Source organism: Aliikangiella marina (genome assembly GCF_007004765.1).
GTDB lineage: Bacteria > Pseudomonadota > Gammaproteobacteria > Enterobacterales > Kangiellaceae > Aliikangiella > Aliikangiella marina.
Genome location: NZ_VIKR01000007.1, coordinates 1 through 115,343, shown reverse-complemented (window position 1 = coordinate 115,343; position 115,343 = coordinate 1). Strand labels below are relative to the sequence as shown.

General features: G+C 42.6%; 95 protein-coding genes (1 of these 95 running past the window's edge). 58 read left to right on the top strand and 37 right to left on the bottom strand.

What is annotated here, in order from left to right:
* The 3 genes from FLL45_RS21780 to FLL45_RS21770 all read left to right on the top strand — a co-directional run.
* Positions 1-3,505, top strand: partial view of a DNA repair ATPase gene (locus tag FLL45_RS21780; protein WP_142944177.1) — the 3' portion only. It extends 1,832 nt beyond the left edge of the window; the window shows 3,505 of its 5,337 coding nt (coding positions 1,833-5,337); the start codon falls outside the window, past its left edge; it ends in the stop codon at positions 3,503-3,505.
* 6 nt (positions 3,506-3,511) lie between these two features.
* Positions 3,512-3,790: a polyhydroxyalkanoic acid system family protein gene (locus FLL45_RS21775; RefSeq protein WP_142944176.1), complete on the top strand. Its 279-nt coding sequence runs from the start codon at positions 3,512-3,514 to the stop codon at positions 3,788-3,790.
* Between the two features lie 78 nt (positions 3,791-3,868).
* Entirely contained in the window at positions 3,869-4,348 is a 480-nt protein-coding gene (locus tag FLL45_RS21770; RefSeq protein WP_142944175.1) for a peroxiredoxin, read from the top strand.
* Positions 4,349-4,490: 142 nt separating this feature from the next.
* Here the strand turns inward: FLL45_RS21770 and FLL45_RS21765 are convergent, their stop codons facing one another.
* On the bottom strand, positions 4,491-7,388 hold the full coding sequence (locus FLL45_RS21765; RefSeq protein WP_142944174.1) for a TonB-dependent receptor domain-containing protein: 2,898 nt from the start codon (positions 7,386-7,388) through the stop codon (positions 4,491-4,493).
* 483 nt (positions 7,389-7,871) lie between these two features.
* Here FLL45_RS21765 and FLL45_RS21760 point away from each other — a divergent pair, with 483 nt between their 5' ends.
* The 5 genes from FLL45_RS21760 (at position 7,872) to FLL45_RS21740 (ending at position 12,506) form a co-directional block, all read left to right on the top strand.
* Entirely contained in the window at positions 7,872-8,102 is a 231-nt protein-coding gene (locus FLL45_RS21760) for a hypothetical protein (RefSeq protein WP_142944173.1), read from the top strand.
* Between the two features lie 93 nt (positions 8,103-8,195).
* Entirely contained in the window at positions 8,196-9,011 is an 816-nt protein-coding gene (locus FLL45_RS21755) for a polyphosphate kinase 2 family protein (RefSeq protein ID WP_142944172.1), read from the top strand.
* A gap of 77 nt (positions 9,012-9,088) precedes the next feature.
* Entirely contained in the window at positions 9,089-10,723 is a 1,635-nt protein-coding gene (gene pgm / locus FLL45_RS21750) for a phosphoglucomutase (alpha-D-glucose-1,6-bisphosphate-dependent) (protein WP_142944171.1), read from the top strand.
* Positions 10,724-10,791: 68 nt separating this feature from the next.
* A complete protein-coding gene (locus tag FLL45_RS21745) occupies positions 10,792-11,187 on the top strand; it encodes a hypothetical protein (RefSeq protein ID WP_142944170.1) in 396 nt (131 codons plus the stop codon).
* Between the two features lie 107 nt (positions 11,188-11,294).
* A complete protein-coding gene (locus tag FLL45_RS21740) occupies positions 11,295-12,506 on the top strand; it encodes an FG-GAP repeat domain-containing protein (protein ID WP_142944169.1) in 1,212 nt (403 codons plus the stop codon).
* Between the two features lie 62 nt (positions 12,507-12,568).
* Here the strand turns inward: FLL45_RS21740 and FLL45_RS21735 are convergent, their stop codons facing one another.
* Together FLL45_RS21735 and FLL45_RS21730 are read right to left on the bottom strand one after the other, a co-directional pair.
* Positions 12,569-13,618 (bottom strand): CvpA family protein, encoded by a 1,050-nt coding sequence (locus FLL45_RS21735; protein WP_142944168.1) that lies wholly within the window; start codon positions 13,616-13,618, stop codon positions 12,569-12,571.
* Positions 13,619-13,771: 153 nt separating this feature from the next.
* The gene (locus FLL45_RS21730; protein WP_142944167.1) at positions 13,772-14,128 is read right to left on the bottom strand and encodes an HvfA family oxazolone/thioamide-modified RiPP metallophore; all 357 of its coding nucleotides are present in this window, start codon (positions 14,126-14,128) and stop codon (positions 13,772-13,774) included.
* A gap of 292 nt (positions 14,129-14,420) precedes the next feature.
* Between FLL45_RS21730 and FLL45_RS21725 the strand changes: the two genes are divergently transcribed.
* The 3 genes from FLL45_RS21725 (at position 14,421) to FLL45_RS21715 (ending at position 18,749) form a co-directional block, all read left to right on the top strand.
* Positions 14,421-14,858 (top strand): DUF6491 family protein, encoded by a 438-nt coding sequence (locus FLL45_RS21725; protein WP_142944166.1) that lies wholly within the window; start codon positions 14,421-14,423, stop codon positions 14,856-14,858.
* A 411-nt stretch (positions 14,859-15,269) separates the two neighbouring features.
* Positions 15,270-16,826: a M17 family metallopeptidase gene (locus FLL45_RS21720; RefSeq protein ID WP_142944165.1), complete on the top strand. Its 1,557-nt coding sequence runs from the start codon at positions 15,270-15,272 to the stop codon at positions 16,824-16,826.
* 129 nt (positions 16,827-16,955) lie between these two features.
* Complete coding sequence (locus tag FLL45_RS21715) at positions 16,956-18,749, top strand: TolB family protein (protein WP_142944164.1); 1,794 nt, start codon at positions 16,956-16,958, stop codon at positions 18,747-18,749.
* A gap of 37 nt (positions 18,750-18,786) precedes the next feature.
* Here FLL45_RS21715 and FLL45_RS21710 read toward each other — a convergent pair whose 3' ends face one another.
* Positions 18,787-19,533, bottom strand: coding sequence for a hypothetical protein (locus tag FLL45_RS21710; RefSeq protein ID WP_142944163.1), 747 nt, complete (start codon positions 19,531-19,533; stop codon positions 18,787-18,789).
* 137 nt (positions 19,534-19,670) lie between these two features.
* Here FLL45_RS21710 and FLL45_RS21705 point away from each other — a divergent pair, with 137 nt between their 5' ends.
* The 3 genes from FLL45_RS21705 to FLL45_RS21695 all read left to right on the top strand — a co-directional run bounded on the left by FLL45_RS21705 (position 19,671) and on the right by FLL45_RS21695 (position 22,368).
* The gene (locus FLL45_RS21705; protein WP_142944162.1) at positions 19,671-20,828 is read left to right on the top strand and encodes a sensor histidine kinase; all 1,158 of its coding nucleotides are present in this window, start codon (positions 19,671-19,673) and stop codon (positions 20,826-20,828) included.
* Positions 20,818-21,468 (top strand): response regulator, encoded by a 651-nt coding sequence (locus FLL45_RS21700; protein WP_142944161.1) that lies wholly within the window; start codon positions 20,818-20,820, stop codon positions 21,466-21,468. Before FLL45_RS21705 ends, FLL45_RS21700 begins: the two co-directional genes overlap by 11 nt.
* A gap of 198 nt (positions 21,469-21,666) precedes the next feature.
* The gene (locus FLL45_RS21695) at positions 21,667-22,368 is read left to right on the top strand and encodes a glutathione S-transferase family protein (protein ID WP_142944160.1); all 702 of its coding nucleotides are present in this window, start codon (positions 21,667-21,669) and stop codon (positions 22,366-22,368) included.
* 22 nt (positions 22,369-22,390) lie between these two features.
* Here FLL45_RS21695 and FLL45_RS21690 read toward each other — a convergent pair whose 3' ends face one another.
* Genes FLL45_RS21690 through rhlB form a run of 7 tightly spaced genes read right to left on the bottom strand, consistent with a single transcriptional unit; the run spans position 22,391 to position 27,792 of the window.
* Positions 22,391-22,996, bottom strand: a complete 606-nt coding sequence (locus FLL45_RS21690; protein ID WP_142944159.1) for a DNA-3-methyladenine glycosylase family protein — start codon at positions 22,994-22,996, stop codon at positions 22,391-22,393.
* A gap of 3 nt (positions 22,997-22,999) precedes the next feature.
* Positions 23,000-23,740, bottom strand: coding sequence for a DUF3667 domain-containing protein (locus FLL45_RS21685; RefSeq protein WP_142944158.1), 741 nt, complete (start codon positions 23,738-23,740; stop codon positions 23,000-23,002).
* A complete protein-coding gene (locus FLL45_RS21680; RefSeq protein ID WP_142944157.1) occupies positions 23,740-25,407 on the bottom strand; it encodes a formate--tetrahydrofolate ligase in 1,668 nt (555 codons plus the stop codon). Before FLL45_RS21680 ends, FLL45_RS21685 begins: the two co-directional genes overlap by 1 nt.
* Entirely contained in the window at positions 25,391-25,633 is a 243-nt protein-coding gene (locus tag FLL45_RS21675; protein WP_142944156.1) for a hypothetical protein, read from the bottom strand. The genes FLL45_RS21680 and FLL45_RS21675 overlap by 17 nt, the downstream gene beginning before the upstream one ends.
* A 13-nt stretch (positions 25,634-25,646) precedes the next feature.
* Positions 25,647-26,207 (bottom strand): DUF1285 domain-containing protein, encoded by a 561-nt coding sequence (locus FLL45_RS21670; protein WP_142944155.1) that lies wholly within the window; start codon positions 26,205-26,207, stop codon positions 25,647-25,649.
* 6 nt (positions 26,208-26,213) lie between these two features.
* On the bottom strand, positions 26,214-26,456 hold the full coding sequence (gene tusA / locus FLL45_RS21665; protein ID WP_210247271.1) for a sulfurtransferase TusA: 243 nt from the start codon (positions 26,454-26,456) through the stop codon (positions 26,214-26,216).
* Positions 26,457-26,460: 4 nt separating this feature from the next.
* Complete coding sequence (gene rhlB, locus FLL45_RS21660) at positions 26,461-27,792, bottom strand: ATP-dependent RNA helicase RhlB (protein ID WP_142944154.1); 1,332 nt, start codon at positions 27,790-27,792, stop codon at positions 26,461-26,463.
* 208 nt (positions 27,793-28,000) lie between these two features.
* Between rhlB and trxA the strand changes: the two genes are divergently transcribed.
* The 4 genes from trxA to FLL45_RS21640 all read left to right on the top strand — a co-directional run bounded on the left by trxA (position 28,001) and on the right by FLL45_RS21640 (position 32,335).
* Entirely contained in the window at positions 28,001-28,327 is a 327-nt protein-coding gene (gene trxA / locus FLL45_RS21655) for a thioredoxin TrxA (protein ID WP_142944153.1), read from the top strand.
* 520 nt (positions 28,328-28,847) lie between these two features.
* Entirely contained in the window at positions 28,848-30,107 is a 1,260-nt protein-coding gene (gene rho / locus FLL45_RS21650; RefSeq protein WP_142944152.1) for a transcription termination factor Rho, read from the top strand.
* A 12-nt stretch (positions 30,108-30,119) separates the two neighbouring features.
* On the top strand, positions 30,120-31,601 hold the full coding sequence (ubiD, locus tag FLL45_RS21645) for a 4-hydroxy-3-polyprenylbenzoate decarboxylase (RefSeq protein ID WP_142944151.1): 1,482 nt from the start codon (positions 30,120-30,122) through the stop codon (positions 31,599-31,601).
* Between the two features lie 8 nt (positions 31,602-31,609).
* Positions 31,610-32,335 carry an FAD-binding oxidoreductase gene (locus tag FLL45_RS21640; protein ID WP_142944150.1) on the top strand — a complete coding sequence of 242 codons (726 nt, stop codon included), beginning with the start codon at positions 31,610-31,612 and terminating at the stop codon, positions 32,333-32,335.
* 47 nt (positions 32,336-32,382) lie between these two features.
* On the opposite strand, the gene FLL45_RS21635 is transcribed toward FLL45_RS21640, so the two are convergent.
* Both FLL45_RS21635 and FLL45_RS21630 read right to left on the bottom strand, forming a co-directional pair.
* Entirely contained in the window at positions 32,383-33,222 is an 840-nt protein-coding gene (locus tag FLL45_RS21635; RefSeq protein ID WP_142944149.1) for a substrate-binding periplasmic protein, read from the bottom strand.
* Between the two features lie 242 nt (positions 33,223-33,464).
* The gene (locus FLL45_RS21630; protein ID WP_142944148.1) at positions 33,465-35,399 is read right to left on the bottom strand and encodes a fatty acid desaturase; all 1,935 of its coding nucleotides are present in this window, start codon (positions 35,397-35,399) and stop codon (positions 33,465-33,467) included.
* 98 nt (positions 35,400-35,497) lie between these two features.
* Here FLL45_RS21630 and FLL45_RS21625 point away from each other — a divergent pair, with 98 nt between their 5' ends.
* Positions 35,498-36,520, top strand: a complete 1,023-nt coding sequence (locus FLL45_RS21625; RefSeq protein ID WP_142944147.1) for an AraC family transcriptional regulator — start codon at positions 35,498-35,500, stop codon at positions 36,518-36,520.
* An 82-nt stretch (positions 36,521-36,602) separates the two neighbouring features.
* On the opposite strand, the gene rpoH is transcribed toward FLL45_RS21625, so the two are convergent.
* The 4 genes from rpoH to ftsY form a co-directional block, all read right to left on the bottom strand.
* Positions 36,603-37,451 carry an RNA polymerase sigma factor RpoH gene (gene rpoH, locus FLL45_RS21620; protein ID WP_142944146.1) on the bottom strand — a complete coding sequence of 283 codons (849 nt, stop codon included), beginning with the start codon at positions 37,449-37,451 and terminating at the stop codon, positions 36,603-36,605.
* A 303-nt stretch (positions 37,452-37,754) separates the two neighbouring features.
* A complete protein-coding gene (ftsX, locus tag FLL45_RS21615) occupies positions 37,755-38,729 on the bottom strand; it encodes a permease-like cell division protein FtsX (protein WP_142944145.1) in 975 nt (324 codons plus the stop codon).
* Complete coding sequence (gene ftsE, locus FLL45_RS21610; protein ID WP_142944144.1) at positions 38,719-39,420, bottom strand: cell division ATP-binding protein FtsE; 702 nt, start codon at positions 39,418-39,420, stop codon at positions 38,719-38,721. The genes ftsX and ftsE overlap by 11 nt, the downstream gene beginning before the upstream one ends.
* 75 nt (positions 39,421-39,495) lie before the next feature.
* Positions 39,496-40,749 carry a signal recognition particle-docking protein FtsY gene (ftsY, locus tag FLL45_RS21605; protein ID WP_142944143.1) on the bottom strand — a complete coding sequence of 418 codons (1,254 nt, stop codon included), beginning with the start codon at positions 40,747-40,749 and terminating at the stop codon, positions 39,496-39,498.
* Between the two features lie 277 nt (positions 40,750-41,026).
* On the opposite strand from ftsY, the gene FLL45_RS21600 reads away from it, so the two are divergent.
* The 5 genes from FLL45_RS21600 (at position 41,027) to FLL45_RS21580 (ending at position 44,773) form a co-directional block, all read left to right on the top strand.
* A complete protein-coding gene (locus tag FLL45_RS21600) occupies positions 41,027-42,187 on the top strand; it encodes a homogentisate 1,2-dioxygenase (protein ID WP_142944142.1) in 1,161 nt (386 codons plus the stop codon).
* Positions 42,188-42,205: 18 nt separating this feature from the next.
* Positions 42,206-43,249: a 4-hydroxyphenylpyruvate dioxygenase gene (hppD, locus tag FLL45_RS21595; protein ID WP_142944141.1), complete on the top strand. Its 1,044-nt coding sequence runs from the start codon at positions 42,206-42,208 to the stop codon at positions 43,247-43,249.
* Positions 43,250-43,448: 199 nt separating this feature from the next.
* Positions 43,449-43,871, top strand: coding sequence for an SRPBCC family protein (locus FLL45_RS21590; RefSeq protein WP_185964586.1), 423 nt, complete (start codon positions 43,449-43,451; stop codon positions 43,869-43,871).
* 9 nt (positions 43,872-43,880) lie between these two features.
* Positions 43,881-44,417: a tetratricopeptide repeat protein gene (locus FLL45_RS21585; RefSeq protein WP_142944139.1), complete on the top strand. Its 537-nt coding sequence runs from the start codon at positions 43,881-43,883 to the stop codon at positions 44,415-44,417.
* Positions 44,417-44,773 carry an energy transducer TonB gene (locus FLL45_RS21580; protein ID WP_142944138.1) on the top strand — a complete coding sequence of 119 codons (357 nt, stop codon included), beginning with the start codon at positions 44,417-44,419 and terminating at the stop codon, positions 44,771-44,773. The genes FLL45_RS21585 and FLL45_RS21580 overlap by 1 nt, the downstream gene beginning before the upstream one ends.
* A 33-nt stretch (positions 44,774-44,806) precedes the next feature.
* Here the strand turns inward: FLL45_RS21580 and FLL45_RS21575 are convergent, their stop codons facing one another.
* Together FLL45_RS21575 and FLL45_RS21570 are read right to left on the bottom strand one after the other, a co-directional pair.
* A complete protein-coding gene (locus tag FLL45_RS21575; protein ID WP_142944137.1) occupies positions 44,807-45,685 on the bottom strand; it encodes a radical SAM protein in 879 nt (292 codons plus the stop codon).
* A 23-nt stretch (positions 45,686-45,708) separates the two neighbouring features.
* Entirely contained in the window at positions 45,709-46,203 is a 495-nt protein-coding gene (locus FLL45_RS21570; protein WP_142944136.1) for a hypothetical protein, read from the bottom strand.
* Positions 46,204-46,288: 85 nt separating this feature from the next.
* Between FLL45_RS21570 and FLL45_RS21565 the strand changes: the two genes are divergently transcribed.
* The 3 genes from FLL45_RS21565 (at position 46,289) to FLL45_RS21555 (ending at position 48,995) form a co-directional block, all read left to right on the top strand.
* Positions 46,289-46,885: a glutathione S-transferase family protein gene (locus tag FLL45_RS21565; protein WP_142944135.1), complete on the top strand. Its 597-nt coding sequence runs from the start codon at positions 46,289-46,291 to the stop codon at positions 46,883-46,885.
* A gap of 87 nt (positions 46,886-46,972) precedes the next feature.
* Positions 46,973-48,160: a S41 family peptidase gene (locus FLL45_RS21560; RefSeq protein ID WP_142944134.1), complete on the top strand. Its 1,188-nt coding sequence runs from the start codon at positions 46,973-46,975 to the stop codon at positions 48,158-48,160.
* 13 nt (positions 48,161-48,173) lie between these two features.
* On the top strand, positions 48,174-48,995 hold the full coding sequence (locus FLL45_RS21555) for a divergent polysaccharide deacetylase family protein (protein WP_185964585.1): 822 nt from the start codon (positions 48,174-48,176) through the stop codon (positions 48,993-48,995).
* Here FLL45_RS21555 and FLL45_RS21550 read toward each other — a convergent pair whose 3' ends face one another.
* From FLL45_RS21550 to FLL45_RS21540, 3 genes are all read right to left on the bottom strand, one after another.
* Positions 48,996-49,358 carry a hypothetical protein gene (locus FLL45_RS21550; protein ID WP_142944132.1) on the bottom strand — a complete coding sequence of 121 codons (363 nt, stop codon included), beginning with the start codon at positions 49,356-49,358 and terminating at the stop codon, positions 48,996-48,998.
* A gap of 44 nt (positions 49,359-49,402) precedes the next feature.
* The gene (locus FLL45_RS21545) at positions 49,403-52,138 is read right to left on the bottom strand and encodes a PKD domain-containing protein (protein WP_142944131.1); all 2,736 of its coding nucleotides are present in this window, start codon (positions 52,136-52,138) and stop codon (positions 49,403-49,405) included.
* A gap of 122 nt (positions 52,139-52,260) precedes the next feature.
* Entirely contained in the window at positions 52,261-52,872 is a 612-nt protein-coding gene (locus FLL45_RS21540; RefSeq protein WP_210247264.1) for a DUF938 domain-containing protein, read from the bottom strand.
* Between the two features lie 148 nt (positions 52,873-53,020).
* Here FLL45_RS21540 and FLL45_RS21535 point away from each other — a divergent pair, with 148 nt between their 5' ends.
* Together FLL45_RS21535 and FLL45_RS21530 are read left to right on the top strand one after the other, a co-directional pair.
* Complete coding sequence (locus FLL45_RS21535) at positions 53,021-54,850, top strand: M61 family metallopeptidase (protein ID WP_210247263.1); 1,830 nt, start codon at positions 53,021-53,023, stop codon at positions 54,848-54,850.
* 70 nt (positions 54,851-54,920) lie between these two features.
* Complete coding sequence (locus FLL45_RS21530; protein WP_210247262.1) at positions 54,921-55,820, top strand: alpha/beta hydrolase; 900 nt, start codon at positions 54,921-54,923, stop codon at positions 55,818-55,820.
* Positions 55,821-55,865: 45 nt separating this feature from the next.
* On the opposite strand, the gene FLL45_RS21525 is transcribed toward FLL45_RS21530, so the two are convergent.
* The gene (locus FLL45_RS21525; RefSeq protein WP_142944129.1) at positions 55,866-56,348 is read right to left on the bottom strand and encodes a DUF6985 domain-containing protein; all 483 of its coding nucleotides are present in this window, start codon (positions 56,346-56,348) and stop codon (positions 55,866-55,868) included.
* 230 nt (positions 56,349-56,578) lie between these two features.
* On the opposite strand from FLL45_RS21525, the gene FLL45_RS21520 reads away from it, so the two are divergent.
* Positions 56,579-57,940: a flavin-containing monooxygenase gene (locus FLL45_RS21520; RefSeq protein WP_142944347.1), complete on the top strand. Its 1,362-nt coding sequence runs from the start codon at positions 56,579-56,581 to the stop codon at positions 57,938-57,940.
* A gap of 91 nt (positions 57,941-58,031) precedes the next feature.
* Entirely contained in the window at positions 58,032-58,679 is a 648-nt protein-coding gene (locus FLL45_RS21515; protein WP_142944128.1) for an LON peptidase substrate-binding domain-containing protein, read from the top strand.
* A gap of 2 nt (positions 58,680-58,681) precedes the next feature.
* Here the strand turns inward: FLL45_RS21515 and FLL45_RS21510 are convergent, their stop codons facing one another.
* From FLL45_RS21510 to groES, 5 genes are all read right to left on the bottom strand, one after another.
* Entirely contained in the window at positions 58,682-60,187 is a 1,506-nt protein-coding gene (locus FLL45_RS21510; protein ID WP_142944127.1) for a serine hydrolase domain-containing protein, read from the bottom strand.
* Between the two features lie 107 nt (positions 60,188-60,294).
* Complete coding sequence (locus FLL45_RS21505) at positions 60,295-61,620, bottom strand: amidohydrolase (RefSeq protein WP_142944126.1); 1,326 nt, start codon at positions 61,618-61,620, stop codon at positions 60,295-60,297.
* 157 nt (positions 61,621-61,777) lie between these two features.
* Positions 61,778-61,987 (bottom strand): cold-shock protein, encoded by a 210-nt coding sequence (locus FLL45_RS21500; protein WP_142944125.1) that lies wholly within the window; start codon positions 61,985-61,987, stop codon positions 61,778-61,780.
* A gap of 251 nt (positions 61,988-62,238) precedes the next feature.
* Entirely contained in the window at positions 62,239-63,879 is a 1,641-nt protein-coding gene (gene groL, locus FLL45_RS21495; RefSeq protein ID WP_210247261.1) for a chaperonin GroEL, read from the bottom strand.
* Between the two features lie 63 nt (positions 63,880-63,942).
* On the bottom strand, positions 63,943-64,230 hold the full coding sequence (gene groES, locus FLL45_RS21490; RefSeq protein WP_142944123.1) for a co-chaperone GroES: 288 nt from the start codon (positions 64,228-64,230) through the stop codon (positions 63,943-63,945).
* 308 nt (positions 64,231-64,538) lie between these two features.
* Between groES and FLL45_RS21485 the strand changes: the two genes are divergently transcribed.
* From FLL45_RS21485 to FLL45_RS21470, 4 genes are all read left to right on the top strand, one after another.
* Positions 64,539-65,108 carry a YceI family protein gene (locus tag FLL45_RS21485; protein ID WP_142944122.1) on the top strand — a complete coding sequence of 190 codons (570 nt, stop codon included), beginning with the start codon at positions 64,539-64,541 and terminating at the stop codon, positions 65,106-65,108.
* Between the two features lie 324 nt (positions 65,109-65,432).
* Positions 65,433-68,615: a DEAD/DEAH box helicase gene (locus FLL45_RS21480; protein WP_142944121.1), complete on the top strand. Its 3,183-nt coding sequence runs from the start codon at positions 65,433-65,435 to the stop codon at positions 68,613-68,615.
* An 80-nt stretch (positions 68,616-68,695) separates the two neighbouring features.
* Positions 68,696-70,777 carry a tetratricopeptide repeat protein gene (locus tag FLL45_RS21475; RefSeq protein WP_185964584.1) on the top strand — a complete coding sequence of 694 codons (2,082 nt, stop codon included), beginning with the start codon at positions 68,696-68,698 and terminating at the stop codon, positions 70,775-70,777.
* Between the two features lie 158 nt (positions 70,778-70,935).
* Entirely contained in the window at positions 70,936-72,999 is a 2,064-nt protein-coding gene (locus FLL45_RS21470; RefSeq protein WP_142944119.1) for a TonB-dependent receptor plug domain-containing protein, read from the top strand.
* A 50-nt stretch (positions 73,000-73,049) separates the two neighbouring features.
* Here FLL45_RS21470 and FLL45_RS21465 read toward each other — a convergent pair whose 3' ends face one another.
* Positions 73,050-74,654, bottom strand: a complete 1,605-nt coding sequence (locus tag FLL45_RS21465) for a cation:proton antiporter family protein (protein ID WP_142944118.1) — start codon at positions 74,652-74,654, stop codon at positions 73,050-73,052.
* A gap of 210 nt (positions 74,655-74,864) precedes the next feature.
* Entirely contained in the window at positions 74,865-75,356 is a 492-nt protein-coding gene (locus FLL45_RS21460) for an FxsA family protein (RefSeq protein WP_142944117.1), read from the bottom strand.
* Between the two features lie 255 nt (positions 75,357-75,611).
* On the opposite strand from FLL45_RS21460, the gene FLL45_RS21455 reads away from it, so the two are divergent.
* From FLL45_RS21455 to FLL45_RS21435, 5 genes are all read left to right on the top strand, one after another.
* A complete protein-coding gene (locus FLL45_RS21455; RefSeq protein ID WP_142944116.1) occupies positions 75,612-77,312 on the top strand; it encodes a response regulator in 1,701 nt (566 codons plus the stop codon).
* 15 nt (positions 77,313-77,327) lie between these two features.
* Positions 77,328-77,660: a divalent-cation tolerance protein CutA gene (gene cutA, locus FLL45_RS21450; RefSeq protein ID WP_142944115.1), complete on the top strand. Its 333-nt coding sequence runs from the start codon at positions 77,328-77,330 to the stop codon at positions 77,658-77,660.
* 54 nt (positions 77,661-77,714) lie between these two features.
* The gene (dsbD, locus tag FLL45_RS21445; protein ID WP_142944114.1) at positions 77,715-79,661 is read left to right on the top strand and encodes a protein-disulfide reductase DsbD; all 1,947 of its coding nucleotides are present in this window, start codon (positions 77,715-77,717) and stop codon (positions 79,659-79,661) included.
* A gap of 148 nt (positions 79,662-79,809) precedes the next feature.
* On the top strand, positions 79,810-80,217 hold the full coding sequence (locus FLL45_RS21440; protein WP_142944113.1) for a GFA family protein: 408 nt from the start codon (positions 79,810-79,812) through the stop codon (positions 80,215-80,217).
* Between the two features lie 106 nt (positions 80,218-80,323).
* Positions 80,324-81,367 (top strand): zinc-dependent alcohol dehydrogenase family protein, encoded by a 1,044-nt coding sequence (locus FLL45_RS21435; RefSeq protein WP_142944112.1) that lies wholly within the window; start codon positions 80,324-80,326, stop codon positions 81,365-81,367.
* A 2-nt stretch (positions 81,368-81,369) separates the two neighbouring features.
* Here FLL45_RS21435 and recN read toward each other — a convergent pair whose 3' ends face one another.
* Positions 81,370-83,031 (bottom strand): DNA repair protein RecN, encoded by a 1,662-nt coding sequence (gene recN / locus FLL45_RS21430; RefSeq protein WP_142944111.1) that lies wholly within the window; start codon positions 83,029-83,031, stop codon positions 81,370-81,372.
* 102 nt (positions 83,032-83,133) lie between these two features.
* Positions 83,134-84,018 (bottom strand): NAD(+) kinase, encoded by an 885-nt coding sequence (locus FLL45_RS21425; RefSeq protein WP_142944110.1) that lies wholly within the window; start codon positions 84,016-84,018, stop codon positions 83,134-83,136.
* 278 nt (positions 84,019-84,296) lie between these two features.
* On the opposite strand from FLL45_RS21425, the gene hrcA reads away from it, so the two are divergent.
* From hrcA to dnaJ, 4 genes are all read left to right on the top strand, one after another.
* Positions 84,297-85,343, top strand: coding sequence for a heat-inducible transcriptional repressor HrcA (hrcA, locus tag FLL45_RS21420; RefSeq protein ID WP_142944109.1), 1,047 nt, complete (start codon positions 84,297-84,299; stop codon positions 85,341-85,343).
* 187 nt (positions 85,344-85,530) lie between these two features.
* Positions 85,531-86,133 (top strand): nucleotide exchange factor GrpE, encoded by a 603-nt coding sequence (gene grpE / locus FLL45_RS21415; RefSeq protein WP_142944108.1) that lies wholly within the window; start codon positions 85,531-85,533, stop codon positions 86,131-86,133.
* A gap of 130 nt (positions 86,134-86,263) precedes the next feature.
* Positions 86,264-88,204: a molecular chaperone DnaK gene (dnaK, locus tag FLL45_RS21410; protein ID WP_142944107.1), complete on the top strand. Its 1,941-nt coding sequence runs from the start codon at positions 86,264-86,266 to the stop codon at positions 88,202-88,204.
* A gap of 163 nt (positions 88,205-88,367) precedes the next feature.
* A complete protein-coding gene (dnaJ, locus tag FLL45_RS21405; protein ID WP_142944106.1) occupies positions 88,368-89,504 on the top strand; it encodes a molecular chaperone DnaJ in 1,137 nt (378 codons plus the stop codon).
* 67 nt (positions 89,505-89,571) lie between these two features.
* Here dnaJ and FLL45_RS21400 read toward each other — a convergent pair whose 3' ends face one another.
* Positions 89,572-90,633, bottom strand: coding sequence for a sensor domain-containing diguanylate cyclase (locus FLL45_RS21400; RefSeq protein ID WP_142944105.1), 1,062 nt, complete (start codon positions 90,631-90,633; stop codon positions 89,572-89,574).
* Positions 90,634-90,883: 250 nt separating this feature from the next.
* Here FLL45_RS21400 and FLL45_RS21395 point away from each other — a divergent pair, with 250 nt between their 5' ends.
* Positions 90,884-91,219, top strand: a complete 336-nt coding sequence (locus FLL45_RS21395) for a MarR family winged helix-turn-helix transcriptional regulator (protein WP_185964583.1) — start codon at positions 90,884-90,886, stop codon at positions 91,217-91,219.
* Here FLL45_RS21395 and FLL45_RS21390 read toward each other — a convergent pair.
* On the bottom strand, positions 91,216-92,469 hold the full coding sequence (locus FLL45_RS21390) for an MFS transporter (protein ID WP_142944103.1): 1,254 nt from the start codon (positions 92,467-92,469) through the stop codon (positions 91,216-91,218). The genes FLL45_RS21395 and FLL45_RS21390 overlap by 4 nt on opposite strands.
* Positions 92,470-92,859: 390 nt before the next feature.
* Here FLL45_RS21390 and FLL45_RS21385 point away from each other — a divergent pair, with 390 nt between their 5' ends.
* From FLL45_RS21385 to FLL45_RS21360, 6 genes are all read left to right on the top strand, one after another.
* The gene (locus tag FLL45_RS21385; protein ID WP_142944102.1) at positions 92,860-94,644 is read left to right on the top strand and encodes an FAD-dependent oxidoreductase; all 1,785 of its coding nucleotides are present in this window, start codon (positions 92,860-92,862) and stop codon (positions 94,642-94,644) included.
* Positions 94,635-96,494 carry a 2-oxoacid:acceptor oxidoreductase subunit alpha gene (locus FLL45_RS21380; RefSeq protein ID WP_142944101.1) on the top strand — a complete coding sequence of 620 codons (1,860 nt, stop codon included), beginning with the start codon at positions 94,635-94,637 and terminating at the stop codon, positions 96,492-96,494. The genes FLL45_RS21385 and FLL45_RS21380 overlap by 10 nt, the downstream gene beginning before the upstream one ends.
* Positions 96,491-97,543 carry a 2-oxoacid:ferredoxin oxidoreductase subunit beta gene (locus FLL45_RS21375; RefSeq protein WP_142944100.1) on the top strand — a complete coding sequence of 351 codons (1,053 nt, stop codon included), beginning with the start codon at positions 96,491-96,493 and terminating at the stop codon, positions 97,541-97,543. Before FLL45_RS21380 ends, FLL45_RS21375 begins: the two co-directional genes overlap by 4 nt.
* A gap of 78 nt (positions 97,544-97,621) precedes the next feature.
* Positions 97,622-98,413 (top strand): 4-hydroxy-tetrahydrodipicolinate reductase, encoded by a 792-nt coding sequence (gene dapB / locus FLL45_RS21370; protein ID WP_142944099.1) that lies wholly within the window; start codon positions 97,622-97,624, stop codon positions 98,411-98,413.
* Positions 98,414-98,674: 261 nt separating this feature from the next.
* Entirely contained in the window at positions 98,675-99,541 is an 867-nt protein-coding gene (locus tag FLL45_RS21365; RefSeq protein WP_142944098.1) for a substrate-binding periplasmic protein, read from the top strand.
* Between the two features lie 87 nt (positions 99,542-99,628).
* The gene (locus FLL45_RS21360) at positions 99,629-100,474 is read left to right on the top strand and encodes a substrate-binding periplasmic protein (RefSeq protein WP_142944097.1); all 846 of its coding nucleotides are present in this window, start codon (positions 99,629-99,631) and stop codon (positions 100,472-100,474) included.
* A 38-nt stretch (positions 100,475-100,512) separates the two neighbouring features.
* Here the strand turns inward: FLL45_RS21360 and FLL45_RS21355 are convergent, their stop codons facing one another.
* A complete protein-coding gene (locus FLL45_RS21355) occupies positions 100,513-101,553 on the bottom strand; it encodes an aldo/keto reductase (RefSeq protein ID WP_142944096.1) in 1,041 nt (346 codons plus the stop codon).
* 81 nt (positions 101,554-101,634) lie between these two features.
* Positions 101,635-102,312, bottom strand: coding sequence for a type 1 glutamine amidotransferase domain-containing protein (locus tag FLL45_RS21350; protein ID WP_142944095.1), 678 nt, complete (start codon positions 102,310-102,312; stop codon positions 101,635-101,637).
* A gap of 104 nt (positions 102,313-102,416) precedes the next feature.
* On the opposite strand from FLL45_RS21350, the gene FLL45_RS21345 reads away from it, so the two are divergent.
* Positions 102,417-103,328: a LysR family transcriptional regulator gene (locus tag FLL45_RS21345; protein ID WP_142944094.1), complete on the top strand. Its 912-nt coding sequence runs from the start codon at positions 102,417-102,419 to the stop codon at positions 103,326-103,328.
* Between the two features lie 114 nt (positions 103,329-103,442).
* On the opposite strand, the gene FLL45_RS21340 is transcribed toward FLL45_RS21345, so the two are convergent.
* Entirely contained in the window at positions 103,443-104,381 is a 939-nt protein-coding gene (locus FLL45_RS21340) for a sensor domain-containing diguanylate cyclase (RefSeq protein WP_142944093.1), read from the bottom strand.
* A 342-nt stretch (positions 104,382-104,723) separates the two neighbouring features.
* Between FLL45_RS21340 and FLL45_RS21335 the strand changes: the two genes are divergently transcribed.
* From FLL45_RS21335 to FLL45_RS21310, 6 genes are all read left to right on the top strand, one after another.
* Positions 104,724-105,143 (top strand): rubrerythrin family protein, encoded by a 420-nt coding sequence (locus tag FLL45_RS21335; RefSeq protein ID WP_142944092.1) that lies wholly within the window; start codon positions 104,724-104,726, stop codon positions 105,141-105,143.
* 103 nt (positions 105,144-105,246) lie between these two features.
* Entirely contained in the window at positions 105,247-106,575 is a 1,329-nt protein-coding gene (locus tag FLL45_RS21330) for a heterodisulfide reductase-related iron-sulfur binding cluster (RefSeq protein WP_246075870.1), read from the top strand.
* Positions 106,576-106,622: 47 nt separating this feature from the next.
* Positions 106,623-107,243 carry a DUF3501 family protein gene (locus FLL45_RS21325; RefSeq protein ID WP_142944090.1) on the top strand — a complete coding sequence of 207 codons (621 nt, stop codon included), beginning with the start codon at positions 106,623-106,625 and terminating at the stop codon, positions 107,241-107,243.
* A gap of 542 nt (positions 107,244-107,785) precedes the next feature.
* The gene (locus FLL45_RS21320) at positions 107,786-108,250 is read left to right on the top strand and encodes a hypothetical protein (RefSeq protein WP_142944089.1); all 465 of its coding nucleotides are present in this window, start codon (positions 107,786-107,788) and stop codon (positions 108,248-108,250) included.
* Positions 108,251-108,261: 11 nt separating this feature from the next.
* Complete coding sequence (locus tag FLL45_RS21315; protein WP_142944088.1) at positions 108,262-109,041, top strand: hypothetical protein; 780 nt, start codon at positions 108,262-108,264, stop codon at positions 109,039-109,041.
* Positions 109,042-109,617: 576 nt separating this feature from the next.
* Positions 109,618-115,343 (top strand): SpvB/TcaC N-terminal domain-containing protein (locus FLL45_RS21310; RefSeq protein WP_142944087.1); only part of this gene is annotated, 5,726 nt, incomplete at its 3' end.

The following is a 115,343-nucleotide window of genomic DNA, read 5'->3' as shown; positions in this document are numbered from 1 at the left end:
AGTTGCCAGTGAAAGTACAAAATGTAAAACCAATAATGAACTAAAGCCTTTGTTAGAGTCCTTGTCTTCGATGTCCCAAGGATTGGATTTGATATCTGAAATGATGGCTAGCCTAAAAGTAGATGATGCGACGCTACAAACAAAAATTGTTGATGCGGTATCAGAACTCTATGGCAAACTCAATCAACAACGCGCACACTTAGATCATCAACGAAAAAGTTTTGGTAGTGCTGAGGCAACGGCTCAATTTGCGGCTCGATTAAAGCTGCTCAATCAATCAATCCATAATGCCTTAGGTTTGGCATCAACGCCAGATAAATGTGATGAGCAAGTATCTCGATTACTAGTGCAACTCGAAGAGTTGGAAGGCGAATTCAGTGAGTATGATGAGTTTATTGCTGATATAGTTAGTAAACGTGAAGAAATTTTTGAAACTTTTGAAGAGCATAAACAATCTTTAATTGAGGCAAGACAACGTAAAGCGCAATCATTATCAGATGCTGCTAGTCGAATCCTCAAAAGCGTAGATAAACGCGTTAAACGCTTTACCGAACAAGATGAACTCAATGCGTTCTTCGCAGCCGACGGTTTAGTAAACAAAATTCGCGATATTATTGAACAATTAACTGAGCTCGATGATACGGTAAAAGCAGAGGATTTAGGTGCTCGCTTAAAAGGGATAAAAGATCAATCGCTAAGGGCTTTACGAGATAAAAGTGATTTGTTTGAAGATGGTGGCAATGTCATCAAGTTGGGACCTAGACATAAATTCTCGGTAAACACTCAAGAACTGGATCTTACAATTTTGCCTCGCGATGAACAATTATATGTTCGTTTGACGGGCACTGATTATAGCGAACCTTTAAATAGCGCTGCACTTAACGAACTAAAAGATTACTGGCACATGCTAGTACCATCAGAGTCAAAAGTTCTCTATCGCTCGGAATATCTTGCGTACTTAGTTCTAACCGCAGCAAAACAAAAACAATCGGATCTCGATTGGCACAAACTCACTTCAGCCGCAGCAGATAAAAAAGTCCTCAATCAACTGGTCACTGACTTCGCTTCACCTCGATATCGTGATGGCTATGAAAAAGGTATTCATGACCATGATGCGGCATTGATACTCGAAAAATTGGTACCGGCTTATGAGCTGGCCGATGTATTCAAGTATTCGCCCTTGGCGAGAGGGTTTGCAGCAATTTATTGGGCGAATAATCAGCAAGGTGAACAGCAGCAGTTATGGCTTCAACAAGCTAAAAATGCATTAAAAATGGAGGCGATTTTTACTGACAGTGGTGCCAGAAAGTTGCTTGTGGAAGCGATTAGTACCGTTCTGGATGATTTTAAAAAACACAATCAAATTAACATCGATGAATTTACCCTGAAGTCTTCAGCTGAATATCTTGTTGAAGAATTGGGTCAAGAAAAAGTGAGTTTCGCAACGACAAAGTATGCGCGAAGGCTGTGCGATGAATTTAAAACACATTTGGAGACACACAATGTGTGGCGCGATTATCAAAAGGTCTTAGACGAGCTGCGCGGTCAAGTGGGACAGCGCTGGAATATAGCGAATAAATGGTTAACGGCTTTTGTTGAGTCGCAGAACAAGATTGAATATCGAAGTTTTATCGGTGAGGCAATTGGTATCTTGAACGCTGAGCAACGTATTAGCCGAAGCGATCGAGAGGCAGATATCCAATTTGAAGTGACAGGATTTTTGGGCACTCATGAAAAAATTAATGATAGAAAGTTATCAATACAATTGGATGAGTTTTTAAATATTAATGAACACCATCAACAAGTGGTTATTCCAAGCTACGAAGCTTTTTTAGAAACTCGCCATAAGGTAATCGAAGAACAGCGAGAATTTCTACGATTAGATGAATTTAAAGCCAAGCCTTTATCATCATTTGTGCGCAACAAGCTAATTAATGATGTTTATTTATCAATTATTGGAGATAACTTAGCCAAACAAATTGGTACCGTTGGTGATAAAAAGCGGACCGACTTAATGGGGCTCTTGTTAATGATTTCCCCACCTGGTTACGGTAAAACGACACTAATGGAATACGTCGCTGATCGCCTAGGTTTAATTTTTATGAAAATTAATTGTCCGGTGATAGGTCATAGCGTAACTTCAGTTGATCCGAAACAAGCAGACAATAGTGCAGCGGCTCAAGAGTTAGAGAAACTCAATTTAGCTTTGGAAATGGGTAATAATGTCATGCTGTATTTAGACGATATTCAGCATACTAATAGTGAATTTTTACAAAAATTTATTTCGTTATGTGATGGTACTCGTCGAATTGAAGGCGTGTGGCAAGGTAGAACTAAAACCTATGACATGCGCGGTAAGAAATTTTGCGTGGTAATGGCTGGAAATCCCTACACTGAGTCCGGTGAAGCTTTCCAAATTCCAGACATGTTAGCAAACCGTGCTGATATTTATAATTTAGGTGATGTTCTAAGTGGTAAAGAAGAAGTCTTTGCGTTGAGCTACATCGAAAACTCACTCACATCAAACCCGGTACTAGCGCCTATTGCCAATCGAGACATGCAAGATGTTTACAAGTTTATTGAAATGGCTAAGGGCGTTAATGTTGCAACTACCGACTTAAGTCACCAGTACTCAGGTGCCGAGATTAAAGAGATTGTTAGCGTGTTGCAAAAAATGCTTCAAGTTCAAGAAGTCGTGTGGGCGGTTAACCGTCAATATATTGCGGCCAGCGCGCAGGATGATAAATATCGGACCGAACCGACTTTTAAACTGCAGGGCTCTTACCGTAATATGAATAAAATGGCGGAAAAAGTTTCTGCGATAATGACCGATGAGGAGCTGATTCGGTTGGTAGACGACCACTACCAAGGTGAGTCGCAATTGTTGACAACAGGAACCGAAGCCAATCTATTAAAGCTCGCTGAAATTCGTAACTCTATGACGGAAGAGCAGCAAGAACGCTGGCAACAAATTAAATCAGATTTTATGCGTAATAAGGCAATGGGTGGAGATGATGCGGACACCGGTGCCAAGATTGTTGTCCAGCTCAATGATCTGGTATCAAGTATCAATGATTGGCGTGCTAATACAATACAAGACAATCAAGCCGCGGCGAGCAACCCGATTGTAGAAAGCGGAATGGTCAAAGCGATTGAGAGTTTGGGCGAACAAATTAAACAAGTATTAGCGAAACAAGAAAGTACAAAAACTACGGACACAATAGATAATAGCGGATTGGAAAAGCTAGCTGATTCTTTAACAACGACATTTCAACCATTATTGCGAATTATGGACGGTAAGCTGGATTTAGATCTAGGTACTCATCACAAAATGTCGGAGATTAATCAAAAGTTAGAAATGATAGCAAAGCGTTCTGGTGGCCAAGTAAAACGCGATAGAGGATTATTTGGTGATTCTCAACCATTGGATCCGATCGAGAAAAAAACGCGTAAAAAAATACCTAGTACTCGAAAAAGTACCAACAAATCAGATAAAAAAGAGTAATTTCATATGGCTGTCATTCAAGTAAAGCGTAATCATGGTAAGTCGATAGATGAAGTTCGGGTGAAAGTTGAAGAGCTCATTGTCAAGCTTCAACATAAATTGCAAGTTCGTAGCGAATGGCAATCTGATAATACCTTAGTCTTTCAGCGTAAAGGGGCCAAAGGAGAAATTGAGTTTGATGAGACGACCTTGGAGTTAACGTTACGTCTTGGGATGATGCTGCGAGCGCTAAAGAAGCCAATTGAAACCGAAATCCATGCTGTATTGGACAAATTTCTCAAATGAGATTTTCAGCGAAATAAATTACCTTATTTATCTGACCTCGATTACACTAGAAACGATATTAATTAAAAGGATCTCAAAATGACTATTCAAGTAAATGATGCAGTCCCAGCAGTAGATGTAAAAACCGTAGTAAAAGATGAAATGGCGGATGCTAACACTGGGGAGTTGTTTGCTAGTGGTAAAACGGTTTTATTTGGCGTTCCAGGCGCCTTTACTCCAACTTGCTCTCAAGCTCACTTACCCGGATTTGTCGTACATGCAGACGCGATAAAAGACAAAGGTGTCGATCGAATTGTATGTATGTCAGTCAATGATGCGTTTGTGATGAAAGCGTGGGGAGAAGCGAGTAATGCGTCTGAGATCGTTATGCTAGCCGACGGTAACGCAGACTTTACTGAGGCGTTGGGTATTGAATTAGATGCCGGTGGTTTTGGTATGGGGTTACGCTGTAAACGTTTCGCGATGATTATCGAAGATGGTAAGGCCACTGGCGTATTTATTGAAGGTCCGGGCGAATTTGAAGTATCAAAAGCAGAATATGTTTTAGAACAACTTTAATTCCGACTTCAAAACACCAACCGTGCAGTCTTAAAACGACTAGGGTTATTTTAAATTAAAATTATTCTTAACTAAAATCATTGTAAAAAGGGGCGTTAGCCCCTTTTTATTTTTCGGTATGTGTTGGTTTTACGAGTGACCGTTAAAAGTCATGGGATACTCTAAAGAACCAGCCTTGACCAAATAATCGATAAGTAGACGGGTCGGTACTGGCATTGAAGCCTGAGTCAATAAATGGAGGTGCTTCATCCGTTAGATTAGTCACTCCCAATGTCATCCTAGTCCCCAAATCAGGTACCGTATAGGTACCCACGATATCGTGGTACATCTGGCTGTCAACTTTGTAGCAAGTCGCAATTTCATCTCTTCCATTAGCACAAGGAACACCGGTGCCAAAGAAAGATAAATTCTGATAAACACTATCAATGAAATTCAGGTTGTAACTTACTGCAAAATCGCCGTGAGTCCACTCCGTTGTCAGCTGAAACTTATTTTCAGGAAATGCACCGCCCAAAGTGAGATCGTCATAAACTCCGGCGAGTTCCCAGGGCTCTGCGCCAGCAAATTCAATTTCGGTACGATCCTTTAACTGGGTGAACAGTAAATTAAATTTCCAGGCGCCTATGTCAGTGTTCATGCTATATACTAAATTCCAGTCAATCCCGTTCGCTTCTCTTTTGGCGAGGTTTAAGTTATTCGCTTGAATGAAATCGATGGAGCCATTAGCAAAGCGGTTGATCGCATCACAGTTGCTACCAGTGTTTATACAACTATTTAAAATACTGTTTGCGGAAACTTGAGAGATGATGTTGTCGACAGAAATATCCCAGTAATCGACGGTCATTCTGAATCCTTCCAGAAAATCGGGTGACCAAACGATTCCAAAGGTGAGGCTTTCGCCATCTTCAGGTCCGAGATCGGGGTTACCACCGACTTTAACTAATAACTGCGAATCTGATTGAACTGCGCCGCCATCAGGAACGCCTTGGGCGATACAAGCGGATTGTTGTTGCGGGGTTAAACCAGCCCAGTTGGCAGTATTGCAAGGATCGGTAACCGCAGGAAAGGCATCGGTTAAGGGACTAAATAGCTCGACCGTGTTTGGTGCTCTAAATGATTCTCCAACCGTGCCTCGGATTAGCCATTCGTCGTTCGGGCGGAATTGAAGACCGACCTGTGTGGATACTTTATCTGAACCGGTTGAATAATCATCACTACGTAAGCCGATGCTGGCTTCAAGCGTATCGACTATCGGTAGCAGTATTTCTGCAAAATAGGATGTATTGGTAAATGATCCGCCAACGCCTGCGCCTGTATTGCCCGTAACAGCTTCGGTTTCCTTACCCGAATCTGGCTCAAAGTCGAATGAATTCTTCTGGTGCTCATATCCCAGCACCATACTGGCGGTACCGCCAGGTAATTCAAAAATGTCGCCAGTAACAAAACCATTATAGACTTCGAGCTCAGTCGTGTACTGGTCCACGAGTGTGACTTGAATATAGTCGAGCATTTCTTGGGTCACTGTGCCGGTATCACCAAACAAATTCAATGAAACACAATTAGCAATTGGTGCGGCCGGAGTCCCGCAAACAACCTGGTTGGATGTTGTATCGAGGAATGATGGACCTAATGCTAAAGAAAGTCTTTCGCCTGAATATTGACCTGAATCTTGGTCGGTTCGATGACGATACCCGTAGTTGTAGCTGAGCTCGTACTCCCAGGTTTCTGTAAGATAACCTTGTAAGCCAACCACATACTGAAACTGAGTGACATCTTGTTTGAAAACCCTTGCGCTCTCTGCCATGCGGCGTCGGGAGCGAATGATATCCTCGTCAAACGGGTTGTAATAATTTTGCCCTGAAATACCATTGGCGGTTATCCCTGTCGGCGCACCAACGATATCTAATATCTCTACTTCATACCCTGGATCGAAACGCGTGTCATAAGGGACTGGTGCGAGCTGCTGTGTTGAAAGGCGCTGACTGACTCGCATTTCGCTGAAAAACGAGTGGTTATCACTGATTTCATAGTCAGCTTCAAAAAATAAGTTAGTTCTTTCATAAGGGGTTTGTAGATAGTTCACCGGCGCATAGTTATAGGAGTCGTTATTCGGGTCAGTAAAATTACCGTTATAACAGCGATAATTAGTACTGTTACTGCCATCGGCACCTCGATTAGTAGTGACTGAACCGCAACCCGCCAAACTACTAAACGCCGTATTGGCTTGTAAATCGAAGTTCCCTTGCGTGATGCGCGATGATCCAAAAGGAGATAAGTTAAAATTAATTGGATCTTGAGACTGAAGTAACGGCCCGAATTGCGCGAGTGATACATCATCAATAAAGAAGAAGCTATTCTGCATAAAATCCCAGGGCGTTTCCGATTGATATATACCCTCTTGCTTGCTCCAATCAATACCGATTAAATAATGTCCTTTATCTGAGTCAGAGCCAACGACTAAACTGATTTGATCTTGCTTACCAGCATCTGTATTGCTGTAGTTGGAAGTCTGCGCTGTCAGCTCCATACCGGTAAAATCTTTTCGAGTCACGATATTAACTACGCCTGCTATTGCATCGGAACCATAAACTGCAGAAGCGCCGTCTTTTAGAATATCGATGCGCTCGATCATCGCTGCTGGGATAGTTTGGAAGTCTCCACCGTCTGGAGCTCGGCGTCCATTGACTAACACTAAGGTTCGATTTAGTCCTCTAATATCGATTCCGACAGAGCCATTGCCACCGTTATTGACCGTCGTACTGAGTGGAGAGCCGGTTATTTCAGGCAGTCGCTGCAGTAATTCGCCTACGTTAGTCATCCCCGAACGCAAAATATCGTCTTGGCTGATGACGGTAATTGGATTAGCACCTTCAATCGCAGTTCTTTTTATTCGCGAACCGGTGACCGTAATTCGTTTTGCTTCTTCCTCTGTCGCTTCTTCTGACGCCTGCAGTTCAGTTGAATAGATAGCAAAAAGTGAAGGTATAAGTAGCGCTGATTGAATCGCTTTAGCGGTTAAACTTCGGTTGAAAAACAACATTCAATGTCTCCTCGGCTTTTTGTTTATATTAGTTATTGCCCATTTTTGTTTTTTTGAAAGACTCGACGAAGGCTTTTTCGGTCGCAGAGTTTGGTTTAAATTTTGAGATATTTTCTTAATTTATTTGTTAATAAAGTGAAGACCTAGAGAATACTAAAAAATAGAACATTCGACTTTCAAATTTACGCCAACTATTTGTAATATTTAGACAAGATATCGAAATTGGTCGTTTTCAGCGGCAGTTTAAAGCCCCGCCGTGTTTTTTTTATTTTTCACTTTTATTCATCGGGTCGTTGCGTAGTAGAACATAAAGAATGCCAGTTTTGAAATCTTAGTGGCCGAGTCCTGTTCCTCCTCTTTTAGTATTCGCATACAACAAAAGGTTGGTAGCGAATCTGCCTAATCGCGTATATTTGTAATAAATCGAGTTAGACGCAGACTAAATGATTAAAGCTTAAATTGAGAACTTATCGGGAGAGCGCTATGTTTGAGAAGGTATTCTTAGTTTTTCTTATCGTTGCAGCAATTATTTTTATCTATTGGTTAAACAAACGCCTCAACTTAGAACTTGGTAGTGAGTTGTTAGGCGATATTGCTAACCTGGAATCTTCCCAAAAGAAAGAAATTGAAAGGTTAAAGGAGAGAGTCGCCGTATTAGAAAGGATTGTAACTGATTCAGGCTCCCAACTTAGCGCTAAAATCGATAGATTATAATAATCGTTTGAATTTGCGCTTGCTATTAGTATAGTAACTGAGAACAACAGAGATTACCTGAACATTAGCGACCCTAAAGAGGTTTGGCAAAAGATGAACAACAACAAAATGCCTTCTCTTAACGATGTCGATCAGACATTACAGTTTCCGAGCAAACAAGCTTATCTGTCCGAACTGAAAAAATGGCAGTTGCGAATGAAACAAGTACAACTTGCGTATTATCATCAGCAACGAAGAGCCTTAATTGTATTTGAAGGTTGGGATGCAGCAGGTAAAGGCGGTGCTATAAGGCGCATTACTGAAAAGCTAGATCCTAGGGGCTTCGATGTGTACCCGATTGGTGCGCCGACGGCTGCGGAACAGGGCCGGCATTATTTATATCGATTTGTACAAAAGTTACCGGTTCCGGGGACTATCGCTATTTTTGATCGCTCCTACTATGGTCGTGTTTTAGTCGAGCGTGTCGAAAAATTTGCAAAAAAAAGTGAGTGGAAGCGTGCCTTTCAAGAGATCAATGAGTGGGAAAGAGCGCTGATAGATGATGGCGTGCGCATCGTAAAACTTTTCATACATATTACTCCAGAGGAGCAACTCGAGCGATTTGAAGAGCGTTTAAAAAATCCATTGAAGCGCTGGAAACTCACCCATGAAGACATACGAAATAGGGATAAATGGCACAAGTATGAGAATGCCATTAACGAGATGTTCTTCAACACGTCAACAGAGATAGCACCATGGACTGTTATTCCGGGTAATAAAAAATGGTATGCGCGTGTTCAAGTACTTAGGACGATAGTTGAAAGCCTTGAATATCAGGTTGATGTAACGATGCCACCATTAGATAAAACAATCATCAAAGCCGCGCGTAAAAAGCTTGGGATCGATTGCGATGGAATCCAGAGTAAATAACAATTCAGTCATTCTTTTTACTGTTTAACCATGTAAAATAGTCGAGATCATTATCATCTCGAAATAGGGAAAATTTCATGGCTTTACATAAAAGAGCTGGCGAACCTGCTCAACCTCACGATCTGATTAACATCCCGCGTCTAGTCAGTGACTATTACTTACAAACTAATAATCTGGCACCAGTAAGTTTTGGGACTTCAGGGCATCGAGGGTCGTCTGGCAAAGGAAGCTTTAATGAAGTTCATATTGCTGCCATATCCCAAGCTTTGGCTGAATTTCGAGTTCAGCAGGGGATTAACGGGCCATTATTTATCGGGATCGATACCCACGCACTTTCTGAGTGTGCTTTTGCGACCGCAGTTGAGGTTTTAGTCGCCAATAAAGTTGATCTTGTCATCCAACAAGGACGAGGCTATACCCCTACTCCGGTTATTTCACACGCGATTCTCACTTACAATCAGTCAAATCCGTCTCACCTTGCCGATGGTGTCGTGATTACCCCTTCCCATAATCCACCTCAAGACGGTGGTTTTAAATACAATCCACCCAACGGTGGTCCTGCGGATGGTGATATTACAACTGTTATCCAAAATCGCGCGAATCAAATTATGGCGGAAGGTAATAAAGCGGTTCAAAAGGTCGATTTTCCCAATGCACTGTCATCAGATTTTGTCACTGAAAAAGACTTTATTTTTCCCTACGTCAAGGATCTCGAAAATGTCATTGATATGCGTGCGATTGGCGACGCTAAAATTAAAATCGGGGTTGACCCACTGGGTGGATCGGGTATCGCCTATTGGGAGGTAATTGCAGACGTCTATGGCCTCGATATCACTTTAGTCAATGAAAGAGTTGATCCAAGTTTTTCATTTATGACCTTAGATAAGGATGGTCAAATTCGAATGGACTGCTCGTCGCCTTATGCAATGGCTAGTTTGATAGATCTGAAAGATCAGTTCGATATTGCGATTGGTAATGATCCTGATTACGACCGTCATGGGATCGTCACGAAAACCGGTGGATTAATGAATCCAAATCATTATTTAGCGGTTGCGATCAACTATCTGTATACCAATCGAAGTGAATGGTCCTCCGAGTTAGCAATTGGTAAAACGTTAGTATCCTCCAGCATGATTGATAGAGTTGCTCAATCCTTAGGTAAAAATTTAGCGGAGGTTCCAGTTGGCTTTAAGTGGTTTGTCGATGGTCTATATAATGGAAGTTATGGATTTGGCGGTGAAGAAAGTGCTGGCGCTTCATTTTTAAGAAAAGATGGTAGCGTATGGAGTACTGATAAAGATGGAATTATTTTGGGCTTGCTGGCCGCAGAAATAATGGCGGTCACTGGCAAAGATCCATCACAACATTATCTCGATTTAGTTGATCAATTTGGCTCGCCAATATATACCAGAATCGATGCGCCCGCTAGCAAAGAGCAAAAAGAGGTACTCAAGAATCTTTCTGCAGATTCAGTTGTTGCTAACGAACTAGCGGGAGAAAAAATACTGGCAAAACTCACCCATGCGCCTGGTAACGATGCAGCGATTGGTGGTTTAAAAGTCGTTACTGAGAACGGCTGGTTTGCGGCACGCCCATCAGGTACGGAAGAAATTTATAAAATTTATGCTGAAAGCTTTTTGGGCGAGTCGCACTTAAATAGGATCTGTGAAGAAGCTCAAAGTATCGTTGCAAAGACATTTGAGTCGATTTGAAATAGTGAAGCAGAATCATTGTTAAAGAAACAAAGCTTAAAGAAACTTAAAGTTAAAAAGAGTGAATTATGGTCAATAGAATCATTATAGCGGTCGTGATAATCGCAATTTTAGGTATCGGATACATCTTTATCTCCGGTGATACAGAAAATCGAGTTGCCCGACTGGGCGTTTCTTACTTTGATGGTGACTATGTGATTACCTATCATGGTTATTCTGGGGTTGATGTTTGGATGGTTAAGTCTGGAAAGGTGACCTCTGAGCCCAGTAAAGGTTACTACCATACGCGGGTAAGAACTAAAGATGGTAAAACGGCCTACATGCAATTACCGATTAGTAATACAGTTATTGAAGAATTTAAAGAACCCAGTCAGTTAACCAAAGCACAAAGAGCCATCCTAGTCGGAAAGTATGGTTATGAATATTTCCCGCCTTTAACCAACGAAGCGAAAGATAATCAGTAGTTGATGAGTGAAAATTCAATATGGGAGACTATACGAATTAAGTGTATTTTGTGTGATAATTGAGCAAATTTTAACCGGACTTTCCTAATACATGAGAGGCCAGTTCGATGAGTTTTTTCAAACTTATTCCAGTTGGCAAGCGAGTACCTTCGATTCTATCAAGTTCAGTTATCTTGAGCTTGCTTGCCTGTGGTGGTAGCGGTAGTTCCGAGTCTCCAGCGCCGCCAACTCAACCTCCAGTAGCCGACACTTTAGGCTCTCTTTATACCGATTCAACCAATTCGCTTCCAGGTGGGCTCACCGGTGCCTGCATGGATGGTGAAGCAATGGATTTTGATAATGATGGGGATCTTGATCTGGTATTAGCCTTTGAATTTACAGAGAACCTAATTTTAGAGAATGATGGTTCAGGTAATTTTTCAACATTGATGCCTTTCTCAAATATTGCTCGAGATAGTGAAGATTTAACGGTTGCCGACTTTGATGATGACGGTGATTTAGATATTTTATTTGTCAGCGAAGATGATCTTATCGATGAGTTTTATCTCAATAATGGCGATGGCAGCTTTACCGATGTTAGTTCAAGAATTCCTGTTTCCAGTACTTCGAATGCGGTGGTTGCATTTGATATTAACGGTGATGGTTCATTAGATGTGGTCATCGGTAATAATGGGCCAAATAACGTTTTGCTTAATGATGGCTCGGCAAATTTTACTGATGACACGAGTAATACTTTTTTAGGTGCTGATGTTACTCAAGACTTGGAACTAGCCGATATTGATAATGATGGTGATTTTGATCTCATTGTGGGTAATGAAACCCGTAATGAGATCTTTATTAATAATAACGATGGTACGTTTAACAATGAATCAACGGTTCGCTTGCCTGATTTATTGGCTGAAACGCGTGACCTTGAATTAGGAGATATTGATGGTGATGGTGATTTAGATCTGTTGGTATCGAATGTTACCTTTTTTAGTTCAACACCCGATGTGAATCAATTGTTGATCAACGATGGAACGGGTATTTTCACGCAAGATAATAATTTTAGTTTAGGTGGTAATCACGTCGACTCTGACTTTGTTGATTTAGATCGAGATGGAGATTTGGATATTATCACCGGGACTACGAATATTGCCGGTGGTGAAGGTAATAACCAAGCGCTTGAAAATAACGGTTCGGGTAGTTTTAGTGGTGGTGGTTTCACTGGCAGCGGAAACCTATTTGATATCGTCGCTGCGGACTTTAATGGTGATACCAAAATTGATCTGTATTATTGTAACAGAGGGTCACAAGATCGTTTGTATTTAGCCAACTAGGTAGGCCCCATCGCTTAGAGTGTGACGCTTTTTAACGTCACCAGCTTTCCATATCAACGTTGCTAGTTGCCTTGTTTTTTATCCGAGTAGTGCACCCTACCTTTGTCATCGACCCATCGATATACTTCGACTTTCTTTGAGTCTAATTGGTTACTGGGTTCAAAAATAATTTCGGGAGTTTCCACCGATACTATTACACTAAGCAGTTCTTCAATCTTGGCGCTATTCATAATTTTAAAAACATTGCGTTGATTGATCATTTGGGTAACTTCTGGATCTTGAGTTAATTGTTGAAAACGCGGATCACTTTTTACGCTGTCGATTTGCGCCCAAACTTGAGTAATTTTTATCGCCACTTGCTTGTCCAGTTCTTCTGACGTATCGGCAACTTTTAGTGCTGTCGCTAAGGAGCGAAAATCCGGGTCGTTGACCAGTTTTTTAAACGCAGGTGTTTGGAATAGTTGCCCTGCATTTTTAGAATCGAGCGCTTCGCGAGCTTGATTACTATAAAACAATTCTTGAAAATAACCTTTATCAAGGACTTGATTGAAACGCTTAATTTGCTCGCCAGGATTAGCTAACAAATTAGACGTTAGATCGGATACCGCATTATCGTCGCTAAGTTCAGTAGTAACTTTACTAATCGTGCTGCTTGCCATTGTTTGGACTTTATCGGTAAAGCTACTAGAACCCGAATTAGACTGGGCCATTTTTTCGGAAAGGAGTTCCGTCACAGTACTTGAAAACCAAACGGCTAATATTCCGATAAATACTCCGACACCCGCCCCCAAGATGCCGCCGGTCACAGCAGCAAGCTGACTATCTTTGTGTTCAGGATTTAAAACGAGCTTACGAATAACGTTAAATAGAATGAAAAAACTGACCAGTGTTAATGTAAACAGAATGGCGCCAGCAGCAAGATAAGCAATCAAGCCTTCAAATAGGGAAAAGTTTTTTAGCCAGAGAGCAAAGTCTTGTGTATAAAACAAGGTGATTAGATAGGCTGCAGGTATACTGATTACATTACTGAGTACAGAGAAAAAGCCGCTTTTATAACCACTGTAGGCAAAGTAACAGACGATGACTAGAAATATGATAAAAGAGAAATCCATGTTAACAGCTTTTTATGCAGTACGATAAATACAGACGGAAACCATACCATAAATAATTAAAATAAAAAAAAGGCCTGCTTAATAGCAGGCCGAGCTAGAAGGGAAGCTAAACTTGATTTAGAGACTGGAAACTCAATAATCAAAGTAAAGTGTTTATTTCTTGCCGCACTTACCTTCGCCGCATTTACCCTCTTTTTTACCTTTTTTGTCGCCACACTTGCCTTCGCCGCATTTGCCTTCTTTTTTACCTTTTTTGTCGCCACATTTGCCTTCGCCACACTTGCTATCTTTACCTTTTTTGTCGCCACACTTACCTTCGCCGCATTTGCTATCTTTGCCTTTTTTGTCGCCACACTTACCCTCGCCGCATTTGCCATCGCCAGCGACATGCATCACTTGTTGTTGATCTGCTTGAGCAAATGGATTTGCGTCTGCCGCTGCGGTATTCATGTAAAGTGCGGAAAATAGTAAAGTCATTACCACCGCTGAAATTCGTTTTAGTTGTTTCATTGGATATATCCTCATTAAATAATTTAAATTAGGCCACTAGTAGTCCTGCAATCAAAGACCGTTAAATAGTCTGAAATCTTTCAAAGATGAGTGTTTTTTTCTAACTACATGTTTATTAACAACATTTTTGGTCGAATAATGTGACTATTCTTGGTAAACCTTGAGAATTCAATGTTTTTGATGAAACTCCTAACAAAAATGTGAGTCTGTTCAGAATGGAGTCAGGTTTAGCTTGGTATATTAGAGTCTGAGAGAAGTTTCCTTCCCAGATTTCACAATAAGGTGCAGCAAAATGAAAAAACTCGCGATTTCAATGATGTTGGTAAGCGTATTGGCAGCATGCGCAAGCACTCCGCCGCCAGATTACGGCGCGCTTTATCAAAATTACATTACCAAGAACAAGTTGGAATCGTTAAAACGGATATCTGCGTTTAACTATCGCGGCTGGCGTTCGCTTGATAATGAGCATCTGATTATTAATGCATCTCACAACAAACCTTATTTGATAACCTTAACCTCTCCTTGCTTTGACTTGCGGTTTTCTCATGCAATTGCAATAAATTCGCGAGGCACGAGCTCTTTGTATACTCGAAGCGACTCGATAACGGTTCCCAACTATCCACAACAAAAGTGTTTTATTAAAACGATTCATCCACTGACAAAGGAACAGGCCGATGAAATTGTTAAGTTAGGGAAAACGTCTGACAAAACCGATAAGAAAACTTCTTAACGCGCAAAAAAGCGCTCGGCTATGCATTTTTCAATAACTGGGTGAGCTTAATCTCAAAAGCTCACCAATAGACCTATTTCAATTCTCCACCACTTTTAATCTCCGCAAAAGCGACCCAATTTAATTCAATTGGCCAATCGTTGAGTTGACGCGATACCTCTTTGATGATCTAGTGTTGTTCCGTTGGCAGGCCCATTAAGACAGAGTTATCAGTGCGATTGAGCGGTTGTTTGATTAAGATCCAATCTAAATCATTCTCGACGACAGAGCGAACACTCGTTTTAGACTAAAATGGTGTATAGTTGGAAGCAACCAATGGATTTGATAATCGACCCACTTAATGATGTTCAAGTCTAATCAACAAATAATAGATTGTGACGGCAGAAGACACGCCCTCGACAAGGAGATTTCATGGCTTACCCGCGTTTAATCCTGACGAAAGATCCGCAAAGTTTGCTAGCGGAAAATAGTAATAATGATGCAGTTATTTTAGTGACTCCAACAACAACCTGTGAGACGAGCCCAATTGTCAATGGTGTTTTGGAAGCGGTTGCTGGTGTTGATAAACGCTTGGGCGCAGAGGTGATGTTAATTCACGCACCTTCTCTCTGTGGGGGTCGATTAATTCATTGTGCAACGGGCCCCATTGATCGAGATTACGACGATGTTAGGAACTTCGGTGATGCCGCGGCTAAGGGGATTGAGCTGGCGAAGGAGTCGGGCGCTAAAAATCCGTTACTGCTGGTAGAAGGTGTTCCAGGACATGAAGCTTTCCAAAGGGCGACTTCAGTTGCTTATTTAAGTATCTGCCAGAAGCTTTGGCAGCCTCTTGAGGCGCGCGAGGCGTTGAATGAAAGTGAAATCGAACCGATTGAAACAATTGGCTTATTGGATATCAGAAGTGAGGTCAATGCTGAGTTTTTGGATGCCGTTGAATCTGGTCGTCGTTTAGCGCGCGATCTCTGTGGAACGAATCCAGAGCGGTTTGCACCGCCCGCGTTTGCAGATTATTGCGTCGAGGCGTTTGAAGACAGTGGGCTTGAAGTTAGTGTGATTGACGATCAAGATGAGATTGTTGACAAGTTTCCGCTACTGGCTGCCGTTGCTCGCTCCTCTCGGCAAGTACCTCGTCATCAAGCTCGGGTGATTAACCTCGAATATACCGGTGAGGGCCCGATTGAGAAAACGCTAATACTCATTGGTAAGGGAGTCACTTTTGATACAGGCGGCGCAGATTTAAAAGTCGGTGGTCATATGGCAGGCATGAGCCGTGACAAAGGTGGCGCAGCTGCAGTTGCAGGCTTTATGAAGACTGTAGCCATGTGCCAACCCAAAGGATTAAAAGTCATTGCAACACTTGGCATGGTGCGAAATAGTATCGGTGCCGAGTGCTTTGTGGCTGATGAGATCATTCAAGCTCATTCTGGGGTCAGAGTGAGAATTGGTAACACTGATGCTGAAGGGCGTTTGGTCATGGCAGATTTGTTATCTCATGGCCGAGAAAAAGCAAAATCTGCGGTGGCTCCAGAGTTGATGACAGTGGCAACCCTCACAGGACACGCTGCGCTAGCTGCCGGCCCCTATACCATTATGATCGAAAACGGACCCGCGCGAGATCAACAAGTCGCTAATAAACTTGAAGCCGCTGGTGAAGCTTGGGGAGATGGTGTTGAGGTGGGGCGTTCACGCCGAGAAGATTGGCACATCATTCGACCGCGGACCAAAGCGGACGATGTCTTATCATCCAACAATGGTCCTTCGGTTAGCGTTGCTCGAGGGCATCAATTTCCAATGGCTTTTCTCGCTTTAGCTGCTGGATTGGATAAACACGGCAGTCAATCAGAACAACCGCTTGCTTATACCCACATTGATATCGCAGGCAGTGGTATAGAAAACAGTGATTGGCAACATGGTAAACCAACCGGATCGCCTTTGATTGCCATGGCTGCTCGCTATTTATCAGAATAAGTGATATTTGCTCACCCTACTTTTTTAACAGTAGGGTGCTTTATCTTTTACGGTTAATCCAGCCTTTCTGGCAAAAAAGCCAATTTGTCATACACTTAGGAGATACGCTTAGGTCGCTAATGTGCAGTAATGACAAAACAGTTCCCGCGAAATCATTCGAAAGTTAACAAAGAACAATCATTACCGAAATGGGTAATCAATATTACCGTGGTTTTGGTGTTAAGTAGCTTTTTGGCATGCAGCGGCAGCAGTGATGACGACGATTTACCACCGCCTCCCCCCGTGTCCGAAGACTATCCGCAAAAAGTTGTCATATTGGACCAAACACCCACTCATTTAATCTTTTCAGTCGAAGTCGCGGAAGGACGTTTTGAGTTATACAGTCATAATCTGACTACTGGACAAAATTCGGCAATATCTGACTTTTATTCAGCGAATAATGGTTTGCGGCCATTTGGGTTGAACTCTGATGGTTCCCGTATCGCCTATCGCGCTGATAAAGATCTCGATGGAACCGATGAGCTCTACACCAATCTGGTTGATGGCACCGCTGAATTTCAAGTCACGGATACGATAGGTACTTCGACGACGGATAATTCGGGGACAACTCTCCACTACAACTGGCAGTGGTTGTTTGCTAGCAGTAGTTTGATATTTCGCAGCGATCCCGATGCGGATGGCATTTTTGAAATCCAAACCGTTGCATTCGATGGCGGGAGTCTAATAACGGTTAGCGCTGATCTCTCTGTAAAATGCCTCGCCCAAAACTGTTGGAAGACGGCTAATCAGGGCAGTGTAATCACTTTTATGGTTGAGTCGATAAACCAAAACTCTGAAGTCGAACAAAACCTTTATCGAGTTCTCAGTGATAGTAGCGGCCTTACTCAGCTAAATCAAAGTACCGCATCTGACACACGGTTGATTGATTGGCAATGGTCTGGTGATGGTTCGCAGATTGCCTTTATTCACCAAGAAGCTGGCTCGCCAGCGAACTTGGCGTTAGTCGATCCGAACACTTTTAGTGTGTTGACCTTGAGCAATAGCGGCTTGCAAACCGGGGTGACCGAATTTGCTTGGGCACCGGATGATTCCAGAATTGCATTTAGTGAAGATGCTGCCGTTGCGGGAAACTTGAGTCTCTATACCCTGTTGCCAGATGGGACCGATCGACACGAATTACTTGATTCTTCATTGGTACAGACGCCGAATCTTTTTGAATGGGCTTGGGCGCCGGACGCCACAAGAGTTGCTTTTCGTGCCGATCAAAATCTAACAGGCGTTAATGAGTTGTTTACCGTGGCTCCAGATGGACAGTTTCATCGTAAAATGAATCCGCCGATGTCAGCTTTGGATTCTATCCAAACCAATTGGCAGTGGTCTCCCGACAGTGCAAATATTGCCTTCCACGGAAATATTGAAACCAATCAAATTGATGATGAACTCTATGTTTCGGCTGCGGATGGTTCTGCGCGAATCCAGGCCAACGCCGCTCTCACCAATACTGCTTCGCTTGTGACGACCAATAGTCAATGGACTAACAATGGCGAGCGTATCATCTATCAAGTGGCAGACCCCAGTGGAGAAGCATCGGGTCTGTATTCAGTGCTTGCTAATGGCGGTGACCAAGCAAGAATAAATGAAAGTATCCAAGCCGGTCAGTCGATGTTAACCAATTTTCAATTATCACCTAATGATATTCAGGTAGCCTATCAGCTGAGCGATGCGACCAATAATATCACGCTTCAGATAGCCAATATTGATGGTGGTAATCGCATTAACATTCGAACCGTGGGCACTGTCTCATTACCTAGGTGGAGTCTTGACGGCAGCCGACTTTTTTACGTTTATTTAAGTGAAGCAAGTGAATCTCAGGGACTATTTTCTGTCTTAAGCGACGGGACTGGTTCGGTACAAATTTATTGATAGTGTCTCGTAGCAGTTTCCAGTCCGCGTCATATTTTTACTGCGCAATTTTGTATTGTTTGCGATATTTCCGATTTAATAATTGAGTCGCTATGATGCCAACTACTGCTGGAATGATCCATGGAACAATCTGCCAAATACCTGGAAGCAACTCAGCGAAAAAGCGGCGGCCGCCGAAGGCAAAGAATGCTGTGTAAGCACCGATACCTGCGCCAATGATATTACCTAAGTGTGCGATCAACCACTCTCGCTGTTGAAAGTTAGGCTTGTATATATAATGAAGAGAACCGATAGAATTTAATATCGAAACGCCCGCAAATATTTGGAAGAGAACGTTACCTTTCGAAATCCCGATATACCCTACGATGACTCCGGCAAACCCCAATAGTAATACTAATGAGAGTTCTGCGGGTTTTTTTAGCATGGCTCTATCGCTTTTGGCTTTAAGTACCAGAATAGACTGACGCACATTGGTTAATACGAGAAGCGATAGCATTAACAAGAAGATCGAGGAGTTACGATTGATCTCGATATATCGACTTAATTGCTCTGGTGACATCTCATTAGCCGGGAGTCTTACAGCGATCGGGTCGGTTAATACCATGATTGACATAACTAGCCCGCTCAGAGAAATGGTATACATCAGACTGGTGAAATAGAAACCGAAACGAGTATGAATGGAACTACCTTTTTTGGCGATAACCGGAATCCAGAACACGACTAATGCAACTGCTCCGGCGATAATATGTAAATAAAGTAGTGCTTGATGTGTTAAGTGAGCCATGTCGCCCTCATCAGTAATGGTAAGTGTATGGCTATTTTATTGATTGAGTGGGTTCTCGGTCAGTGCCAAAGGTCATCAATTAAAACCATGACTTTTGACCTATTTCTCGATAACGGGTTATTTGACATAATGGCCAGATGAAAATAAAACAACCGACCATTTCAATTTCCGATGTAGGCGCTGTTGGTACCTGGGCAGTCGTCTTAGGGGTGAGTTTGTATTTTATTACTCGGCTGGGAGACGCTATTCAGGCAAATGCACCCTGGATTGTTGGGCTCTTTATCCTTTACATCGGCTGCTTTTTCTTGATCACCAGAGACAATGCTTTTTCTCAAAAGCGAGGTGTGATCGAAGGTCTTATTCTACTCAAAATTGTCATCGTTTTTGCACTAGTATTCACCGCACCTTTTGAGTTTTACTCAATCTTGTCCATTATTTGGGTATCTGTCTTACCGCATTTTTTCTCCCTGAAAAAGTCAATCGTCATCATGCTGCTAGTGGTATTGAGCTGGTTTACCGTGTTCGCTTGGGTTTGGGATAAACCATCGGTGTACATTCAAGGACTTCTATTTTTAACCTTTCATTTCTTTGCCATAATGATGAGTCATCAAACCCAAATGGCCGAGATGGCGAGTGAAGAATCTCAACGTTTGAATAAAGAGCTTCAAGCGACTCAGCAATTACTTGCCGAAGCTTCGAGACAAAGTGAACGGACACGAATTGCCAGAGATCTTCATGATTTACTAGGCCATCACTTGACTGCGCTAATTATTAACTTACAAGTTGCAACGCACTTAACCGAAGGCGAAGCCAAACAAAAGGTTGAGCAGTGTCACTCCTTGGCTAAGCTGCTGTTGAGTGATGTGCGTGAAGCCGTATCAGCGCTCAGAGAAAATGACACTCTCGATTTTCATGTAATGATTGATTTACTTGCGAAAAATACGCCCCAGTTGAAAGTACATAGTGAAATTGACGCACAAATTCAACTTGAGGATTTGTCCCTAGCAAAGAGCTTATTGAGTATCATTCAAGAGTCGATTACTAACAGTTTAAGGCACAGTGGCGCAGATAATTTTTGGATTAAATTAATTCAATCCAAAAACCAATTAAACTTAACACTTCGTGATAATGGTAAAACTAAGAGTAATCTTCGAGAAGGTAATGGAATACGTGGTATGAGAGAACGTGTTTCACAATTTGATGGTCAATTTGATTTGCAGCAGAGTGAAAAAGGTCTAACGATAACAATAGCCGTCCCCCTCCAACCTCATGGGGAGAAAGTTCATGACAATTAAAGTATTACTCGTCGATGACCAGATGTTGGTACGGGAAGGTATCAAAAGCCTTTTGAATCTTTCTGATAAAGTAAAAGTGGTCGGTGAAGCTGAAGATGGATCGCAAATTCTAGAGGCGATAGATAAGGCTCAGCCAGATGTCATTTTATGTGATTTATCGATGCCTGTTTTAGATGGTATTGAAACGCTTAAATTGCTTGCAGAAAAGACGATTAATATACCGGTGATCATCTTAACCACTTTTGACGATCATGAATTTATATTAAAAGGCATTCGTGCTGGGGCAAAAGGCTACTTGCTTAAAGATGTCTCACTAGATACTTTAATCGACGGAATCGAAACTGTTTTTAATGGTGAAACCTTAATGCAGCCTGCCTTGACCGAAAGACTATTGAAAGGCTTGCAGTCACATCAATCAACCTTTGAGGCACCGGAGGTTATCGAAGCGCTATCACCCAAAGAACGAGAGGTACTGGGGTTAATGGCGAGTGGCTGTTCTAATAAAGAAATTTCGCAAGCACTTCATAAATCTGAAGGTACCATTAAAAATCATGTGTCTAGTGTCTTAGCAAAACTAGGTGTTCGAGACCGAACTCGAGCCGTATTAATTGCGATTGAGAAAGGTATTCTTAAAAACTAGATTGAGCCGGTGCATTAGGGAGGGGACCCTAACTCGAAGAACTAAGAACTAAGCATTAAAAGTCACGAATCGGGTACTAAGCGGAACTGAGAAGTAAACAACATTCTTTCATTTTGGCTATATTCTTTAAAGCTCACCTAGACAAAGTTAGTGAAGTCATTTAGTGTTGAGTTCACCACTAAAAACTGAGTCTACTCAATGCTTACGTTACATACGTTCGGACCTAATCTAGGCATGCCTGATCCAAGTCCATTTGTTCTAAAAGTGCATACCTTTTTGCGAATGTCTGGAATTGAATACCAATCGAAACCAGGATTAGGAAATATTAGGAAAGCACCAAAAGGAAAGCTGCCCTTTATCACTCATAACGATAAAGTAATTGCTGACTCTCAGTTTATCATCGACTATTGTAATCAAGAGTTTGGTGATACTTTAGATGAGCGCTTGACTGCTGAGCAAAAAGCTATTGCTTATTTAATTACCAAGTCACTCGATGAGAACTTATACTTTCCGTTAATCTATTCACGCTGGGTAAGCGAAGAATCGTGGCCAGTCATTAAGCAAGCATTCTTCAGTAAATTTCCTTTCCCACTGCGCTTAATTGTTCCGAATATTGCAAGGAAAAAGGCAAAAGACTCGATTTATAAGCAAGGAACGTTACGTCATTCAGAAACTGAAATTAAATCCATTTGTCGAAAGTCATTTCAAGCACTCTCCGACTTAATTGGTGATAAAAATTTCACATTTGGTGATGCTCCTTGCTCTTTGGACGCGACAGTATATGCGTTTTTAGCTGAATTTATTTTGTCTGATTTGGACAACAGTTTTAATCAGATAGCGCGCGAATATCCTGTATTGGTTAAATATTGCGAAAGAATTAAAGATAAATACTATTCTTAGCATTTATCTTAGAATTTAGAAATTAGTCAACAATTTTCCATAAGTACCAGCTAGCGACACTCCGGTAGGGAGACCATCGTTCAGCTAATTTTTCCATTGTGCTCAAATCGATGGCTTCCTCCCCAAACAAAGACCGCATACCTCTTTGTAATCCTACGTCAAGTGGCGAAAAGATATCCATACGACCAAGAGAAAAAATCATAAACATCTCCGCTGTCCATTGACCTATACCGCGAAGTTCGACTAGCTTTGCAATCACTTCTTCGTTTGATGCGTTTGCGAGTTTATTGAAACTTATCTTTCGGCGTTTGACTGCGTCAGCAATGCCCTGAACATATTCTGCTTTTCGGTTTGACAAACCGCACCCTCGCAAATCTTGATGAGATACAGCGAGTAACTTACCTGGTCTGAATTGTTTCCCGACCAAATCACGGACTCGGTTTTCTATCGTTTCTGCAGCTTTGACAGAAAGCTGTTGCGATATGATTGATTGGATTAAGGTATCAAAAGGATCGCGACTTGGAGGATCGAGTTTTGGCTTACCGTGCGCTTTTACGGTGTTGCCTAAGTACTCACAGTTTAGTAAAACTTTATAGGCTTTGGTTAGGTTTCTTGGCGTAATTAGCATGAGCTATTTCGGCATTGCAATCATCAAAGGCTTAAATTGGATGAGATAAGCGAGTGTGATAACGATACCCATGACTAAAAATGTTGAGAGATAGTAACTAATATAAAAGACAAGCGTCTTCAAGATTAGCGCAATGATGTTTAAAGAGAACATTTGGTTAATAGCGAAAAGAATATAGAGCAGCCCTACCACAACTCTTGTCATTGCGAAATACTGATCATAAAACTGGAGAGCAATAGCGAGAATCGAGCCGATTAAAAGATAACCACTCCACCAATAGCATACGGTCACATAACACTCCGACCAGTTATATTTTTCGCTCTTAAATATCCAAGAAAGAAATAGTGCGGTAGGTGCGAGAAATAAATAAATTAAATAATTAAGAAATGCACCGACGGCTTTACTGGTTTCTTTATCTTCCGGTGAGAAAGAGGCGGAGACATCAAAAAATGTTAGCACTAGAAAATAAAATGTCGAAACAAAGAATAAGAGTTTAAAAGGATTAGTATAAGGTTGTCGTCTTCCCTCGATATAATTCTTGGGTAATAAACCAGGGGAAATCGCAAGCATCTTAATCGTGTGAAAGACTCTAAAGTCTAACTCCAGCAGTTGTGTCCAGAAATTCTTAAACAGTTGCTTAACTGATATTGGAAGTGCTTTTTTTTGGCCGCACTGAGCACAAATAGGGCCAGTAAGTTCGGCCCCACAATTAAGACAGTTTGTTGAGTTAAGCGTTTCTTTCACTAACCCACTCCGGTGATGTCTCCATTAGGTAGCAGCTCGATATTCATTGCCGCAGGCTCTTTAGGCAATCCAGGCATACGCATGATGTCTCCGGTTAGCACCACTAAAAATCCCGCACCCGCATTCACTTGAATGTTTCTCACGGTGACTTGGAAGTCCCTAGGTCTCCCGTGAAGCATTGGGTCATCCGAAAGTGAACTTGGCGCTTTTGCAATGCAAACGGGCAACATCGTGAGTTTTAGTTTCTCAACGTGGCGCAAGTCTTTCTCAGCTTCTTTCGTAAAAGCTACATCAGCGGCTCCATACATTGCGGTACAGATTTTTCTGATTTTCTCTATAACACTATCTTGCAAGTAATAAACTGGTTCGAAGGGTTTTGAATCTTCTGCCGCCAGTTTGACTTTCTCAGCAAGCTCGATGGCTCCTTTGCCACCTTCAGCATAATGATTACTTTCAGCAAACAAGAGGCCTTTGTCTTCAACATGTTGTCGAATAATCGCGATTTCTTCATCAGTGTCATCGGCAAATCGGTTACAAGCAACAACTAAGTTTTTATTGAAAAGTTGCACGTTCTCAATATGTTTATCGAGATTTTCCAAGCCTTGAGTAACAAATTCGGTATTCGCCGTCGTTAAATGATTTTTATCCATACCGCCATGCATTTTTAGTGCTCTCACTGTGGTCACTAAAACGACTGCCGCAGGATCAATTTCCGCCATTCGACATTTGATATCGAAGAATTTTTCTGCGCCCAAGTCAAATCCAAAGCCGGCCTCGGTAATCGCCCACTCAGCGTGGTGCATGGCCATTTTTGTCGCCAGTACACTATTACAACCATGAGCGATATTGGCAAATGGACCACCGTGAATAAAAGCCGGTGTTCCCTCTAATGATTGTACTAAATTTGGATGGAGGGCATCTCTTAGCAAGGCCAATAAAGCGCCGGTAATGCCCAGGGATTTAACAAAAATAGGTTGGTCAGCGTAGCTATAGCCGATTAACGTGTTGTTGAGACGGCGTTTAAGATCGTTGAAATCATTGGCAAGACACAAAATGGCCATAATTTCAGAAGCTGCCGTTATATCAAAACCACCCTCCCTTGGAATGCCTTGCATTTTCCCACCGAGACCTAGGACGATTTTTCGCAAGCTGCGATCGTTCATATCCATCACCCGTCGCCAGACTATTTGCCTCGGATCGATATTTAAGGCATTGCCATGAAAGATATGGTTATCGATTGTAGCCGAAATAAAGTTATTGGCCGCGGTAATTGCGTGAAAATCGCCGGTAAAATGTAAGTTGATTCGATCGGCAGGGATGACTTGCGAATAACCACCACCGGTCGCACCACCTTTCATCCCCATACAGGGGCCGAGAGAGGGCTCGCGTAGTGCTAAACAAACAGAGTCGCCGAGTTGAGTAAAAGCCTGACCCAGACCAATCGTCGTCGTCGTTTTCCCTTCACCCGCACGAGTGGGTGTTGTCGCAGAGACAAGAATAAGTTTGCTGTCTTTCTGTTGAGACGGTGCAGTTAATGCGCTGATATTAATTTTGGTAATTTCGTTGCCAAACGGAATTAAATATTGCTCGTCAATATTAAGGCTTTTTGCTATCTCCGAGATTGGCTGAGGTTGAGATTGTTTGGCTATTTCAGAGTCGCTTAGCATGATCAGTCCTTTTATCCCTTTTTGGACGTTTAAATTGATGTAATGTGTTTATCACCGAGCCAATCGCGACGATGATAGCGCCACCGATAAACGCTTGTTGTAATTTTATCGCGTCAATCAAATTGGGGTAGTAAAAATACATTACCATCGAAATGATGATAACAACAAAACCGACACCGTACAGTAATTTCGCCAGCTTTGGAATTTTGTTGAAGACAATATTCACTGGCATTCCTTGCTTATTCTTGGTTTATCGTGCCGAGATCGAAGGTTAACCCATTCGATATGAGTTGAATATGACTTTGTTCACCTTCTTCAATGATTTCTGCAAGTTCGACCAGTCGGTAGTAACAACTTCGACTGAAACTCGCGAATAAATTTCGTCTGACATTGATAATCGGCAATGGGTGTCCTTCCGCGCGATCGATTTGCCATTGACTAGATTTTTTCAAATCGAATTGGTTATCGCAATTGTCAGTAAAGCGGTAATAAGGAAGTTCTCCTTTACCCTTTGTTGGAGTAACTTGTTCAAAGTCGACGATAGTAAATGGCATCCAATCGACTTGAATTTTGACCTTCTCTACGGGAGTCACAAGAAAGTAATCGTGGTTTTCTTTTTTTATGATACGAGAAAATAAGATCTGCATTTTGCGTCTGCCGATCGGTGTACCCTCATAAAACCAACTACCGTCACGGTCGATGCGAAGATCAATTTCCCCACAAAAATCAGGATTCCAACTTTCTACCGGTGGCAACGATTCTGAATCAGCAGCTTTAAGAAGTGACTCACTTGAGACCATAGCTGACTAGCCTTTCTTTATCCAATATTGAAACGGTGTTGATTCATTCTCGGCTGCAAGTAACTCGTGATCCATAAACTCGCAAAAACTTGGAACATCGCGTTTAGTTGCTGGATCGTCAGCGATAATGAGCAATACCTGCCCGCTATTTAGCGAGCGAATGGATTTGCGAATCATCATCACTGGTTCCGGACAGCGTAAGCCCTTGGCATCAAGGGTCAGATCGACACTAATTGATTGCTTATTCACAAGGTTACTCGTTGCCCTCTGGGCTTGTACTTTGGTCAGCGGTTTGATTATTGTTCTTGGAGCGGTTTTGAGCGTGTCGCCCGCGATTCTGCGGCCGACCGCCTTGATTGCGTCCTCTTTGGCCGCCTTGACGAGGTCTACGCTCCATCCTTGCTGGAGGTTTAATATCGACGAGTAGTGAAGGATCAACATCAGCGGTTTCAATCGCATGACCGATATATTCTTCAATGGCCGGTAAATTAAACGCGTTATCCTCTCCGGCAAACGAGATTGCATCTCCTTCAGCACCGGCTCTAGCAGTGCGTCCTATACGATGTACGTAGTCTTCTTTATCGTCTGGTAAATCATAATTAAATACGTGGGTAACACCATCAATATGAAGTCCTCTTGCGGCAACGTCAGTGGCGATTAAAATATCAATTTTCCCAGACTTCAATTCATCAAGAAGTCTAATACGCTTCTTTTGCGGGACGTCCCCAGTTAACAAGCCAGATTTGATATCGTTACCCTTGAGAGTCAACCAGACTTTTTCAGCTTGTCGACGGGTGTTGGTAAACAACATTGCCTTTTCTGGCTGATGTTTTTGGATTAAACCAACTAACAGCGGCAATTTTTCATGGTTGGCTGGATAATAGAGCAATTGTCGCACCCTATCGGCAGTGACCTGTTCCGCCTCGACGTGGATGTGAGTTGGGTGATTCATGTGCTCATAAGCGAGCTCTTTGACTCGGTGCGACAAAGTCGCGGAGAAAAGCATGTTTAGTCTCTCTGTGGGTTTCGGCATTTTACGGAAAAGGTAACGAATATCGTTAATGAAGCCGAGATCAAACATGCGGTCCGCTTCGTCCAGAACAACACAGTCGAGTGAATAGAAGTTGTAAACTCGCTGCTTGAAGTAGTCGATGAGTCGACCAGCGGTACCAATTAGCACATCGCAACCCGATTCAATGGCTTGGCGCTGCTTTTCGTAGTCCGCGCCACCAAAAGCAACACACATTTTAAGATCTGTGAATTGAGCCAGTGTTTTTGCATCTTCATAGATTTGGATAACCAGCTCGCGAGTCGGCGCAATAATGAAAGCTCTTGGCTCGTTGATTTCTCGGCCCTCTTGCGCTGGTAGCGTTAGTAGCTCATTGAGAACAGCCAAAAGAAAGGCGTTAGTCTTACCGGTGCCGGTTTGAGCTTGGCCTGCGACATCTTGCGAATTCAGCAGCAGGGGAATTGCTTGCGCTTGAATCGGCGTTGCATATTCGTAACCTAATTTGTCCAGAGCCTTTAAAAGCTTTGGGTGAAGCCCCATATTGCGAAAACGGGTCGAAGAGAGATGGGTAACCATAAAGCGAAAATTCCTAGTTAATTAGCAGGCTTTTTGCGATCTCAGGTTGCAACTTGTATCAACAGATAGCAGAATAGACCCCATTAAGCATAACACAGCAAAGGCCGCATGATAGCAAATCCGCAGAACACGGGCTATACCGGAGATTCGGCGTTATAAAGTCAGTATAGACTGAGCGAACACGGCAATTTTTAGGAGAAGAAATTTCATGAGCGATAAAATAGTTCAGTTGACTGATGATTCATTCGAAGCTGAAGTTTTAAAATCTGATTTACCCGTCTTGGTAGATTTTTGGGCAGAATGGTGTGGTCCTTGTAAAATGATTGCCCCAATCCTCGATGAGTTGGCTGACGAATATGATGGTCGCGTAAAAATCGGTAAGTTAAATATCGATGAAAACCAAGCTACTGCCCCACAGTACGGTGTTAGAGGTATCCCCACTTTGATCTTAGTGAAAAACGGTGCGGTTGAAGCGCAACAAGTTGGTGCGGTGAGCAAGTCTCAGCTGGCGGCATTCCTAGACAGCAATATCTAAGCGTTTGCCTCGGTATCTGCCACTTAATCGGTCGGTGTATACCCGATAGAATCTGAGCGCACCTTTTGATATCCAAATTGGTGCGCTTTGTCGTTTAAGCGTTAAAATCCGGCATTTGTCAAAAAATTGGACAAATTATTGTTTTAGTGCTAATTTTCATCTGACAACTCATTTCAAGGCCTCCTGGCCGAAAATGATATTTCTAAACACAATAACTTTGTTAAGCCACTAAATCTCTGTAACCAAACGAATATTAAGTGATCCGACTATAAACCGATCACAAGGGCTTTACTTTATGCGCTACCGCTGTCGACGAAGCTTTACCAATAGAATCGGCATTACAGATAGATTTGAACTTACAGACGACTTGAGCGTTTAGAGAGCGAATTTCAAATGCGGCGAGTAACAACAAGAACTAGCAATAGATTAACGATAAATAAAATAGTACTTGCTCGTTGTTACCGAGAGATTAACTAACAACCAAAAACCAACATATCCATCCTAAATAAAAAGTAATCCTATGAATCTAACCGAAATCAAACAACTTTCTGCCACTCAACTTAGTGAAATGGCAAAAGAAGCAGGGCTTGATGATGCTGCCCGTATGCGTAAACAAGACATCATTTTTGCAATTTTAAAAAATCATGCGAAGAGTGGTGAAGATATTTTTGGGGATGGCGTATTAGAGATTCTCCCTGATGGATTCGGATTCCTTAGAAATGCTGGCTCATCTTATTTGGCGGGACCAGACGACATCTATGTTTCACCCAGTCAAATACGTCGCTTTAGTTTACGAACCGGAGATACCATTTCCGGAAAGATTCGGCCCCCGAAACATGGCGAGAGATATTTCGCCTTATTAAAGATCAATGAGATTAACTTTGACTCGCCTGAAAATGCCAAGAACAAAATATTGTTCGAAAATTTAACGCCTCTTCATCCAGACCAGCGAATGGTCATGCAGCGAGGTAACGGCTCAAGTGAGGATATCACTGCCAGAGTGATAGACTTAGCCTCCCCTGTTGGGAAAGGGCAACGAGCACTGGTGGTTTCGCCACCTAAAGCTGGTAAAACAATGATGATGCAGAATATTGCTCAGTCGATTACCGCAAATCATCCTGAATGTGTTTTGATTGTTTTACTTATTGACGAACGCCCCGAGGAAGTCACCGAAATGGAACGCTCCGTGCGTGGAGAAGTTGTTGCTTCAACTTTTGATGAGCCGGCGAGTCGTCACGTACAAGTAGCAGAAATGGTTATCGAGAAAGCCAAAAGATTAGTCGAACACAAAAAAGATGTTGTCATTTTGTTAGACTCTATCACTCGATTGGCGCGCGCCTATAACACTGTTGTACCTTCTTCTGGTAAAGTCCTCACCGGTGGTGTGGATGCCAACGCGCTGCAGCGACCGAAACGATTTTTTGGTGCTGCAAGAAACATTGAAGAAGGCGGCAGTTTAACAATCATTGCAACAGCGCTCGTTGATACTGGGTCTAAAATGGATGAAGTCATTTACGAGGAATTTAAAGGCACTGGTAACATGGAGCTGCATTTGGATCGCAAAATTGCTGAAAAGAGAGTTTTTCCTGCTATTAACTTCAATCGCTCTGGCACTCGCAAAGAAGATTTATTAACTTCATCGGAAGAACTGCAAAAAATGTGGATTTTGCGAAAGATTATTCACCCAATGCAAGAGATAGAAGCAATGGAGTTTTTGGTGGATAAATTAGCTTTGACCAAAACCAACGAAGAGTTCTTTAATTCGATGAAGCGCAATTAGTGTGCTTCCCTTATGTTACTTTCCCAATCCGTTAAGTATAAAGACTTAAGAGACTTTATTGATCACCTTGAGACCCAAGGTGATCTTCGGCGTATCAGCCAACCTATCGATCCTAACTTGGAAATGACCGAAATAGCCGACCGGGTCTTGCGCGCGGACGGTCCAGCGTTGTTGTTTGAAAATCCCAAGGGCTCAGACGTTCCGGTATTAGCGAATTTATTTGGTTCGACTAGAAGAGTTGCCGCAGCAATGGGGTGTGAAAATGTCGAACAGCTACGCGATGTGGGCAAGTTATTGGCTTTTCTTAAAGAGCCCGAACCGCCTGAGAGTTTAAAGGACGCATGGAGCAAAGCACCGATCTTTAAACAAGTCCTCAACATGAGTCCAAAAGTAGTCAGTAAAGCTGAATGTCAGCAAGTGGTTATCGAAAAAGATGACGTTGACCTGACAAAAATTCCCGTGCAAACATGTTGGCCGGGTGATGCCGGCCCTTTGATTACTTGGGGATTGGTGGTTACCCGAGGACCTAATAAAAAGCGACAGAACCTAGGTATTTATCGTCAGCAAGTGATTGGTAAAAATAAAGTCATTATGCGCTGGTTGTCTCATCGGGGTGGCGCTCTCGATTTACAAGCATGGCAAAACGAAAATCCGGGTGAGCCTTTTCCAGTAAGCGTCGCCTTAGGCGCTGATCCAGCAACAATCTTGGGCGCCGTGACTCCGGTTCCCGATACGCTCTCGGAGTATGCATTTGCTGGACTTTTGCGCGGTAGTAAAACTCGAGTAACGGATTGTTTGAGCAATAATTTACAAGTCCCTGCAAGTGCCGAGTTTGTTTTGGAGGGTTATATCTATCCTGACGAAATGGCACCTGAGGGGCCATTTGGAGATCACACAGGTTATTACAATGAAGTGGACAATTTTCCGGTGTTCACCATAGAGAAAATTACTCACCGACAGTCCCCCATTTATCATTCGACCTATACGGGAAGGCCGCCGGATGAGCCGGCGATTTTGGGCGTCGCTTTAAACGAAGTTTTTGTCCCATTACTCCAAAAACAATTCCCTGAAATTGTCGACTTTTATTTACCACCCGAAGGCTGTTCTTATCGTATGGCTGTGGTGACGATGAAAAAGCAGTATCCGGGACATGCAAAAAGAGTAATGATGGGAGTATGGAGTTTCTTACGTCAGTTTATGTACACCAAATTTGTGATAGTAACCGACGATGATGTGAATGCGCGCGACTGGAATGATGTGATTTGGGCCATAACGACTCGAGTTGATCCTTCGCGTGATACGACCATGATTGATAATACGCCAATCGATTATTTAGATTTTGCATCACCAGTGTCTGGCCTTGGATCAAAGATGGGCATTGACGCGACTAACAAGTGGCAAGGCGAAACGGATCGCGAATGGGGTGTCGCGATTTCGATGGATGAAACAGTAAAACAACGGATTGATGAAATCTGGGACGATTTAAAGATATAAATAAAGTTATGAGTACAATCAAAGTAGTCACGCAAGATATAACACAATTGACGGATCAAATTTATCGCGTTCGCTTAGCGGCATACGCGGGAACACTGTTTGATTTTCGTGGTGGACAGTATTTGTTTTTGTTATTGCCCGATGGAAAACGAATTCCATTGTCAATTGCCAGTTCTCCTGAGGAAACACAATTTATTGAGTTACACATTCGATTGGTTGCAGGTGGCGGTATCGTTGAAGATATGTTGAACCTGTTCCGTTCCGAAGCTCCCTTTGAAATTGATGGACCTTACGGCAACTGTTTTCTTAAAGCCGGTGAAGCGCCGGTGATTATCATCGCTGGGGGTACCGGTCTATCTCCCATGAAAAGTATGCTCGAAAGTGCGTTCGCCTGTGGCGACCAGCGAGAATTTAAACTGTTTTTGGGAACCCAGAAATCGAGTGAGCTCTATCAAGGGGACTTGCTGAATCAACTCGCTGAACAAAATAGCAACTTTGAATATATTCCCGTTGTTAACGATCCGGAAACTTCGTGGCAAGGCAAGTGTGGATTTCCACATGAAGTTGCTTTGAACAGCTTGGGTGAAAAAGCGAAGTCGTGTGAGTTTTATGTTGGGGGCTCTGAAGCGATGGTTATGAATGTCTATCAGGCGCTACTCGATTATGGTGTTCCACCAAAATCCGTTTATTCTGATATCCTCGATATTAAAAGAGAGTCAGGAGAAGTTCTCTAAACATAAAAAACCGGCCAGTAAGCCGGTTTTTTGGGTATTGCGAATGATTAAAAGCTGTATTTATCTAAAATCCGTTTGTATTCGCCGTTTTCCATCAGTCTAGTCAGCGCCTCGTTAAACGCAATTACAGTGTCCTCATTGACGCTTTTCTTACTAAACATGAGCGCGACATTGCCACTATGCACTCTGATAGGGTGTGCTTCTATTTCATCGCCTAATCCCTTGCGCCTTATCGTGTAAGCCGCGACGAAAGGATCTTCCAAGAAGCCATCGATTCGATTCTGGATCAAGTTATAGTAATTAACCTCTGTTGTTGGCACAGAAACGAATTTCTCTGCAGTCGCTGGGTCATCCTGGAGCATTGAGACTTCATCACCATAAATATAATCCTCTGTAACACCAAGCTTGAAACCGCTGGCTAAAAGGTCTTTTAGTGATTCTCCTTTAAATTTATCCGCCTCGCCACGTCGCACATATAAGATAAATGATTCATTGCGATATTCATCAGAAAAGCGAGCGAATCGCTCTCTTGCACTCGTTTTGGAAGCGCCACCAAGAAGGTCAATGCTGCCATTTCGAATGCCGTTTAATAAGTTCATCCAACTTTTTTGAACAAACTTTAGTTCGCAGCCTGCTTCCTTTGCCATCGCACTTACTAACTCGATTTCCAATCCTTTGACTTCATTTTCGGGTGTCAGATATTGATAGGGGGCCCAAGGATCCCAGCCCATATTTAACTGACAGGTGGGTTTGGTTTCTTGTTGTTTTGGCGTCGCTTTTTCTGCGACTTGTTGCGGCTCTGGTTGTTTAGGGTCAGAGCTATCGCTGCAGCTTGCCAACACAAATACAAGACAACTAATTAAGCCGACCGAGTAAAATCTCTTCATCGCTTTCTCCGTTATCAATTAATGTTGTTGGTACCTCATAGTTAAGTGTAGTTCACCTCAAACTTTTTACCTTGCTTTTGATCAATAATTAGACAAAACATCTCAAGTGATTGATTTATTGGGTTTTAGGAGAATTTAACAAAATATCTTGCGGTGCCATAACAGGTCGCTAATAGCGCCACAAAAAGTAGGTTTACAAACGGTTTTAGGTAACTCAAGTTTGGCGCCGGTTAACAAAATTATTATTCATTAGACTCTTTCAAAACTAAGTCGCTTGATGGTTTGCATTGGCAAGCTAGCGTATAACCGGCTAATCTTTCCTGTTGGGTTAAGCCAGGTAATGAATCGGCAATGGGAACCTGCGAGCCTGATTCTAGTTTGAGTTTGCAAACACCGCAGGTGCCTTGCGCGCAAGCATGTGGAATGGCTACTCCAGATTGTAACGCAACACCTAACACCGTTTGGTTGGACGCCACTTCAAGTTGACAGTTAAGACCATCATCGAGGCATATTACGACTTGATGTAAGTCGCCGACGGGCTGTTCCGCTTGTTGTGAAAAAGACTCTAAATGAATGTTTTTAGGTGCAACGTCTCTATCGATCAAAACTTTGGTGGCTATTTGATTGAGACCTTGCGGACCACAAATGTAAAAATCGTGACAGCCCCTATTTGCTTTAAGATCAATCAGTTGATTTAATCTATCTGAAGTTAATCGACTCCCACCCAATCCTTTTTCAGTAATGATTAGTGAGACGGTAAAGCGGTCCGAATGAGCGCTTTGAAGCGCTTCGAGATCGTCAATAAACATAATCTGTTGAGCATTTCGACATGTGTAAATCAAATGGATTTTGACGCTAGCGGATTGTGTTAGGGCTGCTGTTAGAATTGAAATGATAGGCGTAATACCACTACCACCGGCAATCAGAGTGAGCTGCTCGGTTGCCTGTCGATGAGCCGGTGGGTATTTAAATTCACCGAAAGGTCCTTTGACGATGAGTTGGTCCCCTATTGCCAACTGGCTGTTTAGAAATTCAGAAAACACGCCTTGTTGCTGTTTGCGAACAGCAATTTGCAATAAATTAGCCGGTGGTCTTACACAAAGTGAATAGCATCGAGTGTGTTGTTCTCCGTTCAGCCATTTACTCAGCGTGATGTATTGCCCTGCATTGAAATCAAGAGATTGTTCGTGAGGTAACTCAAACTCAATCAAAACCGAATCATCCGTTAAAGGCTTTATATCTGATACCGGTAATAACATGTTCATAAATTTATTACCTTTGATTAAGCGGTTACCGTTAATGGATTTCATGAAACCGGGCTTGTTGATTCCAGACAAGTCTTCAATTGGCGATTGATTTCGCTCTAAATCCGGTAAGATCTGTTCGTATACTGTTTTATATCGGTACCAAGGGACTTTTGGATACATGTGATGTACCAAGTGATAGTTTTGACCCAACAAAAGCCCATTAAGAATCTTACTTGGGTAGATCCTTGAGTCATGGTAGCGGTCTAAGGATTTATGGGGGTGGTGAGGAATATAATCAAAGAATAGCGCTAGAGCCAAAATAGCAATGGCATTTGGAATGATAATTACGTAAAGCAGCGCCTGAGAATAGCCATGAATAATCAACCCAACAATACCACTTAAAACCAAAACGAAATAAATGAATGTGGTTGGATAAGTGTCTCGAATAGTTTTGATATTTTTAAGCTTAGTGAACGCTAAATGGTGGTATTGGATCGGAATATAAAAGCAATTTAAGAGAACTTGATACCAGCGGTTACCAAAAGAAAAATGGTCTGGGTCTCGATCAGGATCGTTCGTAAAAGCGTGATGTCTATCGTGAATTCGTTTGAATAGCGGGAAGGGTACAAGTAACAGTGGAATTGCAGTAATCCAGCCCAGTAAGGATTCAACAAATTTAAATCGTGAACCTGACGCGATGATGCTGCCGTGACCAGCATCATGGGCAATGGTGAACCCAACGTAGGCGAGATAGGCACAAAAAATAGTCGCAAGCTCGTATGGTAAGTGGCCACTCACTATGCCAATGATTACCAGCGTATAACCTGATACATATCCGATAAAAAGTGCGACAGTGCCCCAGGCGATATCCGGCACAGCATTTTGCCAAAGAGAATGGTAAGGATTAATTGGTGTATGCGTAGTTTTCATTCGACTACTCTAAATCAAATTGAGTCGATTCCTATTTTCATTAATTGACATTATTATTATCAATAACTGACATTTCGGTTAAGTACAGAGATTGAGTGATGGCACATACGCCCCTGATAAATAAAGCTTACTTAGTGATAGCGCAAAATCTTGAGCTAGCACCATCCGAATTGCTTTTTAAGAACACCGCAATAGACCTGACTGATATTGACGGTTCAAGCTTTGTTGAAGTTGGTGAAGCCATACAATTAGTCCGAAACCTCATTAATTACGGTGATGAACCTAATTTTGCAACGATTTTCGGCACGCACCTTGGTGCTGCCAGTCACGGTCCTGTGGGCTATGCGGCATTAAGCGCACCTTCGGTCGGTAAGGCGTTATCGACTTTTTTAGAATGGTTTCCTATTCGAGCTGATGTTTATACGTCAAGAGTGAATGAGACCACGGATAGTTTTGAGCTGATTATTCAGGATAACACTGGTGATGATGATTTTAAGGGCTTTTTCTTTGAAGCCTTCGCAAGGGCCCTGGAAATCCTGATGACTTTTATTTTGGGTCAAGCGCCAACAAACAAAACATCGATTTATTTTGAAATGAGCGACAGCGGTCGAAAAGTTTGGTTAGAAGACGCGTTTGATTCATTACTTTACTTTAAAACACAGCAAAATAAATTGTGTATACCGAAAGATATTTGGTTTAGCGTTTCGCCCTTATTTGACCGAGACTCTTTTGAGTTTAATTTAGCGAAATGTCAGCAAATTATGGAAGAACGCGGGCATGATAGTCGCTTAGATCTGAGGATAAGACAAGTGATAAGAAAACACTTTGAGCAAGCTTTGGTCTCTTCTTCCCCTCTCCCTGCCCCAACTCAAACGGTTTTATCTAACATGATTTTTTGTTCGGAAAGAACACTCATTCGAAAACTCAAACAGCTGGATACGACCTATAAACAAATTTTAGAAGCGGAGCGACGACGATTTGCTGAAAGCTTATTGATGCAACCGAAGTACAGCATTTTAGATATTGCTCAAATATTAGGCTACAGCGAAAGTGCTAATTTCTGTCGAGCATTTAAGCAATGGTACGGTATTAGTCCAAGTCAATATCGAAAAACGCAGTAGGTTTGAGCAGATAAAATCGGTGAGACAAAAAAAAGACCCGCTTGGCTAGCCAGACGGGTCTTTTGATAGTTTAGATGATGGATTAGCTCATACTTGCTTTTAGCTTGTTCATCGCATTTTTTTCAAGCTGGCGAATTCGCTCAGCAGACACCTGATATTTATCAGCAAGCTCTTGTAACGTTGCTTTGTCGTCGCTAAGCCAACGAGCAGCAAGAATGGCTTGGCTGCGTTCATCCAATGCTTGCATCGCATTCATCAAGCGCTGTTGGTTGTGATCTTGCCAGTCTTGATTTTCAAGCGTTTCTGCAGGGTCACTATTTTCAGACTCTAAGTACGCTGCAGGCGCAAAGCTGGTTTCATCATCCGCGTCATTGGGTAAATCAAACGCTGTGTCTCGAGAATTTAAGCGACTTTCCATACGCCGAACTTCAATTTCAGAAACGCCTAAGTCTTCGGCAACGGCTTTTATTTCGTCGTTGTTTAACCAATTTAAGCTCTTTTTCGCGCCGCGAAGATTAAAAAACAACTTGCGTTGAGCTTTAGTGGTCGCGACTTTAACAATTCGCCAGTTTTTAAGGACGAATTCGTGGATTTCAGCCTTGATCCAATGGACTGCGAATGAAATCAATCTAACACCGACTTCCGGATCGAAGCGCTTGACCGCTTTCATTAGACCGACATTACCTTCTTGAATTAAATCGGCTTGTGGCAAGCCATAGCCATTGTAACTACGTGCGATATGGGCCACAAATCGTAGGTGAGATAGAATAAGTTCGCGAACAGCGTCCAAATCACCATCATTCTTGTAACGGCTAGCCAACTCGTATTCTTGTTCAGGCGACAATACGGGTACCGAGTGGATAGCGGTAATATAAGACTCAATGTTACCTTGTGGTACTGACATTGAGACTGTTGCTAATGCATTGTTCATTCTGACTCTTCCTCTTGTTTCTGGGCTTTTACTAGCATTATCGAAACAAGTTGTTGATTTACTTGAAATTTCGACCGCAGAAGCTTCTGACTTGTCGGTAAAAGACAGCGGAGGCTCTGCTTATTAACTACTAGTCTAGCACTCTCAGACAAAGAGTGCTAATTTTTTAGCACTTTCACTATAAGAGTGCTAAAAATCGGAAAAGTTTCCTTAAGAAACAAATTGTTACAGCTACATTCTTATCGCAGAAAGAGAACTTTATAGCCGCGGTTTTGCCGTCCAAGCGATGGTTCCTGAGGCAATTTAGTGGGGCTCTATTTGACGGATATGGCGTCCAACACTTAACCAGGAACCCAATAACCCTAAGCCACAACTTATACCGATAAGCTTCAGACTTTGGCCTATCGACAGGCCTTGGATTTGAAATTGGCTTTGATAAAGGCCAGCGAGGTTAGCAACTGGATCTTTAAGCCAATAAAGCGAGAAGGTTACAATAACCCAACAGGTGACTCCTGCAAATAGGCCGTACCAAAGCCCGGTATAAAGGAAGGGGCGTCGTATAAAAGCGTCGGTAGCGCCTACCAGTTTAACCACCTCAATTTCTTCACGCCGATTTTGAACCGAGAGTCGAATGGTATTGCCGACAATAAGTAAAACAGCAAGTGCTAAGGCAATACCCAATGCCGAAGCGGCTTTTTCTGCCAGTTGAATTAAAGCATATAGTTTGCGCACCCAGTCTAAATCTAACTGCGCTAACTCTACCTCGCGAATTGTATTAAACTCTGCCAGTAATTCTTCGGAGGCTTGCGGGGAAGTGTGGGTTGGTTTTGGTTGAACCACTAAAACCGGCGGCAGAGGGTTGCTATCCAGCTGGTCAATGGCTTCGGCAAATCCAGAGCGCTCCTTAAAATCTTCCAGTGCTTGTTCTTGAGAAATGGTATCTACACTGTCGACGCCGCTGGTTTCGCTCACTCTAGCAGCGATTTCGGTTAATCGGCTTTCCGTAACATCGCTTTGCAGATAGAGTGATATGCGACTCGCACCATCCCAGCTTTCTGACAGAGTTTTACCGGTTTCTAGCAGTATTTGGAGTCCAGTTGGCAAGGCAAGTGCAATCGCGATAACCAAAATAGTCATAAAATTGGAAACCGGATTACTCACTATATCGATGACACCGCGTTTGGCTTCTATCTTGTGGAGACGACTCAACATCTTTAGACGGGCACTAAGCGTTGCGCCCTGTGACATGCTGGCTCCGCTCATTTGCTCATGACTCATCACTTCCCTCCTCTGATGAAGTGATGGTATCAACTTGGTCTTGAACGAGACGACCCTCTTTCATCACGAGCGTCCGGTAGTGCATTTGAGCGATCAAGCTCAAGTCATGCGAAGCGATGAGTAAACTCACGCCGACCTGATTAAATTGCTCAAATAGATGCATAATTTCTGCAGAAAGTTCAGGATCTAAGTTTCCGGTAGGCTCATCGGCGAGTAATAATGGTGGCTTGTTAACAACAGCCCTTGCGATACCAACGCGTTGTTGCTCACCACCAGACAGCATGATGGGGGAGTACTTTTCTTTGGAGAGCAGACCGACTTTATCGAGTGAAGCCCGCACCCGTCGACCAATTTCGCGGTGTGGATACCCTGCGATCATCAGTGGTAGGGCAACATTATCAAAAACCGAACGGTCGAATAATAATCGATGATCTTGGAAAATCATTCCAATATTACGTCTAACACTAGGGATCTTCCGGCGGCTAGTGCGATTTAAATTTTTATTGTTGACCACAACTTGGCCAGAGGTTGCGCGTTCCATCAAGCAGATGAGCTTTAATAGTGTACTTTTACCGGCACCAGAGTGACCAGTTAAAAAGGCCATTTCACCGTCAGCGATTTCAAAACTGACTTTTTTGAGTGCTTCCTGACCGTTAGGATAACGCTTGGAAACTTCAGCAAACTCAATCATCGGCTTACCTGATTATTGTTATCTTATAATTATTAACAGCGGGATAAGAATCGATTAAACGTTTTAGATGATCATTTATTGATCAAATAATGCATCGATAAACTCCCCTGCGTCAAAAGTTCGCAAGTCTTGCTTGCTCTCCCCTACACCGATAAATCGGATTGGTAGTTTCATTTTGTCCGCAAGCGCAAACACTACGCCACCTTTTGCAGTTCCGTCTAACTTGGTGACTGTGACGCTATTCAAAGCTACAGCCTTATCAAACTCAACAGCTTGAATGAGTGCGTTTTGGCCGGTTCCCGCATCAACGACTAACATTACTTCATGTGGGGCATCGGCATCAACCTTCGCCATTACTCTTTTTACTTTACTGAGCTCTTCCATCAAGTTGCTTTTATTGTGAAGACGGCCAGCAGTATCGGCGATAACAATATCGACATTACGAGCTTTGGCGGCTTCAACGGCATCAAAAATAACTGATGCACTGTCAGCGCCGGTGTGCTGTGCGATCACCGGTACGTTATTGCGCTCTCCCCAGGCTGATAACTGTTCCACAGCTGCCGCTCGGAAAGTATCTCCTGCCGCGAGCATTACCGATTTGCCCTCGGCGAGGAATTTATGGGCGAGTTTGCCAATAGTGGTTGTCTTACCGACGCCATTCACCCCGACCATTAAAATAACGAACGGGTTGTCTTGGTTGGGCACTTCGAGTGGCGCTTGTACTGGCTCTACGATTTCTGTCAGTAATGTTTTAAGTCGCGCCATTAAAGCCTCGGTATCTTTTAACTCCTTACGATCGGCTTTTTCTGTTAAATCATCAATAATTCTACTGGTCGTATCGACGCCAACATCAGCCATTAGCAAGAGCGTTTCAACTTCTTCGAGAACATCTTCATCAATTTCTTTTTGGCCGAGTACTAAGTTAGCAAGGCCTTGCGAAAATTGAGTTCTTGTTTTCGATAGTCCTCTTTTTAAGCGCTGAAAGAATGATGTTTTTGGCTCGTTTTCGGCCGCGTCCAATTCTCCTGAGTCCAAAGGGGACGAAGCTTCTTCTTGTGACTTAGCTGGCCGCGTTACTGAGTCGTTGGGCAACTCATGCGAAGGCGACTCTTGCGAAGGCGACTCTTGAGTTAAGGCTTCTTTGTCGGTGACTACCGCTTTGGGTGCTGTAGCGCTATTTTCTTCTGAATGAATGTTGTCTTCTGTCTGGGAAATATCGTCATTTGAGTCGACCTGATTATTCTCCGAGTCAATCTCATTCTCTTGCTTTGATTTATTTCCGCTGAACCAGCCAAACAACCGGCGTTTGGGTGTGTCTTTATCTGACATGGAGTCACTTCACTAGTGTGTTTTCGAAACTGGCGTGATCCTAACATTTATCACTGCTAAACACACCGCCCGAGACGTTTAATCTGAGTGTGAGCCGACGATTTCTGACGAATGAAGAGGAAGGATCGGATATCACATCGGTTTCATTTATCTATATCTAAATAATCGATTGAAATGGTAAAAAGATTATCCTTTTTATTGTTTGTTCGAATCGTTAAGCTAAGTGCCCATTTGTCGAAATGACTTGTATTAAAAACAATAACTTAGGGCCAGTTTGATGCCGTTTTATATTAAACAGGGAAAAATTCCCGCGAAACGTCACATAACGTTTTATCGAGACGACGGCGAGTTGTATCGAGAAGAGCTTTTTTCAACGCATGGCTTTTCTAATATTTATTCCAATAAATATCACTACAACATGCCGACCAAAGTATTACGAGTAGAGCCATACGAGGTAAATCACGGGGAAGAGTGGCATGATGCAATGCTGCAAAATTATAAGGTTCATACTTTTCGTGGCGAGAGCAGTGGCAATTTCTTTACCGCACGCAGACGCCAAGTGTTCAATAACGACGTTGCTTTATATACGGCGCATGTGACAGAGGACTGTGAAGATTTCTATCGAAATGCGTATGCCGATGAAGTCATCTTTGTTCACGAGGGTAGCGGTACGTTAACTTCAGAATACGGCAACATTGAAATTCATAAATGGGACTACTTGGTGATCCCTAAAGGTACTACCTACCAAATGAAGTTTGATAGCTTGGAAAACGTTCGCCTGTTTGTGATCGAATCGCCAACAATGGTAACTATTCCCAAGCATTTTAGGACGCCGACCGGACAAATGCTTGAAAACGCTCCTTATTGCGAAAGAGATATCCGCACGCCTGAGTTACAAGAAGCGAAAGTGGAAAAAGGCGAGTTCTCGCTTTTTATCAAATATGGTGATCGTTACCAAAAAAGCGTACTGGAATGGCATCCTTATGACCTAGTCGGTTGGGACGGAGCGTGTTATCCATGGGCGTTTAACATCCAAGAATACGCGCCAAAAGTAGGCAAAATTCATTTGCCGCCAAGTGATCATCTTGTATTTACTGCAAACAATTATGTTGTTTGTAATTTTGTCCCGCGGTTGTATGACTTTCACCCTGAAGCCATCCCTGCACCTTACTACCACACTAATATCGATAGTGATGAAATCTTATACTATGTGGACGGTGATTTTATGAGCCGAACTGGTATTGAACATGGCTCCATCACTTTGCACAAGAAAGGTGTTCCGCATGGGCCACAACCGGGTAAGACGGAAGCGTCGGTCGGTAAAAAAGAAACTTACGAATATGCCGTCATGGTGGATACTTTTAATCCATTAAAAACAACTAATCATTTTAAAGACTGCATGGAACAGGATTACAACCAAAGCTGGTTGGAAGATTAATATTGTTGGAGAAAATTAATGTCACAAGCAACTCAAAATAATCCACTTAATTTACGCGGAATTTTATTCACAGAATTCTGTAGTGCTGACACCAAGTTTATGCACGATGTTTTTATGGATTTTGGCTTTTCCAAAACTAAGAAATATACCGGTAAAGATATTACCTATTACAACCAAAACCAAATCCATTTTTTACTCAATGGTGAAAAAAATGGGTTCTCAGCTGAGTTCACTAAAGCGCACGGACCGGCGATATCATCAATGGGGTGGAAGGTTGATGATGCACAATATGCATTTGAAGAAGCGGTAAAGCGCGGTGCAAAACCCGCGGAGGAAAAAGACTTTCCTTATCCTGCGATATATGGCATTGGCAATAGTTTGATTTATTTTGTTGATCGCTACGAAGGCGGTGACAGTATTTTCAATACTGATTTTGAAGCCCTAGCTGAGCCAGAGATTCAAGAAGAGAAAGGTTTTATCGAAATCGATCATTTAACGAATAACGTCTACAAAGGCACTATGGAAAAATGGGCGAATTTCTACAAAGATGTATTTGGTTTTGAGGAAGTTCGATATTTTGATATCAAGGGTGTTAAAACAGCGTTATTGTCTTATGCCCTCGCAAGTCCGTGTGGGACTTTCTGTATTCCAATTAATGAAGGTAAAGATGACAACAACAACCAAATCGACGAATACTTAGATATGTATGACGGTCCAGGTGTGCAGCATCTTGCTTTCAGAACCAAAGACTTGGTCGCTTCTTGTGATTCATTAAAGGGATCTTACATCGAAACATTGGACATTATCCCAGAGTATTACGACACTATTTGGGATCGCGTGCCATGGGTTAAGGAAGACAAGGAACGTATCAAACACCATCAAATTCTTGTGGATAGTCAAGCGGACAACACATACTTATTGCAAATTTTCACCAAAAACCTTTTTGGTCCGATTTTTATTGAGATGATTCAAAGAGAAGGCGATCGCGGATTTGGAGAAGGAAATTTCCAAGCACTATTTGAGTCGATTGAACGTGACCAAGAGAGACGTGGCGTTATCTAAATTTATTGCAGGTTTATTCTAGAAAAGGGAGCAAAGGCTCCCTTTTTTATTCACTTTCTTTTACTCCCAACCGTTAAGGTCTATACTTAATTTAAACTAATCGTCATTCATTTGGTAATTATCGCTTATCCCTGTTGAATAGAGTGTGTTCAAAAGGAATATGATGAATGAAAAGGATTGCGTAGAAAAGGAGTGTTTATTGGGACAAGTATCGCAACAGATTATCATCGATTCTTCGATTAAAAAGCTTTGGCAAAGGATTGAAGATTTTCATGATATGAGTTGGGCTTCGAAAGTAGCGACATCTGTTATTAAAGAGGGTGATAAGTCTGGATTTGAAGTAGGGGCTCAGCGTATTGTTAATGACGTGTTTTTTGAGACACTGCTAAAGTATGCGCCTCAGGATTGGACTATTTCTTATCGAGTAGATAAGGGTCCCGGCCCATTAAAACCAAGCAATATCAAAAATTTCATTGGAACGATAAAACTTTTAGCACTCGAAGATAAGACTCAAGTTAACTGGACCGCAACTTTTGAATCTGAGAATGATGAAGCCGTAATAAGTTTCTGTAATTCCATGTATCAAACTTTATTAAAAGCAATGAGAGAGTCATTCTCATAGGGAGGGAAAGTGAATCACTCATCGGTTGAAAAACTACTCATCTCAGCATGGAAGTATCGTCGCGAAGGTGATTATCAAACTGCTGGAACGCTAGTTGATCAAGCGATTCAACTATCATCTGAAGATGACTACGCGAATCGAGGTCGAGCGTTTCATATTCTTGCGCAATTTGAAGCCGATCAAAATGAGTTTAAAAATGCGCTTAATTATTATCAGCAATCACAGGCTTTTTACGAAAAAACTGAGCTACAGGATAAAGTGGCCCACTCAATTCGCCATGTCGCGGATACTTTTTATTCTTTAAATGAGATAGAAAAAGCACGGGCGCAATACGAAAGTGCGATTAAAATGTACAATACACAAGCTGACACTAATGATGTCGATATTGCCAATACTCTGAAAGGTTACGCTTTAGTATTGGAAAAACAAAATGAAAATGAAGCAGCTAAAAAAAAGTGGTCAACTATTTTATCCATATATGAAAAGTACAACATTCAATCGGGTATTAATGAAGCAAAAGGTAAAATTGAGCAACTTCAAGAATAATGACTAAATATTTTTTTTCTCTGTGTTTGTTGAGTTTATGCGCATGCGCTAGTTATGAAAAGGTTGCTTATCAGGAACCACCTGATGCTGAAAAACTCGGCGGTGTAATTCTAGAACCTGTCCTCAAGGTTCGCCCGTATTATCCCCAAAAGGCAAAAGAGAATGGGCTCAATGGTTGGGTAATGTTTGAATTTAATGTTGGCGAGATTGGCGAACCGGTAAACATCAAAGTCGTAGACTCACATCCCAAAGGACTATTTATACCAGAGGCAAAAAGTGCTTTCAAAAAGTGGCGCTTTCAATCGATAAAAAAGGACACTGTGAAAAAACAATTTTCCATTGTTTATTTTGAATAATTGTTTTGTTTGACCACTCGAAATATCCGGTTGCTATAAACCTCGTTGCCACTCTTGTCGTATAGGAATCGTACCGGGTAACGTAAGAGCGCTTCTGACTTTATTGAGTAATTTTTCTTTGTCCTGTCCTAACACACCTTTGAGAACCAGATAGTTGGAGGCATGATCTGAACGAAAAATTGTTTTCTTTAAATCAAGCTCGCTGAGTAACCATTCCATTTCTTGGAATAATTGGTTTTGTGTCAACGGTTTAAATTCAGGAAAACTCGATTGGAATCGAGCTTTTCCTGTCGGAAAGCTAACGACAAGGGTTGATAAGTACTCAGGCTGTGCTGCGTTCATTAAACGGGCTGAATTGACTGCATGCTGATGACTTAAAGATTGGCCCCCTAAACCATTAAGTATCATCACAGATGACTTAATTCCGGCGGCTTTAAGTTTCTGTAATGCTTCTAATGTTGAACTGAAAGTTTCACCCTTGGATACTTTAGTCAACACCTCGTCGTCACCGGACTCACAGCCAACATAGACCATCTTAAGTCCTAGATCCCTCAATTCTAATAATTCTTTTACAGATTTATGGATGATATTTCGTGGAAGGCAATAGCTGGTAACTCGATTAATCGACGGTAAAAACTCTCTGATATCAATTAATACTTGCTTTAGTCTTCTTGTTGAAAGTGTCATAGCATCACCATCCGCCAAAAATATCCGTCGAGGCTGTTCGGTCAATTGACTGACATTTTCGAGCTCTTTCAAATACGCATCTCTGGGTTTGAAATTAAATCGCTTTTGCGGGGCGGTATACATTTCGCAAAAAGTACATTGGTTCCATGAACAACCATTGGTAATTTGGAAGATGTAAGATTTCCATTCACTGGGTGGTCTAAAAACAGGTTCGATGTAATTCATAGGTGATGTTCAACAGAGGGGTTTTAAGGTTGAGACATAATAAACATCGTATAAGCAAAAACGAGCATCATACCCATCGCAAATAAACAGGCAATTCCAATCATCGCAGCCCGAAAAACCGAGTGAAAGGGTAAGTCGGCTTCTTCGTGTTCGTCAAGTTCTGCGCCCTGCAAGATTATCGTTAAAGGAAATACGATAATTGCCAAGACAAAATTAAAGGTCAAGTACATTAAGGACGAGGGGTATTTAACAAACAGGCTCGCGAACAAAAATACAATGGTAGCAATGATAGTGAATACGACAGTGATACCGGCCTGCAGGTTTTTATTGAAGTGGGTAAAATTACTATGGAGAACGAGTCCAGCCGCCAAAACAGAACCAAATAATGTAGCTATGGCAACGGCAAAACCATTGTAAACTTTACCTTGATAAATTGCTGGGTCTTCACTGGCGTTACTAACCTGAGATTTTGGTGACTCATACGGATTGTCAGGCAAGTTTTCTTCTTGTGTTTGCATAGGCGTAACTACTACAATCGCTCTCTATTCTGTTATTGTTGTGCCGCTAATCGAATTTATTTAGAGACTTCATCAAGGGGACACTATGGAACTGTTTTACACTAAGTCTTCACCCTACGCAAATTGTGTGCGTATGGTCATCTCCGAATTAGGTATTGAGTCTGCTGTTCAATTAATAGAGAGCCACCCGTTTGACAATGACGCAGCGTTCATAGCAGCGAACCCATTGGGAAAAGTCCCCTGCTTGATTGAACATGGAGAGCATATTCTTGATAGCGAAGTCATTTGTGATTACCTAGATGGCAATTTTGCCGAGGGCGCGTTATTTAATCCTATTTATGCAGACTGGCGGTTAAAAAGTCTGTATTCAGTTTGCTCTGGCTTGATAGATACGCTCGTCGATAGACGGATGGAGTTCATGCGCGAATCTGAGGGCATTAAGAGTGAGTTCTGGTGGCGCCGGCAAACCGAAGCGGTTAATCGCACACTTGGCTATGTTGAGTCGAAGTTAGACTTAATTCCCGAAGAATTTACGATTTTACATATCAATCTCATGAGTGCGCTTATGTATATTGATTTTAGACATAGTGATATTCACTGGCGAGAGGAGTATCCGGGGCTTCGTGCATTTTTTGAGTTAAACCAGGCAAGAGCGTGTTTTACCAAAAATCCTTTGGAGTAAATCGCTAGCTCCGCTATATTTAAACAGAGCGCATTGGTGATTATTGATCGAGCGCTGTTATTGAGGCGATTCAACAAGGGCGGCGTAATGCGAATAAATCATTGGCAACAATCAAGAAACTGTCTTTTTTCTCTGCTTGTCATGGCGTTGGCGTTTTATGTTACATCTACTTCAGCAAAAAATAGTGAGCAAGTAAAACAAGAACTACCGCTTAGCGAGCTCAAGGCTTTCAGTGAAGCTTACTTCCAGATCAAATCTTCCTACGTAGATGATGTTGAGGATGTCGACCTTATTCGCGCGGCAATTAGTGGCATGGTCAGCAGCCTAGATGTACATTCTCGTTACCTTTCTCCTGACGACCTCAGACAGTTCAATACTGATAATGTTGGCGAGTACGAAGGGGTGGGTTTAAGTTTTAATGATCATAAGTATGGCATAGAGGTAGTCGAAGTTGTTTCTGGAGGTCCGGCTGACAAGGCGGGTATTGAACCGGGAATGATTGTTACCCATATTGATAAAGAAGCAATCCAATATCTACCGGTTTCGGAAGCGCTGACTAAACTAAAAGGTCCGATCGATTCCACGGTTATACTGACCGTCGCTGCTGCAAAATTTGCCAAGCCGAAAGACATCGCTTTGCAACGTGAAGTGATTGTTATTGCAAGTGTAGCCAGCCAAAGCTTACCTAACCGCACCGCGTATGTGGGCCTATCCTCTTTCACCATGCACAGTGTCGAAGAATTTAAAAATGCCATTACATCTTTGTCAGAAGAAAACGCAATTGCTAACTTAATTCTTGATTTGCGAGACAATCCAGGAGGCGTAATGGACGTCGCGGTAGAATTGTCCGACTTATTCATCCCAGAGGGAACCTTGCTGATATCTTCAGGCAGAACGGATGATGCGAATGAAATATTCTATGCGAAACAAGCCGCACCATTCAGTGATCTAAAGGTTGTCGTAGTAATAAATAAAGGATCGGCATCGGCCAGCGAAATTTTAGCCGCCGCCTTGAAAGACCACGGAAAAGCGGTGGTACTCGGTGAAACATCCTATGGAAAAGGTTCAATTCAAACCTTAATACCCCTCAATTACGAGTCAGGAATGAAGATAACGACCGCAGAATACTACTCGCCACTGGGTAACCGAATTCAAGATGTTGGCATAAAACCCGATATAAAGTTTGATCAGCAAAAGCGCGTCAATTCATATAATGTGAGCTTGCTCGATGACCCACAGCTGCTTCAAGCCTATAATATTCTGCTTAAACAATAACAATTGCGCCCTAATGAAGTTTAAATTTGTTCTGATATCGCTGCTATTTTCGTTTGCTTTTCAATCAATTGCGAAAAGTCTTGATGCTACTGCTAAGGCTCAAACCAAGCCTAAGCTATCAATTGTCATTGATGACTTGGGTGATAATTCAGTGATTGCTCGTCAGCTGTTATCACTATCTGGAGAGTTTACGGCTGCGATTTTGCCGCATACGCCTCACGCAAAACCAATTGCTGAGTTTGCCCGGGCTAATGGCCATGAGGTGATTATGCATTTGCCAATGGAAGCAACCACCCGACCTGACTTACTCGGCCCTGGCGCATTGTTCGCGGATATGGAGAAACAGCAATTGCTCGATACTTTTCTTGATAGCGCATCATCGATACCGAATATTGTGGGGTTTAATAATCACATGGGGAGTCTGTTAACGGTGGATGAAGAGAGAATGCGCTGGGTGATGGAAAGTGCCAAGCAAAATGGTTGGTATTTCTTGGACTCGAAGACAACAGTTTCCTCTGTTGCACAGGATGTAGCTTCCGATATTGGATTACCAACGATAGGTAGGGATGTTTTTTTAGATCATCACTCACTGGGACAAAAGGATAATCTAAGTGAGCTTATCGAGCAGCGAATGACCCAAGCGATGCGTATCGCCAAACGCCGTGGTGAGGTGGTTGTGATATGCCACCCTTATCCTGAGACTTTGGCGTTTTTGAGAGAGCAAATGCCGTTGTTCAAAGAAAAGTTTCGCTTTGTAAGATTAAGTAAATTAATCAAAGACGAAGAAACTCAATCAACTATGGCTCATCAATCCCAGGCTATGGATACAAAGTAGTTATTTAACACTAATTAGTTCGATAATTTTCTTTGTGTTCTTAAGCTTATAAATCTTTCCATTATTTTTACTATTATCACGGATATATCCGTTTGTTGTTAGTAGCCACTTTTGTTCCTTAACTTGGACTTCATATTCGAAAATAGGTAGCAGTTTTTCTTTCAACTCTTTTCGTTCATTCAATATATGAACAATCTTTTGAATTCTTTTTTCATCAGTGGTTGTTCCAACGATCTCTCCCTGTTTATCTAATAGCTTTGCGATAGCAGCCGGTTGAGTAGGCGCAGTATTGTTGTTACTGCAACCATTAGTCAAAAGTGTTGCAATCAGAATTAATCCAAGTAGTACTATATTTTTAACCACAAGATATTCCTTTAGGAAAGAGGGGCGGTAAACCGCCCCTAATTTTATTTTAACCTACTTCTGCGTGTAAGCGGGAGAAGGCCAAGTAGTAATAATAGAGACAATGCTCCGCCGCCACTGCTACTGTTATTGTTGTCCTGAGGTGGTGGTTCTGTCGTATCAACGATTGTTACAGTAACTTGAGCAGTGTCGCTAGCTCCCACTGCATCTGATACAGTGACAGTGAAATTCAGGGTTGTATTACTTGAAACTTCGGGAGCACTGAAAGTTGCTGTTGCAGAGTCCGCACCAGTCAAAGTAACACCAATTCCACCAGTTTGAGTCCATTCGAAAGTAAGGGCATCACCATTTGGATCCGAACTGGAAGAGGCATCAAGCGATACAGTTGTTGATTCGTTTGCGTTCATCATCATTTGAGCGACAGATGCAGTTGGCGCTTGGTTATTTGCTTCATCAGCAACGATGACACTGACTGTTTCGATATCCGTGTTGTTACTGGTGTCAGTTACAGTTACCCGGAATTCAAGAGTAGTCGATTGGACAACTGCTGGAGCGTCAAAGTTAGCCGTAGCAGAATCGCTTGAGTTTAAGGTGACGGATGGACCCGCGGTTTGAGTCCAAGTGAACGATAAGGTGTCACCTTCAGGATCTGTACTACTACTAGCATCCAATGTTACGTTGGTTCCTTCAACTGTATTGATGCTTGATTCAGCTACTTGCGCTGAAGGTGCTTCGTTAGCTGCAGTGAACGGAATACCTGTGACAGCGTCGATCCAAGCAGTGTCACTGCCTTCCCCGACATTCTCGTCTTTAATATAGCTCCAACGTAAAGTGTGAGTCCCTGTAGTTAAAGGGTAATATACAGTAGACCAATCTACATCACCACTCCATTCACCCACTTCCTCACCATCGATATAAAACTTAAGGAAATCGTACCCAGCTTCAGAAGAGACTTTGAGGGCAAAGCTGACGAAGCTGTTGGCTTGGTCAAAAGTTTCAGTGACTTCTATTGATGCCGTTTGATTGTCTGTTACAGTTCCAGCTTTTAGATTTAAGCTTCCTTCAAATGCATCGTCACTTGAGACTGCCCAGGTCTCATTTGCTGCAGAAGGTCTACTCCAGCCCTGGGGAACCTCAGCGTTCGCAGGAAATGCTTCATTCGAGCCGTTGTTGATAGTTATGGCCGCAGTATCTACACCTGCACAGTTATTAGCACCTATAGCAGTTAACCTGACGTTTCCTTGATGAAAAAAGCCATACGAGAAAGATGGGTTTTGTTCTGTAGAGTCAACTAACCCATCATCATTAAAATCCCATTCAACTGTGTACGGGCCGGTTCCGCCGGAAACACTGGAGGTGAAATTTACAGTTTCATTTAGTTGAGCTGAAGCAGGAGAACTCGTGATGCTTACAATAGGTGCCGCGCAACCGTCTATACCATCTAAAGTTACTGTATTTGAGTTCTGGGGGTCCAACCAGTGCTTTAGTTCTGTTTGAGGAGAATTATCTCCTGTCCACTGAATATGAAGTCGACCGTACCAATCAGGCGCATTTGGAGCATCGCATGAAGCGCTGCCACCGTGAAGTGTGCCTACCAGCCTTTTGTCTGCATTCCAGATTCCCGAGCCAGAAGATCCGCCTTCTGTGGTTCCATCTTCCCAATTGCCAACTCTGAAGTGTGTTCCATTTGGGCTGACATTGCTCTGAGAAAAAAAAGTAACAGTAAGAGGGTCATTGTCGAAACTGATTCTCTTTTCGTCGCCTGAGGGGTGATGTATTCCAACTGCTGAAGCAGGTACGGCCGCACTATTGTCCCATCCTGCCCAATGAGTATTGAAAGATGATGGTGGGACAGTGTCAAGTTCAACCAGCGTCGAGTCTGCCGGTTCAAATCCCGAACGATATGCCGCTCCATTTTGAAACTGGGTTAGGCTTCCATCTGGCGTTCCCTGACAAGTCGAGGTTTCATAGTTCCAATAAAAAACCATTGATGGGCTATTTACTTGGTCTACACCACAGTGATTAGCTGTTAAAAAGTATGGTTTTCTATTTTGAAGTACGTTATTTATTAGGGTGCCGGTACAAAGGAAAACACCGCTATGTGTGTATCTTGCAACTGAACGAATTTCATCTCGCCATCCGTCAGCCTCAGGGCAAACAACATCGTTGTTACAACTACCTGATTTGTTCAACTCATTCTTCTGAATACTTCGGTATCCTTGGTTAACGCTAACGAAATCGAATTTTAATAGATGCTTTAGTTCATTAGGAACATTGAACTCAATCGTTACAAGGTTCGATTCGATTACAGGCGTCCACAGTTGCTTATGATTCTTGTTATCCTTGTGAGTGTATGGCCCCAGTATTGTTTCGTAATCGCCATCATATATATATAGCTTTGCTCCCTTCGGCAAAAAAAGATTTTTTAACCCTATGTTAATCGATTTAGCCTGTTCCGATGAGAGTTTAAGGCGCCAAGTCGAGAAGTTTTTATTTTTTTCCCAAATTCCTTTATCTTTTAGGTTTTTTATATTTCCAAATGGGACTGCGAATCTTAGTGGTAGCCCCTCCTTTTCCCGTATTTCATCTTGAGCAACTAATTTGTCTAAGTCATATTTTGAAGCCTTGGCAATTGGAATCTGTTTACTTAACTTTAAATCTAAGCTTATAGGTTTATCGTCTTCAGAAAGCGACTCTATTGTATTGAAAGAATTTGCTTGAACTTGTGTAGCGATTGTTAGTGCACTGGCTACAAGTAAGGATAATGGTTTTAACTTCATAGGATGACCATTTACTAATTTAAAACTGATTGGTAAGTATAGGTTCACTACAGCAGAATGGGCAGTGAATATTCACCTTACAGCTAAACATTTTCTGAGAAAGTACAGAAAAGGTATTAAATTTAAGGTTTTTTAGAACCGTCGCACAATTTTGAAAACACCAATACCCGATTATTAGCCGGCATTTCAATATCATTTACCAATTCCAGTCCAACTTCATTTGCCTGCTCTTCAAACGCTTCAAAGTCTCTAATTCCTTGATGTTGTGCTTGCTCTTTTAACCACATTTCAAACCGGGCGTTGCTTTCACTGGTAAACTGTCCTTGGTAATTGAAAGGACCGTAAATTATAAATAATCCGTTCTTTCCTAACAGGTTTCCGACTCCTTTTATCATAGCTACAACAGCTTCCCACGGCATGATGTGCGCGGTATTTGCAGTGAAAACGGCATCAAATTTAGACTCAGGCCAGTGGTTTTGAGTAACATCGAGCTCAAATGGCCGCTTGATATTTTTAGAATTAGCTTCATCAATCCACAGGTTTATCGCCCAATGATTATCGCTTCGATCAGATGTTTGCCAAATTAGATGGGGGAGTTTTTCGGCAAAGTAAACCGCATGTTGGCCGCTTCCACTACCAATTTCGAGTAGTTCAGAGCAACTCTTAAGGAGAGGGGTAATGACATCCAGTATTGGAACTTTATTTCTTTCACAGGCTTCTGAAAAAGGTTTCATAAATTGACTCATTTTGTCTGAATGCTAAATATAACAAGATTCTACGCGAATAAGCAGAATTATCACTAAGTGTTACATTACGAACTATCACCCCTTGAGGTATTGATTTAGAATATTGCGAATCAATTTATCCTATAAGAACAGTAAAATGCATTCGATGACTAAAAATTTTCTCGGTTTTCTAGTGTTATGTGTCTCAACACCGCTATTTGCTTCCGTTAAATATTTCATTGACATTAACGATCCCGCGCATCACACAGCACAAGTTAAGATGATTATTCCTGCTGGAATGGAATCAATCGATGTACTGTTACCAACCTGGCGTACCGGAAACTATAAACTGATAAATCAAGCTAATGGTATTAGGAATTTTAAGGCGACATCTAAAGTCGGAAAAAATTTAAACTGGCAACGTAAAAATAAAAGTCATTGGGTTATTGAAAACCCGACCGAAAAAGCAATAACCGTGTCATATCAGTTATATGCAAATGAACTTGCCTTCCGTTCTAGACACATCGATAGCACGCATGCCTACCTCGATGCTACGGCGGTATTCATGTACGTACCACAGTTAATGTTAAGCGAGCATCAAATCAACCTTGAAGTAGACGATAACTGGAGGAGCTTTTCGGGCCTTAAAGAGACAGGAAAACATCAGTTTGTCGCTAAGAATTATCATCAATTAAGTTCATCTCCGATAGAAACTGGCATTAATAAGTTGAGCGAGTTTTCAGTAGACGGACGTGATTATCAAATCGTCATTTGGGGTGAAGGAAACTACAGTTTAGAAAAAATTACCAAGGATTTAAAAGCGCTAGTCAAACAAGGCTCTACTATCTGGTCAAATTACCCTTTCGAAAAATATGTTTTCATTATCCACGCGACATCGGGGGCAAGAGGTGCGACAGAGCATCTGAACTCGACAGTGATTCAGCGAGAGCGAAATACGTTTGCACCCAGAAAAGAATATCTAAAGTTTTTGCGTACGGCCTCACATGAATTTGTCCATACTTGGAACGTAAAAGCCTATCGTCCAGAAAGTTTGGTGCCCTATGACTACCAAAAAGAAAACTATAGTCAACTATTATGGGTCGCAGAGGGGTCAACAAGTTATCTTCAAGATCACCTGTTGCTGACGGGGAAGATACAAAAACCTAAAGAGTACTTTAAAGAGCTTGCAGAGCGAATCGACCGATTACAACAGGGGCCGGGCTTTAAAATGCAATCCGTGGCGGACTCTAGCTTTGAAAAATGGATAGCACAAGGCGGCGACTTTGCTACAAATCATAGCTCAAATATTTATTCTCATGGCTTTATGGTTTCTTGGCTTTTAGATGCGAAAATCTTAGAAGATTCTAACCTGAAATATAGTTACAAAGATGTACATAATGCCTTGTATGAAAAGCGAAAAGAGCACTCAACTAGCTACGATAATTTTTTTGCAGCGCCTTTTAATCAGCAGGATATATTATCAATAGCCAAGCAACTCACTGGTAATGATTATCAAGCTTGGTGGCAAAAAAATGTTCTCACCCCGTTTAGTATCGACTTTAAAGTCTTATTGGACAAAGCCGGTTTAAAATTTAAAACGGATAAGAAAAAAGAGATCAACGTTTGGACAGGTTTTAAAAGTAAGAATGAAAAAGGCTTTTTAGCTTTGACCAGTGTGGAAAAAGGCAGTCCTGCTTGGCAATCTGGGCTCACAACTAAAGATCTGTTAGTGGCAATTGATGGGATGCGGGTGACTCATGAGAATTTCAAGATGATGATGGAAAAGTATGCGCCGACAAGAGAGATTGAAGTGAGTTTCTTTAGAAATGATCAGTTGATGAAAACGCAGTTAAAGCTGGGTAAACGACCTAAAAAGCCATTAGAAATAGGATTGGTAGATAACCCAACTGATGCGCAAAAAAAATATTTCAAAGCATGGTTAGGAATTGACTACCCAAAACCGGATAAAGAATTATTGCAAAACTAATACTAGCTTGATGAAACTAATCATTCTGCTAGTATCGTTATCACTCTAAACTTTAAATTGGACGATAACCTTGGCTTCCTTCACTAAAGTAGCAGTTAAATTTTCCGCCATAGCCTTCATCTTTAAACTGGCCGGGATCAGTTTTGTTAATGCTGAAGCGCCAGAACTCATCGACTATCCGGAAGTGGCCAAAAATGTTCCCTATGCCAAGGTTGCCGAGTTAGCAAGTCGTCCTGCTGACTATAAAGTAAATTATGGTCTCGACCCGTTGCAGCATGTATCCATATGGACTCGCGATAAAAATTTGGGAAAAACACCTTTGGTGGTATTGATTCATGGTGGATGCTGGTTGAATGCGTTCGATAAAACTCACACTAATGCCATGTCGACAGCATTATCGCGAGCCGGCTTTACGGTCATGTCTATTGAGTATCGGCGAACCGGCGACGAAGGGGGCGGCTGGCCCGGCACCTATCATGATATTATGTCTGGTCTTAGATTGATTCCCAAACTTGATAAATACTTTGTCGATAACTCATCTTTTGTAATTATGGGGCATTCTGCAGGGGGACATTTAGCTTTACTTGCAGGCTCTCGATGGCAAAAACAAAAACAGTTTAATAGCGAACTGAAAGCGGTTATCGGCCTTGCAGCCATCACTGATGTTAAACGCTACTCTGAAGGAACTAATAGTTGCCAATCAGCGACAACAAAATTTATGGGTGGAGATTATTCTAGTCAAAAGGCTAATTACGACAGCGCCAACCCTATCAATCAGCCAATGTTCGTCAATACGATTCTCATGCAAGGTGATAAAGATTCGATCGTACCGCTAGAGTATGCGAGTTTTCTCGGCAAAGTTGAGAAAAAAGTATTCTCCGGGGTTGGGCACTTTGACTGGGTGCATCCCGGTAGTGTTGCTTTTCAAGAAGTCTTAACTGTGCTGCGTGAAATCAAAAATCAAGATTGAGGTTGTTCTTACGCTGGTATAGATTTTCATGGAAAGTCCAGTTAATTAATCAATATCGACGTTTTCATTGAATAGAACTTCTTCATTGGCTTTGAAGGTAAAGCCAAGCGTTTGCTCAATATCCCAATCAGCGCAGATAGCGATTTCGACGTCACCAGGTTGGGCATAACAATCTACCCACACGCGGGAAACTGTAACATGATCCCATATTTCTTGTTCTGTTTGAATATCTGGATAATCGACGACTAATGTTTTGAGAACCCCGCTTTCTATCGCGGCTTTAGTGACGAGATAGTGTTCTTTAAAAAGTGTTTCAGCTAGTTCCGGTTTCTTAAATTCAAAATCGGTTTCGAATTCTAACAAGGTGTTGATTGCTTTCTTTGATAATCCTAACTGATTCCCAGGTACGATCAACTCAACTTGCGACTGACCAAAAATTGAAGAGTCTTGGTTGGTCCAGCGATTAGCGTCGTATTTAAACTCTCCATAAAGCTCATGCGTTTTTGTTTTTGATAGAAAGCCGAACATGCAATTTCTCTTGATTTTTATCTTTGTCGATTAAATTTATAGGTAAATTCATCGGGAATCAATACGACTTGAGGTTCAAAATGCGGTGGGAATCACAGGTTGCTTTATAAAATACGAGTCGTGGACGAGTTTTATTGAATAAAAACGGTGCTAACCAGTTGTCGTGCAATTGTAATCGAATGAAGAGATATGCTAGGTTAACTTGAGAATCCTTGGACTGGAATGTAATGATGAAAAAGCACAAAAAAATATGCATCATTGGCGCGGGGCCCAGTGGAATCACTGCGGCTAAAAATTGTATTGAAGCTGGCCTCGAAGCGGTTGTTTTTGAGAAAAACGATAAAGTTGGTGGCAACTGGGTATTTAATGCCAAAACGGGTCATTCTAGTGTCTATAACAACACTCATATTATTAGTTCAAAGATTTGGTCTGAATATGAAGATTACCCGATGCCAAGCGACTACCCTGACTACCCAAGTCACAGTAAAGTACAAAAGTATTTTGAAGATTATGCCAAGCATTTTGGCGTCCTTGATGTTATAAGATTTAATCATCAAATCGAAAAGGCGGCGTTAAATGATTCGGGCGATTGGAATGTCACTTACGTCGATCAAATGGGTCAAAGTCATCAGGAGGTGTTTAGTCATTTGATGGTCGCCAATGGCCATCATTGGGATCCAAAATATCCTCACTACGAAGGTGAATTTTCGGGTACCTATATCCACTCTCATGATTTTAAGTCTGTTGATGATTCTTGGCGCGGTAAAAAAGTCTTAGTCATTGGTGCTGGAAATTCTGGGTGTGACGTAGCAGTGGAAGCTGCGAGAGTGGCTCAACATGTATCAATGAGTATGCGTAGCCCTCAGTGGTTTATCCCTAAATTTATGTTTGGCATACCATCGGATGTTCTGGGCTCATTTTCAAGTTGGTTACCACGAAAGTTTAAACAGTTGAGTCTGACATTTTTACTCCGTATGTTTCAGGGGCGCTATCGTCAATATGGCTTACCAGAGCCGACTAATTTGGTGTTAAGTCAACACCCGACAGCAAACTCTGATTTACTTGATTTTATTCGTCATGGGCGAATTAAGCCTCAACCAGCCATTAAACGGTTAAAGCCAAGTGGGGTCGAATTTATTGATGGTCAATCAGCTGAATATGACATCATCGTCGCTTGTACAGGTTTTAAAATCAGCTTTCCATTTTTTGATGAGGCACTGATTAACTTTCAAAGTGACGACAAAGTTCCACTTTACAAAAAGATGCTTCATAAAGATTACCCTAACCTTTACTTCATTGGTCTTTTTCAGCCATTGGGCTGTATCTGGCCATTAGCGGATTACCAAGCTAAATTAGCTTGCCAGGAAATACTAGGTAATTACCGCAGGCCTTCGAATATGCAAGCCGCTATTGATTATGAAGTTAATCATCCTCACTATCCGTTTATCGGTGGGACTCGACATTCTACTGAGGTGGATTATCATATGTTTCGCAAAGAGCTAAAGCAGGAACTGCGCAAGGCAGGTCTTGATATTGGCGAAGCACCTAAGGGAAGAATCGATCATTACAAACAATGGCAAAAAGTTGGTTAGCGATAATTTAATTTGTCGATCTACTGACATCGGGAGCTCGTAAATTTATATTAGAGAAGTGTTACCGACAAGTACTTGTGAGTGAACCCAATTGAAAGAAGTTGCTTTATTTCCTATTCCAAACTGCGTTGCTTTTCCGGGAACCGTTTTCCCGCTGCATGTGTTCGAACCTCGTTATCGACAAATGGTTAATTATTGTTTGGACAATAATGTCATGATGGGTATCACTCATACTGAGGAGTTAATAAGCCCAGCTAAACGCGATCAATCTCTCGAAGAAGCGCTCAACACCAATCAAGCGACCTACAAGCCCTACACCGTATTTTCTGCAGGGAAAGTCGCACTACAAGAGACACTGCAAGACGGTCGACTGTTGATTAATGTTCATTTAACAGACCGGTTACACGCCGTCGAAGAAACTCAAAACTTACCCTTTATGATTTTTCAATGTGAATCTTACAATGACCATGAGATCACCATTCCTGTGCTCGAAGAAGCAAACCAATTGAAGCAAAAAATACTCAAGCGGCTTATTGCCTTAACATCGCGCTCCCCGCAAGTTAGCGAAATGCTTCAATCGGACCATTGGCAAACCATGGATTGCGTCGATTTTAGTTTCGAATTATTTGGCTTAGTGCAAATGAGTGGGGATATTCGTCAGCAAATTCTGCAATGTCGCTCACCAGTAGAGCGACTCAACATTGCTTTACAGTTAATGAACCAAACAGCTCAGCAATAGAACTATTGACCGTCAAGGTGGGCTTTGCTTTTTTTTAGTTTCGCCGCTGAATTATCACACCAATAGCAATCAGACTCTGGTTTAAGCTCAAGTGCTCGCTCAAAACTTTTTATTGCCAACTGATAATTATTTTGAGCTAAATAAGCCTCCCCAAGGCTGTCCCAAAGATTACCGTCATTGTCAAATAGTTCGACGTTTAAGCGAAACAAAGCGACAGCCTGATTAAGATAATTATTATTTTGCAGCGCGATTCCCAAACGATTCAAATAGTGCTTCCGTTTAATTGAATCAGCATATTTTGTCTTGATAATGTTGGGGAGCCGATCAAAGTCACCTTGATATTTAATGGCGTCTAATAAAATTTGAGCGAGCGGATCGGCCTGCAATGCTGTCACTTCATAATCAGGTTTAAACAAGATTGACTCGAGCGTATTAGCGATTCGATATTGTGGTCTCGTTAAGCTGTTAGTAGCAAAAAGAATAACCGTTGCTTCCTCTGGAAACATGACAAAGTCATAAAAGAAAGTGCCATTTGAACCGTTGTGAGCGACGACTTTGGTATTGCGAGGTGATTGAAAAACTGCCCAGCCATAGGCGTATTGGCTATCACCATCGTCGTATTCATCGATATATCCTTGTGTCAGCTTCGCAAAGGACTTTTCAGTGATAACGCGATGATTAATCAGTGCTAGGTACCAGCGGTACATATCTTCTTGGGTCGAATTAAAACCACCATTGCCTTTTAGCACCCACGAAATTTTCTTGTCGTGTTGATAACGCTTCACCATGGAACCGATATCAAAGACTGAATATTGATAGCCTTTCGCTTGTGGAAGTTTATTCCAATCAACTAACAAGTAGCCGGTATTTTTCATTCCGGCCGGTTTAAATAAATGCTCTTGAATAAAAGCTTCGTACTCTTGATCTGAAACTAGCTCAATAATTCGTGCAAGCACGCTATAACCCGCGTTGGAATAATAGTGTTTGGAGCCCGGTGGATGCAGTAATTGGGTTGAGAATAGCCGCGTAAAATAGGTATCTGTCGGAATATGATCAAAGTCTCCTTTTCCAATGCCACCAACCAAGCCGGATGCGTGAGTGAGTAGCTGGTGTATTGTGATTTTCTGCTTGTCACGCGGAAGGTCGTGAAAATAAAGCTTTATTGGGTCAGATACTGTTAGCTTGCCCATTTCTTCAAGCTTTAAAATCGCAGTCGCTGTAAATTGCTTGGTTACCGAGCCGACGTCAATCACTGTCTCAGGCGTATTGGTTATTTTTCTTAGGCGATCGGCAAATCCGTAACCTTGATTAACAATAATCTTACCGTCTTTGGCGATAAGCACCGCACCGGAAAATCCTTTCTCAGTCGCCGAACTTAAATACTTATCGATTTTAGTGTATACCTCATCCAAACCATCGACATTAATTTCGTTGCTTTGCAAAGAGAACGAAAAGAGGCTCAATGCCAACCAAATCGACAATTGACGCAATGGTATTTTAAATAACATATTAACTTTTACTCACTTAAGAATTGATTTTCATACTTGATCGAATGTGACGTTCAAAATTTTGATGAGTTGCATTGTGGCCATCCATGGCTTGTAAGATTTAATGTTCACTGTTTTGGCATGAGCTCCATTAAAGCAAAAACAGTAGACGACACGCCCTGTGGCACAGAGGTATCTGGGTCGATCTTAAAAAAGGGCGAATGGTGTGACGGTACTGCTGGCCCGCCGTTTTTCGCCAGCGTCATAGTTGCTTTGGGAGTACCTCCCACCGACCAGTAAACACTTGGAATTTTCGGTTTAGTGGTGAAATAGGGAAAATCCTCCGCACCCATTCCCGGACTAACTCGATTGGTTATATTTTGTTTACCATAAGCTTTTTCCCATACACGACGAAGTCTTGCGGTAAGCTTGTCATCGTTTATTGTCGGGAAAGTGGCCTCCTCTTTGGAAATTATCACCTCCGGTAACTTATCTTCCGGTAAGCCAGCCACTCTTCCCATATTTTCGGCAATACGCTTAATACCGTTGAGCAGCAAGTCTTTGGTTTCCTCACTTGTCGAGCGAACTGTCAGTTGAAGGTGTGCTTTGTCCGAAATGATATTGTGTTTAAAACCACTGTTAAACGCGCCAACGGTAACCACGCCAGGGCTTTTCGGGGGTAACTCTCGCGCCACTAAAGTTTGTAACGCCAATACGATTTGCGAACCCAAAACGATAGGATCTTTGCCTGCGTGTGGTGATGCGCCGTGTGCGCCAACGCCATGAATAATAATATCAACGCTGTTCGAGCCAGCAGAAATAGCGCCAGGCAATACATTAAGCTGTCCAGATTGGCCGCTCGCTGAAACATGAAACGCGAGCGCATAGTCAGGCTGACCAAAGCGTTGCCACAAATTGTCTTCCATCATAATTCTTGCACCCATTATTCGTTCTTCCGCTGGCTGAGCGATGAGCATGAGGGTTCCAGACCATTGATCTTTATTTGCAGCCATGTAACGCCCGGTACCGACGAGTGAAGTGATATGTACATCATGTCCACAAGCATGCATTACTGGCGATTCTTTCCCGGTAAAAGGGTCGACTTGGGTGGCTGTTGACATATAGCTTAAACCACTATCTTCTTTTACCGGTAATCCGTCCATGTCTGCCCGCATCATGACTTTGGGGCCTTTTCCATTTCTCAGTAAGGCAACAACACCAGTCTTTCCAACACCCGTATGAACTTCAAAACCGACGGCTTTGAGTTCCTTGGCTATTCGCGCGGCGGTGCGGTTTTCCGCCATCGATAATTCTGGATTCTGATGAAAATGGATAAAGAGATCTTTGAGGTAGGCTTGGTAATCTTCGTCGGCTGCTTTTTGGATGGCTTCGCTGGCATACAGTGACTGGCTCGTTAACCCAAGGGCGAGAAAGAAGAGTATTTTTCTTATCATTGGTTGGTCCTGGTTGTGCGTTTTCTTCAAGCTTACCAACCAAGTCGGCGAGAAGATAGTGCTGAGTGAGGGACTCAGTGGTGCGCAACTGAATCTAGAGGTATAAAAAAAGGCAAGCTGAGTTGCTTGCCTTTTTTTTGTTGAGAACGATTATCGCTTATAGCGCAACGATGTTTTCCGCTTGAGGGCCTTTTTGACCTTGAGTAATAGTGAACTCAACTGCTTGACCTTCAGCAAGTGTTTTGAAGCCGTCGCCTTGAATTGCGCTGAAGTGAGCGAATACGTCTGGGCCAGACTCTTGAGCGATGAAACCAAAACCTTTAGTTTCGTTGAACCATTTAACGGTACCTTTAACAGTATCAGACATTTGTGTTTCCTGTAGAAAAATAGATAAAAATTTTTAAAGCCTTAATTTGGCAACCTAGCGTAAAAATAGACTGAAATTAATGACTACAGGACGAAGAACTACTGAGGTACATCGAAATGGAGCAATTAAAACGAGACTTACTTTTTGCTGAGGAGAACATTAAAGCTAAATGTCAGATAAGTCAATGACTTAAACAAAAAAAAGGCGCTAAATATAGCGCCTTTTAGATACTGAAAGATGTGACAGAATGATTACATCATTCCAGGCATGCCGCCCATGCCACCCATACCGCCCATATCAGGCGCTGCTGCTTCTTCTTTCGGTAAATCAGCAACCATCGCTTCAGTCGTGATCATCAGACCAGATACAGAAGCCGCATGTTGTAATGCACTACGTGTTACTTTCGTTGGGTCAAGGATACCCATATCAATCATATCGCCATATTCACCGTTGGCTGCATTGTAGCCGTAGTTTCCTTCGCCGTTAGCAACGTTGTTAAGTACAACAGACGCTTCTTCACCAGCATTTTGAACGATTTGACGTAGTGGGCCGTTAACCGCACGTAAAAGAATATGAATACCTGCAGTTTGGTCGTCGTTAGCACCAGTTAACTCGCCAACTTTGGCTGCAGCGCGAACTAGAGCAACACCACCACCAGGAACAACACCTTCTTCAACTGCAGCGCGTGTAGCGTGAAGTGCATCTTCAACTCGAGCTTTCTTCTCTTTCATCTCAACTTCAGTCGCTGCGCCAACTTTGATTACCGCAACACCACCAGCGAGTTTAGCAACGCGCTCTTGAAGCTTTTCACGATCGTAATCTGAAGAAGTTTCTTCGATTTGACGACGAATTTGCTCAACACGGCCTTCGATGTTAGCGACTTCACCGTTACCATCGATGATAGTCGTGTTTTCTTTAGTGATAGAGATTTTCTTAGCAGAACCTAAATCGTCTAAAGTCGCCCCTTCAAGGTTTAAACCGACTTCTTCAGAGATAACGGTCGCACCAGTCAAGATAGCGATGTCTTCAAGCATTGCTTTACGACGGTCACCAAAACCAGGTGCTTTAACGGCAGCAACTTTGACAATACCACGCATGTTGTTAACAACTAATGTAGCAAGCGCTTCGCCTTCAACATCTTCAGCAATGATAAGTAAAGGCTTACCTGCTTTTGCAACAGCTTCAAGTACTGGAAGTAAGTCACGGATGTTAGAAACTTTTTTATCAACAACCAACAAGAATGGGTTTTCTAATTCAACTGACATGCTGTCTTGGTTGTTGATGAAGTATGGAGACAAGTAGCCTCGGTCAAACTGCATACCTTCAACCACGTCTAATTCGTTTTCAAGACCACTACCTTCTTCGACCGTGATGACACCTTCTTTACCAACTTTTTCCATAGCTGTCGCGATGATGTCGCCCACATCTGAGTCAGAGTTAGCTGAGATGGTACCTACTTGAGCGATTGCTTTGCTGTCTTCGCAAGGAACAGAAATCGCTTTCAATTCGTCAACGATAGCTTTAACTGCTTGGTCAATACCACGTTTGAGATCCATTGGGTTCATGCCTGCAGCAACAGACTTTAGGCCTTCGTTTAAAATAGATTGAGAAAGAACAGTCGCAGTTGTGGTTCCGTCCCCGGCTACATCAGAAGTTTGCGAAGCAACTTCCTTAACCATTTGTGCGCCCATATTTTCGAATTTGTTCTCTAATTCGATTTCTTTGGCAACTGAAACACCATCTTTAGTCACAGTCGGTGCACCGAATGATTTTTCTAACACAACATTGCGACCCTTTGGTCCCAAAGTAACTTTTACCGCGTTTGCTAAAGTGTTTACGCCAGCAACCATTTGTGAGCGAGCGTCATCACCGAATCTTACGTCTTTAGCCATTATTTAAAATCCTCTAAATCTTGTATTAATTCTGTAGTTTGAATGTCGAAAGTAAGCAATTGCTTACTCGATAATTCCCATGATGTCGTCTTCACGCATCACTAGTAATTCTTCACCTTCAACTTTAACTTCATTGCCGGCGTACTTACCAAAAAGGACTTTGTCGCCAACTTTTACGTCTAACGCGCGAACTTCGCCGTTGTCCAAAGGTTTGCCGTTACCAACTGCTAGAACTTCACCGCGACTTGGTTTTTCTTTTGCGTTATCTGGAATAACAATGCCGCCAGCACTGGTAGTTTCATCTTCTAAACGCTTAACCAAAACGCGATCGTGTAAAGGACGAATGCTCATTGAATGTTCTCCTAATGAATATCGATATATTGATGATCAATTGATGTTTAATTTTTGTTGTGGGGTAATATGGGGACTATTTTTTAGCACTCAACCCCTAAGAGTGCTAATTTTTCATTTTTTTAGAGATATTTAGTGTGAAACTGGTGTATTTCGCTTCAAAATACGTATCTGAGTGAGGATATCAGCCGAATGGGTCGCGAAATATTAGGGAACGCCCTTATTTTTTCGCTATCGTATTGATTTATAAGCAATTTTAAATATTTTAGCTGTATTGCAGCTTTTCAATAAAAACTAAGGAATTGACGATGTTTAAATTTATTAGCGTGTGTTTGCTTTTTTTGCCACTGTCTGCTCTGGCTGCTTGGAAGTCTGATGGTACTGACTCTTCAATCAATTTTCTTTCAACGAAGTTAGAACATGTTGTAGAAACTCATCAATTTGACCGTTTTCAAGCGGAGATTGCCACAGATGGCACCGCCACTGTTGAGATTGATTTAAGTTCCGTTAACACGCTGATCCCGATTCGTGATGAGAGAATGCGAGAATTTTTGTTTAAAACCAGTCAGTTTTCTTCAGCCACGTTATCTTCAAAATTAGACTTAACCGCTATCAATAAAATGAAAGTTGGCCAATCCATTCGCAAGTCGGCTAAGGCATCATTGGACTTACATGGCAAAAAGGTTGATTTGAATATTGAGCTGTTGATTGTAGCGCTGGAGAGTGGCTTGCTGATTCAGAGTGTCAAGCCGGTAGTTTTAGATAGCCGACAGTTTGGCTTAACTGCGGGTGTCGACAAATTACGAGAATTAGCCGGACTACCGTCGATTAGTTATGCAGTTCCAGTAAGCTTCTCATTAAATATGCGAAAGCAATAATTTGTTTAATTAAAAGGTCTAATTTTCTGCGACCAGTCTGTCCGTTACTAGACGGTTTAATATTAGCTGGTCAAGTATTAGCCAGTCCGTTGACATACACTTTGACAGAAATCGGAACTTAGAGAATGTGCAACGCCCAAGAGACTACTAGAAGTTCGGGGTTTAGTTGTTATTCGAGACAAAGCCGCCAATGGCGGCTTTTTTAATTTGCGATAAACAGTGTCTTAGTTCAAATTATTTTATGTACTTGATTCCCACCAGCTTTTAATCTTGATATGCTTTCTGGTTACATCACTAAATCAATAGTCAATTTCAGGAAGAACATTGCTAACCCGACCTTTGGCGTTTAAAGGGCCGACCGACCATCTCAGCCAATATTTTTCATTGCCTCAACTCTATGCTGGCATGGGGATATTGCTTGATGATTTATTGATGGAGTGGCAGTTTCATCAAGATGAGAATCGGGTAGAAGGCTATTTTTTAGAAGACGGTCAACTTAAAAAATCTCATCTATCGTGGCCTTTATCAGAGGCGCCTGCGAGCGATCAGTGTGATTGCGAAGAGTTTTCTGCGAAAAAGTCAAATCGTTGTATTCATTTAGCCGCCTTGGCAATAGAATCAAAAACGCGGTTAGAAAGACTACCTCCACCGCTCAAGCAACAAAATCATTTTGCCAATGAAACCGCTTATTTGACCCAATGGATTAGTGAGCAGGTCTATGACCCCTATCCAAATATGGCTCGGCATAGGGTGGTTTATTTATTAAGTGATGACGATCAGACCATCCAGGTGTCGGTACATAAGGCGTACTTAACCCAACAAAATGAGTACCTGCGCAAAGACGAGCTTGAGCTGAGCATCATCCAGAAATCAAAGCTGCCGAAATTTATTAGCCAAACGGATCAACAAATACTCTGCTTGATAAATGACGTGCTAGAAGGCAATGATTCAAGTCTTTTACTAAAAGATAATTGCCTACGTCTTGAAGGAAATAGCGGCTCAAAAATTTTGCGAATGTTACTGGATACTGGTCGTTGCTTCTGGAAAAGCTGTCATCGTCAACCTTTGAGCAGTCATTTTGCTAGCCAAAGTGAAGATCACTGGCTAGCGCTTGTTGACGGCATATTTTTAGACAAAGCTTCCAGTCGAGTGATCATCCTAGAAGCGCTGAATAATTCGCAGGCGTTTCAATTAGCAGACTATTTTAAAAATAACTCAGACTATCAGTTGACTCCGATAATACGAGTGACCAGTGAGTCCCTCTACTTTAATTGGCATAAACAATTCGCTAATCACTCTTCCTTATTGGAGTTAGATATTGCCAAAGTGAGCTTTGTGGCCAATGAAATTGAGTTTTCGCTAGAGCAAATTTTGAGGTGGCAATCGTTATCGGGCGATTTCGATACACAGCTGATTGAGGAGTTAGCTGGCTGGCTTCACCAACTTGATTGGATGCCGGGAATCGCCTCAAAGTTTGAGCCGCCCGTATGGAGAAAGTTTGATATCGGCGATAGGGTGCTTGAAGGTGACTTCTCGCATTGGTTTATCCTCTTGCACGGATTACAAAAGGAAGGTTGGCAGATTGTTTTTGATAAACAATTTAAATTAAATCAGAAAAAAATTGAACGTTGGTATAGTCAGGTTTCTTCAACGGTTGCTAATCCTACTCACAACGAGCCATTATCCGAGTGGTTTAATTTAGAACTCGGAGTCGTTGTTGATGGACATTCGGTTAATGTCTTACCCTATATTGTTGAAGCCATTAATCGAGGCCAATGGCAGCAAAGTGAATTGCAATCGGATCAAACTATTTCTGACCTAGCAATAAACTTAGCCGATGGAACGCGCATCATTCTCGAGGGTCAGCGCCTTAAGGGAATAATTGCAAATCTCGTGGAGTTAGCGGAGAAACAGCCACTCAATGAGGAACAACTTTTAAAGTTACCGAATAACCAATTTGCTCGTATCGGCATCATAGAAAGTCAATTAGGTCAGAAAACTCACTGGCATAATGCTGATTGGTTGAAAAGCAAAGCTCATCGACTCAATACTTTAGCGAAACCAAAATCACTCCAGTCGCCAAGTAATGTCCAGGCAAAGCTGAGAGAGTATCAAAAACAAGGCCTCGCTTGGCTACAAGCACTAAGAGCCGAAGGACTGGCGGGAATTTTGGCCGATGATATGGGGCTGGGTAAGACATTACAAACTCTTTCTCATCTACAAATCGAAAAAAATGAAGGAAGGATGCAAGCGCCTGCGCTGGTGATTGCGCCCACTAGTTTATTAGGAAATTGGGTTGCTGAAGCCAAGCGTTTCACACCGCAGTTGAGAGTGATTCAATGGTCTGGCGCAAAGCGAAATCAAAAGCGACAACAATTAGCGAGCTGCGATCTAATTGTTACCAGTTATGGTGTTCTACTGCGCGACATCGACATTCTTGATAGTTTGGGCTTGTATTTTATTATTTTGGATGAGGCACAAACGATTAAAAATGCGCGCAGCCAAATAGCAAAGCTCACTTATTCCATGCAGGCAACCCACCGATTGTGCCTAACTGGTACACCATTAGAAAACCATTTAGGAGAACTTTGGTCGTTGTTTCACTTTCTTATGCCAGGTTTTTTGGGTGATGAATCTCAATTTAAACGCCTATTTCAAATACCGATAGAAAAAGAGAATGACCGTGTTCGCCAAAAAGCGCTAAGTCAGCGAATAGCGCCTTTCATGCTGAGACGAACTAAAGCGAAAGTGGCGACCGATTTACCCGCAAAGACTGAGTTCGAAGAATTAATTGATCTGACTCAAGCACAAGCCGATCAATATGAAACTGTCAGATTAGCAATGATGGATGAAATTCAAAAGGCGCTCAGCTTGAGTGGTATAGGAAAAAACCAATTATTAATCGGTAATGCTTTATTACGTCTACGACAGATTTGTTGTCACACGGGTTTGGTGCAAGGTCAATTGTTTGATGATGAATCGCAAGCCTCAGCAAAACTCAACTGGCTCGTGACGACACTGCCTGAGATGATCGAAAGCGGCCGAAGGATCCTCTTATTCTCAAGCTTTACGAGTATGTTAGATTTAATTGCCGAAACACTCGAAGACTCATCGATTCGTTATTTCCAATTGACGGGAAAAACCCGAAATCGGAGCCAGCTCGTTAATGATTTTCAAGCGGGAAAAGCGGATGTGTTTTTAATTAGTTTAAAAGCCGGTGGAGCAGGACTGAATCTAACAAAAGCTGATACAGTGATTCATTTTGATCCTTGGTGGAATCCTGCCGCCGAATCACAAGCGAGTGACCGCGCGCATCGCATCGGTCAAGATAAACCAGTCTTTATTTATAAACTTATCAGCAAGGGCACAGTCGAAGAACGAATTCAAGAGTTGCAAAAACGTAAAGCTGAACTGGCCAATGAGCTTTATCAGGAGCAAGAAACGAGCGCTTCACTCAAACAACATGATTGGGAAGCGCTGCTCGCTCCGATTGAAACTTTCGAGTAATTCGAAAATACTTCAGTGGCTTTATGACTATACTATATGGGCGTTGGTTTAAATATGTGTTTGTCTGAGTGGAAATGATCTTGAGCTTAATTCGACAATTCATATTGATTATGAGCTTGATTTGCTTGCTCTTAGCCACTGAGTCCGTCGCTCAGCAATCGGATGATCTTGAAAGTATTCGATCGAGTATTGTCGAAGCGAGAAATAAGGGTGATATGGATAATGCCGACATTTTGGCCAATCAACTTCTGAATCAAGCTCAAATCCAAAATCGAATTGGTTTTCAAGGCGAGGCGTTTTATCAGCTGGCGAGAAATGCGATGGAGCGTAACCAGTACGATGCGTCTCAGGCCCTGCTTAATCGTGCGATCGAAATCTTTCAAGAGGTCGGTGCGTTAGGGAAGTTAGCAAACGCTTACCGACAACTCGGTCTTACCTATCGCTATCAAGTGAATTACTCCGAAGCACTGGAGTATATTTACCGGGCAATGCAGATTTTTCAGCAGCTTAATGATAAAGCGTCGATTAGTAATACTTATAATAGTATTGGAGTTGTGTTGGAACGAATGGGCCAGTTTGAAGAATCATTACAAGCTCACCAAAAAGCGTTGGAACTAAACTACGAGCTAGAAAATACTTCAGGTGTCGCAAGCAGTTTATACAACATTGGTGATATTCGCCGTAAGATGGGGGACGATGAACTAGCACTAAAGTACTTCAAAGATGTGCTTAAAATTGATCAAGAAAGTGGTAATCAAAAAGATATTGCTTATACCAATCACAAAATAGGACGCATACACCTTTCGCAAAAAGAATTTAATCTTGCTCGTGAACACATCAATCGAGCATTTGAATTATTCAAGAAAATTCAGACGCCAAGGGATACTGATTGGGCGCTTAACTCTTTAGCAGAATTAGAAATGGAGTTGGGCAACTTATTGGAAGCAAAAAAGCTTAATGACGCCATTATCCAACGCGCAATCAAAGGAAGATACAGAAGCTTACTAGTGATTGCCTACGAGCTTGCAATTGAAATCGATTATCGGCTTAAGGATTATATGTCGGCGTTGCTAAATATTGAGGCTGCGTTAAAGCAAGTTAAAGTTAATCAAGAAAAAGCCACGGAAGCGCGAATTGAGGCCTTGAGTGTAAAAGTCTATTTAGCGGCCAACTCACTTGAAGATGCGTTTGCAGCACTTCAACGTCAAAAAACCTTAGAGGATGAAATACTCAATAATAAGCGGTTAGATGCAATAGCCAGAGCCCAAGCGCAGACAGAGTTTGTTCGTCGCGCACAGCAAATCAAATTATTAGAAAAAGAGAAGGCGCTCGAACAGTCTTCAAGAAATTTATGGTTTACGATTATTATCGCAGCGTTTGTCTCGTTATTTTTACTCTACGGCCGTTACATGCAAAAGCGAACCAATCGAAAGCTGTCAGTGCTAGTAAAAACCCGAACAAAGGAACTCGAAGTTAAAAACCAGCAGCTAGCGAAAGCCTATCAAGAAATGGAGGCCATAAGCTTAACAGACAAGCTGACGGCAATTCATAACCGACGCTTCTTGGAAAATCACATCAATGCCGATCTTGAGCAAAGCCATCGTGTGTACCGCGAGTGGCGTGACAAAAAGACAGCTCAACCACGGCAATCAGATATCGTCGTGTTTGTTATTGATATGGACAATTTTAAGCAGGTTAACGATCAATATGGTCATAATTCGGGTGACATGGTGCTGATTCAGTTGGCACAAAGAATGGCCGATGTCTTTCGTCAATCTGATTATCTCGTGCGTTGGGGTGGTGAGGAGTTTGTGGCGGTTGCGCGGTTTATTGACCGTGATGATGCGACTTCTTTAGCTCAAAGAATGCTACAAGCGGTTTCAGATAAACCATTTATTTTAAGCCAAGGCGAAGCGCTTTCCCTGACTTGTTCAATCGGCTTTGCGAGTTATCCGCCGATACTAGAAAGCGAACGTCAAATTAGTTGGCGGGGACTAGTATCGCTTGCTGATGCTTGTTTGTATGCGGCTAAAACTGGGGGTAAAAATACCTGGATTGGGGTAGCATCGGTGAGTTCTGAGGAGATTCTAGCAAAGGAAATTAATCAGAGAGACTTGCCCGAATTAATCGATAAGAAATTAGTAACTGTGATTGCTCCTTGAGGCAAGAGCTAAGGCGATAAAGCAAGTCAAATGCCTTTCTCAAATTAGTTTTCGGACTCAACTTGTGATCTATAGACTGGTGCTTACGTACTGATACCAGATAAACTACTTTCCTAGACTATCTGCTTTTTTGTTTCCATAAAGGTTGTTGTAAAAATATGCCGAAAAAGAATTCATTCTTGGTTGTCTCTGCTATATCACTGTTGAATTATTTTCCGCTCTCGCACTCATATTCTTCCCAAAGTGAGTCTCAGGCTCTCGATCAGCAATCGAAGACTAATATTGTCGCTGAAAGCTACCCTCAAGAGACTAATCTTCATGAACATGAACATGAACATGAACATCAACATGAATCAGCTGAAACTCTAGTGATTCAGGCGACTAGGCTTGGAAGAGTGGTTGACGATGAGCCTATCCGTGTGGAGCTTATAAACCGGGAAGAAATTGAAGAAAAGGCTTTGATGAGGCCGGGGAATATTTCAATGCTAGTCGCTGAAACTGGCGGGGTACGTGTGCAAACAACATCGCCGGCACTCGGTAGTGCGAATATTCGTTTGCAAGCACTTTATGGTCGCTACACTCAACTATTAAGTGATGGGCTACCACTATATGGTGGGCAAACTGCCTCAATTGGACTTTTACAAATCCCACCAACCGATATAGCTGGTGTGGAAATTATCAAGGGCTCGGCTTCGTCGCTTTATGGTGGCTCTGCATTAGGTGGAGTAATCAACCTAATTTCCCGACGACCAAAAGAAGAATTTGAAGGCGAAGTACTGCTGAATTTTACTAGTCGCGATGGACAAGATTTAACGACTTATTTTGCTATGCCTAAGGATGAGAACTTCAGTTCATCACTGACGGTCGGCGTACATTCGCAAAGTAAACAAGACTTAGATAGTGACGGTTGGGCTGATTTAGCCGGCTATGAAAGAATTAGCGCAAGACCACGCTTATTTTGGAATGGTGATAATGGTCAGCGAGCTTACGCGACTTTAGGGATGATGACCGAACAGAGGGATGGTGGAACACTCCCCGGTAGAGTGCTAAACGACGGAAATCCTTTTCAGAGATCATTAGATTCCGAGCGCTATGATTTGGGCGTGGTGTATGACCAACCTTTGACAGAAATGAATTGGAATGCACGTGCCTCGATAATGGATCAAAAACATGAACATCAGTTTGGTACCACTGACGAGTTAGACGAACATCGTAGCATTCTAATCGAAACGAGCTTATCGGGGTACACAAAACAATCAAATTGGGTTGTGGGTGTGGCACTTCAATCAGAAGAGTTTCAGTCAGATACATTTCCGGTATTTAATTACTCCTATGATATTCCAGGGCTTTTTTCCCAGGTAGATTATGATTTCAGTGACGAAATCGTTGCTGCATTGAGCGGTCGCATCGATTGGCACAGTGAGTATGGGACACAGTTTAGCCCGCGAATATCCATTCTATTTAAGCCCGATGACTGGACTATCCGTGGATCGTATGGACAAGGTTATTATGCACCTACGCCGTTTGTTGAAGATATTGAAGCGGCTGGATTGTCCAGGCTTGCACCTTTAGCGGCTTTAAAAGAAGAGCAGGCTGAAACGTATTCTCTCGACATAAATTACGATATTGGTAAAGTCGAAACGGGTGTAACCTTTTTTAGCTCAGTAGTTGATGGCGTCACGGAACTGGAACCTATTGCATCCATCTCCGGCGGAGCCATTGACAGAGTACGTCTAATCAATTCAGTTGAAGAATCACGCATAAACGGTAGTGAAGTTTTGCTGAGGTATAAATCGGGTCATTTTAAACTGACCGCGAGTTACGTATTTCTTGATTCAAATCGAAAAAGTGCGGTCGACGCGCGTTCAAGCGAAATACCTCTAACTCCCCGACATTCGGCGGGATTTGTGGCCATGTGGGAAGAACATGGAAGCTATCGCTTGGGACTAGAAGCTTATTATACAGGAGAGCAGCTGTTAGAAAGTAACCCTTACCGCAACGAGAGCAAACCTTATTGGCATTTAGGATTACTTGGAGAAATTACGGTTGGCAAAATTAGTTGGTTTGTAAACGCTGAAAACCTATTAAATATTCGTCAGACTAAAGAAGATCCTTTGCTACTGTTAGAACGAGCGCCAAGTGGTCGCTGGACAACCGATATCTGGTCTCGTAATGATGGGTTTATTGTTAATGCAGGATTTAGAGTACGACTCGGTAATTGAGTAATCACCTTCTTGAACATTGCTGAGTCGTCCGATAATCGACACTGTAATTAAGGTGTTGTTTCAGCTTGATTGTGGCTAAAGTCCTTTTGACCTTCGATCATCATCAGTGACTCTTCAGCAAAACCAGTTCCGGCTTCGGTAAAGAAATTGAATACCGAATCGATGCCCACTTGTAGTAATAATTTTTTCTCGTCCTCATAGCGAGCAATCGCCGCGATTTTTCCGTCGTATTTTGCGTAGCGAAGTTGCTCGGTGATATTTTTGATATCTTGTACTGAAGGTAAAGCGAGAAGAACTAACTTTATTTGAGACAAGTTAAAGTTTTCCCAAACATCAGGATCTTCTCCATCGCCTTGAAACACCATTAAGCCATTACGACGTTGCTCTTGAACTCGGTCTCTATTAGCATCCATTCCCCAAACTCGTTCCCCCACTAATTGATTAAGCGCGCTGTAAGCACCACGGCCAACTCGGCCCATACCAAGGACAAGTATCTCTGCATCTTTAGGTTGAATATAAACATCTTCTCTCAGTCGTAGTTTTGACTCAAAGCGCTTCAAGTAGTCCTTTTTATCAGTAAAAAGGGTATGCGCATGGCGATAAGCAATGCCAGTAATCACAAACGAAATTGAAATAGCCAAGGCTGTTATCACCAACCAGTCAGCGCCAATCAACCCCATTTCAACGCTTAACGCGAGTACAATGAGTCCAAATTCGCTGTAGTTTGTGAGTGCTAATGAAGCGAGAAAAGTAGTTCTAATTCGCAGCCTAACCATCGCAAAAATAAAGAAGAATAAAACGAATTTGAATAGCAGCACTAAACACAAAATTAAGGCACTGATTAACATCGACCAATCGGGTAGTGCGGTAAAGCCGATGGACAAGAAAAAGCCGATTAGGAATAAGTCCTTAAAGCTCATTAGCGATTTGGCGAGTTCTGCGGTTTTTTTATTTCCTGCCAGTAATACGCCGATCACCAGTGCACCTAAATCCCCCTTGATGCCAACCAATTCAAATAATTCGTAACCACCCAGCGCTATGGTAAACCCGGCTAAAGGCAATAATTCGCTGTGTCCCGCTTTTTCAAGGAGCTTCAATAAAATGGGTCTCAGCCACCAAAGTCCAATCAGGCCCAATGCCCAAAATGAAGGCACTTTCCCGGTTACAGAAACTAGGTATAAAACCGCGATGATGTCTTGCATAATCAGTACACCGATCGCGAGTCGGCCATGACGTGTAGTGAGTTCACCGGAATCCTCAAGTACCTTAAAAATACACACTGTGCTGCTGAAACTCAGGGCAAAAGCAAGAATCGCGAGGGATTGCATATCGAGGTTAAACGCGAGTGAACCGAGCACCAGACCGAGTAAGAAAATCAATGCAAAAATCAGCCAGCACCACAAAATCATGTGAGCGGACGCGCTCAGCCAAATTTCACGTTTGAGTAAATCGCGGATATCGAGTTTTAATCCAATAGTGAAAAGCATGAGGGAAATACCCAGATCGGCCAGCAAATCGAGGTTTTCAAGCGGTTCTAGGCCAATGAAATGCAATATGAAGCCGGCGGATAAGTATCCGATCAGCGATGGCACGTTCGCAAGCTTGGCAATCATTCCGCATGCAAACGCAAACAGAATCCAAATAAAATCCATAAGTTGTCAGCTCCCCTCAATAATATAAGCTTAGCAGGAGGCCAGAATAATTGGAAAAATTATTTGTTATTAATAACTTAGGCGGGGTCTTGCGAGATCTTTTTAATCGGTGTTTGGACGAGATCGTTACCGCTTATGAGTTCGAGAAAGGTTGCTAAATTGATGTTCAACTAGGACATTCTGACCCAAACTCGCAGGTCAACTCAGCGCTTATTTGTCAGAGCGGTCCTCAAACTCACCCTCGATGGTGCGGTTGCCGGGCCTTTTGTGCGACTCGTTAATAGGTGATCCGTCGGAACGTTGTGTTTCATTGGTATAGTAGAAATTTGTGCTCGATACAACGGTTGCTTTTTTTGCCCAGTGGTTCATGAGGTATTGAGCCAACGCGAGTCTTACTGCGGGCACCATAAGCGCAAAGCCCACGCCATCAGTAACAAATCCCGGTGTCAGCAACAGGCCGCCGGCAAATAGCAACTGAGCTGCTGAAGCCATTTCCACTGCGGGTACTTTACCTTGCGCCATTGAGGTTTGAATATCCATCCATGCGCGTAAACCTTGTTGCTTGAGCAAATTAACCCCTAAAACAGCAGTGACTAACACGATTAAAAGGGTTGGCCACAATCCCAAAAATCCTCCAACTTGAATAAACACGCCAATTTCAATGATGGGCACTAGAATGAAAAGTATTAGCAGAATGGGCAATGGTATTCCTAGCTCGATTGAGTCAAATGGTGATTAAAAGCAACATTTGCTTTAAATGGGGATAAAAAGTCAAATTACAATCTAAAAATGGGGAGTAGTCGCCAGAGATTTAGCCCAATTCGATCAAAAATACATGCTATTATTGATAGGATAAATAACAACTTATCGAGGATATTTGGGGTAAAACATTAACAAAGCTTGTGGTTTACCTTTGCAACGATAAAAACTTAACAATTAAAACAAGCCAATTAAAACATGTCTGAAAGTCAAATTACCAACGAAGTTAATCAACAATTCTTGCGCCGAACACCAGTCAAGTTGCGCCAATTTGCTAGGCTGCTCAATGACATGTTGACTCAAGAGATTGAGCCATTGCGAGTCAAAGCACTGTTCTCGCAAGTTAATAAAACCAAAGATGCTTGCGTTGCGCAAAATTTTGAAACCACGGCGAATTTGCTCAATCAATTGTTAAAACAGTTATCAATGGATGAGAGTTCTCTCGAAACCCAAAAACCGTTACTCAAGCGATTTGCCAACAAACTGCAAGAACATTCCGAAAAACTAGAGTTAGGTGTAAAACCCGCAAAACAGCCGAAAGCCGAAGCGCAGCCACAACAACCGGAAACCAAATCTGAACCTGAGGTAGAACCCGCTGAGGAAGCGTCATCAGCTGAAGAGAGCGTGGATGAGAGTCTTGAAGAGCAAGGCATTTATCTTGATAAAGGCGTATTAATTTTTGTTAGCCAACATGGCCAACGCTTTCAAGCCTTGAAAGAGCAATTTGAATCATTGGGAATCGAAGTTCATGAAACTGATGACATCGAAAAAGCGCGTCAATATGCCATTGATCATGAAGGCAGTGTGATTGTTGCACCGATTAAGTTTGCGGAAAAAAACGAGCAATTGAGTGACCAAGATACTGAGGTCCGGCGCATCCCCTTGATTTTTACCGCAGAAGAGGACACCCAACAAGAGCGTTTGTTGGCTCTTCGCTCTGGCGGCACTGCTTTCATGGTAGAACCCGTGTCACTTTCTGGATTACTGGAAATTATAGAGCGCCAATATGATATCCATGCTGACTCGCCGTACCGCATTTTAATTATGGAAGATTCAAAAGCACAGGCTCGTTACTACGAAAAAGTGTTGTCTAAGGGCCATTTTGAGATCCGTTTAGTCAACGATCCGACGGTATTGCTTGAGGCTTTACGTGGTTTTGACCCTGAAACAATATTGATGGATATGCAAATGCCAACTTGCTCCGGGATTGAATTGACACGAATTATTCGTCAAATCCCGCGCTTTGCTTATTTACCGATTATTTTCCTTTCTGCAGAAGAAAACATCCGCAAACAAAACCAAGCCCTATTGTCGGGTGGTACCTCCTTTATCGTGAAGCCTGTAGAAAAAGAGCAGTTACTGTTTATGGCAGAATTATATACCCGCCGATATCGAGAGCTGAACCCGCAAATCGGCGAAAACCCAGATACCGGATTAATGTATGCCATTGCGTTCAAGCAACGAATCTCGGTTGAAGCCGCCAGGATGTCTCGTGGTGGTCATTCGCTCGCACTGTCGATTATTCAGATCGACCAAACGCCAGACTTAATAAAGGGCGCTAATTTCTCAGCGATTAATGTGGCGATTCAACAGTTAAGTTTAATCCTCAAAAAACGACTCCGTAAGACAGATATCATCGGTCACTTGGAGACGGGACAATTGGGGATTATATTAACGACAGGAAAGCAATCAGACTGGAAAACTATTTTTGAGGAAATTCGGCTGCAGTTCGCAGAACTTCCTTTTCATTTGAAACACCATGACATTCCGTTAACGGTTAGTATTGGTTTGGGTAATCTATCGGTTAACTGGGATGCGCATCGCTGGTATGACTCGACGCTGACGGCGATGAACAAAGCGATCGAGGCGGGCGGAGACTCTGTGGTCATCGGTGAATAGTCTTTGGTATGGTCCATGTCACATTCTGAATCTAGCGACTATAAACTTTGTTTGACAACTGTCGATAATAAATCCGTAGCGAAAGAAATAGCGCTTAGCCTAGTGCAACAAAAGCTTGTTGCCTGCGTCAATGTATGCAGCAACCTGACATCCTTCTATCAATGGGAGGGTGAAATTGTAGAAGATCGCGAATTTTTACTGCTGATGAAGACTAGTTCTCTCAAGATTGACGAACTTAGCGCTAAATTAGCCGAAGTGCACCCGTATGAAGTGCCTGAATTTATCGTGTTACCTATCGAGTCAGGTAGCCAAGAGTATTTAGACTGGATTTCCCGATCCCTGGAGTAACATTTCAGATCAAAGCCCGGTCTTGAGTAAACACACCTAAATAGAAGTGAAATAATGAAGTTGCTTGGTAAAATTTTATTTGTAACAACGGCGGTATTTGCCTTGGCATGTTCAAGTGTTGGCTCAGTCAGCGCTCAACAGCAAGATTTATCCGCACTTTTTGCGACAAAGTCTGAGTTTCTCAAGGTCGATGAAGCTTTTCAGTTAACCACAGATGTTTTAGACAACGAAATCATTGCGCGATTTGAAATTGCAGATGCTTATTACATGTATCGCAGTCGTTTCTTTTTCAATGCCGAAGGCGCGACGCTTGGTGAAGCGCAAATTCCGGACGGCAAAAAGAAAGTCGATGAGTATTTAGGTGATGTGGAAGTCTATTACAATCATCTTGAAATCGTTATCCCATTTACCGCTCATCAAAAAGAATTTGAATTTAGCTTAGAATTTCAAGGTTGTGCCGAAGCGGGCTTATGCTACCCCCCTGAAGAAAAGCGCTTTACGTTGTTAGCAAACAATGTGGTTGCTAAACCGGTCGCGATCGGTGGTAGTGATGGTAGTGGCGGCGGTAACGCTAGTGATAGTAATAGTGGTTTGGCCGCTAGCGGTAGTGCGACATCGACCAGTGCTCAACCATCAGCTAATACCGCAACACAGTCTACTTTGTCTGAGCCTGTTGCTGAAGAATTTCAATCAGAACAAGAATTGATTCTTGGAATATTGTCGGAAGGAAGCCTGCTTGAAATTGTTATTTGGGGCGTACTCGGCGGTATTCTTTTAGCTTTCACGCCTTGTGTATTGCCTATGGTGCCAATTCTGTCGAGCATTATTGTAGGCCAAGGCAAAGAAGTGAGTACCGGTAAAGCGTTCGGTTTGTCTCTAGCATACACCCAAGCGATGGCCATTCCATATACTCTATTAGGCATTTTAGCAGCTTCTTTGGGGGAAGGGTTTAGTACAACCCTCCAGCAACCTTTGTTTATCGGTATTACGGCAGTGATTTTTTTATTGTTGTCGCTTTCGATGTTTGGGTTTTATGAATTGCAACTTCCTCAAGGTCTTCAAAATAGAATTAACAACTTGTCGAATAGCCAGGAAAGTGGCTCATACGTGGGAGCTGGCGTTATGGGGGCACTATCGGCACTCGTGGTGTCACCTTGCGTAACTGTCCCCCTTAGCGCATTATTAATTTACATTGCGAAAACAGGGGACATTGTCATTGGTGGTGTTGGACTTTATGCACTGGCAGTGGGAATGGGGATTCCTCTAATCATGGTTGGTGTCGGTGGCGGAAAGTTTTTACCGAAAGCTGGCGCCTGGATGAATGCCATCAAAGCTGGGTTTGGTGTGGTAATGATCGGCATGGCGCTCTACATTTCAAAACATCTTATTCCCGGGCCGCTCTATTTGTTTGCTTGGTCTGTGTTGCTCATCGTAACTGCTATTTATATGGGGGCACTCTCTCAAGTTGAAACGAATGCACAAAAGTTCTGGAAAGGTACCGGGCTGGTAATGTTTGTTTACGGCATCATTTTAGTTATTGGTGCATCGCTTGGTAATGGTCGGTTGCTTTCACCTTTGGCTAACGTTACTGCGATAGCTGCTCATTCTGGACAGGGCGCTAACTCAGTTGATCCTCATGCCATGTTTGAAAAGGTTAAAACTATCGCCGATGTCGAAGCCAAAATCCGGCAAGCGAATGCTGAAGGTAAAACCGTGATGTTCGACTTCTTTGCTGAATACTGCACTGCTTGTTATGAATTCGCAGATTACACATTTCCCGATCCCGCTGTGCAAGCTGCGCTAGGAAATACCGTGTTGATTCAAGCAGATGTTACCAAAGGAGATGCGGACGATAAGGCATTGATGAAGCATTATGGCATTCTTGGTTTACCGAGTATTTTGTTCTTCGATGCCAACGGCGAGGAAGATGAACGGTTAAGAGCGACTGGTTTTGAAAAAGCAGATGTTTTTGTGCAAAGAATCAATGCTGCCTATCGATAAGAAACACCAGAATAGACACTAAGGGCGCAACAGCGCCCTTTTTTGATCGCCAGTACATTGAATGTCGACAGATATCGACTAAGCTAAAGATGTTTGGTTGATTTAAATAGGTTGGTTTAAAACCTATTCGTTTGATGTGAAGGTCAAGATGTTAATAAATGGTCAATGTGGGTGTGGAAAGACTCGTTTTAAAGTCGATATGCCACACCCGATGCAGGCTTACCACCCAAGAAGATGTGATTGTGATTTTTGCCTGCCGCGTCAAATTCAGTATATTTCCGATCCTGATGGTATTTTGTTTTTAAAGAAAGGCTACTTAGCTCACACGCTTCAGCAAGGCGATGAGTTGGCGGAATTTATTACCTGTAGCTACTGTGAAGAGGTCATCGCAGTTATCTACAGAGATAGCAAGGAACAAAAAGCCGCGGCAAACGCCACCTTATTGGAAAGTAAGCATGACTTTTCGGAGCCTGAGACAGTCTCTCCAAAGTTGCTCGCTGCCGATGAAAAGATAGCTCGCTGGCACTCGCTATGGTTTGATTTAGTGTTAGAGTAAGCCAAAATAAGGTAAGTTTATTTGTGTCTTAATAGTTATTGGTCATTAATCATTAGTCATCCGGTACCGTCAGTTTAGACAGTCACTCGACGAGCGAGCCAAATAAATGAAAGCGGTTTTATTCGAATCATTTCAATCCCCACCAAAGTTAGTTAACGTCGATGATCCGGCACCCAATAGTCACGGTGCAGTCATTAAAGTCATGGCGACTGGTGTATGCCGGAGTGATTGGCATGGCTGGATGGGGCACGATCCGGAGGTAGTGTTGCCTCATGTACCGGGTCATGAATTTGCAGGAATTATCGAAGCTGTCGGCAAAAGTGTTTCAAACTGGAAAGTGGGTGATAGAGTCGCGATCCCATTTATAGCCGGATGCGGAGAGTGTGCTGAATGTGAGTCGGGAAACCAGCAAGTGTGTGCCCAGCAAACCCAACCTGGGTTTACACATTGGGGTTCCTTTGCAGAATATACTGCTGTTGATCAAGTGGATAGTAATTTGGTGCCATTAGCTGAATCGATTGAATTTGAGACTGCGGCGAGTTTAGGTTGTCGATTTGCTACGGCTTTTCGAGCGGTTGTTAGTCAAGGCCAAGTAAAGCCTGGTGCATGGCTCGCGGTTCATGGTTGTGGCGGTGTGGGGTTGTCAGCGATTATGATTGCTAAGGCGATGCAAGCCAAGGTGATAGCCGTTGATATCTTTGAGGATAGTTTAGATTTAGCGAGGTCTTGTGGTGCTGATTTGACACTTAACGCAAAGAACAATGCTCATGTGGCTGAAGCGCTCAAGTCAATGACAAATGATAGTATCCAAGTGTCGCTCGACGCATTTGGTAGCACAACCACGTGTTTAAACTCAATTCGTTGTTTGAAAGCGCGAGGCAAGCATATTCAAGTGGGGCTAATGGTTGATAAGGATAGCCAGCCACAAATTCCGATGGGTTTAGTATTAGCGAAGGAGCTGGAAATCATCGGTAGTCATGGTATGCCGGCCCCGGATTACGCGCAAATGATGAAGATGATTTTCCAAGAGCAGCTCAAACCCCAGTCACTGATAAAACACAGATTATCACTAAGTGATGGGATTGCCGCACTGACTAGAATGGATCAGTTTGACGCAAAAGGGGTCACAATCATCAATTCGTTCGAATAACCCTACTGAGCAAGCATTTCCCTGGCGTGCGAACGGGTTTTGTCGGATATCACGAGTCCGCCAAGCATACGAGCAATCTCCTCTACTCTCTGGTTATCGTCCAATTTTTCAACCCGAGTGGAGGTTGAGTCAACCAGCTTGGTTTTACTGGCAACAAGGTGATGGTTGCCGCACGATGCTACTTGGGGCTGATGAGTCACGCAAATAACCTGACGTTGGCTGGCAAGTTGCCGCAATAAAATTCCAACAGTTTCTGCTGTTCCACCACCGATGCCGACATCGACTTCGTCAAAAATGATACTTGGGACGAGTTGTTGTTCTGCGGTAATAACTGCGATTGCGAGACTGATCCGAGACAGTTCACCGCCTGATGCCACTTTACTAAGCGGTTGGAGTGGCTGACCAGGATTCGCCGAGACAACAAACTCGGCTTGCTCGAGACCTGATGATGGGTACTGGTTTTCAATCGGGGTTAATTCAATCGCTAACTGGCCGCCTTCCATCGCCAGGCCTTGGATTTTTTCGGAAACAAATCCCTGGAGTTTCTTTGCTGTTTTTTGGCGACTTTGCGTCAACTTATTCGCCTTGTCCAAATAGCTACTGATAGCTGCTTGATAATCCGCTTCGATTTGTTCGAGTTCACTATCGTCTGCGTGTAATTGCTGAAGCTCATCGGTTAAAGTCGCAAAGTGCTCTGGTAGTTGCTCAATTGAGACATGATGCTTGCGCGCAAGATCATGAAAGGTCGCCAGTTGATCATCGAGTTGTTGGAGTTTTTCAGGATCACACTCCAAGCCATCTCGGTAAACGGCTAAATCTTGTTTGGCTTCTTGGAGTAACGCTTCGCTCTGTAGCAATATAGACTCAATATTTTCAAGATTAGGGTCTAGCGCTTTTAATTGGCTAATTTGCTCAGTTGCGCGTGCAAGAGACGCGATAACCGAGCCATTTTCATCTTCGCTTAGCCACTGCATACCCGTCTGTGCGAGCACTAATCTATCTTGACTGGTGGCGGCTTTTTTATGTTCGGCTTCTAAATTTTCAAGCACCGATTTTTCGGGATTTGCATTCGTTAACTCTTCGACTTGATAAGCGAGTAGTTCTCGTTTTGCGTCTCGGGCCTGCTTCGCTTCGGTTAACTCAGTTCTTCGCTTTTCAATCTGCTTAATTGCCTGGGCTGCTTGTCTTACGTTATCCAATAAGCGTTGGTGATCCGCGTATCGGTCGAGTAAGTTAAGCTGTTCTTTTGGTTTTAAGAGAGTTTGGTGGGCGTGTTGACCGTGAATATCAACGAGCAAACTCCCTAATGCTTTTAACTGAGACTGAGTGGCGCTGCGCCCATTAATAAAGCACTTAGTACGACCCTCTTTGACCACAACTCGGCGAAGTATGCACTCGCCATCCTCTTCAAGTTCATTGTCAATTAACCATTGAGTGGCAGCGTCAGACTCGTGCAAATCAAAAATAGCAGTCACTTCGGCATGTTTGGCGTTAGGGTAAATAACACTCTGCTCTGCTCGTTCACCAAGGGTTAAACCGAGCGCATCAATAACGATCGATTTGCCAGCGCCAGTTTCACCTGTGATCACAGTCATCCCTTGAGACCAATCCAGATCGAGGGATTGAATAATCGCAAAGTTGCGGATTTCGATTCGGCTTAACATTGTTTAAGTGGTTTTATCTAGTTATATAAGTAGTTGTTTGGTTTTTGAGCATTGTAGCTAACTTAAACAGGATTTAATAGAATAAATTGATTCTCGAATGAACTAAAGCTTCTGCCCCCAATTAAGCTTACTTCGTAATACCTCAAAATAGTCATAGTCCAACGGATGGACCAAACGCATTTCAATCGGGTATTGCTTAATTCGAATTCTATCGCCAGGCTGGAGAGATATAATGACTTGGCCATCACAACTGAGCTGCGGGGTATGCGGGTTGGCCTCAGAAATGACAAGGTCAATAATGCGCTTGCGATTGGCAGTAATAGGGCGACTTGTCAGTGTATGCGGACACATTGGTACGAGTACCACTGAGTCTGTTTCGGGAGCCATAATGGGGCCACCACCCGATAAGGAATAAGCGGTAGAGCCGGTCGGCGTTGATACTATCAAACCATCGCTTCGCTGACTGTAAACAAACTGCTTGTCCATATATAGCTCAAAGGAAATCATGCGCGCAATTTCACCGGGATATAAAACGACGTCATTGACAGCGCACGATGAGCCAATAATCTCTTCGCCTCGATAGACTTCGGCATGCAGTAGGAACCGATCTTCTAATGTGTATTCGCCTTCAAGAATTGGCGGGATACGGGTGTCAATCTCAGTGGGCCTGATATCGGTTAAAAAGCCTAAATGCCCTCGGTTAATTCCCAATAGCGGAATTCGACTATCAACCAAAGCTCGAGCAGTCTTAAGCATACTGCCGTCGCCACCGACTACTATCACCAAGTCACAGACTTCACCCAATGATTCAAAAGCAACTTCATTGATGCCATCAATAACGATTTCTTCATGGTGGCGTCTCGGCATAAATACAGCCTTACCATCAGCAATTAACTGTTTACCTAAAGCGGCAACAGTCTCCATCGCCGCTTGGCTGCCGGGTTTGCCTGTGATTCCGATTTTATGGAATGAAGTAAGTTTTGACATCTTTGTTGTCCAACCCTTGAAAATAGGATTCCAAGGTCGCATATTGAAGTTATTGTCGAATTGAGCCTTATCATCAATGGTTTTTTGTTAATTATCAAGGCACTATTCAATAATTGAAGGATATAAAGGAAGTCTCCGAGTTCGCTTAGTCGTTGATTCCACATCGATAACTAAGCCAAGCAACTCCAGTAATGACAGTTAAAGGAATTTATGACAGTTTAAAGACCCTATAACAGTCAATGAGCAAACTGACCGGCTGATGGTGTGCTGAGTATTCTATGAAAGATCGCGATCTCATTTTAATGAAGTCCTTGATTGAGTCTTATGTTCAAGAGGGCAACCCTATCGGTTCAAAGGCTTTGCTCAAGAACTCTCATTTGTCGGTGAGCCCTGCCACTGTCAGAAATATTATGGCGGATCTTGAAAGGCAAGGGTTGCTCCTGTCACCGCATACTTCTGCGGGAAGAATCCCAACCACCCAAGGATTGAGAATTTTTGTCGATCAATTGGTGCAAATCCGCGACCCACGCCGCGATATGATTGAGAAAGTAAAGTCGACACTTAATCCGACACAAGAAGTGCCTACTCTGCTCAGTAACGCCTCCAGCGTCCTTTCTGAGATGACTAAAATGGCCAGTCTTGTCCAGATTCCGAGTAAACCTTTCCAACGAGTCCAGCACATCGATTTTGTGCCATTGTCAGAAAACCGGATCTTGGTCGTGCTTGTTCTGCAAGACGATGAAATACAAAATCGAGTCATTCAGGTCGACAGAGGCTTTAGTCGCGACGAGTTAGTGATTATGGCTAATTTTCTTAACCATCATATGGCGGGTAAAGACCTCAATACGGCGCGGGAAGAGTTACTCAACCAGATGATTACCGAAAAACAGCAATTGGATGATCTCACCCGGCAGGCTATTTTAATGGCTGAAAAAGGACTGGATGCTAAATCCAATGCTGAAACGGTTAGTGATGCATTCCATTTGTCAGGGCAGACCAACTTGGTTTCAATGGCCTCTCACGGACAACTCGAGAACTTAGAACGGATATTTCAAGCATTTAAACAGAAGCAGCAAATTCTCAATATTTTAGAGCGTTCTTTAGCTGCTGATGGGGTGAAGATTTTTATCGGTGAAGAGAGTGGTAATCAAAACTTTGAAGACTGCTCGATCGTCACTGCGCCCTACAAAATTGAGGGAGAGCCTGTTGGAGTTCTGGCCGTCGTCGGACCCACTCGGATGCATTACGAGCGTGTAATACCGATCGTTGATATCACCGCAAAGCTGCTTTCTTCGGCTATCACACAGAAATCCATAGCGGAATAATAAAAATATCCCTATTTTTTTAGTGAGAATTGTCTTTTCTTGCTTGAATCCCTTCAACTAGCCCCCATATTCACTGCAAATCGTCGAATATTGGTCTAAAAATAAGCATTTAGCGATGGTTTAACCAATGTCGAACCAACTATTTCATGATTAAGTTAGAAAAGTAATACGCTTAGGAGCCGTAGTGATGAGTAATAATGAGGAACTTCAAAATACTGAAGACCAAGTTTCTGGGGATACTCAAGAACAAGCTGAGCAGTCAGCTGCAGCCGAACAGGAGTTATCATTTGAAGAGCAAACCGAAAAACTAGCTGCAGAATTAGAGCAAGCGCTTCAGGAAGCCGAAAATCACAAAGATGTTGCAATCCGAGCAAAAGCAGAATCAGAAAATATTCGTCGTCGCGCTGAGCGTGAGATCACTAATGCGAGTAAGTTTGCGTTAGAGCGTTTTGCACGAGAAATTCTAGCGGTTGTCGATAGTCTCGAAAAAGCGCTTGAATTACCAGTTGAGCACGATGCGCAAAAATCCATGCGCGAGGGAATAGAGCTGACTTATAAATTGCTAGTGGATACTTTAAACAAATTTAACATTGAACAAATTGCACCGTTGGGCGATGCGTTTGATCCTGGCTTACATGAAGCAATGGTCATGCAGGAAAGCGATGAGCACGAACCAAATAGCGTTATGCATGTGATCCAAATGGGCTACTCGCTGAATGGTCGTTTGATCCGACCAGCACGGGTCATTGTGGCAAAAGGCAAATCCCCGCAGATTGATGAAAAAGCGTAATATTTGCTAACAAATTACTTGAATTCATAAATAGCGACCCCAGATAAGGGGCATCAGAAGATTGAAATTAAGCTTGTTTTGATTTCCAGCGTTAAGACGCGAAACAAAACAACCAATGTGGAGAAATAACATGGGTAAAATTATTGGCATCGATTTAGGAACAACCAACTCTTGTGTGGCTGTTCTTGATGGTAAAGATACTCGCGTCATCGAAAATGCAGAAGGCGCAAGAACAACTCCTTCGATTGTTGCTTACACAGATGAAGGTGAAATTTTAGTGGGCCAGTCTGCCAAGCGTCAGGCGGTTACTAATCCTAACAACACACTTTTTGCGATTAAGCGTTTGATTGGTCGTCAATTCAAAGATGATGTTGTGCAAAAAGATATTAAAATGGTTCCTTACACTATCTCAGCGGCTGACAATGGTGATGCTTGGGTAGAAGTGAAAGGCGAAAAAATTGCACCACCTGCAGTGAGTGCTGAAGTCTTGAAAAAGATGAAGAAAACGGCAGAAGATTTCTTAGGTGAAACGGTAACAGAAGCCGTTATCACGGTTCCTGCATACTTCAATGACTCTCAACGTCAAGCGACTAAAGATGCTGGTCGAATTGCCGGTCTAGATGTTAAGCGAATCATTAATGAGCCAACAGCTGCTGCACTTGCCTATGGATTAGACAAAGGTAAAGGCGACAAGACTATCGCAGTTTATGACTTGGGTGGTGGTACTTTCGATATTTCTATCATCGAAATTGCTGAGGTCGAAGGCGAGCACACTTTCGAAGTGTTAGCGACTAACGGTGATACTTTCCTTGGTGGTGAAGATTTCGATATGCGCGTTATCGAGTACTTGGCTGAAGAGTTCAAGAAAGAAAGCGGTATCGATTTACACAATGACCCATTAGCGCTTCAACGTTTAAAAGAAGCGGGTGAAAAAGCCAAAGTTGAGTTGTCTTCTAGCCAACAAACTGACGTTAACTTACCTTACATCACTGCTGATGCTTCTGGTCCAAAACACTTAAACGTTAAATTAACTCGCGCTAAATTAGAGTCGCTAGTTGAAGATTTAGTTGAGCGTTCAATGGAGCCAGTTAAAACGGCAATCAAAGATGCTGGACTGAATGTTTCTGACATCGACGATGTAATTTTAGTTGGTGGCCAAACACGTATGCCTAAGGTTCAAGAAGCAGTAACAGAATTTTTTGGCAAAGAGCCACGTAAAGACGTTAACCCTGATGAAGCGGTTGCCATGGGCGCGGCAATTCAAGGTGCGGTTCTCGCTGGTGATGTAACTGACGTATTATTACTAGACGTTACTCCACTATCGCTTGGTATCGAAACCATGGGTGGCGTAATGACTAACTTGATTGACAAGAATACAACCATTCCTACTAAAGCGAACCAAGTATTCTCAACGGCAGAAGATAACCAAACTGCAGTAACCGTTCATGTTCTTCAAGGTGAGCGTAAAATGGCTGCGCAGAACAAATCTTTAGGTAAGTTTGACCTACAAGATATTCCACCTGCAGCACGTGGTATGCCTCAAATCGAAGTCACTTTTGATATTGATGCAAACGGTATCTTAAACGTATCAGCGAAAGATAAAGCTACTGGTAAAGAGCAATCAATTGTGATCAAAGCATCTTCTGGTTTGTCTGATGAAGAAATCGAACAAATGGTACGTGACGCGGAAGCGCATGCCGAAGAAGATAAGAAGTTCCAAGAGTTAATCGAAGCGCGTAACCAAGCTGATGGCTTAATCCACGCGACTAAGAAAACCATGGAAGAAGATAACGTGACTTTTGAAGATGGTGAAAAAGAAGCCATTGAAGCAGCAATCAAAGATTTGGAAGAAGCAATTAAAGGCGATGAAAAAGCGGCGATTGATGCAAAAACTGAAGCGTTAACTAAAGCATCACAAAAAATGGCTGAGCGTATGTACGCAGCCGCGCAAGCACAAGCCGGACAAGCGCAACCGGAAGCTGGTCCTGCAGAAGGTGCTGCAGAGCCAAACGCTGCTGGTGATGACGTTGTTGATGCTGAGTTTGAAGAAGTCAAAGACGACAAGAAGTAAATTTGAAGTCGGTCAATAAAGCCGGCTAACAAAATGGATTGTAGCCGCGCGGGGACCAAACCCCGCGTTGCTATTTCTGAAATAAGCACATAAATAACGCGTCTGCGATGGGCGCGAATAATTAACGCAAATTTAAGTGCAAGAAACTAGTGGTAACCCGAGTATGTCTAAACGAGACTATTACGAAGTGTTAGGTGTCGACAAAGGCGCCAGTGAGCAAGACTTGAAAAAAGCTTACCGGCGTTTAGCGATGAAGTATCACCCTGACCGTAATCCCGACTCAAAAGAAGCGGAAGAAAAATTTAAAGAAGCCAAAGAGGCTTATGAAGTTTTAAATGATTCCCAAAAACGTCAAGCCTATGATCAGTTTGGTCATGCTGGGGTTGATCCGAGTCAAGGCGGATTCCATGGTGCGCAAGGTGGAGAAAGCTTTAGTGATATCTTTGGCGATGTCTTTGGTGATATTTTCGGCGGTGGCGCTCGTGGCGGTGGTCGGCAACGTCAAAGACGTGGTGCCGATCTTCAATACAATCTCGAGCTGACCCTTGAAGAAGCCGTCAAAGGCGTCAAGAAGACTATCAAAATACCAACCTATGTCGATTGCGGTACTTGTGATGGAAGCGGTGCTAAAGCCGGTTCTAAGGCGACAACTTGTAATACGTGTAATGGTGCTGGCCAAGTGCGTATGCAACAGGGCTTTTTCTCAGTCCAACAGACTTGCCCAAGTTGTCACGGCCAGGGAACAGTTATTCAAGATCCCTGCAATACTTGTTCAGGACAAGGTCGAGTTCGCAAAGAAAAAACCTTGTCGGTCAAGATCCCTGCTGGCGTCGATACCGGCGATAGAATTCGCTTAACCGGTGAAGGCGAAGCCGGTGGACCGGGAGCGGTGGCCGGTGATCTCTATGTACAAGCCCATGTAAAAGCTCACCCAATTTTTGATCGAGATGGTGACAATTTATATTGTGAAATGCCGATTAGTTTTACGACTGCGTGCCTTGGCGGAGAGCTAGAAGTGCCGACCTTGGATGGACGAGTGAAGCTTAAGATCCCTGAGGAAACGCAAACTGGTCGTATGTTCCGCTTAAGAGGCAAAGGAATTCAACCAATGCGCGGTGGGATGCGAGGTGACTTGTTATGTCGAGTGATCATCGAGACACCTGTGAACTTGAATAAAGAGCAAAAGCGTATGCTCAAAGAGTTCGACGATTACCTACAAGGCAGTAAAAAACAACATTCACCAAAGTCAACAAGTTGGTGGGATGATGTCAAAAATTTCTGGGATGAAATGACCAATTAGTTTTCCTAAACTAGAGAACAAGTGTTCTAAAAAGGCAGCAAGCAAGCTGCCTTTTTTTCGTCTCGTATTAGCGGGGCTCATTATTACTGAGTTGCTTTGCGGTTTTTATACAGTTCCGACCTGCATGTTTTGCCAGATAAAGTGCTTTGTCGGCTTGTTTGATAAGCTCGCTGGTACCTAGATTACTTGGTGTATTGTTACAAGAAATTCCGAAACTACAGGTGATCGAAAATGAGGAATCTTCAACTGAAATTTTATGTTGAGCTAGCTTTTTTTGAATTCGCTCGGCGACTCTGGTGCCGTTCTTCAGATCCGAATTTGGTAGTACGATAACAAACTCTTCGCCGCCGTATCGCGCAACCCAATCAAACTCATTTCGTACAGCCAGTGTAACTAAATGAACAAATTCTCTTAGAATGGCATCGCCCACAACATGGCCATGGTGATCGTTAATTTGTTTAAAGTGATCGATATCGGCAAAGATTAAACATAACGGATAATTTAAACGATTACTTCGATTGAGTTCGCTGTTCAGGTTGCTGTCTAAATATAATCGATTAAAGCAGCCGGTTAGTGGATCAGTTTGTGATAAAGCTTCAACTTTTCGGTTGAGCTTTATCATATTACGAGTCAGGTGATAACCCATAGTTGCGAAAGTTGAATAATAAAAAATGACGAATGCTCCGCCGACAAGTTGTGCTGCAATACTCGCTGGCTGAAGATCAATCGGTGAAATAAACAAGTGCCAAAGTAAAACCAAACTAAAAAAGGTGGCTAAAGTTGATAGGAGTAATTTAAAAAAGCCAATGAACAATGCATTGGCAACCAGGATGGCGAGCACCAAACCGGCGAAATGATAGGTAGACAATACAATCAAAAAAATCGCGCTAAATATTGCATCGATATGCATGTTGACTAATTCACTTTGTTTGGATTCTTTTGAAAAAAAAGGTGAAAATCTCGCGATGTGCGGCCAACTCAAAGCAAAAAGGATCAGTAACCAGAATTGAGCACTTTTATCGGCTATCTCAAACTCAGCAAATGCAGACAAAACAAATAAACCAGACGCTAGCAGTCTTGGAATGTAGTTATTTTTTAAAATTGGGTGAATTGTCTTGTTAGGATTCATTGCAGCGTAATGCTTTGCGAAAGGGTCACCCTACTAGTGTAGTCGAAGACCTTTATAATTACTGCAGAATATCGCCAGCGACATCAGCATGAGATTTTAAGCATAGTGGATATTGGTATGTATTGACTTAGCTTAATACATACCGATAGACTTATTGATTAGCAATGCTAACTAATTTCTGGCTATGTCTGTAATAAACCAGCTTTTTCGACTTAATCGTTCTATTAACCGGCTTTCCCAAGAGTCTCCTGTGTCAAACGCACGGCTTGAAGTACTCGGACTAATTAATCAACATAACCCGATTACACTCAAACAGCTTTGTGAGATTCAAGGTGTGAGCATGCCGACTATGTCTAAACTGGTGGATGAATTACAAAATGAAGCGCTGGTCATTCGAGCTCAATCGAAAGATGATGCTAGACAGCGATGGATAGTGCCAACTCAAAAAGGTGTACAAACCTACCAATCAGCTCAAAAAATGGCGACCGAATTTTGGACGGCGCATTTGAGTGGTTTGTCAAAAAATGACGTTAAACAAGTCGAGGATGCATTGCAAAAACTCCTCAAAGTACTTAGTCCAAGTTAGTCTGATGTCGATGGCTCGGTTGAATCACTTGGCTTATCTCGGTCTAACTCGGTCTGTTCTGGCGTTTCAAAAGTAAAAACAGAAATAATGATTAACACTGCTGCGACCCAAAGGGTGGTTTCAGCACTAATTAAAGACACCAAGCTACCCAAAATAGCCACCAGGAAGTTGGTCAAACAGAAAAAACTGACCTGCAACCCCATAATTTTACCTTGTCCCAAATGACCAAAGTATTTTGAAAGTAATACCGGGAAGACTAGGTTGATGACTGCGATCACAGCACCGGTTAAGGCGATCGGTAAATACACCCACGGCATTGCGGTAAAAGTGGCGATAATGATTAAAAATCCAAAAAGTATATTGCCGCCGAGCAATGCCGGTTTATCACCAATTGCTTTGGGAATTTTGTCAGCAATTGAAACACTCATCATTATCATTAAGCTGGTGATCGCAACGGTAATCCAGCCAATTTGTTTGCTATCAAACCCATGCGCTTCTACGGTCCATAGTGGATAAAATTCGTAGTATGCGTTTATCCCTAGGGTATAAAGGAAATAGTAAACAAAAAAACGTCGAATGGCGGGTTCTTTGAGTAAAACTGCCGAATGGTTTTGGCTGATTTCTCGCCAAATACTGATATTAGAAGGTTTTTGTGGTGGTTGACTTGGTAAAATAATCATCACCATCAAAGTGGCGAGCAGCATGGCTAACCCAGCAATCACAAAGGCCGTATCGATGCCATAAGGGGCCAAGTAGCCACCCGCTAAAGGGCCGATAAGCCAGCCGGCATAAACTGTTGCATAGACTAAGGACATGGCACGGTGGCGGTCGATATGTGGATGCAACTCAACCGCAATAGCCCTTGCGATGGATATGTTTCCTTCACAAAAGCCGGTTATAAATCGCATCGCGATAAACCCCAAAAAGCTTCCCCAAACAAAAGTCGCTGCGGTCAAAAGATAGCCCACCACGCTTCCCAACAATGTATAAAGTAATATCGGTTTACGGCCATACCTGTCAGATAAAGAGCCGATGATATTACTACCGATTAAGGTTCCGAGCGGGTAGGCGGCGAGCGTGATACCGAGGAGTATTTTAGGATTTAAGCCGAGAAACTGGGTCAGTGGATCCTCGACACCACTGACAAAGTAAGGAGATAGCAATGGGTACGGTAGAGCGATCCCTGCAGTTCCTAAAACAGAAACCAGCATAATCGCAGAGAGGATTGAATGCGCCTTTAATTTGTCCATGGCGAGACTCTAGTTGAAGCCAGCGTTAATAAGCAAGTCAGTCGGCAAATTAAATCATAAGGGAAAGCTTTAAGTACCGTTGTTGGGGGATTCAACAGCGACGAGTAACCTGCTTTTTTAGCGCTAAATTGGTTGTTTTTAAACCAATCGAATAAGAATTTAAGGCCATTGTTCAAAATTCGATTCTTTTTTGTACAAAATTACCATAAAACCACTCAAAAACTCCGTTTATTTCTCGCGCAGAGTGCATAAAATAATCTATGATAGGGCGGTAATTTTGCCACTGCTATCTCAGACAAAATTTATACCAAAGTGGCATTGTAATACGAACGCAAAAATGTCTTGATCAAGACATATCGTTTCCTACTCACAGACTGATGGGGAAGTGGAGTGAAACCAACAGATATAAAAAATCCTGAATACTTTCACAAGGTAGTCGATTGCCAGTATGCCTGTCCTGCACATACACCGGTGCCAGAGTACATTCGGTTGATTGCTGCCGGTCGATATGATGATGCCTACATGATCAACTGGGAATCGAATGTGTTTCCGGGAATATTGGGGCGTGTATGCGATAGACCGTGCGAGCCTGCCTGTCGTCGCGGCCGGGTGGAAGAAGAGCCTGTTGCTATTTGCCGACTCAAACGAGTAGCCGCAGATAATAAATCTGAGATCAAAGACCGGCTACCAGAAATCGCTCCAAAAAATGGTAAGAAAATCGCGTTAGTCGGTGCTGGTCCGGCCTCTTTAACGGTTGCGAGAGATTTAGCACCACTTGGATACGAAATAGAATTATTTGACGAGCAAGATATAGGCGGCGGATTTATGCGCAGTCAAATCCCTTCATTCCGATTGCCAATTGAAGTTCTTGAAGAAGAAGTCAATTACATCCTCGACATGGGAGTTGCCGCCCATTTCAAACATTATGTCGACAGCTTAAAATCCTTGGTTGATAACCAGGAGTATGATGCGATTTTTGTTGGTTCGGGCGCGCCCAATGGTCGAGACCTGGCTAACTTACCTGGCCGTAAAGAAGGTGATGCGAATATCGACCTCGGCATCAATTGGCTCGACAGTGTCGCCTTTGGACATACCAAAAGTATTGGCAAAAAAGTCATTGTTCTGGGCGGTGGTAACACTGCGATGGATTGTTGCCGAACTTCGAAGCGTCTCGGCGGCGACGATGTTCGAGTTGTCGTACGCTCGCCGAAAGCGACGATGAAAGCATCGCCTTGGGAAATTGAAGATGCGGAAAATGAAGATATCCCGATTTACGAAAATCATGTTCCCCACGAGTTTGTTGTTGAGAATGGCAAGCTAGTTGGAATGAAGTTTGAGAAAGTCCGCGCTGAGTATGATGAAAATGGTAAACGCAGCTTGGTACCAACCGGTGAAGATCTAGTTTATATGGAATGCGATCATGTGTTGATTGCAATCGGTCAAGACAATGCGTTCCCCTGGATCGAGCGTGACATTGGTATCGAGTTTGGGAAATGGGATATGCCGGTGGTCGACGAGGTCACTTTTCAATCAACCAACGAAAGAGTATTTTTTGGCGGTGATGCGGCTTTTGGGCCTTCTAATATTATTACCGCCGTCGCACATGGACACCAAGCAGCAGTGTCGATACATCAATTCTGCTCAGGAAACAGCGTCACCAAGCGCTTAGACCCTCAAGTAAATTTGGTTTCTCAAAAAATGGGCTTCCATGAGTGGACTTACGATAATGAAATCGATCATGACAAACGTCATTTAGTGCCACACGTAGATAAAGAAATTGCCCTCAAAAATTTAAAGTTAGAAGTCGAAAAAGGGTTTGACCAAGAGTTAGGTTATCAAGAAGCCATGCGCTGTTTGAACTGTGATGTTCAAACCGTATTTACCGATAACTTGTGCATTGAGTGTGACGCTTGTACGGATATTTGTCCGACTAATTGTATTAACTTCATTGATAATGGTGAAGAAGATGATTTGCGTGGCCGATTACTTGAACCCGCTGATGATCGTTCACAAGATTTATATGTATCCGGTGAATTAAAAACTAATCGGGTAATGGTTAAAGATGAAAATGTTTGCTTGCATTGTGGTCTGTGTGCAGAACGCTGCCCAACAGCAGCTTGGGACATGCAAAAATTCACTTATTCAGTCACTAAGGCGGGCACAGAATGCGCATAGAAGCTGTCAACGATTTTGTTATCCGGTTTGCAAATGTAAATGGAACTGGTTCTGCCAGTGCTAACAACATGTTTTCCAAAGCGGTATTTAGAATGGGGGTGCCTGTAAGCCCCAAAAATATCTTTCCTTCAAACATTCAAGGTTTACCGACTTGGTTTGAGGTTCGTGTTACCGAAAAAGGATTCTTAGGTAGTCGTGGTGATGTGGATTTTGTGGTTGCTATCAACGGTCAAACCATGCGCGAAGATTATGAATCATTAGTGCCCGGCGGCTACTTTATGTATGACTCAACTAAGGCATTGCCGAGAGATTTTAAGCGTGACGATGTTATTGAAATAGGCTTGCCGCTGACTGAATTAGTGATTGAACATTATACCAATCCCCGTCAGCGACAATTATTTAAAAATATCATTTACGTCGGCGCGCTGGCCTATTTGTTCGACATGGAATTTGAAGTGTTAACCAATATGGTCAAAGACCAGTTTGCCAAAAAAGAGAAACTGATTCCGCCGAATATCCAGGCGTTAGAACTGGGCTATAACTATGCCAAAACGCATTATACCGAAACCTGTGGTTTACGTGTTCACCGCCGCGATAACGTTGGTGATTTTATCATGATAGATGGTAATGCCGCGGCAGCGCTTGGGGCGATTTATGGCGGTGCAACCTTTGTTGGGTGGTATCCCATTACGCCATCAACCTCGGTTGTCGAAGCATTTGAAAAGTATGCGAAGAAGTACCGTATTGATCCAGAAACTGGTGAAAATAAATTTGCGATTTTACAAGCGGAGGATGAGTTAGCCGCAATTGGCATGGCGATTGGTGCTAACTGGAATGGCGCGCGTGCTTTTACTGCGACGTCTGGACCTGGTGTGTCTTTGATGAGTGAGTTTTTAGGGCTAGCTTATTTTGCTGAAATTCCGGTGGTGTTGATGGATATTCAACGTAGTGGTCCATCAACAGGAATGCCGACTCGCACCCAGCAGTCGGACATTATTTCTGCGGCTTATGCCTCGCACGGTGATACCAAGCATGTCTTGTTGATTCCTTGTGATCCAGCAGAATGCTTTGAAATGTCAGCAGCAGCTTTTGATCTTGCCGATCATTTGCAAACGCCGGTTATTTTAATGTCAGATTTAGATCTCGGGATGAATGATCACATGAGTCGTCCATTTAAGTGGGACGATGAGCGCAAATATGATCGGGGTAAAGTTTTAACTGCCGAAGATTTAGAGAATATGACCGAGCGATGGGGGCGTTATAGAGATGTCGATGGTGATGGTATCGGCTATCGCACTTATCCTGGAACTCACCCAACAAAAGGTTCTTACTTTACGCGCGGATCATCGCACGATGAATATGCCGCTTATACTGAAGACAGCGGTGCTTATGAAGACAACATGCAACGCTTAGTACTTAAGTGGGAAACGGCCAAGTCGTTGGTCCCCAAACCACAAATTAAATTCCGCGATAAAGACGCTAAGATTGCCGCCATTTTTTATGGGACAACAACCCAAGCCAGTTACGAAGCACTCGATGGGCTGCAAGAAGATGGCATCAAAATTAATACTTGCCGAATAAAATCTTTCCCATTTCATCCCGATATAAAAGATTTTATCGAGCAACACGAGACTATTTTTGTGATTGAACAAAATCGTGATGCACAAATGCGTACTCTTCTTATCAATGAATTTAATGTGGGTACAGAGCGGTTACGCTCAATTTTGAATATTGACGGTATGCCAATTCGTGCCCGCCGAATTAAGCGTAAAATCGAGAGAATGCTCAATGGCGAGCAGGTTAATCCATTCACAACGGCCCACAGCAGTGGTCAAGAGGTGGAAGCATGAGTTACTTAAGATCGAGTTTTCGACACCCACACGCTCAAAAAAATAAACTAGGTTATACCCAGGCTAACTATGAGGGTGCGCTTTCTACGTTATGTGCGGGTTGTGGTCATGATTCTATCAGTAACTCCATTATTAATGCGTGTTTTGAATTATCGTTAGAGCCACATAAAATTGCCAAAATGTCGGGGATCGGCTGTTCCTCAAAGACGCCCGCGTACTTCTTGTCAAATTCACACGGATTTAACTCCGTGCATGGTCGAATGCCTTCAGTCACGACTGGTGCGAATATGGGAAACCGTGATTTGACCTATATTGGCGTATCCGGCGATGGAGATACGGCGTCAATTGGTATGGGACAATTTATGCACCTTGTTCGTCGCAACCTCAATATGGTTTATATCGTGATGAATAATGGTGTTTATGGTTTAACCAAGGGCCAAGACTCGGCGACTGCCGACTTAGGGAGTGCCAGCAAAAAAGGCGTACCGAATATGTATGAGCCAATGGATTTATGTGAATTGGCAATATCCTTGGGTTCTGGTTATGTCGCGCGAAGTTTTTCTGGCGATAAAGATCAGCTAGTACCTTTAATAAAAGGTGCTATTAAGCATAATGGTTTTGCCTTGATTGACTGTATTTCGCCTTGTGTCACGTTTAACAACAATCCGCAGTCAACTAAGAGTTATGAGTGGGTTCGCGATCACAAAGAAGCCACAGGCAAGTTTGACTTAGTGCCGGAAGCGGCAGAGATCCAAGTGCAAAACCCGAACGAGCTCACTGAGAGTATTCAGTTACATGACGGAACGACGCTTAACTTGCATCGCCAACCAGATTCTCTCGATATTACTTGTCGTGAATCTGTTTTATCAGCTTTAGAAGAAGCGAAACAAAACCAGCAGGTTTTGACCGGGTTATTGCATCTCAATACGAACTCAAAAGATACCCATGATATTATTAACACTTCGTCAAAACCGCTCAATCAAATGAGTGAATCAGAGCTCTGTCCAGGGAGTGATATTCTCGAATCAATCAATGCTAGTTTAAGATAAAAACTAGCTTCCAACGACAATTTAACCACCGGTGAATCGGCTTCATCGGTGTATGCTTTATCCTAAAGGATCGTGACAATGAAAACTAAGATCGCTGTCAACGCTGCTTCCGGTAAAATGGGTCAACAAGTGATTCGCCAAGTAACTGCGCATGCGGAGGCTCAATTATCTGCAGCATTTTGCCGTTCATCTCATCGCCTAGTGGGACGCCAAGTTGAGCTCAATCCAATTAACTACACCAGTGATTTATCGGAAGGGTTAGCTCAAAGTAATGTAGTGATTGACTTTAGCTTGCCGCAAGCAACTTTGGGGTTATTACAACAAGCCCATGTCAGCAAAACCCCGGTCTTGATCGGTACAACGGGGTTTAATAATGAGCAAATCGCCCAAATCGAAAATATTGCGAATGAGATTCCCGTGTTATTGGCTCCCAACACCAGTATTGGGGTTAACTCGACGCTTGCCCTTTTATCGCTTGCCGCCAAAATGTTGGGTAAACAAGCTGATATTGAAATTATAGAAGCTCACCACAAACATAAAATTGATGCGCCTTCAGGAACCGCTATCCGCATGGGAGAGACGATTGCAGAGGCAATGGGGGAGAAATTTGAAGACTTGATGACGACTGATAGTCGGTTTGAAAAACGGACTCGAGATAAAGGTGAAATTGGAATGTCCGTGATCCGAGCAGGAGAAATCATCGGTGAGCACCAGGTGATGTTTGCCTTAGATAATGAAATTATTACGATTGAGCACAAGGCACAAAATCGCCACTGTTTTTCTGAAGGGGCCGTTGAAGCCGCTATTTGGTTAGCTAAACAGCCCGCTGGATTTTATTCGATGCAAGATTTTCTCGCTGCGAGGTCGTAATCAAACCGATGATATTTACTGTTGCAAATCGGTTTGGTAACCAGATAGCTGATTACAAACGACAAAAACATTAAATCGTAATCGATAGATAGTGCAGCATAATAAGACTTTATTTCGCGCTAATGCGTCTAGATTAGGCGTATGAACTAAGCGTTATTGATAGTAGTTAAAAATATTTTAAACTTTGATTGAGCAAGCTAAACTTAACTAACATCCAGTTAATACTGTGACTGTATAAACGATGACTGCGTTTGGCAATATATGAAAAAATCGCTAGCAATCTGTCGATATATTAATTTTTGTTTTGTCATTTTTTGTTTTGTACTCTCAATTGAAAGTGCAAAACAGGCTATTGCTTCAGAGCCGCAATCTCAATTCGCGGATTCTACTGCAGATGCTAGCAGTAAAACTCAAGTCCAAGCTAAAGTTTGTATTGATCATTACCCGCCACTTCAAATCGTCAAGGCAAATGGCGTTGTCGAAGGTAAAAACATCGAACTACTGGAATTAATTGCCGAGCGAGTCGGCTTTACTCCCGTATACAAGACGGATATTCCTTTTATTCGTTGCCTTCATTGTATGAGAACCGGAAATTGCGATGTTATGGTCGGTTTGCTAGATGTCGACGATCGCAGTGAGTATATGGATATGTATCAGTATGCAGGTCGTTCCGATAAAATCTTCTATTTAAATGCCGGTTCCACGATTAAGATCAACCGATACGAAGATCTCGAAGGGCTGACTGTTGGTGTCGGCTTGGGCTATCGCTATTTTGAACAGTTTGACAAAGAGGAATCTCTTTTTGAAAAGGTAACTGTGAGCACTCGAGAACAGCTATTTCGTATGTTGCTTTCAAATCGCATTGATACCTTTATTTGCAGTTTGGCTATTTGTGAAAACATTCTTGCGAAAAATCCTCACTGGCAATTTAAAGTTGTCCGAGCAGCTTATAGTTACACGGCAGATAACCCAACGTACTTTGGCTTATCAAAGAAGTCCAAACTAAAAATCGATAAGAATAAGCTGAGCAAAACCATTGAGTCGCTTTACTCAAGTGGCCAAATCGAGCAGATCTACTCACGTCCGACTTTAGATGCAAAGTCAATGAGTGAAAAAGCTCAACCTTGATAAGCTTCAGTCATTTATTTATTCGCTCACGTAAAAGTTGTCTACACTTATTAGCAAGTCATATTTTTATCGTTTAAAGCCACTTTTTTGAAGAAGTTAAGTGTTGTAAAGCTATTTGGGGTCTTGCTCTTTGTCATGCAAGCCTATAATGTATTTGCGAGAGAAGCACCCGCTCCGACCATTAAATTAGCTTCTGAAAAAGCGCTTTTTCCTCAATCGACTCCGATTAAAACGATTTCTAATAAAACCGCCAACCTTGAAGTGATCGCTTGTATTGATCATTATCCGCCTATGCAAATTGTTGCAAAGGATGGCCAAGTATCCGGAAGAAATATTGATCTGTTAACGGTTATTGCAAATCGTGTCGGTTTTTCGATTACTTACAAGGTCGGCATACCTTTCCCTCGCTGTTTGAATTGCATGCGTAGTGGAGACTGTGATTTGATGATCGGTTTATTAGATGTCGACGACAGAAGAGATTATATGGATTTGTTTCTATACTCGGGTAATTCTGATAAAGCGTTTTATATTAATAAAAATGCACCCCATAAGATTGCTCGATATGAAGATCTCAATGGGTTGAGTGTTGGCGTTAATCGCGGTTATCGTTATTTTGAAAAGTTTGATAAAGAGCAATCATTGTTTAAAAAAGTTAACGTGGACTCTCGAGAACAATTATTTAAGATGCTAATGTCCAAGCGGGTCGATACCATAATTTGTAGTGTTGATATTTGTGAATCGTTATTTGCAAAATATCCCCAGTGGCAAGCACACCTCGTGAGAGCTTCCTATACTTTCAGTCAAGAGAACCCGACATTTTTAGGGATTTCAAAAAAATCAAAAGCTATGATCGATAAGGATAAATTTCAATCGGTTGTCGATGAGCTTTATTCAAGTGGCGAGTCGGACCGAATTCTTGATAGCAAGCCTTGATCAAAAGAAGTCTTTTCAAAGCTTGCTATACGATGGCGTTATGACTTCCTCAAAATACGGTGACGAACCTGCTCGCCTTTAACCATTTCTTGAATATGATCGGAAGCAAGAAAATCATGCGGAAAACCAAGCTCAATTTGCGTGAGTTGATTCAACCGGTTGAGTGATTCTTCGCTCAATTTAATCTGGCTTGCTGCAATACTGTCTTCGATCTGGTTGACCTTTCGCGCACCGACCACTGGTATAAATCGATAGCCCTGAGCCATAATCCAAGCGAGAGCAATTTGTGTTGAGCTGACCCCATGGGCATCCGCAATTTCATCAACGACTTTCGCTATTGCCAGCCCTTTAGCCGATGAGCGCCCTTTTTCTTGATTGCCGCTCTGGCGTAAAGAATCATTATCACCAGCGCGAGTATACTTGCCAGTAAGTACCCCACCAGCTAGTGGCGCCCAAGCGGTAATACCTAAATCAAACTGATTGGCCATGGGCAAAAGCTCACGTTCGAGGTCTCGTGTTAGTAAGTTATATTCCGCTTGAATTCCGATGAACTGAGTCCAACCGCGAAGCTCTGCGAGTGTATTCGAAGCACTCACTACCCATGCCGGCGTATCGCTGATTCCAATGTAATTGATCTTACCTTGACTTACTAAGTCGTCGAGCGCACGCATTGTTTCTTGGTAAGGGGTATCATCGTCATAAGCATGAACCCAGAGCAAATCGATATAGTCGGTGTTAAGACGTTTTAAACTCCCTTCAACCGCTCGCATCATGTTTTTGCGTTGATTACCGGATGCATTAGGATCAGTATGATCCATCGATAAAGTGTATTTTGTGGCAACGACCATACGGTCTCGATCATTTTGAAGCCATCGACCAATATATGCTTCGGTTTCACCGTTGTGATATTTGTCCGCGGTATCGATAAAATTTCCACCGGCTGCTTTAAATACGTCCATGATTTGGCGACTGGTTTTCTCGTCAGCGCCAAACCCCCAATCCTGTCCAAAACTCATGGTACCGAGACACAGTTCCGAAACTCTTAACCCAGACTTACCGAGTAGTTTATAGTTAAGCATTGAGTTCTCCTCGAATGTTATTGTCCGAAGGAAACAATGTTCCCTTCGGTACCTATTTGAATGTTCGTCGGTTTGCTCTGACTAGCTGAGTTTGTTTAACAATGCCTCAGCGACGGCTTCAGAGGATGCCGGATTTTGCCCTGTAATGACTAATCCATCGACCACAGCAAGTGGATTCCAATCTTCGGTTTTTTCATATTCCCCGCCTTCTGCGACTAGTGCGTCCTCTAATAAATAGGGGACGATCTCGGTGAGACCAACTGCAGCTTCTTCGCTATTACTAAACCCGGTTACCTTTTTTCCCTTGACTAATGGCTCGCCGTCAACCGTTCTCGCATTAAGTAATACCGCCGGTGCGTGACATACCGCAGCAACAGGCTTTCCTTGTGCAATAAAACTTTCGATTAATTGAATCGAGTGTTGGTTGTCAAATAAATCCCACAGTGGACCGTGACCGCCCGGGTAGAACACGGCATCGTAATCAGCAGCGCTAATGGTCTCGAGTTTAAGGGTACTGGCCAGTTGTTGCTGGGCGTCGTTATCCTGATCAAAACGGCGAGTGGCATCGGTTTGAAAATCTTCGGCGTGGCTTTTGGGATCGAGAGGTGGTTGCCCCCCTAAAGGTGAGGCTAAGGTAACTTCAACCTGGTTGTCGATTAGATGATAGTAAGGACTTGCAAACTCTTCGAGCCAAAAGCCTGTTTTTTCGCCAGTGTCGCCCAGTTGGTCGTGAGAGGTAAGAACGATAAGTACTTTCATTAAATTGCTCCTGATGAATGAATTAACTGTCATCAATTGTATTATTGTTAAAAAACTTCAACTAGATAGTGAAATTTGAACTTATTGTTAGTATATTTTTGACAATGAATGATCCTGTACTGAACGAAATACGCGGTATGACCATTTTTGTAAGAGTGGTAGATGCCGGTTCATTTAGCGAAGCAGCTCGCCGTTTAGGCGCGAGCCGCGCGGTTGTCAGTTACCAGATCAAAAAGTTTGAGACTCAATTGGGCGTGCGGCTTATCAATCGGAGTACGCGGCGCTTAAGTCTGACCGCGGCCGGTAAAGAGTTTTATGATAACTGCCGACGAATTGTTACCGAAGCCGAACAAGCACATCTTAAGCTGAAAAATTTGCAACAAGCTGCCGTTGGCCGAGTCGCGTTGACTTGTCCCGTCAATTTAGGCTTACAATGGGTGGTGCCAGTCATTAATGAGTTTCGCAAGCAGTATCCTAAAATCGCGCTAGATATTCAGTTTTCTGAATCGATTACCAATCTAATTGATGAAAGAATTGATTTAGCGATCCGTGCTGGGCCTTTGCCAGACAGCGAATTGCAAGCGGTTAAATTGGCAAGTATGAAACGCTATCTGTGTGCATCGCCGACTTATATCGAGCAGCAAGGCTTTCCGCGCACGATAGAAGATCTAAACGGTCACCAATGGATAATTTATCGTCGCCAGTCCGCAAAAGTCGTTTTGCGTAAGGGAAACACCATGTACTCGATCGAGATGAATGGTGACATCAGCACTAATAATGCTGCCGCGCGACTCCAATTTGCGCTTGCAGGTCATGGATTAGCCCTCTTACCCCACTACGATGTTAAGTCTCACCTAGAAAGCGGCAAACTGATCGAATTGTTGCCTGAATATTCTTTTGCTTCTTTAGAGTTATTTGCGGTATTTCCTCAAGGGGCGACTGATGCTAAGGCGACGCGCTTGCTATTAGAGTTCTTTAAAAGCCGTCCGCCGGTTAATTTCCGATCGCGAAATTAAAATTCTAAATTAAAATCCTTAAACTTAAACGCTGTCGTTTAAATCGGGCATTTAAACAATTATTTGCGAGCTGAAGAGTTGAAAACGATTAACTGTTACCTTTTATGTTTTTTATCAAGGCATCGATTTGAGCGCGATTTCGACCATTTCTTCGGCACTCACGTTGGTGTCTGAGGGAAAATGAGCCACGCTATGTTTAAAGTCGATCGGTGTAGAGATTTCAAAGTTTGGTCGCAATTCGGTCAGCTTTTCATTAAATCGCTGAATGATGCTTTCAATATCGTCGGGAGCGCTATCGGTCAGTAAGACAGCAAATTCTCCAGCGGTTAATCGAGCAAAGATATCAGACTCTCTAAATACTGACTCCATTCCTTGGGCAAAACACTTGAGGACTCTTTGGCCGAGCGCTTCGCCATGGGTTTCATTCAACTTGTGGAAGTCCACAATTTCAAATAACACTAAACTTGATCGTAAGTCTTTGCGGCGACAAACATTCAGCGTATGTTCGGCTAACGACATGAATCCGCGACGATTAGAGATTAACGTGACCGAATCCAAAGTCGCCATTTGAATGGCAGTAAATTCTTTTTCAACCATCGCCCCGAGGTCTTTGAGTAATTGCCGATCTTCTTCGTCCATTTTTCTGGGACGTTGATCAATCAAACACAAAGTACCAATGTTAAAGCCATTATGAGTTTTTAACGGGCAGCCGGCATAAAAACGGATCTTAGGCTCGCCCGTTACCAGCGGGTTATCAAAAAATCGTTTGTCTTCTCGGGCATCTTCAATGACGAACAACGCTTCATCTAATATGGCATGACCGCAAAATGAGATATCTCGATGGGTTTCGCAGGCATCTAAGCCTTGTTTTGATTTGAACCATTGGCGTTCTTTATCCACCAAACTGACTAAACAAATTGAAACCCCAAAAAGCCGCTTGGCCATGCGGGTGATGCGATCAAACCTTTCTTCGGGATCAGTATCTAGAATTTGTAAGGTGCGCAGCGCTGCTAAGCGCTGTTTTTCATTTTCCGGAAGTAACGGCGATTCCATGCGTGCTCCGTTTGGCGATACAAAATTGCGATACAAATTGGATAAGCGATTGTTTTTACACCTATTAGCATAGCAGTTAAGTGTCTTCGATGCTGCTTTTTAATGTCGATATTCGTGTCATTGCGCTCAGTGTTTATCTCAACGAGCGCTAATGCAAAAGTCGGCTGCGCGAAAATAATTGAATAGAGAAAAACAATGTCCCAATCGTTATTAATAATTGTACAAAAAACGACCTGTCGACTAGTCTGAAAGAACGGCGCTGCTGTACCTGTGAATTAACCGGGTAGTGTTGTTAGATGGTTTAATTTTTATTAACGCTAATTACTACAAAGGTGGGTCACTATGTCATTAAAAGGTTCTCAAACAGAACAAAACCTCAAAGATGCTTTTGCAGGTGAATCTCAAGCTAATCGTCGCTATCTGTATTTTGCTGCTAAAGCCGACGTTGAAGGCTACAACGATGTTGCAGCTGTTTTCCGCTCCACTGCAGAAGGTGAGACTGGCCATGCTCATGGTCACTTGGAATATTTGGAAGAAACCGGCGATCCGGCGACAGGTTTACCGATTGGTGGAACGGCGGATAATTTGGCGGCGGCGATTGCGGGTGAAACCCATGAATACACAGACATGTATCCAGGCATGGCAAAAACGGCTCGCGATGAAGGCCATGATGAAATCGCTGATTGGTTTGAAACGCTCGCTAAGGCAGAACGCAGTCATGCAAACCGCTTCCAAAAAGCACTCGATAATTTAGACGAATAATCTTTAGACAGCCTTAATCAAGATAGGGAGTTTGATCTCCCTATTGTTTTATCCGCTCGTGTAAATAACGAGGGAGAGATTATTAAAAGAGGGAGAGATTATTGTGTCGCAACGTGAAGGTAGTTTGGAAGCACCTACCCGTCATCCGCTCGACTGGCAGTCGGAGGATTTCTGGAACGAAGAAAGTCTTAATCAAGAGTTAGAAAGAGTCTACGATATATGTCACGGGTGTCGACGCTGCGTGAGTTTGTGCGATGCGTTTCCCACCTTGTTTGATTTGGTCGATGAGTCGGACACCATGGAAGTTGATGGTGTTGACAAGGCGGATTATTACAAAGTCGTCGATCAATGTTATTTGTGCGATATGTGTTATATGTCTAAGTGTCCTTATGTTCCGCCCCATGAGTGGAATGTTGATTTCCCTCACTTAATGTTACGAGCTAAAGCGGTTAACTTTAAAAAGAACGGCGCCAGACCAAGAGATAAAATTCTGACTAGTACCGATTCAGTCAGCGGTTTAGTTTCCATTCCTGTGGTGGACGTCACGGTCAACAAGTTAAACCAAAACAAAACCTTTCGTGGACTTTTAGAAAAAACGTTGGGCGTTCATAAAGATGCGCCGGTTCCCAAGTATCATAGTAAAACCTTGCGTAAAAGGGTTGCTAATCTCTCACAATCGATTGAGCCTATCGAAACTGAAAAAACGACCGGTAAAGTTGCCCTGTTTGCGACTTGTTATGGTAATTACAACAGTCCTCAATTAGGAGAAGATTTTTTTAAAGTCTTTCAACATAACAAGATCCAAATTCAATTGGTTGATCAAGAAGTCTGCTGTGGAATGCCGAAACTTGAACTGGGGGATTTAGAGAGTGTCGCCAAAGCAATGGAGGCGAATATTCCGATACTTGCCGATATGGTTGATAGAGGTTATGACTTAATTGCACCGGTTCCATCGTGCGTATTAATGTTTAAACAAGAATTACCGTTGATGTTTCCTGATGATCCCAATGTTCAAAAAGTAAAAGCTGCGTTTTTTGATCCATTTGAGTATTTATTCTTGCGTCATAAATCTGAGTTGTTTAATACAGAGTTTAAGAATCCGTTAGGAGATATCAGTTATCAAGTTGCTTGTCACTTGCGAGTGCAAAATATCGGTTTAAAAACCAGAGATATTTTGTCGATGGTGCCAGACACAACTGTCCATGCGATTGAGCGTTGCTCTGGGCATGATGGCACTTATGCAGTGAAAAAAGAAACTCATGACAAATCGGTTAAGATAGCCAGGCCGGTTGTTCGCAAAGTGAATCAAATGAAAGCTGCGCATTTTGCCAGTGATTGCCCCATGGCTGCGACGCATATTGTTAATTTGGCAGAAGAAGCGGATGTGGCGGAACATCCCATGAGTTTATTACGAAAAGCTTATGGTATATAGCGGAGTTATTACAAACGTCGTTCAATGATTATGAATAGGTAACAACAATGCAAACTTTATCAAAAACCGATTTAATGCCGCTGGAACAATATGCTGCAGCCCGAGGTGATTTTCGTAGCAAATTTATGCGCTACAAAAAACAGCGCCAATTTCAGTTGGATGACAATATTCGCTTTTATTTTGAAGATAGAATCACCGTGCAATATCAAATACAAGAGATGTTGCGCGTTGAAAAGATCTTTGAAGCAGAAGCTATTCAAGAAGAGTTGGATGCTTATACACCATTAATATCCGGTGAAAACAATATTAAAGCGACCTTAATGTTGGAGTACCCAGATGTGGATGAGCGACGTATTAAGCTGGCGGAACGAACCGGAATTGAGGATACCATTTGGTTACAGGTAAGTGATTTTGTGAAAGTAATGGCGATTGCCAATGAAGATTTGGATCGCTCTACGGATGAGAAAACCTCTTCTGTCCATTTTCTGCGGTTTGAGTTGAGTGATGAAATGGTTGATGCCGTTTTAGCCGGCGCTAATATCACTTTAGGAATTGACCATCCTGCCAATCGAGTCAGCGGCGTAACTATCCCGCTAGAGATTCTAAAATCTCTTAGAGCCGATTTAGATAATAGGGTGGAGAAACCTTTTTTACAACAATTAGAATGATACAAGCTTTTTAGTAGAGTCGGGTTTTCTAAATATTATCGTTTGTTTTAATTATCGATTGTTTTAACCATCCGTTCTTTTAATTATCGGTTAGCATTAACGGTTTGTAACTGACAGCGTTGTAAGCTTTTCGCTTTTACAGAAGTAAGAAACACGATCTTATTTGTACAATTCTTAGTGATTATTTAAGCATTTTCTTATAGAAAATCAGGCGCTCCAAAAAATTATACATTTCAATTTAAGTCATAAGATATCATTAATCGGCCAACAGTTGGTTGCTTGGCTAAATTTTAATAGTTGCTGGCGAATCGACGACAGCGGAATTCTTTAATTACCCTTACTCTACATAGTACTTGTAGCTTCTCTCTTCAGAGCTTTGGATTTAAAGCTTTATATCTAAGCCGCTGTAGCTCAACGATAAGTTTAAGTCACAAGTTTTTAATCGTACAAAAGTCAAATATAAAGCGAAATGGCGTTACCCATAATTATCTTTATTCGCAATCTATGGCTTTTCTAATTTTCATTTAAACAAGGATGATAAGATGATGAAAAATATTTTAATTGTTTTTACGGTTTTAGTTTCTGCATACGTGTCAACTGTTTTGGCAACGGATAATCGAGGCGAAATAATTCGCGTGATTGGCTATAAAATTTATTTTGAATCGGCTGATTGGGGGACCAGTGTTTACAACTATGTTGGTATGACTGATGCCAATGTCGGTCAAGATGATACGCCGGATCCCGATCTCAATGATGAAGCGGTGCAAGATGATATCGAAGATTGTCGATTTGAGCGGGCGCAAGCTTTTAGGCGCTGTGAGATTAACGCGCTTGCCGCAAAATTAGATGACTACGAAGCCTGTCGATTTGCACCGCCATTTAAAAATATCAGAACCGAGTGTTTTGCGATCGCTGATGCGTCATTTAGTTTGAGTATCTCGCGTTGCAAGTATGACTACAATCAGAACCTAAGGAATCAATGTGGTTTAGTGCCAGGTCAAAGCTAGAGGAGTAAGTGATGAATAAACTCTTCTATTATGGCGTTGGTGCTTTTGCCGTTGCGATGATGATTGCTGTAGCCGTGGCGACAGTTTCATTGCGAGATGTTTTAGGCGGAAGCGACACTGAAAAAAATCGTAGTGCTGGTGAAAAAGCTTTGCAAAGTGAGTCGTTAGCATCGGAGACTAGCATCAATAGTGGGCCAAGCAGAAACCAATATCCAGTAGAACGTTTGGCCTTAGCCAGCGGAAAGCGAGTGGCTGAAATTGTTACCTATGAGTTGAAGTATGGTGATAAAGATTCGCTTCATGCTGCGATTAACCAAGGTGACGTAACAGCGATGAAGAAAATGGCTAACATTCATTTTAAGGAAAACCAGCCTGAGTTGGGTTTTCAAATGATGCGCCTAGCTGCGGTATATGGCGATTTGGATTCGTTAGCGCGCTACTGGCGAGAAACGATACCTTATATGAATGATTCATCACTGAGCGAAACAGAGAAACATAAATATGCGGTGTTGGATTACTTGGTTTCGCATAAAGCCGCGATCTTAGCCGGTCGAGAAAAATCGTACCAAGATATGATGTTTTGGTTACACACTTCCAAGATAGACCTATCGGCGGATGATCTGAGTTTTATTGATACCTACGGTAATCAATTATACGAGGAAATCAATGGCGAGCGATATGCGCTGGGTATGGAGCCGTTAAAGAGCACTACAGAAGGTATGAGTCAATATCAACGAAATTTTGAAAAATTTCTTAACGATAAGACTTTTGCGATTGTGCCTTTTAATTGAATGGGCGTCACTCCACTAAAAGTATTTTTAGTGGAGTTTTAAGATTAGTTTCCTGCAAGTTTTAAGTGGTACTCGATTCAAAAGGCCAAAAAAAATCATCGAATAGCATAGGCTTGAAAAAGCGACATATAATTTTTGTCTAACCTCGCCAGCGAAAAAATGTGCATTATTACCTATTTTACTTAACGCGTTTTTGTCAGAATGCGCTCAAATTATACCCATCATCGAAAGTGTATCAGAGTCGGTGAGTGTCAAAGGGTGGTTTAAAGGGATAAGTCAGAAAAGGATTTTAGCTACGCTATAAATGGTCATACGCTGTATATGATCAAAGTTCTAGCGACCATTTTCAATATCCGATTCTCTTACCTACTCGTGTTCAATTTAATTCGGTGCCAATCGATTTACTCCATTTTTAGATGGATTTTTACAGAATATTGAGTGATTTTTGGTCAAAAACAGCAAAATGTCCGATTTGTACCAGCTTTTGGCGGAAATTTGATAGTTAAAAAGTCGGATTGACCATTAGGATCCAAATAATTTTAAAAACAGTTAGTTAAAACATTCAGGGATAAAATAATGAAACTCTTCTCGCGCGTTTTATTGATGACGTTTTCAGTGCTGGTTGTAGCATCTTCGTTTAGTGCTTCAGCTTATATTCGGTTTGAAGAACCAGAATTGACGCCGGTACCCTCGACGCCGCAAGGTGTTGTTGTGCCGACGACTAGCTCCACTGGGACTTTTACTCTAGGGTGGCAGCCATCATCGAACTTTACCAACGGCTATTATCGTGTCGAGGAGTCATTTAGTTTTGGTTCTTGGCGTACAGTAGTCAGTAGTATTCCTACCAACACCACTCGGCATACCTTTTCAGGTAAGGCTCCAGGCACTTATCGCTATCGAGTCATAGCTTGTAACCGGCCTTTTAGTGGGTCTGATGTCTGCAGTGGCTGGGGATACAGTGGTTATATCAATGTCTCTTCTGGTCAGACTGCGCCGAGCACGCCAGCAGTACCCTTGGGACCAGAGTCGAGTGACAATGGCAATTATACGATTAGTTGGGTTAAGCCGTCGGGTACCGTTTCTTATTACAATCTTCAAGAGCGTTTTAATAGTGGCAGTTGGACAACCGTTGTTTCATCAAATGTTTTAAGTAAAAGCTTTACCGGTAAAGCGCCGGGTAATTATCAGTACCGCGTCAGGGCGTGTAATTCTGCGGCATCCTCTCCATGTTCTAGTTACAGTGCGACAAAGCAACTAACCGTTAACAATCCAGAATTAATTCCAGATGCGACTTTAATCACGCCATCGGTGCCTTCCCAGCAAGCCATTGGTGCGCTAGAGGGGCAAGCTGGTGTTTCCGGTGGTGCAGCTACCTACTCTATCCCGGTTGCGGTTCCACCAGGTCGTGCCGGGATGCAGCCCAGTGTCTCAATCGGCTACTCATCGCGAGGGGGGAATGGCGTTGCCGGTATCGGTTGGAACCTTAATGTTGGCGGTTCGGTTAGTCGTTGCGCGGCAACCATGGCACAAGATGGATATGCAAGAAGTGTTCGATTAGATAACACTGACAAACTATGCCTCAACGGTCAAAAACTTGTGTTGGTTTCTGGACTTTATGGTCAAGGTGGCTCCGAGTATCGAACTGAGTTAGACAGCTTTGCTCGAGTGACTTTAAACTCTGCTTCAATCGGTTCTTCTAGCAGTTGGTTTAAAGTAGAGAGCAAAGATGGCAAGGTTTCTTACTACGGTAATACCAGCAACTCAAAACACTATTTGGGTAACTCAAGTATCATAATGAGTTGGGCTTTATCAAAAGTTGAAGATCGTACTGTTAAGAAAAATAATATGATATTCACCTACTCAGAGCATGGGATGGGTGAATACCTGATGTCAAAGGTTGAGTACACCGGGGAAAATGGTTATGCCGGCAATCGCTCGGTGACTTTTGACTATGGGCCGAAGCCTGATCCAACTCACAGTTATATGGCAGGTTACAAATCAGAGCAAACGAAGCGTTTAACAAGGATTAATACCTATTATATTTCGCAACTCATTCGTCGATATACACTAAATTATGGTGCACCGAGTTCTGCATCTGGTCGCACCTTATTGCGCTCGGTTACTGAGTGCGCGTATAAGAATTCTTCGCCAGCGTGTCTACCAGCAACGACCTTTGATTGGCATGAACCTACGCTTGGGTTTACCAATCAAATGGCTAACATTAGTGGGTTTGATGCGCGCACCAACGACAAAATTATCTTTGGCCCTGATAAAAATGGCGACGGTGAAAAAAGCTTGATGTATTTAAGCAATTCACAACTTTACACTATCAAGCTTAATAAAAGTTTAAATGAAATTACATCGCTGACTTATTCTGAACCAGCTTTTGGTGAGGGCGTAAGTGATCTATTTGTAAAAAATAACTCTAGCCCAGTTGCATTTTCCATCGACATTAATAGAGATGGTATTGCCGATTACGAGGCAAAAGTTAACAACAATAAAGCCTTTATCTACTTTGATAACGGTGTAAGAAAAGTCGAAGAAACGAGTGTTCCATATCGAAACAGCACAAGTGTTGGAGATATGAATGGAGATGGAATCGGAGATTTTATTTATCATAAATATCGAGAAAGCGAAACGATAGATGACACTCGAATAATCGCGTATTTAAGTTGCGCAAGCGCTCAAGTTATTAAATTTTGTCAAACACAAGAAATCTATAACCCACAAGATGGATGGGCTCAAGATTATGATTATCGTGAATATCGTGGCGAAAATTTAGTTTCTGCAGGTGATATCGATGGTAATGGCTATAATGATTTTTGGGTGACGGACTATTATGGCAAGAAGCTTTATGTCGTATTACTTGATCAAACTTCACCAACTGGTCAAATAGTTTCTACCAAGCACTCATTATCCAGCCAAGGAATAACTATTCCTCTTGCTGGTTCAAAGGAAAAATATAACATTCAACTTGATGTTAATGGTGATGGGTTAAACGATATTTTATATGCCCATAATGACCTTTGGTATGTTCAAATAAACAACGGAGATGGATTTAATAATGCGGTAAACACCGGGAAAAACTTCAATTTAACGAGTGTGTGCCCAGTTGGTTTCCCAGGTGAGATTTGCCCTGGTAACCCTTTTAAAAATGATTTCCAGGATTATGGTTTTACACCATACAACTACAAGATTCCTGATGTGCCTTACAGTGCTCACTTTCGAATTGCAGATATCGATAATGATGGTAGAGATGAACTATTAGTTCCTGGAGAGCATTTAAAAACCTATTGTATTGACCCGAGCGGAACGGCAGATGACACAATCAATACTGAGCGTAACTGTTCGTTACATGAGTTTCCTTGGTTGCAAAACCATTTAGTGCAGTGGAACTATTTAGATTTTGATGAAGGCTCTGCTGGGTCTGTGTCCTTAGTTCTTAAGTCAACGGATATTGAAGCTCGATTGAACGATTTAGGCTTAGCCGACGTGCATGGTGACGGTCAACTTGATGCTTACAGTACAGTTGGCTTCACTTGGAACAATGGCGTACATATCAACGGTAGCGAGAATGGATTAAGCGTAGCGAGAAATAATTCAGCGCGTCCAGCAGACATGATGGTAGCAGTTGAAAATGGCCTGGGTGTTAAATCAAAGTGGAACTATAAGCCATTATCTGATTTTGTAGATTCAACAGGTGAGTTAACAATCTATGATCCAGAGCGTCTTTATGCTGATAAACATGACGATATGTTTTTATTTAGCTCATCAATGATTGTTGTAGATGAATTTAAACAATCGAATGGTGGACTTACAGATACGCCATCATGTTCAAATGACTCATGTTTTTCAACGACTAACTACCAATATCGCGGTGCGATCTACAATCATTTAGGTAGAGGATTCCAAGGCTTCCGTTCAATCATTGTTGATAGTCCAGCGGGTATTCGTTCGGTTACAGATTTTCATCAGAAGTTCCCGCATGCAGGACAAATTGAGACTGTTAAAACCTGTTTAACCTCGTCTAACGATGACACCTGTTCTACCTCGAAACTTTCAGAAACACAAATGGGCTATGCCAAGATAGATACAACTGGTCACGGCACCTACTGGACACCAACCGCTAAGTCGATTGCTTCGACTTATGAATTAAATGGTGGAGAGCTAGTGTCTCAGAAAACTAGTTATATTGGATTATCGGATCCAGGCGCGTTATCAACGCAAATGAGTATCAATAGTTTGGAAGCCGAGTTTGCATACGGCAATATCAAGCAGTCGACGAGTAAAGTGGATTCAGGCTTTGGTGTTAACGAAACGCAAACGGTGAATACTTTTTATTCGCCAAGTACCAGTGTGTGGTGGATTAATAAATTAAAATCCACGGCGGTGACAACCAAAGCGCTAAGTTCCGGAACTACCCAAAATCCTGTTTATAACTCAAGCTTAGATGGCAATAAAACGGTCACGAGTCATATTGATCAATATGATTCGCAAGGCAGTCGCTTACCGTCAACCACGCAAACAATTCCAAGCTCGGGTAAGTCATCAAAAGTAATTTCTGTTTACAACAGCTATGGTTTGCCAACTTCGGTCACAAGCCAGGCGGATGGACAAAACAGAAGCGTAACCACTAGCTACTCAAGCGATAACTATTTTGTGGCTAGTGTCACCAATATAGACGGAACGGTTTACACTAATTCCAATCCAATTCATGGCCAACCGAATTCAACAACTGATATTAATGGTTTGGTGAGTTATTTTGACTATGACAACTTTGGTCGTATTGAAAAAGCAACGCCACCGAGTGGCACCGGTCAGCCAGTTTACACACGATTTGCTTCGTGTAATCAAGGATGTGATGGGATCAGTGATGCAAAACTGGTTTACAAAGTAACCTCTTACTCCGCGGGGACACCACAAAGTAGCGCTTATAAAGATAAGTTTAATCGTACCCTTTACACCAGAACTCAAGGTTTTGATGGTTCGTCAATTTATACGAACGTTCGTTATGATGAGTTAGGGCGTAAACTATTTGAGTCGGTGCCATCACGCTTTGCAAATGGGCTTTATGGTACAGAGTACTTACAATATGATGTGACTGGTCGGTTATTGCGTAAAGTTGTTGATCAAACAGCGGGTCAAACCTTGGATGTTCAATATGCTTACGGAGCCTCTGCTGGTTCTTCTTTGTCACCCTATCGAACTCGGATTGTGGTTAATAACGATCAACCGATGTATCGCACTTACAGTGGCACCGGACAGTTAATGCGAACGACTGATGCCAAAGGTGGTGTCACGCGTTACGCATACGATGGTATGGGTAGTCCGATCGTCCTCAATGATGCGGCAGGGTCATCAATTACCGCGACTTATAATGCATTGGGGCAAAAGCTTTGGGTGAATGATCCTAACATGGGCCGTAAGGATTTTTCCTACACCGGTTTTGGCGAAGTAGAGTGGGAAACTGATGCGGAGAACAATACTTATTATTATGATTATGACGGGCTAAGTCGAATAATCCGCCGCTACTTAAATGGAAAGAATCTAGATGACTTAGAGGCCTCATTTAGCTTTAATACTGCGGCTTGTAAAAGTGTACCGAATTCGGAAACGCGCCATGACTTACCAAGCAGTGAGAATTTCTCGCGTGTTTATCAATATGACGATTATTGTCGCCCAACAGGTGCTGTCACTAATATTGATGGCGATACCTTTGAATCAACGGTTTTTTATGACGGTAATTATGGACGAGTGAAAGGTAAGCAATATCCAAATGATTTGGTGGTTGCTTATGAGTTCAATAGTTATGGATACAACAATCGAACTAAAAATGCGCTAGATAACACGGTTTATCGTGAAATTACTGCCATGGATGATTGGGGTAATTGGACTGAAGCGAGTATGGGGGTTTATAGCCGAGTCAGTCGCCAGTTCCATGCACAAACGGGTCAGATGAAACACTCGAAGCTAAAACGCTATTCAAGTGAGCGTCAATCGGTGGTTTACGATAGTTATGATGCTTACGGTAATTTAACCAAGCAAACGGTTGGGGGATACGGCGGTAGTACTTACTATGTTGATAGCGAGACTTATGGTTACGATGAATTGCATCGCTTAATTCGTTCGACGTTGAGCTTATCAGGTGCAACTCAACCTTACGTTGAATATGGCTACGATGCAGTCGGCAACATTAAGTTTAAAACCGATTTTTCTAGTACCTCTACAAGTGCATACAGAGTTGGAAATGTTGCTAAAAATGCAGGCGGAAACGCTGGACCTAATGCGGTCCGCCAGGTGCT

Excerpts from the sequence above, each read along its gene's own strand:
- FLL45_RS21725 (WP_142944166.1), top strand. The coding sequence starts at position 14,421 with ATGAAAAAACTCGCGATTTCAATGATGTTGGTAAGCGTATTGGCAGCA.
- FLL45_RS21695 (WP_142944160.1), top strand. The coding sequence starts at position 21,667 with ATGCTTACGTTACATACGTTCGGACCTAATCTAGGCATGCCTGATCCA.
- FLL45_RS21350 (WP_142944095.1), bottom strand. The coding sequence starts at position 102,312 with ATGAAAGTACTTATCGTTCTTACCTCTCACGACCAACTGGGCGACACT.
- FLL45_RS21335 (WP_142944092.1), top strand. The coding sequence starts at position 104,724 with ATGTCATTAAAAGGTTCTCAAACAGAACAAAACCTCAAAGATGCTTTT.
- FLL45_RS21560 (WP_142944134.1), top strand. The coding sequence starts at position 46,973 with ATGCGAATAAATCATTGGCAACAATCAAGAAACTGTCTTTTTTCTCTG.
- FLL45_RS21760 (WP_142944173.1), top strand. The coding sequence starts at position 7,872 with ATGTTTGAGAAGGTATTCTTAGTTTTTCTTATCGTTGCAGCAATTATT.
- cutA (WP_142944115.1), top strand. The coding sequence starts at position 77,328 with ATGTCACATTCTGAATCTAGCGACTATAAACTTTGTTTGACAACTGTC.
- FLL45_RS21340 (WP_142944093.1), bottom strand. The coding sequence starts at position 104,381 with ATGGAATCGCCGTTACTTCCGGAAAATGAAAAACAGCGCTTAGCAGCG.
- ftsE (WP_142944144.1), bottom strand. The coding sequence starts at position 39,420 with ATGATTGAGTTTGCTGAAGTTTCCAAGCGTTATCCTAACGGTCAGGAA.
- FLL45_RS21435 (WP_142944112.1), top strand. The coding sequence starts at position 80,324 with ATGAAAGCGGTTTTATTCGAATCATTTCAATCCCCACCAAAGTTAGTT.
- FLL45_RS21545 (WP_142944131.1), bottom strand. The coding sequence starts at position 52,138 with ATGAAGTTAAAACCATTATCCTTACTTGTAGCCAGTGCACTAACAATC.
- groL (WP_210247261.1), bottom strand. The coding sequence starts at position 63,879 with ATGGCTAAAGACGTAAGATTCGGTGATGACGCTCGCTCACAAATGGTT.
- FLL45_RS21505 (WP_142944126.1), bottom strand. The coding sequence starts at position 61,620 with ATGATAAGAAAAATACTCTTCTTTCTCGCCCTTGGGTTAACGAGCCAG.
- trxA (WP_142944153.1), top strand. The coding sequence starts at position 28,001 with ATGAGCGATAAAATAGTTCAGTTGACTGATGATTCATTCGAAGCTGAA.
- FLL45_RS21625 (WP_142944147.1), top strand. The coding sequence starts at position 35,498 with ATGGCACATACGCCCCTGATAAATAAAGCTTACTTAGTGATAGCGCAA.
- FLL45_RS21630 (WP_142944148.1), bottom strand. The coding sequence starts at position 35,399 with ATGAAAACTACGCATACACCAATTAATCCTTACCATTCTCTTTGGCAA.
- rhlB (WP_142944154.1), bottom strand. The coding sequence starts at position 27,792 with ATGGTTACCCATCTCTCTTCGACCCGTTTTCGCAATATGGGGCTTCAC.
- FLL45_RS21470 (WP_142944119.1), top strand. The coding sequence starts at position 70,936 with ATGCCGAAAAAGAATTCATTCTTGGTTGTCTCTGCTATATCACTGTTG.
- FLL45_RS21570 (WP_142944136.1), bottom strand. The coding sequence starts at position 46,203 with ATGCAAACACAAGAAGAAAACTTGCCTGACAATCCGTATGAGTCACCA.
- FLL45_RS21455 (WP_142944116.1), top strand. The coding sequence starts at position 75,612 with ATGTCTGAAAGTCAAATTACCAACGAAGTTAATCAACAATTCTTGCGC.
- FLL45_RS21375 (WP_142944100.1), top strand. The coding sequence starts at position 96,491 with ATGAGTTACTTAAGATCGAGTTTTCGACACCCACACGCTCAAAAAAAT.
- FLL45_RS21735 (WP_142944168.1), bottom strand. The coding sequence starts at position 13,618 with ATGGATTTCTCTTTTATCATATTTCTAGTCATCGTCTGTTACTTTGCC.
- grpE (WP_142944108.1), top strand. The coding sequence starts at position 85,531 with ATGAGTAATAATGAGGAACTTCAAAATACTGAAGACCAAGTTTCTGGG.
- FLL45_RS21510 (WP_142944127.1), bottom strand. The coding sequence starts at position 60,187 with ATGTTATTTAAAATACCATTGCGTCAATTGTCGATTTGGTTGGCATTG.
- FLL45_RS21555 (WP_185964585.1), top strand. The coding sequence starts at position 48,174 with ATGAAGTTTAAATTTGTTCTGATATCGCTGCTATTTTCGTTTGCTTTT.
- rho (WP_142944152.1), top strand. The coding sequence starts at position 28,848 with ATGAATCTAACCGAAATCAAACAACTTTCTGCCACTCAACTTAGTGAA.
- FLL45_RS21700 (WP_142944161.1), top strand. The coding sequence starts at position 20,818 with ATGACAATTAAAGTATTACTCGTCGATGACCAGATGTTGGTACGGGAA.
- FLL45_RS21770 (WP_142944175.1), top strand. The coding sequence starts at position 3,869 with ATGACTATTCAAGTAAATGATGCAGTCCCAGCAGTAGATGTAAAAACC.
- recN (WP_142944111.1), bottom strand. The coding sequence starts at position 83,031 with ATGTTAAGCCGAATCGAAATCCGCAACTTTGCGATTATTCAATCCCTC.
- FLL45_RS21500 (WP_142944125.1), bottom strand. The coding sequence starts at position 61,987 with ATGTCTGATACTGTTAAAGGTACCGTTAAATGGTTCAACGAAACTAAA.
- dnaK (WP_142944107.1), top strand. The coding sequence starts at position 86,264 with ATGGGTAAAATTATTGGCATCGATTTAGGAACAACCAACTCTTGTGTG.
- FLL45_RS21745 (WP_142944170.1), top strand. The coding sequence starts at position 10,792 with ATGGTCAATAGAATCATTATAGCGGTCGTGATAATCGCAATTTTAGGT.
- FLL45_RS21705 (WP_142944162.1), top strand. The coding sequence starts at position 19,671 with ATGAAAATAAAACAACCGACCATTTCAATTTCCGATGTAGGCGCTGTT.
- FLL45_RS21355 (WP_142944096.1), bottom strand. The coding sequence starts at position 101,553 with ATGCTTAACTATAAACTACTCGGTAAGTCTGGGTTAAGAGTTTCGGAA.
- FLL45_RS21775 (WP_142944176.1), top strand. The coding sequence starts at position 3,512 with ATGGCTGTCATTCAAGTAAAGCGTAATCATGGTAAGTCGATAGATGAA.
- FLL45_RS21345 (WP_142944094.1), top strand. The coding sequence starts at position 102,417 with ATGAATGATCCTGTACTGAACGAAATACGCGGTATGACCATTTTTGTA.
- FLL45_RS21540 (WP_210247264.1), bottom strand. The coding sequence starts at position 52,872 with ATGAAACCTTTTTCAGAAGCCTGTGAAAGAAATAAAGTTCCAATACTG.
- FLL45_RS21765 (WP_142944174.1), bottom strand. The coding sequence starts at position 7,388 with ATGTTGTTTTTCAACCGAAGTTTAACCGCTAAAGCGATTCAATCAGCG.
- FLL45_RS21380 (WP_142944101.1), top strand. The coding sequence starts at position 94,635 with ATGCGCATAGAAGCTGTCAACGATTTTGTTATCCGGTTTGCAAATGTA.
- FLL45_RS21740 (WP_142944169.1), top strand. The coding sequence starts at position 11,295 with ATGAGTTTTTTCAAACTTATTCCAGTTGGCAAGCGAGTACCTTCGATT.
- groES (WP_142944123.1), bottom strand. The coding sequence starts at position 64,230 with ATGAGCATTCGTCCTTTACACGATCGCGTTTTGGTTAAGCGTTTAGAA.
- dapB (WP_142944099.1), top strand. The coding sequence starts at position 97,622 with ATGAAAACTAAGATCGCTGTCAACGCTGCTTCCGGTAAAATGGGTCAA.
- FLL45_RS21485 (WP_142944122.1), top strand. The coding sequence starts at position 64,539 with ATGTTTAAATTTATTAGCGTGTGTTTGCTTTTTTTGCCACTGTCTGCT.
- FLL45_RS21635 (WP_142944149.1), bottom strand. The coding sequence starts at position 33,222 with ATGAAGAGATTTTACTCGGTCGGCTTAATTAGTTGTCTTGTATTTGTG.
- FLL45_RS21715 (WP_142944164.1), top strand. The coding sequence starts at position 16,956 with ATGACAAAACAGTTCCCGCGAAATCATTCGAAAGTTAACAAAGAACAA.
- hppD (WP_142944141.1), top strand. The coding sequence starts at position 42,206 with ATGTCACAAGCAACTCAAAATAATCCACTTAATTTACGCGGAATTTTA.
- FLL45_RS21535 (WP_210247263.1), top strand. The coding sequence starts at position 53,021 with ATGCATTCGATGACTAAAAATTTTCTCGGTTTTCTAGTGTTATGTGTC.
- FLL45_RS21365 (WP_142944098.1), top strand. The coding sequence starts at position 98,675 with ATGAAAAAATCGCTAGCAATCTGTCGATATATTAATTTTTGTTTTGTC.
- FLL45_RS21315 (WP_142944088.1), top strand. The coding sequence starts at position 108,262 with ATGAATAAACTCTTCTATTATGGCGTTGGTGCTTTTGCCGTTGCGATG.
- ftsX (WP_142944145.1), bottom strand. The coding sequence starts at position 38,729 with ATGAGTCATGAGCAAATGAGCGGAGCCAGCATGTCACAGGGCGCAACG.
- FLL45_RS21575 (WP_142944137.1), bottom strand. The coding sequence starts at position 45,685 with ATGAATTACATCGAACCTGTTTTTAGACCACCCAGTGAATGGAAATCT.
- FLL45_RS21440 (WP_142944113.1), top strand. The coding sequence starts at position 79,810 with ATGTTAATAAATGGTCAATGTGGGTGTGGAAAGACTCGTTTTAAAGTC.
- rpoH (WP_142944146.1), bottom strand. The coding sequence starts at position 37,451 with ATGAACAATGCATTAGCAACAGTCTCAATGTCAGTACCACAAGGTAAC.
- FLL45_RS21600 (WP_142944142.1), top strand. The coding sequence starts at position 41,027 with ATGCCGTTTTATATTAAACAGGGAAAAATTCCCGCGAAACGTCACATA.
- FLL45_RS21565 (WP_142944135.1), top strand. The coding sequence starts at position 46,289 with ATGGAACTGTTTTACACTAAGTCTTCACCCTACGCAAATTGTGTGCGT.
- FLL45_RS21580 (WP_142944138.1), top strand. The coding sequence starts at position 44,417 with ATGACTAAATATTTTTTTTCTCTGTGTTTGTTGAGTTTATGCGCATGC.
- ftsY (WP_142944143.1), bottom strand. The coding sequence starts at position 40,749 with ATGTCAGATAAAGACACACCCAAACGCCGGTTGTTTGGCTGGTTCAGC.
- FLL45_RS21710 (WP_142944163.1), bottom strand. The coding sequence starts at position 19,533 with ATGGCTCACTTAACACATCAAGCACTACTTTATTTACATATTATCGCC.
- FLL45_RS21400 (WP_142944105.1), bottom strand. The coding sequence starts at position 90,633 with ATGAATCCTAACAAGACAATTCACCCAATTTTAAAAAATAACTACATT.
- FLL45_RS21425 (WP_142944110.1), bottom strand. The coding sequence starts at position 84,018 with ATGTCAAAACTTACTTCATTCCATAAAATCGGAATCACAGGCAAACCC.
- FLL45_RS21755 (WP_142944172.1), top strand. The coding sequence starts at position 8,196 with ATGAACAACAACAAAATGCCTTCTCTTAACGATGTCGATCAGACATTA.
- FLL45_RS21325 (WP_142944090.1), top strand. The coding sequence starts at position 106,623 with ATGCAAACTTTATCAAAAACCGATTTAATGCCGCTGGAACAATATGCT.
- FLL45_RS21730 (WP_142944167.1), bottom strand. The coding sequence starts at position 14,128 with ATGAAACAACTAAAACGAATTTCAGCGGTGGTAATGACTTTACTATTT.
- FLL45_RS21640 (WP_142944150.1), top strand. The coding sequence starts at position 31,610 with ATGAGTACAATCAAAGTAGTCACGCAAGATATAACACAATTGACGGAT.
- FLL45_RS21720 (WP_142944165.1), top strand. The coding sequence starts at position 15,270 with ATGGCTTACCCGCGTTTAATCCTGACGAAAGATCCGCAAAGTTTGCTA.
- FLL45_RS21390 (WP_142944103.1), bottom strand. The coding sequence starts at position 92,469 with ATGGACAAATTAAAGGCGCATTCAATCCTCTCTGCGATTATGCTGGTT.
- FLL45_RS21670 (WP_142944155.1), bottom strand. The coding sequence starts at position 26,207 with ATGGTCTCAAGTGAGTCACTTCTTAAAGCTGCTGATTCAGAATCGTTG.
- ubiD (WP_142944151.1), top strand. The coding sequence starts at position 30,120 with ATGTTACTTTCCCAATCCGTTAAGTATAAAGACTTAAGAGACTTTATT.
- dnaJ (WP_142944106.1), top strand. The coding sequence starts at position 88,368 with ATGTCTAAACGAGACTATTACGAAGTGTTAGGTGTCGACAAAGGCGCC.
- FLL45_RS21465 (WP_142944118.1), bottom strand. The coding sequence starts at position 74,654 with ATGGATTTTATTTGGATTCTGTTTGCGTTTGCATGCGGAATGATTGCC.
- FLL45_RS21690 (WP_142944159.1), bottom strand. The coding sequence starts at position 22,996 with ATGCTAATTACGCCAAGAAACCTAACCAAAGCCTATAAAGTTTTACTA.
- FLL45_RS21525 (WP_142944129.1), bottom strand. The coding sequence starts at position 56,348 with ATGTTCGGCTTTCTATCAAAAACAAAAACGCATGAGCTTTATGGAGAG.
- FLL45_RS21320 (WP_142944089.1), top strand. The coding sequence starts at position 107,786 with ATGATGAAAAATATTTTAATTGTTTTTACGGTTTTAGTTTCTGCATAC.
- dsbD (WP_142944114.1), top strand. The coding sequence starts at position 77,715 with ATGAAGTTGCTTGGTAAAATTTTATTTGTAACAACGGCGGTATTTGCC.
- hrcA (WP_142944109.1), top strand. The coding sequence starts at position 84,297 with ATGAAAGATCGCGATCTCATTTTAATGAAGTCCTTGATTGAGTCTTAT.
- pgm (WP_142944171.1), top strand. The coding sequence starts at position 9,089 with ATGGCTTTACATAAAAGAGCTGGCGAACCTGCTCAACCTCACGATCTG.
- FLL45_RS21680 (WP_142944157.1), bottom strand. The coding sequence starts at position 25,407 with ATGCTAAGCGACTCTGAAATAGCCAAACAATCTCAACCTCAGCCAATC.
- FLL45_RS21520 (WP_142944347.1), top strand. The coding sequence starts at position 56,579 with ATGAAAAAGCACAAAAAAATATGCATCATTGGCGCGGGGCCCAGTGGA.